Consider the following 108,619-nt stretch of genomic DNA (forward strand, 5'->3'; position numbering starts at 1 on the left):
GGTGACCGCCCCCGACCTGCAGGAGAACCGGTCCCTCGCCGATGCGCCGTCCCTGCCGCGCGATCCGGCCGACCTCGCCGCCTTCCGGCGCGGGACCGACGCCTGGATCGCCGACCGCTTCCCGCCCCGCGCGCTGCTGATCGGGGGCCTGAACCGGCTGCGGATGCTGGCGGGGATCAGCGGGTCGCGCCGCGTCCTCGTCGGTCGCGACGGCTGGCTGTTCTACGACGACGGCTCGCACCTCGGCGCGGCGCGCGGCGATCCCGCCCCGACCGACCCGGTGCTGACCGCCTGGCTCGACGGGCTCGCGGGCCGCACCGAGGCGCTCGCGGCGCAGGGCCGCGCCTACGTCGTCATCACCCCGCCCGTGAAGGAATCCGTCTATCCCGACCTCGCGCCGGGCTGGATGCGGCTGGACCCCAACCGCCCCGCCGTGACCCTCTCGCGCCTCGCCGAGGCCTCGGGCGCGGGCCGCGTGATCTATCCCTACGACGACATGGCGCGACAGGCGTCCTGGGGGCTTCTCGTCTTCAGCCCGCACGACACCCACTGGACGGGTTTGGGCGCCTGGTACGGATATGCGGCCCTCATGCGCGACCTGCACGCCCGGGGCCTGACCGACGGGCCGCGGCCGTTGGAGGCCTTCACCGAGGTTCGGCGCGGGGCGGAGAACAAGCCCCGCAACCTGGCCCTGATGCTGGGCGTGGCGAGCTTCGTCGACGTGGAATATCCCGAACTGGCCGACCCCGACGCCGAAGCGCGGATCAAGGTCACCTACCTGACCGACCGCCACGACTGGACGGCCCCGCGGGTGATCGACACGGGCGAGATCGGCAAGCCCACGCTGCTCCTGCTGATGGATTCCTACTCGAACGCCTTCATCCCGTTCCTCTACACCCACTTCAACCGCATCGTCCTGGCGCACAACCAGGACGGATACTGGCGCGAGGACCTGGTCGCCCGCTTCCAGCCGGACATCGTGGCGACCGAGGTGCTGGAGAGCGGCCTGCCGGGGATCATGGGCGGCTCGCCGGCGCCCTCGCCCGAGGCCGCCGCGCGCATTCGCCGGGTCGTGTTCGAGCGCGATCGCTACGCCGTGAAGGCCGGGCCGCCCCGTCGGCCGGGGCCGCCCCGCCGGCGCGAGGGCGGCGACGGCGACGACCGCATCGACGGCGACGACGGGCCCGACATGATCCACGCCCGAGCGGGCGACGACATCGTGCGCGGGCTGGGCGGCCCCGACATCCTGCGCGGCGGGCGCGGGAACGACGTGGTCGACGGCGGCGACGGCGACGACTGGGTCTCTGGCGGCCGCGGCGACGACACGGTCAGCGGCGGTCCGGGCCGCGACGTGTTCAACAGCTTCGAGGGCGCCGGCCTGGACCTGATCACCGACTATTCCGCCGCCGAGGGCGATCGTGTCGAGCTCGATCCCGGCACGGCCTATGAAGTGCGCCAGGAAGGTCCCGACACCGTCGTGGTCATGCGCGGCGCGCGCCTGGTGCTGAAGAACGTCAAGGCGGCCGACCTGCCGCGCGGCTGGATCCGAAACTGGTGACCTTTGCTGGCGCCCGGCCGCGCGACCCCCTATGTCGGTCGCGAGCCAGAGCCGGGGAAGCCGCATGTCACTGAAGGTCGCCGTCCAGATGGACCCCATCGAGGGGATCAACATCGAGGCCGACACCACCTTCCTGATGATGGAGCAGGCCCAGGCCCGCGGGCACACCCTGTTCGTCTATCTGACCGAATCCCTGGCCATGGAGGACGGCCGCGTCTTCGCCCGCGGCTGCGACGTGACGGTCCAGCGGGTGGCGGGCGACCACGCCAGCCTGGGGCCGATGCGGCAGGTGGACCTGTCGGAGTTCGACGTCGTCCTGATGCGCCAGGATCCGCCGTTCGACATGCGCTACATCGACGCCACCTTCTTCCTGGAGGCGATCCATCCGAAGACCCTGGTGGTGAACAATCCCGCCGAGGTTCGCAACGCCCCCGAAAAGCTGTTCGTCACCAAGTTCCCGCACCTCCAGCCGCCCACCCTGATCACCTGGGAGAAGGCGGCCATCCAGGACTTCCGCGCCCGGCACGGCGACATCGTGCTGAAGCCGCTGAACGGCAAGGGCGGATCGGGCGTCACCCGGCATCTGGCCGACGACCCCAACCTCGACACCCTCCTTGAGCTGCACGGCCAGATCGCCGACGAGCCGGTGATCGTGCAGAAGTTCCTGCCGTCGGTGACCAAGGGCGACAAGCGCATCCTGCTGGTGGACGGCCAACCCGTGGGCGCGATCAACCGCGTGCCCCGGAAGGGCCAGATCCGCTCCAACATGGCCGTCGGCGGCCAGGCCGAGCCCGTCGAGCTGTCGGCGCGCGACCGGGAGATCTGCGACGCCATCGGGCCCGAGCTGTCGCGTCGCGGCCTGCTGTTCGTGGGCATCGACGTGATCGGCGACTATCTCACCGAGATCAACGTGACCTCGCCCACCGGCGCCGTGGCCCTGAAGCGCTTCAGCGGGATCGACGCCGCCGAGGTGATGTGGGAGCGAATTGAAGTTCTACGGCGGCAGGCTTAGGTTGTGTCGGAAGAGACGTCTGGAAGTCACGGTATCGTCTCAGTTTCTCCGAAAGTTCATTATTTGTTCTTGATCTGAACACGCGCTTGTGTTCGGTTGTGGATAACTTTGACCGAACCACAAGGGGTTGAGGCTATGGCGGCGCGGGTTGTCACCCTGGCCTTCAGCGGCGTGGAGGCCGTACGCGTCGACGTCCAGGTCCAGTTCACCCAGGGAACCTTCGCCTTCATCCTCGTGGGCCTGGGCGACAAGGCCGTGGCCGAGAGCCGCGAGCGGGTGATGGCGGCCTTCACCGGCCTGGGCCTGGCGCTGCCCGGCCGCCGCATCGTGGCCAATCTCGCCCCCGCCGACCTGCCGAAGATGGGCAGCCACTACGACCTGCCGATCGCGCTGGCGGTGATGGCGGCCATGGGCGTGATCCCGCCCGACGCGCTGGAGGGCTGGGCGGCGGTCGGCGAACTGGCCCTGGACGGCCGCATCACCCCGGTGGCCGGGGCCCTGCCGGCCGCGGTGGCGGCCGGCGCCATGGGGCTGGGCCTGATCTGCCCCGAGGCCTGCGGGCCGGAAGCCGCCTGGGCGGGCGAGACCCAGGTGCTGGCCGCGCCCTCGCTGATCGCCCTGGTCAACCATTTCCGCGGAACCCAGATGCTGTCGCCGCCCAGGCCCGGGCCGATGCTGGACGGCGAGCGGGTCCCCGACCTGCGCGACGTGAAGGGCCAGGAAAACGCCAAGCGCGCGCTGGAGATCGCCGCGGCCGGCGGCCACAACCTGGCCTTCATCGGCCCGCCGGGCTCGGGCAAGTCGATGATGGCCCAGCGCCTGCCCGGCCTGCTGCCGCCGCTGACGCCCGAGGAACTGCTCGAGACCTCGATGGTCCATTCCATCGCCGGGCTGATCGCCAGGGGCCGGCTCACCCGCGCCCGGCCGTTCCGCAGCCCTCACCATTCGGCCAGCATGGCGGCGCTGACGGGCGGCGGGCTGAAGGCCAAGCCGGGCGAGGTCAGCCTGGCGCACAACGGCGTGCTGTTCCTCGACGAACTGCCGGAGTTCAGCGGCCAGGCCCTGGATTCGCTGCGCCAGCCGCTGGAGACGGGCGAGGTGGTGGTGGCGCGCGCCAACGCCCATGTCCGCTATCCCGCGCGGTTCCAGCTGGTGGCGGCCATGAACCCATGCCGGTGCGGCCACGGCGGTCCCGGCCGGGGCGCCTGCGGACGCGCGCCACGCTGCCAGACCGACTACCAGGGCCGCATCTCGGGGCCGCTGATGGACCGCATCGACCTGACGGTGGAAGTCCCGCCGGTGACGGCGGCCGACCTCGCCCTGCCGCCGCCGGCCGAGGGGACCGCCGAGGCGGCGGCCCGTGTCGCCGGGGCCCGCGCGGTCCAGGCCGAGCGCGCCGCGGAAGGCGGCCCCGGCGCGGCGCCGCTGAACGCCCAGGCCGAGGGCGACTGGCTGGAGACCATCTGCGCCCTGGACGAACCCGCCCGCGCCTTGCTGAGCCGCGCGGCGGAGGCCGGCGGCCTGTCGGCCCGCGGCTGGGCCCGCACGCTGCGGCTGGCGCGCACCATCGCCGATCTGGAGGGGGCGGACGCCGTGCGCCGCATCCACGTGGCCGAGGCGCTGGTCTACCGGCGCATCGCGCCGAACGCCGCATTGGGCTCGTCATCCGTCTCCGCGTAGCGCGGCGCGGTCCAGGCGCCGTAGCTAATCGTGAACAGGATCAGGTAGCTCCAGACGATGCCGGCGGTCAGATAGGCCCATCCGCTGACCCTGGGGTCGACCGCGTGGGCGACATGGGTGACGACGCAAAGCAGCTGAAAGCCGGCCACGGGCAGCGGCCAGAAGCGGCGCGTGCGCAGCGCGATCCACATGTAGAGGGCCAGCAGGGCGCTATCGAGCGCTAGGATGGCCCACTGGGTTTCCTGACTGCGCGACCGGAACACGACGAGCGTGAGCGCCCAGTTGGCCAGCAGACCGGCCGCGGCGAGGCGCTCTTCGTCGCGACCGCGCCAAACCGCGAGGCCGCAGGCCACCATCAGCGCTGTAGGCCAGACCCAGACAGGAAGTTGATACGCAGACACGATTGCGGCCCCCGGAGGCTCCGAGGGCCGCAATTTGGCAGAGGGTTCGCCGTGTTGGAACCTCTAGGAGGCGACGCGGAAGCGACGGCCGCTCATGCGCACGCGATCGACCTCCACGGCGGTGGGCGGCGGCTTTTCGCCCGAGTCGCCATCCATGCGCACCGCCCCCAGTCCGATCTGGCCCTGGACGACGCTGAGTTCCTTGTGGGTCTCGACGATGGCGCGGCGGGCTTCGGCGAGCGCCATGATCGCCTCGCTGGCGCGCTCCATGGCGTCCTGGCCGATCAGCGCCGAGGCGCCGGCCTGTCGGCGCAGCGAGGGCATGGCGCCCGTGAGAAGAGCGGTCTTGGAGATGGCCGCGTCGATCGCGGCTTCGGCTTCGAAGAGGGCTCCGGCGACCTGTTCGGCCGCCATGCGGCGTTCTTTGAGCATAGGGGGTCTCCATGCGCGCCGCGTGTCGCAGCGCGCCCAAGGTTTGGCATGACAGGGTTGCTTGGCCGTTCAGGCCTTTAGTAAATCCGCCGCCAGATCGCCGAGAGCGTGGAGGCCCGCCAGCATGCCCCCGAAAGCGAGGGCCGTGAGGATGGCGATGGCCACGATCGCGCCGAGTCGGGCGGGGGCGCTCAACTCATTTCGGCGCGTCCTGGATCGATCTCGCCCTTGAAGTTCTCGTCGAGGAGAACCCACGTCAGGCAGAGGATCTCGCGCAAGACCATCTCGCTCGGCTTGAACGGCGCCAGTTTCCGGGTGGCCGAAACCAGGTGCCGCGCCATGTCCGCCTGAGCTGGCGTGGCCGCCAGATCGACGAGCTGCCGCTCGAGCTGCGTCCAGGAGAAGCTGGGGATCAACTCCTCCCGACGCGGGGGCGCCGGCCAGCGAGCTTCGAATTCGTCGATTTCCCGACGCAGGCGCAATGCCCGGCCGATCATCGCTCTGTTCTCGAAATTCGGTTCCTGGCCCATCGGACGCTCCCTCGATTGCGAGAGCATCGAGCCCCAGTCCGGGGGGGTTGTCTGTCCTGATCGCATCCTGTCCTGACGCGGTCAGGACAGCCGGCCGATCGACCTGGCGCAGGAGCCGCGCCGCCTGGAAGCGATCGTCCACGCCCAGCTTGCGGCGCGCCCGATCGCAATAGGTGTCCACGGACGTCTTCGACATCCCCAGTTCGCGCGCAATCTGCTTGGAGCTGAGGTGCTGATCGACGAGGCGCAGGCAATCCCGTTCGCGCTGGGTCAATAGCTCGACGGCGTTCATCCAGGCCCTCAAAGCGGCGCAACTATCCAACCCTGGCAGTAAACGCCGCGTTTGGCGCGGCGTCTACTTTGGCGCGCGCTTTTCGGCTCCTCGCGTTGTTTTGTAGCGGGGCGCGGGCGCGCTTGACCGACCGTTAAGCCGTTCGGCCTAAGCCTTGCGCGCCATGCGGAGACCGTCACGACCTCTTTCAGAGCGCCGCCCGTCGCGCGCCCAGATCAGCGCCGAGCAGCTGGCGTCGCTCAGCCATGAATTCCGCACGCCCCTGAACGGCGTGCTGGGCATGGCCCGCCTGCTGGAGGGCACGCGGCTCACCGCCGAGCAGAAGGCCTACGTCGCCGCCCTGCGCGACAGCGGCCAGCACCTGCTCACCCTGGTCAACGACGTCCTCGACTTCGCGAAGCTGGGCGCGGGCCGCGTCGAGCTGCACCCGGCCCCCATGAACGTGGAGGACCTGCTGCGCGGCGTCGCCGAGCTGCTGTCGCCCAGGGCTCGGGAAAAGGGGCTGGAGATCGCCTGGGCCGCGCCGGCCGCGCCGGCGGCCATCCACGCCGACGAGGGGCGCCTGCGCCAGATCCTGCTCAATTTCGCCGGCAACGCCGTGAAGTTCACCAAGGCGGGCGGCGTCCTGATCACCGCCGACACGCCCGAGCCGGGCCGCCTGCGGTTCAGCGTGGTCGACAGCGGCCCGGGCGTCTCGTCCAGCGACCGGGACCGCATCTTCGAGGCCTTCGCCCAGGCCGACCAGACCCACGCCGATCTCGGCGGCTCGGGCCTGGGGCTCGCTATCGCCCGGCGGCTCGCCCGCGCCATGGGCGGCGACGTCGGCGTCGACGCGCCGGAAGGCGGCGGCGCCTGCTTCTGGTTCGAGGCGTCGTTCACGACCCTGCCCGTCGTCGTCGAGCGCGCGCTGGCCGGCCGATCGATCGGCGTGGCCTCGCCCAACCCGATGGTGCGCGAGGCCGCCCGGCGGCAGATCGAGGCCTGCGGCGGGGTGGCCAAGCTGGCCGAAACCCTGCCGGACGCGATCGCCCGCACGCGTCCCGGCGAGGTGATCCTGGTCGACGCCAGCCTCGCGGAGACGGCGGGGCGGCTGCGCCCGCCGCTGCAGCGCCCGGCGATCATCCTCCTGGCCCCCGACGAGCGCGGCCGCATCGCCGGCTACCGGCGCGCCGGCTTCTCGGGCTATCTGATCAAGCCGCTGCGCCGCGCGTCGCTGGCCGAGCGGGCGCTGATCGCCCTGGGCGCCGCGGGGCCCGCCGCGCCCGCGCCGGGCGAGGACGAACGCATCGCCACGGCCGCCGCGCCGGGCGCCCACATCCTGCTGGTCGAGGACAACCCGATCAACGCGCTGCTGGCCCGCGCGCTGCTGAGCCGCGAGGGCTGCGAGGTCGAGCACGCCACCGGCGGCGAGGAGGCGCTGGCGGCCGTCAAGGTGGGCAGCTTCGACCTGATCCTGATGGACATGCGGATGCCCGGGCTCTCCGGCGAGGAGACCGCGCGCCAGATGCGGGCCGCCGGGATCAAGACCCCGATCGTGGCCCTGACCGCCAACGCCTTCGAGGACGACCGGCACGCCTGCCTGGCCGCGGGCATGGACGACTTCCTGGTCAAGCCGCTGTCGCCCGACGCCCTGCGCGGGGCCCTGACGCGGTGGATCCGCACCGGCTGGACGAAGAAGGCGGCGCGCGCCAAGGTCGGCTGATCCTCGCCGGCAAGGCCTCCGAATGACCGACCAGACCGCGGCGGCCAAGCCCCGCAAACGCTCCGCCATGGACGTGGTGCGCGCGCTGCGCCAGCCCAAGGTGGCGGTCATGCTGGCGCTCGGCTTCGCCTCGGGCCTGCCGTTCCTGCTCACCCAGAACACCTTCGGCTACTGGCTGCGCGACGAGGGCACGAGCCTCAAGGTCATCGGCTTCATCTCCTGGGTGGGGCTGGCCTATGTGCTGAAGCCGTTCTGGTCGCCGGTGGTGGACCGGGTCGACGTGCCGCTGCTGGGCCGCCTGGGCCGGCGCCGCGGCTGGATGGTGCTGTCGCAGATCGCCGTGGCCGCGGGTCTCCTGGGCATGGTGGCCGCCGGCCCCGGCGCCGGCCTCACGGCGATGGGCGCCTTCGCCCTGGTGGTGGCCTTCGCCTCGGCCACCCAGGACATCGTCATCGACGCCTGGCGCATCGAGGCGGCGGCGACCTCCGAGGAGATCGGCCTGCTCTCGTCGGCCGCCCAGCTCGGCTATCGGGTCGCCCTGCTGGTGGCCGACGCAGCCATCATCGCCGCCGCCCAGCACTACGGCTGGCCGCTCTCCTACATCGCCATGGCCGCCCTGATGGGCCTGGGCGTGATCGCCAGCCTGTTCGCCTTCGAGCCGGCGCGGGCCGACGAGGTGATGCACGACCAGGCGCCGCTGTGGACCCCGCGCGGCTTCTTCGACGCCATCGTCGGGCCGTTCATCGACTTCTTCGGCAAGCACAAGGCGCTGGGGCTGCTGATGCTGGCCGCCATCGCCGCCTATCGCCTGCCCGACTTCCTGATGGGGCCGATGTACAACCCCTACTACCACGACCTGGGGATCTCGAAGGACGAGGTGGCCCTGGTCCGGGCGGCGACCGGCCTGCCCGGCGCCTTCATCGGGATCGGGGTCTCGGGCCTGTTCGCGGTGCGGTTCGGCCTGTTCCGCACGCTGATCACCGGGTCGGTCCTGCAGGGCCTGGGCACCGCCGCCTTCGCGATCCTGCCCGCGCACCACGACATCCCGACCTTCACCGCGGTCATGGCGCTCGACAACTTCGCCCAGGCCTTCGCCGGCGTCGCGTTGGTGGCCTACATGTCGAGCCTGACGGGCCTGGGCTACACCGCCACCCAGTACGCCCTGCTGTCGTCGACCTACGCCTTCCTGGGCAAGTTCCTGAAGGGCTTCTCGGGCGCGGTGGTGGACGGCCTGACCGCCGCTCACGGACTCCTGGGCGCCTATGCGATCGCCTTCATCGGCACGGGCCTCACCGCCGTGCCGCCCATCCTGCTCTTCATGCTGCTGGCGCGGCTCAGCCGCCCCAGGCCCGACGCCCCCAGCTAGCCTTCCAGGCAGATCACCTGGGCCACCTGCAGTTCGCGGCGCAGGTCGTCGGCGACGTAGAAGTAGTTCTGCGGCGTGATCGGTTCGCCCGCGGTGCTGGTTTCGTTGCGCCGGCCGTTGGCCTGCAGCGTCTTCGACACGATCTCGGGCGCGGTGGTGTAGATGCGGCCGCGGCGCGGGCTCTCGGCGATGGTCACGCCCAGCACCCGGCCCTGGGAGTCCAGCGCCGGGGCGCCGGACAGCCCGCCGAGCGTGCCCTGGAGCCCCTCGGTGCGGCCGGTCTCGGCCCAGACCAGCACCGGCTCGGTGCGCGCGCCGTGCCCGCGCACGACGAGGTTCTCGCGCCCCAGCAGCCGCGAACTGGCCTCGCCCGGCTCGCCCTGCGGGAAGCCCGGGTGGAACGCCCGCTGGCCGCGGCGCAGCGGCTCGGCGAGGGCCAGCGGCAGGGGCTGGGCCCCGCCTTCGGTGTAGAGCAGCGCCGCCTCGCCGCGCGGATCGATCCGCACGTTGACGGCCACGCCGGTGCCCGGGCCCACGACGATCGCGGCCTTGCGGCAGCCGTCGACCACGTGGCGCGCGGTCAGCCAGACGCCGGTCCGCGCGATGGAGAACGCCGTGCCGGCGGCCGGACCCGCCTTGGCCGGAACGTCGACCACGATGGAGGGATCGAACGGCGAAGCCGGGCCCAGCGCCTCGCCGAGGGGCTCGGCCCCCTTCGGCGGCGGGGGCGGCGCGTCCACATGCTCGTCGCGGCCGAGGGCGACGAACAGCAGCGCCACCACGATGGCGGCGTAGACGGCCCAGTCCGGGAGCCGGGGGAAACGCATCTCAGCGTTCCATCACCTCAGCTGCGAGCCGCGGCGATGATCAGCGCGGTGGCGATCTTGGCGCCGACCAGCAGCGCGGCCGCCGAAATCTCGCCCTCGACGATCCGCTTGGGCAGGCCCCGCAGCAGCATGTCGACGATGCGGAAGACCAGGAGCTGGACCACCACGGTCACCGCGCCCCACAGTCCGATCTCCACCAGGTTGGTCGAAGCCCTGAGCGACGCCGCCAGCGGGATCGCCAGCCCGATCAGCACGCCCGCCAGCGAGATCGCCGCCGCCGAATTGCCCTCGCGGATCAGGGCGATCTCCTTGTGCGGCGTGAGCAGCACATAGATCGCCGAGCCGGCGAGCAGGATGGCGAACGTCGCCACCGAATGGGCCAGGAAGACCGGAAAGCCCGCGGCGAAGGCCTGGACCTCAGGCGACGGCGTCGGCATGCGCACTCCCTCGAAGAGACGGCTGCACCGTTAGCATGGACAGGGCGGCGAGATCAGGCCTCGGCGGCCTTTCGCCGCGCGCTGGCCCGGAGCTTCTCGCTCTCGCTCTTGAGCTGACCGCAGGCGGCCAGGATGTCGCGGCCGCGCGGCGTGCGGATCGGCGAGGCGTAGCCCGCCCGGTTCAGGATCGCCGCGAACGCCTCGATGGTCGACCACGACGAGCACTCGTACTGACTGCCCGGCCAGGGATTGAACGGGATCAGGTTGATCTTGGCGGGGATGCCCGCCAGCAGCTTCACCAGGGCCCGGGCGTCGGCCGGACTGTCGTTGACGCCCTTCAGCATCACGTCCTCGAAGGTCACCCGCTTGGCGTTGGACAGGCCGGGGTAGGCGCGGATCGCGCCCATCAGCTCGGCGATCGGGTACTTGCGGTTCAGCGGGACCAGCTTCTCGCGCAGCTCGTCGTTGGTGGCGTGCAGCGAGATGGCCAGCATGGCCTGGGTCTTTTCGCCCAGCTCGGCAAGCTGGGGGACCACGCCCGAGGTCGAGACGGTGATGCGCCGCCGCGAAATGGCGATGCCCTCGTTGTCGGCGATGACGTCGATGGCGGCGGCCACGTTGTCGAGATTGTAGAGCGGCTCGCCCATGCCCATGAACACGATGTTCGAGAGCCGGCGGTCCTCCTTGGGGCTGGGCCATTCGCCCAGGTCGTCGCGGGCCACCTGCACCTGGGCCACGATCTCGGCCGCCGTCAGGTTGCGCACCAGCGGCTGGGTGCCGGTGTGGCAGAACGTGCAGTTCAGCGTGCAGCCCACCTGGGACGAGACGCACAGCGCCCCGGCGCGGCCGACGTCGGGGATGTAGACCGTTTCCACCTCGACGCCCGGCGCCATGCGGATCAGCCACTTGCGGGTGCCGTCCTTGGAGACCTGGCGCTCCACCACCTCGGGGCGGGCGAGGCTGAAGGCCCCGGCGAGCGCGGCGCGCGTCTCCTTGGCGACGTCGGTCATGGCGGCGAAGTCGGTGACGCCGTAGTGGTGGATCCAGCGCCAGAGCTGGCTGGCCCGCATCCGCGCCTTTTCCTTCGGCACGGCGCCCGCCTCGACCAGCGCGGCCGCCAGCTCTCCGCGGGAGAGCCCGGTGAGGTTGGTCGGCGCGGACGCCCCGGTATCGCGCGAAGGCGCGGGCGCGCGGCTGAGATCGAGGGTCACGCCCAAGCGGGAACATCCTTCTGGAGAGCGGCGAATATAGGTGACACCGAACCGGTCACCAAATCCCTGCTTTCAAACGCCCGTTCGGCCGGGGTAGGGTCCGCGCCCGACGCAAAAGACCAATGGGAGAAGGCGAACCATGAAGGCGCTGTTGAGCAAGGCCGTGGGCGGCCCCGACACCCTGGTGCTGGAGGACGTGCCCTCCCCCGTCGCCAAGCCGGGCTTCGCCGTGGTCGAGGTCAAGGCGGTGGGCGTCAACTTCCCCGACACCCTGATCATCGAGGACAAGTACCAGTTCAAGCCCGAGCGGCCGTTCGCCCCGGGCGGCGAGATCTCCGGCATCGTGAAATCGGTGGGCGAGGGCGTCACCAACGTGAAGCCGGGCGACCGGGTGCTGGGCAACACCGGCTGGGGCGGCATGGCCGAGGAGCTGGCGCTGGAAGCGGCGCGGCTGGTGAAGATCCCCGACGAGATGCCCTTCGACGACGCGGCCGCCTTCATCATGACCTACGGCACCAGCTGGCACGCCCTGAAGGACCGCGCCGATCTCCAGCCGGGCCAGTCTCTGCTGGTCCTGGGCGCCGCCGGCGGCGTGGGCCTTGCCGCGGTCGAACTGGGCAAGGCGATGGGCGCCAAGGTGATCGCCGCCGCCTCCAGCCAGGAGAAGGTCGATCTCTGCATCAGCCGCGGCGCCGCCTCGGGCGTGGTCTATCCGAAGGGCCCCTTCGACCGCGACGGCCAGAAGGCCCTGGCCGCGCTCTTCAAGGACGCCTGCGGGCCCAACGGCGCCGACGTGATCTACGACGCCATCGGCGACGCCTACGCCGAGCCGGCCCTGCGTTCGATCGCCTGGGAGGGCAAGTACCTCGTGGTGGGCTTCGCCGCCGGCGAGATCCCGAAGATTCCGCTGAACCTCGCCCTGCTGAAGGGCTGCGAGATCGTGGGCGTGTTCTGGGGCTCCTGGGTGGCCCGCAATCCCAAGAAGCACCAGGCCAGCGTGGCCGAGCTGATGCAGATGTACGTCGAGGGCAAGATCAAGCCGCACGTGTCCGAGCGTTTCCCGCTCTCCCGCGCGGCCGAGGCGATCAAGCACCTCGCCAGCCGCAAGGCCATGGGCAAGGTGGTCGTGACCGTCGACTGATCGCAGCTCTAGACGGCGAGGCGCAGCGTCGGCTCGCGCTTCGCCGGGGGCTCGGCTGCGATCTCCTCCTCGAGGCCCAGGAAGAAGTAGCCGACGTCGACGTCGAGCGCGCGCGCCAGCTTCCAGAGCACCGGCGCCGAAACCCGGCACGTGGCCGTCTCGTACTTCTGGACCTGCTGGAAGGTGACGCCGCACGCCTGGCCCAGGCCCTGCTGGGTCAGGCCCAGGAGCCGGCGGCGGCGGCGTATCCGCCGGCCGACCGTGGCCGCGATCAAGTCGTCCATGCCCAACACCCCCAACGCGAACGCCGAATATCGCGCTCTTTGAACCGGGTTATGCCGAAGAATAATTGTAGGAATGCGACATCGGCCGCTTTGACGTCGCGCAATCAGGCGTCCGGTCCCGTCGGCGGCTGAAGAACCTGCACCGGCGCGCCCAGCAGGGCTTTCCGTCGCTTCCACGCCTCGCCCATGAAGGGCTGCTCGCGCGCCAGATAGGCCCGCGGCGACTCGCCCATGTAGTAGCGGAACTCCCGGATGAAATGGGCCTGGTCGGCGAACTGGTCGTCGATCGATTTCGACCAGCCTCCGTCCGGAGACTCGCGCATCGTCGCGAGCGTCCGCAGCACTCTCTGCCGGCGCAGCAGGCGCTTGGGCGTGAGCCCGAAGTAGCGCCGGCAGAACCGTTCGAGCTGGCGGGGCGAGAGGCCCACGCGATCGGCCCAGCCGGCCACCGTCTGCACGGCCCCATCCTGAAGCGCGGCGTGGGCGGCGGCGACCGCGTCCGCGTCCGACCCGTCGCGCAGCAACGGCGGGAGCGCCCGGTCGAGCGCCGCCAGCATGGCCGGAACGTCGGGCGCGTGGCGAAGGTCGGCGCCGATGGCGTCGGCGGCCGGCCCCAGCACGTCGGCGAGCGGCCGCATCTGGTCGGCGAACCGGTGGGCCGGCGCGCGGGTGAACATCGGCCAGCCCTGCGGCATCAGCCCTACGCCCACCAGCAGGCCCTCCGAGCCCGTGACCCAGACCGCGCGCTCCAGCGCGCCGGTCACGCCGACCGCCGGAACCGGCGCCCAGTCCGCGCCGGGGAACCTGGCGGTCCACCCGCCCGAGAGCACGAAGCGGAAATTGGCCCATTCGGGAAAGATCTGGTCGGTGACGACCCCGGGTCCGGTGACCCGGACGAGATAATAGGTGGTGATCGCCTTGCGGAGCGGCGGCGCCGGCAGGTGGTAGGTCACGGAAGCCAGGGCCTGCTCGGCGGCGACGTCGGCCGGGATTCGAATATCGGTCACGGCGAGCTAAACGGCCACGGCCGCGCTGGGTTCATTCGGGAGATGACAGGCGCCCGGCCCCAGCCTAGTGATCGCCGATAACCAAGGAGAAGGCGCATGGGCGGACGTCTGGAAGGCAAGGTCGCGGTCATCACCGGCGGCGTGTCGGGGATCGGGCTGGGAACGGTCGAGCTGTTCGTCGCCGAAGGCGCCAGGGTCGTGGCCGCCGACATCCAGGACGAGAAGGGCGCCATGCTGGAGGCGCGCTTCCCGGACCAGGTTCGCTACGCCCATTGCGACGTCACCGTCGAGGCCGAGGTCGCCGCAGCGGTGAAGCAGGCGGCCGACGCGTTCGGCGGGCTCGACATCCTCTTCAACAACGCCGGCATCTCCGACGGCATGCGGGCGATCGCCGAGATCGACGCCGACACCTGGACCTGGATCTACAATGTGCTCGTGCGGGGCCCCGCGCTGGGCATGAAGCACGCCGTGCCGCTGATGGCGGCGCGCGGCGGCGGCGCGATCGTCAACACCGCCTCGATCGCGGGCCTGCAGGCCGGCTGGGGCCCCATCGCCTATTCCTCGGCCAAGGCCGCCGTGATCCACATGACCCGCGTGGCCGCCGCCCAGCTCGCGGAACAGCAGATTCGCGTCAACGCCATCTGCCCCGGCCTGATCGCCACCTCGATCTTCGGAGCCTCGCTGGGCCTGCCGCGCGCGGTGGCCGACCAGATGGCCGCCCAGGTCGCCGCCCACGCCGCCAAGGTGCAGCCGGTGCGCAAGGCGGGCGCGCCCGACGACATCGCCCAGGCCGCGCTCTACCTCGCCTCCGACGCTTCCGCCTTCGTCACCGGAACCCACCTTGTCGTGGACGGCGGAATCACGGTCGGCCCGCGGCATTCGTGGGACCAGAGCGGCCCCTCCCCCTTCGCCGAGATGTTCGGCGACGCCTTCGCCCCGCCCCAGCCGGCGCAATCGTGACGAGGGCGGCATGACCGCCGGCTCCGCCGCGACGGGGGGCATGTCGCCCAACCTGCGCGGCGCGCTCTGGATGCTGGCGTCGTCCATCACCTTCACGATGATGATGACGCTCATCAAGTTCCTGGGCGACGACTACCCGGCGACGCTGCAGACCTTCTACCGCCAGGCCGCGGGGCTGGTGGTCCTGGCGCCCGTCATCATCCGCCACCGCGGCGCGGCCTTCGCGACCACCCGGCCCGGCATCCTGATCTTCCGCGCCACCGCCGGGACGCTGGGGATGATCCTGTCGTTCTACGCCTTCCAGAAGATGCCCCTGGCCGACGCCAACGCGCTGTCGTTCACCCGCACCCTGTGGCTCGTGCCGCTGGCCGCCTTCATCGTGAAGGAGAAGGTGGGCGCCTGGCGGGCCGGCGCCGCCGTCGTGGGCTTCCTGGGCGTGCTGCTGATGATCCGGCCGGGCGCGGGCGGACACTTCGCCGTTGGCCTGCCGGCGCTGGCCATGCTGGCCTCGGCCTTCCTCTTCGCCTTCACGGTCACGGGCATGAAGGTGCTGACCCGCGACCACGCGCCCATGGTGATCCTGGTGTGGTCGGCGGTGCTGGGGCTGATCCTGTCGATCCCCGGGGCGCTCTTCACCTGGCGCGTGCCGACCCCGCGCGACTTCCTGCTGCTGTGCCTGATGGGCGCGATCGCGACCGCCAACCAGGCCTGCTACATCAAGGGCATGCAGTGGGGCGACGCCGCCGCCATGGCGCCGATCGACTACACCCGGCTGATCTTCACCGCCGCCGCCGGCTTCCTCCTGTTCCACGAGGTCCCGGGCGCCTGGACGCTCGCCGGCGCCGGGATCGTGGTGGCGGCCACGCTCTTCATCACGCTGCGCGAACAGGCGCTGGCGCGCTCGCAGAAGTTATCTACGACCCACGGGTAGCATAGCTATTGGATAGCTCTGGGTGAGACGTGCCTGGGGATGTACTGGGGATAACCCAGCAACTCGCGCTTGACTCCACCCCCTGACCATCCCACGGTGCCTCGCGCTTGACAGCGAGACCAAATCAGGATCGCGCCTTGAGGGCGCGATTCGCAGCACTATATGTTGGTCGCGGACCCTCTCGACCTCAAGATGTTGAGCGCCTTGGCCGTTAAGGTGCAACAAAGTATTGTGCAATACGTTGTCTGATTGTATATGCGCGCCCCTCGACCATAGGCGCCACACGCTGGGGTTGTGTGGACAAACTGTTGAAGACTGCACACCGGAACTAGGAGGAGGCATGAAGCTACAAGACCTTACCCGCTTCCTCTTTGGCCGCGAGTATTTTTCGTGGGCGAAGTATGAGATGGAGGTCGAGCAGCTGGCTCGTGATGCCGGCAGCCGCCCATGTCGCGGGAATACCTCCGCTCAAGACAAGCGGTTCGTAATGGCCGAACAGATCGAAAAAGAAGCTAGACTTCCGATTTGATGATCGCCACAAACGAGTGCTAGAAGCGAATGCAACGAGAGGCCTGCTGATGCAGGCCTCTTTTGTGTTAGGGGCTAGCTGCGTGTTTGACGAAGAATCTAAACAAATTCTCGCAAACTCCGTCGCCTTCTGGAACGGAACCGAGAAAGTCCTCAAGGAAGCCGAACAACTCCGCGGCGAGTTGGTCGTCCCCGCGGTTTCCGAACTAAGGTATGCGGGGCGCAAATTAGTCGATTTTACGCAATCTCGACTCGCCAACGAAGATATGGCCGAGTCGAAAAAGCATATTTACGACTACGAACAGTGCTGCATCCGCGCTCGACACGATGCCGTCGATTCGGCCGTCATGTACATGAAAATATACTATGTTCACATGGTGAAGACATTCGGCATTGATGCGATTGCAAGTTGCTATCGACATCACGCAGAACTTCGTAAAGCGATTTCTATTGTCGAAGAGCGCGTTCTTTTGTCTCGAGAAGACAGACAAAAGAGAGTCGACCTATATAGCGAAATAAATGACGGCACTCTTTCCGATTTGATAGGAAAATTTCAGGAACTCGTCGACTCAGAAGATGTGGTGGCCGGAATTCGACAAGCTAGAGATAGAGAGCACAAAATAGCTATTGCTGGGGTTGCCATTGGAATTGTCGGCGTCTTGGTCGCCATTGCTTTCGGCGTCGTCACTCTATTTTGATCTGGCTCGAAACTTTGTTGCGTCTCTTGACGGCTAGTCGGACCGCAACCGCTCCAGCGCCCGTTTCGCCGCCTCGCGATGGCGGGGCTTCAGGTTCTTGCCGAGGATGGCCAGCAGGGCGGTGAACACCGCCGCGTCGTCGGTGAAGCCCAGGCCGGCGATGAAGTCGGGGATCGCGTCGACCGGCATCACGAAATAGGCCAGCGCCGCCAGCATCATGCCCTTGGCGGCCAGCGGGGTCTCTTCGTCCTTGGCGCAGAACCAGACCGCCAGCGCCTCGCCCGCGAAGGGGACGCGCGCCGCCGTCTTGCGGATCTTGGGCCAGAAGCCGCGCTCCACGCGCTCCTCGTTGACGCGCATCACCGAGGGGACCAGCGCCTTTTCGGGCGCGATGGCCTCGCTGGGATCGAAGCTGACGTCGGGTGACGCTTTTTTGCCGGCGCTCATCGGTCTAAGGCTTCGCCGATTTTCTCACACCCCATCATATGGGAGCGAAACCTCCATGGAACTGAATTCAAACGTCGCGGCGGTCGTCACGGGCGGCGCCTCCGGTCTCGGCGAGGCGACGGTGCGCGCCCTGGCGGCCCAGGGCGTCAAGGTCGCCATCTTCGACATGAACGAACAGAAGGGCGAAGCGGTCGCCAAGGAAGTGGGCGGCGTCTTCTGCAAGTGCAACGTCACCTCCGAGGAGGACGTCGACGCGGCCTTCGCCAAGGCCCGCGCGGCCAACGGCCAGGAGCGCATCCTGGTGAACTGCGCCGGCACCGGCAACGCCATCAAGACCGCCAGCCGCGACAAGCAGACGGGCGAGACCCGCCACTTCCCGCTGGATGCGTTCAACTGGATCATCCAGATCAACCTGGTCGGCACCTTCCGCTGCATCGCCAAGTCGGCGAAGGGCATGCTGGACCTGGAGCCGATCGACGGCGAGCGCGGGACCATCGTCAACACCGCCAGCGTGGCGGCCGAGGACGGCCAGATGGGCCAGGCGGCCTATTCGGCCTCGAAGGGCGGCGTGGTCGGCATGACCCTGCCCATCGCCCGCGACCTGGCCGGCGACGGCATCCGGGTGAACACCATCCTGCCCGGCATCTTCAACACGCCGCTGATGAACGCCGCCCCGCCGCAGGTGAAGGAGGCGCTGGCCGCCTCGGTGCCGTTCCCGAAGCGCCTCGGCAACGCCGAGGACTACGCCTCGCTGGCCCTGCAGATGATCACCAACCCCTACTTCAACGGCGAGGACGTCCGCCTCGACGGCGCGATCCGGATGGCGCCGCGCTGATCATCTCAGCGTCCGCTGGAGGAAGGCGACCACCTCGGCGTTGAACCGCGCGTGGAAGCCGGCCCGGTCGAAGATCCCGTCCCCGCAGATCTGCGGGGCGGCCTGGGCCAGGGCCGGCGAGCACGGCGGCAGGAAGTCGAAGTGGTCGGCGCCTTCGACCACGCGGTAATCCGGCGGGGTCGGCAGCAGGCCGCGCACCGCCTCGGCGTAGAGGGGGTGGGGCAGGATGCGGTCGGCGCCGGCCCGCCAGAGCTGAACCGGGACCTTCACCTCGTCGAGGCCGTGCGGCGCGAAGGTGAAGCCCAGGGCGGGCGCCGCGATCACGGCGGCGCGAATGCGCGGATCGTAGCCGCCGGCGCTCATCGCGGTTGAAGGTTCGCCGCCCTTCAGCTGGCAATCGAAATAGGTGGGATGCTCGGCGCAGTGCGGGCCGATGAGGCCCAGGTCCGGCCGCCCGCCGATGGCCACCAGCGCCGTGAACCCCCCCGACGAGAAACCGAACATGCCGATCCGCCCCGCATCGATCCGGGCGTGATCGGGCCATTCGGCGGTCATGTAGTCGATCACCCTCACGATGGCCGGCGCACGTTCGCCGATGCGGAGCGCGCGGCTGTGGTCGTCGTAGGTGTCGCCCGTGTGCGAGGGAGCCGCGACCACGAAGCCGGCTTCGGCCAGGGCGTGGGCCGTGTCGTAGTGGTCGGCGAACGAGCCGCCCGTGCCGTGCGACATCACCACCAGCGGAAGCCCTTCGCCCCGGACCGGCGCGCCCGCCGCCACCGACTGGCGCGAGAGCAGCAGGGGCTGGACCGTCTCGGGCGCATCGGTGGGATACCAGACCCCCAGCGTCAGCGGCCGGTCGCCGGCCACAGGGACCGACAGCGTCGCGAACCCGACCGAGGCCGCTTGTGCGCCCCCGCAAACCGCCCACGCCGCCGCCATTGCCGCCACCAGCCGCATCGCCGCCCCACAAATGTAAGCGATACTAACATTGCGGCCGCATGTTAGCTGTGTCAACATCCGAATCATGGCGCGAAAGGGCTATCACCACGGCGACCTGCGGGCGGCGCTGATCCAGGCCGCCGCCGAGGCCGTGGAGCAGGGCGGGCCGGACGCGGTGTCGCTCCGCGACCTGGCCAAGACGCTGGGGGTCTCGACGGCGGCGCCCTACCGGCACTTCGCGGACCGGCGCGCGCTGCTGGCCGAGGTCGCCGCCCAGGGTTTCGAGCAGCTCGCCGAGGACTACGGCCGCGCCGCAGCCCGCAACCCCGATCCGAAGGTCGCGCTACGCGACACGGCGCGGGCCTACCTGGGGCTGGCGTTCCGGCGGCCCGGCCTGTTCCGGCTGATGTTCGACAGCGACCTCATGGGCCCCGACGCCCCGGCGAGCCTGACCGGCCCAGCCGCCCGGTCGTGGGAGGCGCTCCATGCCGCCGTGGCCGCCATAGACCCGCAGGCCGACGACGCCACCATCAAGCGGCGGACGATCACCGGCTGGTCCACCCTGCACGGCTTCATCGCCCTGGTCAGCGGCGGCCGCCTGAAGGGCTTCATGACCGAGCCGCTCACCGAGGCCGAGCTTGTCGAGGCGATCCTCGACAAGACCCTGATCGCGGACTGAGGGGGCGGTCAGCGCCGGCGGCGGCTGGTCCCGGTCAGGCCGCCCATCAGGCCGCGCATCAGCTCGCGGCCCACCTGGCTGGCCACGGTCCGCACCAGGGTCGAGGCGAAGGCCTCGGTCATGGTCTGGCGGCTGGAGGCGCGGGCCCGCGGAGCGGCGGCGCGCGGCGCGGGCCGGGGCGCCGGGGCCGGCGCGGGAGCCGGGGCAGGCTCGGCCTGGGCGGCCTTCTTCTGCAGCACCTCGAACGCGGATTCGCGGTCCAGCGCCTGGTCGTAGAGTCCGCGGACCGGGCTGGCCGCCATCACCTGGGCGCGCTCGGCGGGCAGCAGCGGCCCCATCCGCGAGGCCGGCGGACGCACCTTGGTCCTCTGGACCACCGTGGGCGCACCCTTCTCGTCCAGCACCGAGACCAGCGCCTCGCCCACGCCCAGCGCCTGGATCGTCTCGGCGGTGTCGAAGTCGGGGTTGGGCCGGAAGCTGTCGGCAGCGGCGCGCAGGCCGCGCTGCTCCACCGGCGTGTAGGCGCGCAGCGCGTGCTGGATGCGGTTGCCGAGCTGGCCCAGCACCGTGTCGGGGATGTCGGCGGGGTTCTGGGTGACGAAATAGACCCCGACGCCCTTGGAGCGGATCAGGCGCACCACCTGCTCCACCTTCTCCAGGAGCGCCTTGGGCGCGTCGCGGAACAAGAGGTGCGCCTCGTCGAAGAAGAAGGCCAGGCGCGGCTTGTCGGGATCACCCACCTCGGGCAGCTCCTCGAACAGCTCGCTCATCAGCCACAGCAGGAAGGTGGCGTAGAGGCGCGGGCTCGCGATCAGCTTGTCGGCCGCCAGGATGTTGACGTAGCCGCGCCCGGAGGGGTCGGTGCGCATGAGGTCCGACAGGGCCAGCGCCGGTTCGCCGAACAGGTTGGTCCCGCCCTGCGTCTCCAGCACCAGGAGCTTGCGCTGGATGGTGGCGATCGTCGCCGTCGAGATGTTGCCATAACGGGCGGAGAGCGCCTTGGCGTTGTCGGCCGCGTAGCTCAGCGCCGCCTGCAGGTCCTTCATGTCGAGCAGGAGCAGGCCTTCCTCGTCGGCGGCGCGGAAGACCACCGTCAGCACGCCCTCCTGCACGTCGTTCAGTTCGAGCATGCGCGCGAGCAGGAGCGGCCCCATCTCGGAGACCGTGGCCCGGATCGGATGGCCTTCCTGGCCGAACAGGTCCCAGAACACCACCGGCGCCGCGTCGGGGCGGAGCGTCAGGCCCATCGACGCCGCCCGCGCCGTCAGCTTCTCGTTCGGCGAGCCCGGCGCGGCGAGCCCCGAGAGGTCGCCCTTCACGTCGGCGGCGAAAACGGGGACGCCGGCGTCCGACAACCCCTGGGCCAGGATCTGCAAGGTGATGGTCTTGCCGGTGCCCGTCGCGCCCGCGACCAGCCCGTGCCGGTTGGCGCGGTTCAGCAGCAGCTCCTCGATCCGGCCGGAATAGCCGATCAGCACGCCCTCATCGCTCATGTCGCCAACCCCCTACGAACCACGAATCACACGAAAAGCACGAAAGCGGCCGCAAGCGAACGCCCTCCGCGCGCAAGGCGGTCTCCTTCCGTGTTTCCCACGCGCGATCAAGTCTGCGCGATAACCTGGGCCGCACCCGCCAGTTCATGCCGGGAAAACGCCGGGAAGCCGGCAAATCCGCTCCCAAATCGGCGCGAAGAGAGGTAGAGCACGCCCGATTTGACGGCGCGGCCCCGGAAGGAGCACGGTCGCCGCCGGGATTCTCGAAAGCCCGTATGCCCGCCACGCCCGCCGATCCGGTCTTGCGCAACGCCCTGGTGATCCTGGCGACCATCGCGGCCGGGGTCGTGCTCTACCTGCTGGCCGACATCCTCACGCCCCTGGCCCTGGCCATGTTCCTGGCGCTGATGATCGACGGCTTCGCCCGGGTGCTGCGGCTGCGCCTGCGCGCGCCGAAACGGGCCGCCATGCCGCTCGCCGTCGTGCTTTCGGTGGTGATCTTCGTCCTTGCGGCGGTCTTCGTCGCGGACAACGCCTCGACCTTCGCCGGCCAGCTGGTGGACTACGGCCCGCGGCTGAACGGCCTGATCGCCCGGTTGGCTTCGCTGGCCGGGCTGCAGGCCCCGCCGTCGGTGACCGACCTGATGCGACAGCTCAATCCGGCCAGCTACCTGGGCCAGGTCGCCCAGGGCCTGCAGACCTTCGTCTCCACCGCCGCCTTCGTGCTGGTCTATCTGGGTTTCATCCTGGCCTCGCGCCGCGGCTGGGAGCGCAAGGCCGTCGCCCTCTTCCCGCGGGGCGAGCGGCGGCAGGAGGCGACGGACGCCTTCCTGCGCATCCGCAACGGGGTCGAGCAGTACCTCTGGGTGCAGACGGTCACCGGCCTGATGATCGCCGCGGCCTCATGGGTCGCCATGGTCGCCGTGGGCCTCGACAACGCCCTCTTCTGGGCGATCCTGATCTTCATCGCCTCGTACATCCCGGTCGTCGGCGGCATCGTCGGCGTGGCCGCCCCGCCGGTCTTCGCCCTCGTCCAGTTCGAGACCCTCTGGCAGGCGATCGTCCTGACGATCGTCCTCCAGGCCGTGGGCATGTTCGTGGGCAACGTGGTCCAGCCGCGCATGCAGGGCCGCAGCCTCAATATGGACCCCATCGCGCTGCTGCTGGCGCTGGCGTTCTGGAGCGTGCTCTGGGGCCTGCCGGGCGCCTTCCTGTCCACGCCCCTGACGACCGTGATGATGGTCGTCCTGGCCCAGTTCGAAGGAACGCGCTGGGTCGCCGTGCTGCTTTCGGCCGACGGCGACCCCGGCCCCATGAAACCTCGCGCGCCCGAGGCTCCGGCCGCGTCCGATCCCCCCAAGCAACCGGCGCCGAAACGCCGCTCGAAATCTTGAGACCCGGGACTTACACTGTGACCTTCCCCTTCCTATCTACTGTTGGCTGGACGACGGATACGTCCGGCAGGTGCGCCCGTCCCCCAACCCCGCGGGCGCAGCGAGCACCCTGCGTTTCGCCGCTCCCCCACGGCGGAACCAAACGCCGCCGGACACTCTCCTCCGGCGGCGTCCTCGCGTCCGGCGCAGACCTCCCCCTGGAAACACCGGACGCGAGCCCGTGCTCGCGCCGGGGAGACGCATGCCGATGAGCCGCTCCCCCCGCCCCGCGTCGGGCCTGCTCAAGGCCCTGAAGGCTGAGCTCGCCGACGACGCCGCGCCCGAGGCCGTGAAGGCGTTCGCCGCCCAGGCCGCCGCCGACGCCCAGCCCGACGAGCTGCCGGAACTCTCCGCCGCCGACCTCGCGTACAACCTCGCCGACCTCTGGCGCTTCGCCCAGCGCCGCCGCGGGCGCGCGCCGCAGATGCGCATCGCCCCCGCCGTCGGGGCCGAGCTGGACCTGCTGGAGATCGTGCAGGACGACGCCCCGTTCCTCGTCGACAGCATCATGGGCGAGATCGCCGACCAGGGCCTGTCGGTGCGCGCGATGTTCCACCCGATCGTGCCGGTGCGGCGCGACCGCTCCGGCGTGCGCGGCGCCGCGGGGACCCCGCGGCGCGAGTCGATGATCGAGGTGCTGCTGGAGCCGATCGGGCCCGACCGCGAGCACGCCCTGATCGACGGGCTGAAGGCGACGCTCACCGACGTCCGCGCCGCGGTCGAGGATTTCCCCGAGATGCTGGCGCTGATGAGCCGCACGGTCGAGGAACTGGCCGCCTCGGGCAGGGCGCGGCAGGACGAGGTGGATTTCCTCAAGTGGCTGCGCGCCGAGCACTTCGTGTTCCTGGGCGCGCGCGTCTACGAATACCCCAAGCTTCCCAGCGGCGAGTACGCGCCCGAGGAGCCGCTCTACCAGGCCAAGGACGGCCTGGGCGTGCTGCGCGATCCGGCGCGCACCGTGCTGCGCCGCGTCAACGAGCCCGCCGTGCTGATGCGCCAGGTGAAGGACCGCATCATCCGCGATCCGGCGGTCACCATCGCCAAGTCGAACGTGAAGAGCCGCGTCCACCGCCGCGGCTACATGGATTACGTCGGCATCAAGCGCTACGCCGAGGACGGCCGGCCGAGCGGCGAGGTCCGCTTCGTGGGCCTGTTCACCGCCGAGGCCTACGACCAGCCGGCGGGCGTCGTGCCGCTGGTGCGCGAGAAGGTGGCGCGCGTGCTGGCCCGCGCCGGAGCCGCGCCCGGCAGCTACAGCGAGAAGCGCCTCAAGAACATCGTCGAGAACTATCCGCGCGACGAGCTCTTCCAGGCCGGCGAGGACGTCCTGCTCGAGCAGGCGCTGGGCATCCTGCACCTGTCGGACCGGCCGCGGCTCAAGCTGTTCGCCCGCGTCGACCCCTTCGACCGGTTCGCCTCGGTGATGCTGTTCGTGCCGCGCGAGCGCTACGATTCCGACCTGCGCCGGCGCGCTGGCGAAATGCTGGTGGCGGCCTACGGCGGCCGGCTCTCGGCCTACTACCCCAGCTTCAACGACACGCCGCTGGCGCGCGTCCACTACATCATCGGCTTCACGCCGGGCCATCACCTCACGCCCGACCTGCGCAAGGTCGAGGCCGAGATCGCCGAGGCCGCGCGCACCTGGGAAGATCGCTTCGAGACGGCCGTGCGGGCCAGCGGCGGCGATCCCGAGGAGGTGCCCGCCACCCTGGCGCGCTACCGCGACGCCTTCCCGGCCGGCTACCGCGACCGCTTCGATGCCGCCGAAGCGCTCGCCGACGTGGCCGAGCTCGAGGCCTATGACGAGAACCAGGCGATCCGCGTGCGCGCCTACCGCACCGCCGCCGACGGCCCGCTGCACTTCCGCTTCAAGCTCTACCGCCGCGACGACCCCGCGCCGCTGGCCGACGTGCTGCCCATCCTGGAGAGCATGGGCCTGAAGGCCATGGCCGAGGCCGGCTTCGAGATCAGGCCGGCGGGCGGCGCATCGGTCTGGGTGCACGACTTCGAGATCGAGGACCCGCGCGGCGCCAACCTGGTGTTCGACGAGTTGCGCGACGTCTTCGAGGACGCCGTGGTCGCGGTCTGGACGAGCGCCACAGAGAACGACGGCTTCAACCGCCTGGTCATGGAGCTCGCCATCCCCTGGCGCGACGCGGCCCTCGTGCGGGCGCTCGCACGCTACCGCCAGCAGTCGGGCCTCGACCCGTCGCAGCGGGTGCAGGAAGAGGCGCTGACCAACCATCCCGGCGTCGCGCGCCTGATCCTCGACCTGTTCCGCATCAAGTTCGACCCGGCGATCCGCGCCGACCTCGACGCCCGGCGCGAACAGGCCAAGGCGGTGCTGGCCGAGATCGTCGAGGCGCTGCAGCTCGTGGAGAGCCTGGACGACGACCGGGTGCTGCGCCGCCTGGCGCTGCTGGTCGGCGCGATCCAGCGGACCAACTTCTACCAGCGCGCCGCCGACGGGGCGGTGAAGCCCTACATCTCGTTCAAGGTGGCGAGCGACGAACTGGCCGACCTGCCGGCGCCCAGGCCCTACCGCGAGATCTTCGTCTCCTCGGTCCAGGTGGAGGGCGTCCACCTCCGCTTCGGGCCCGTCGCCCGCGGCGGCCTGCGCTGGAGCGACCGCCGCGACGACTTCCGCACCGAGGTGCTGGGGCTGGTGAAGGCCCAGCAGGTGAAGAACGCGGTGATCGTGCCCGTGGGCTCCAAGGGCGGCTTCTTCCCCAAGCAGCTGCCGCGCGGCGGGGCGCCCGACGCGGTCCGCGCCGAGGCGATCAGCGCCTACAAGACCTTCCTGTTCGGCCTGCTCGACCTCACCGACAACCTCGACGCCCAGGGCCATGTGGTCCCGCCGCGCGACGTGGTCGTCCACGACGGCGACGACCCCTATCTGGTCGTGGCGGCCGACAAGGGCACCGCCACCTTCTCCGACATCGCCAACGGCGTGGCCGAGTCGTACGGCTTCTGGCTGGGCGACGCCTTCGCCTCGGGCGGCTCGGCCGGCTACGACCACAAGGTCATGGGCATCACCGCGCGCGGCGCGTGGGAGGCGGTCAAGCGCCACTTCCGCGAGCTGGGCAAGGACATCCAGTCCGAGCCCTTCACCGTGGTGGGCTGCGGCGACATGTCGGGCGACGTGTTCGGCAACGGCATGCTGCTGTCGCGCCACATCCGCCTGCAGGCGGCCTTCGACCACCGTCACATCTTCCTGGATCCCGACCCCGATCCGGCGACCAGCTACGCCGAGCGCGAGCGGATGTTCGCCCTGCCCCGCTCGTCGTGGGACGACTACGACCGCAAGGCCATATCGAAGGGCGGCGGCGTGTTCCCGCGCAGCCAGAAGTCGATCCCGCTGACCGACCAGGTCCGCGCGTTCCTCGGGACGAGCGCCGAGGCGCTGTCGCCGCCCGAACTGATCAACCTGATCCTCAAGGCGCCGGCCGAACTGCTCTACCTCGGCGGCATCGGCACCTATGTGAAGGCCAGGTCCGAGAGCCACCTGGACGTGGGCGACAAGGCCAACGACGCCGTCCGCGTCAACGGGGCGGACCTCAGGGTCAAGGTGGTGGGCGAAGGCGCCAACCTGGGTCTGACCCAGGCGGGCCGCATCGAGTTCGCCGAGAAGGGCGGTCGGGCCGACACCGACGCCATCGACAATTCCGCGGGCGTCGACAGCTCCGACCACGAGGTCAACATCAAGATCGCGGCCGGTGCGCTGGAGCGGCAGGGCCAGCTCACCCGCAAGCGGCGCGACACCATCCTGCGCTCGATGACCGACGACGTGGCCGCCCACGTGCTGGCGCACAACTACGACCAGACCCTGGCGCTCTCGCTGCTGGAGATGGATTCGCCCGGCGAGATGGATCCGCACGCCCGCTTCATGGCCGAGCTGGAGCAGGCCGGCCGCCTGGACCGCGCCGTCGAAGGGCTGCCCGACGCCCTGGCGGTGTCGGAGCGCATCGCCGCCGGGCGGGGCCTCTGCCGGCCCGAGCTCGCCGTCTTGCTGGCCTACGGCAAGCTGGAGCTCAAGCGCGAGATCGTCGCGGCGCGCGCCTATGAGGATCCGTTCTTCGAGCAGCGCCTGGAGGCCTATTTCCCCAAGCCGATCCGCAAGTGGCAGGAGCCGATCCGCCGGCACCGGCTGCGGCCCGAGATCATCGCAACGGTCGTCGCCAACGATATCGTCAACCGCTGCGGCCCGAGTTTCCCCTCGCGGATCATGGCGGCGGCGGGCTGCGACGTGACGGCCCTGATCGCCGGGTACGAGGCCGCCAAGCAGGCGCTCGACTTCGAGAAGCTCTGGGAGGACGTCGAGGCGCTCGACCTGAAGATCCCGGCCGGCGCCCAGCTGGCGCTGTTCCGCCGCCTCGTGGCCGGCCTGCGCGGGGCGACGTTCTGGCTGGCCCGGCGCGCCGGCCGCGAGGGCCTCGACGTGGCGGCGCTGACCGCGCGCTATGGCCCCGGCTTCAAGAGCCTGCACCGCCTGATGCCCGACATCCTCTCGCCCGTGGAACGGATGGGCGTGGATCAGCGGATCCATCAGCTCGTCGAGGCCGGCGCCCCGGCCAAGGCCGCCGCCGCCGCCGCCGTCCTGGGGCCGCTGACCAACGTAGGCGACCTGGTGGACCTCGCCGAGGCCTCCAGCTGGCCGCTGCCGAACGTGGCGCGACTCTACTACGCCACCGGGGCGGCCTTCGCCTTCGACCGCCTGCGCGCGGCCGCGGGCGAGTTCCGGGCCGGCGACATCTTCGAGCGGACGGCCCTGCGCCGCCTGATCGAGGACCTGCTGGCCGAGCAGGCGGGCCTGACGCGCGCGATCATGGCCTTCGCCGGCAACGCCCAGGCCGGCGAGGACGACGACCACGCCGGCAGCGCGGTCAGCGCGTGGTCACAGCTGCGGCCCGAGCAGGCCCGCGCGGCGGTTCGGACCATCGAGGAGATCGAGACCGGCGGCGGCGCCTGGACCTTCGCCAAGCTGACCATCGCCAACGCCGCCCTGCGCGAGCTGGCGGCGGAGGCCGCCGCGACGGCGAAGCGCAAGCGCTGAAACGCTATTTCAAGGCCCGCTGGATGGCGTTCAGGTCGAGCTGAGCCACCGCGTCGCGGGCGATGGGCGTCAGGATCTTGTGTTCGTCCCGATGCGGCGCGCCGACGCCGATCGTGACGAGCTGGATCGCCGTCCTGGGCGCCTTGGGGTCGAAATAGCCGGGGTCGATGGTCACCATGTAGCGCGCCCCGCGATCGTCGCAGGGGGAGGACGCGCCCCGTCGGCGCTCGCCGCCGACGCAGGCCGGGGCGGCGCGCTCGCCAGGCGGGAGGGCGGCGAGTTCGGCCTGTTGGTCGGCCTGCGCCTTCCGCAGCACCGGCGCGGCGTTGGCGGCCAGCTGGGCCAGCGCCTCGGCCCGGTCGGCGATCTCGCGTTCCAGCAGCTCGGCTTTTGTAACGTACCGGTACGGCAGCTTGCCCGGCTTGGCGACCACGATGAGCTGGGTGACGCCCAGCCGCAGGACGGTGAAGCCGCCGCGCGGCGGCGCGCTGAGGTCCAGTTCCATGAAGGCTGGCCGCGTCTCGTCGCTGTCCATGTTGGCGAACAGCGCCGTCGGGTCGTTGAGGGTGAACTGGATCGCCGGCCCCTCGCCCACGCCGTTGTAGGCGCCGGCCGCGTCGGGCTTCGATCCGCCGGCCGGGTTGACCCCGAGCAGCACGATGTTGCCCCGCGCCGAGCTGGGGCCGCCCTGCAGGACCCCGCGCGCCGGGGGCTTGATGGAGAGGCTCCGGTTGATGCTGAAGCCGCGCGGCGCGGCGAGCGCGGGCGTGCGCAGCAACGGCGCGAACAGGATGCGGTCGGCCTCGGCCGCGAGGGCCGCCGTCTCGGCGCGCGTAAGACGGCCGTCGAACGCCAGGACCTTGGTCGGCGCGATCCGTCCCGGCAGGGCGGGCAGGGACGGGGCCTGGGCGTGCAGGGGCGCGGCGAGGGCGAGCAGGGCCCCGGCGAGGGCGAACGCGAGACGTTTCATGGCGTGCGGATATCTCCGCCGCGGCCGCATCGGCAAGGGTGTCGGCAAGGGCGCCGGCCGCGCGGCGGCCTAGTTTCCGAGCCGGAACGGAACCGTCCGCCGCTCATGCTGCGGCACGCTCAGGCGGCGGTCCACGGGCGGGAAGGCGCGCTGGGCGCAGTCGTCGCGCTCGCAGATGCGGCAGGAGACGCCGATCGGCGCGGCGGGGCCCTTGAGGTCGAGGCCCTCCGAATAGACCAGCTCGTGGGCATGCGCGATCTCGCAGCCGAAGCCGAGCACATAACGCCGGTCGGGGGCGAGGTACGATTCCGACCGCTTCACCACCGCCCGGGCCACGCAAAGGTAGCGCGCGCCGTCCGGCATGGCGGCCACCTGCACCAGGAAGCGGTCGGGCGAGGCCACCGCGTCGTGGACGTTCCAGAGCGGGCAGGCCCCGCCGAAGCGGGCGAAGCGGAAGCGCGTGGCGCTGTGGCGCTTGGTGATGTTGCCGGCGTAGTCGAGGCGCACGAAGTAGATCGGCACGCCGCGGTTGCCCGGCCGCTGCAACGTGGAAAGCCGGTGGCACACCTGTTCGAGGCTGGCGCCGAACTGCGCCGCCAGCTGCTCCACGTCGTGGCGCACCTCACGCGCGGCGTCGGCGAACAGGCGGTAGGGGGTGAGCAGGGCGCCGGCGGCGTAGTTGCCCAGGCCCACGCGGCAGACGTCCACCGCCTCGGCGCTCCGGAAGCGCGCCTCCTCCAGCTCGGTCTCGATCAGGTCGGAGAGGTTCGCCACGGCCACGTGGTAGGCCATCTGGAACGCCCGCGACGCCGCCGGCTGGCTGGCGTTGACCCAGAGTTCGTGGGTGGCCGGATCGTAGCGGCGCATCACGTCGCCCAGCGGCGCGTGGCGCACCGTCACGCCCAGGCGTTCGCGCAGGTACATCTCCAGCAGGGTTTCGGCCGCGGGCGAGGCCTCCAGGCCGATCTCCCGGGCCAGGTCCTCGGCCGCCCGGTCCAGGGCGTCGATGTAGTTGTCCTTGAAGTGGAAGAAGTCGCGGACCTCCTCGTAGGGCAGCAGCGAGCTGGCCGCCCCGGCCTCGTCGAGGGCGACCGCCTCCTCCGTCAGCTTCAGCCGCTCGGCGAGCTGGTGGTTCGCGCGGTGCAGGTCGAGGAAGCGGCGGGCCAAGGTCGGGGCCTGCAGCGCGACCTGGCGCAGTTCGCTCAAGGGGATCGGAGCCTCCAGCCCGCCGCTCTCCGCCGCCGCCTCGCGCAGGTCGGCGATCAGGCGCTGGTCGTCGTCGGCCTCGAACAGCTCGGCGGGCGCCTGGAAGGTCTCCATCAGCCCCGCGAGGACACGGTCGGTGACCGGCCGCTGGTTGGCCTCGATCTGCGAAAGATAGCTCACCGAGATGCCCAGCTTCCCGGCGCAGGTCTCCAGCCGCCAGCCCCGGCGGGCTCGCAGCGCCCGCACCTTCGGACCGACGAAAAGCTTGTAGCGCATTTCGCAATTTCACAAATCTGTGGAGCTCGGAAGCCAATTCTTCGCACGATGTCATTTGAGATGCGACGGAAAACGGGGCTTTCTCGCCGCCGCGCCTCACCGTGCGTGACCCTCCGGGATCGCAGCTCAACTTCGCTGTAGGTCCCGAGGCGGGCAGGGTTGGGGGCGTGCGAACTCGGCCCAACGGATCAGGATCATGACCGTCGAGAACATCCATCATCTGCCGCGGCTCGGCATGTCGGGCGCCATGCGCCTGTTCGGCCTGACCGCCCGTGCGCTCCGCTTCTACGAGGAAAAGGGGCTCATCGAAGCTCGCCGCGACCGGCTCAACGCCCGCTACTACGACGTCGCCGCCCGACGCCGGCTGGAGTGGATCGCCCGCCTGCGCAAGGCCGGCGTCTCGCTGCCCGACATCGAGGACGTGCTGGAAGCCGAGGACGACGGCGGCCGTGGCCGCGAATGCGCGGCGGCCAAGCTGGAACGCCGGCGCGAGGCGCTGAAGGCGGAGCTCGCCCAGCTCGAGGCGGCCATGGGCGAGGTGGCCGCGGCCCCCGCGCCTTCGGCGCCCCGCCGCCTGGGCGTCGGCGCCCAGGGCTGATCCCCGGGCGCCTACGCCGCGTCAGTGGCGGAAGACGCGGACGCCGGTGAACACCATCGCCACGCCCCGCTCGTCGGCGGCGGCGATCACCTCCTCGTCGCGGATCGAGCCGCCCGGCTGGATCACCGCCGTGCAGCCGGCGTCGGCGGCCTGGATCAGGCCGTCGGCGAACGGGAAGAACGCTTCCGAGGCGCAGGCCGAACCCTTCAGGTCCAGGCCGAAGTCGGCGGCGCGCAGGGCGGCGATGCGGGCGGAGTCCTTGCGGTTCATCTGGCCGGCCCCGACGCCCAGCGTCTGGCCCTCGCGGGCGTAGACGATGGCGTTCGACTTCACGTGCTTGGCCACGGTGAAGGCGAACAGCATGTCGCGGATCTCCGCGGCGGTGGGCGCGCGCTTGGTCACCACCTTCAGGTCGGCCGGCGTGAGCCGGGCGGTGTCGCGGCCCTGCAGCAGGAACCCGCCCGAGACCGAGCGGAAGGTCTCGCCCGCCGCCAGCGGGTCGGGCAGGCCGCCCGTGGTGAGCAGGCGGATGTTCTTCTTCTTGCGGAACAGGGCGACGGCGTCCTCGTCGGCTTCGGGGGCGATCACCACCTCGGTGAGGATCTCCAGCACCTTGGCCGCGGTCGCCGCGTCGAGCCGGCCGTTCAGGGCGACGATGCCGCCGAACGCGCTGGTCGGGTCGCAGGCCAGGGCCCGCTCGTAGGCCTCCAGCAGGCTCGCGCCGGTAGCCACGCCGCACGGGTTGGCGTGCTTGATGATGGCGCAGGCCGGGCCGTCGGCCGGGTCGAACTCGGCCACCAGCTCGAAGGCCGCGTCGGTGTCGTTGATGTTGTTGTAGCTGAGCTCCTTACCCTGGAGCTGGGTCGCGGTGGCCACCCCGATGCGCGGGTTGGCGAACCGGTAGAAGGCGGCGGCCTGGTGGGGATTCTCGCCGTAGCGCATGGTCTGCACCAGCTCGCCCGCGATGGCCTTGCGCTTGGGCGCGGCCTCGCCCAGGGCGCCCGCGAACCAGGTGGAGATCGCCGCGTCGTAGGCCGCCGTCCGGCCGTAGGCCCGCGCCGCCAGCCGCTTGCGCAGCGAAAGCGAGGTCGCGCCGCCATCGGCCAGTTCGGCCAGCACCTCCTCCATGTCGGCCGCCTCGGTGCAGACCGCCACATAGCCGTGGTTCTTCGCCGCCGAGCGGATCATCGCCGGGCCGCCGATGTCGATGTTCTCGACGCAGGTCTCGTAGTCGCCGCCCGCCGCCACCGTGGCCTCGAACGGATAGAGGTTCACATAGACCAGATCGATCGCGCCGATCCCGTGGGCGTCCATCGCCGCCTTGTGCTCGGGCGCGTCGCGCACGCCCAGCAGGCCGCCGTGGACGATGGGGTGAAGCGTCTTGACCCGGCCATCCATCATCTCAGGGAAGCCGGTGAGGTCGGATATGTCCTTCACGGGCAGGCCCGCGTCGGCGATGGCCTTGCGGGTGCCGCCGGTGGAGACCAGCTCGACGCCCAGGTCGGCCAGCTTGCGGGCGGCCTCGATCAGGCCGGTCTTGTCCGAAACCGAGATCAGCGCGCGGCGGACCACGACCTTGTCGGGGGCGGGGGGGAAATCGGGAGCGGCGGGCACGGCATTCTCCTCTGAAGGTTCGAGAGAAATGCCCAGGCGAGCGGCGGATATGGTCTCCGCGCTCCCCGGTGGTCGCCCACCTCAAATCGCCAGTCACGCGGGATGGCGCGGACTTAGGCCCCTACGCGGCCGGCGTCAACGCGGGCGGCCGCGTGCGACAGCTTCCAGCGCACGCGCGCGCCAGAGTCGGCGCGCCGCTGCCCGTGCAGCACGAGCTGGAGCCCCGGCCGGCCCGGACGCGCGGCGCCTTCCACCTCGATGTCGAGGCTGTCGTTGCGCAGCACCCAGCCGCCCGGATCGCCCTCGGGCCGCAGCAGCACGCTGCGGCGGTCCTGCGAGACCAGCGCCTGGACGCCGGGATGCAGCTGGAAGCGCAGCGCGTAGGGCACGAAATGCCGCCCGTCCGGTCCCTGAACGCGCGCTGTCGGCGTCAGGCGGTCCTCGCCGCGCAGCTCGTTCTCGTGGATGTCCACATAGAGGCGGCGCTGGTGGAGCAGGCCGTAGCGGGCGAGCCAGCCGCGATGGGCCAGGTCGAGCCACATGGCGCCCGGCGCCTCGTGCCGCAGCGCCTCCACCACCGGCCGGCCGTCGACGAGCCGCGGGCCCAGGGCGCGGCCGGCGAAGCCGTCCAGCACCCGGCCGAACGGCCGCTCGCCCACCTGGATCGTCGAGCCGCCGGCGATGGACCGGCCCCAGCCGGCGTCGATCAGCCGCCGTCCGCCGGCTATTACCGCGATCGTCAGCGGCTGGGCGCAGGCCGCGGTCGACCACGGACCCGGCGCCGGCGTTCCGGCGTCGGCTACGAGCTGCAGGTCGCGTGCGTCGAGCCGGTGATAGCCGCCGAGCTCCAGCGGCGCGGGGCGGTCGCCCGCCTCGTCCTGGGCCCGGGCGGCGGCCACCGTCACCGCATCCCCTGGCTCCCCGCCCTGGAAGGCGGCGAGCGCGCCGTCGGCCTGGGTGAAGAAGCGCACCGCCCCGGCCAGCCGGTCGATCGCCCGATGCACGGCGTCGGGGGCGGCCAGCCCGCGCTGGATCATCGCCTCGTCCAGCGTCTGCAGGTCGAACAGCAGCGAGAGCGCCAGGTCCGGCCGGCGCGTCGCGTGCCCGCCGTCGGCCAGCACCGTGACCGGCAGCGCCCGCGAGAGCGCCGCCAGCGCCTTGTCCAGCAGCTTGCGCCCCGGCGGCCCCCGCAGCGCCGCGCCAGCCACCGCCGCGCAGGCGGCCCGCTCGGCCGCCGTCTCGATTCCCCCGGCGCCCAGCAGGTCGCGCGCCTGGCGGGCGAGGAGGGCGGCGATCCCCGCGGTCTCGGCCTCGGACGCGCGCGCCGCCAGGGTTGCTCCGGCGCAGGCCAGGTTGAACACCCGGCGCGCCATCACCTCCGGCGCCCAGGAGAACGCGTTCCAGCGCCCGAACACGCGCCGCCAGTCCAGCGTCAGGCGCAGCGCCTCGGACGCGCCCTCGGGCCCCTCGGCGATCAGGTCGGGCAGCCAGTCGAAACGGTGCAGCGCCACGGCGAAGGGGCGGCTGGGGCTGGCCCGGTCCCAGGGGTCGCCGCGCAGGCCCACCGCCAGGGTCTGCCCGGCGAGGACGAAGGCGCCGTTCAGGATGCGGCGGCCGATCTCGGGGTCGCTCGGCCGGAAATCCCGCGGCTGCACGCCGAAGCCGTCGGGGCGCGGCCGGCCCGCCGCCCAGCGATGCGGTTCGGACGCCCTCCACTCTTCCGACAGCGCGCGCCCGGCCGCCGCGACCAGGGCCGGCGCGAGCCGGGCTCCGGGAAGGCTGAAGTCGGGGCCGGCCATCCCGGACCCTTCAGCCGCGCAAGGCGGCGATGTTGGCGGCGTAACGCTCCGCCCCGCCGCGGAAGACGGCGGTTCCGGCCACCAGGGCCGTAGCCCCGGCGGCGACACAAAGCCTGGCGGTCTCGGGCGTGACCCCGCCGTCCACCTCCAGCGGAATGTCGCGGCCCGTCTCGTCGATCATCGCCCGCAGGCGCTCGATCTTCTTCAGCTGCGAATGCATGAACGTCTGGCCGCCGAAGCCCGGATTGATCGACATGACCAGGATCAGGTCGACCTCGTCCATCATCCACTGGATCACCGAGGGATCGGTGGAGGGGTTGAAGACCACCCCGGCCTTGGCCCCCAGCTCGCGGATGCGCTTGAGCGTCCGGTTCAGGTGCGGCCCGGCCTCGGGGTGGACGCTGATATAGTCGGCCCCGGCGGCGCGGAACGCCTCCAGGTAGGGATCGACCGGCGCGATCATCAGGTGCACGTCGAAGGGGATCTTCACCAGCGGCCGCAGCGCCTTGGCCACGTCGGGCCCGATGGTGATGTTGGGCACGAAATGGCCGTCCATCACGTCGATGTGCAGCCAGTCGGCGCCGGCCGCCTCGACCGCGCGCGCCTCCTCGCCGAGACGCGCGAAGTCCGCCGCCAGGATCGAGGGCGCGATGATGGGCGCAGGCGTTGCCATGACCTCCGCTTAGCGTGATGCGGGCGGCTCGGCCAGCGGTGGTCTAGAGCCTCGCCCGATCAGATCGAAGCGATCTGATCGGGACGACGAGGCTCGCCCCTTTTGCCTGGAGCGCAATCTTCTCGCCGAACCGGTTTCCACTTCGGCGGATTGCGCTCTAGGCGTGACGGCGAAGACGGGCCACGTAGAAGCCGTCGGTCCCGCCGGGCATGTGGTGCGGCAGGATCCGCAGGGTTCCGTCGGGCCGCAGGCTGGCCTCCGGCGCGCCGCCCTCGCCGGGGCCGATCGGGTCGAGCGCGAAGCCCGGCCGGCGCTGGAGGAAGGCGGCGACCTGGCCCTCCCCCTCCTCGGGCTCCAGCGAGCAGACGCAGTAGACCATCCGCCCGCCCGGCTTCACCCGGCCGGCGGCGCTGTCGAGCAGCCGGGCCTGCACGGCGGCCAGCTTGGGGATGTCGGCGGGCGAGGCGGCCCAGAGCACGTCGGGGTGGCGGCGGAAGGTGCCGGTGGCCGAGCAGGGCGCGTCCAGCAGCACGGCGTCGAACGTCCGCCTGTCGCCCCAGGCCGCCGCGTCGGCCGCCACGGTCTCGGCCGAGAGCCCGGTGCGGGCAAGGTTCTCGCGCACCCGCTTGAGGCGGGCCTCCGAGCGGTCGACCGCCGTCACCGAGGCGCCGGCCGCGGCGAGCTGCAGGGTCTTGCCCCCGGGGGCCGCGCAGAGATCCAGCGCGGTATGGCCGGGTCCGACCGCCAGCAGCCGGGCCGGAACGGCGGCCGAGGCGTCCTGCACCCACCAGCGCCCCTCCGCGAAGCCCGGCCAGCCCGTCACCTCGCCCTTCAGGCCCACGCGCAGCGTCCCGCCCGGCAATATTTCGGCCTCCAGCGCGGCGGCGAGGTCGCCGGCTTCGCCCTTCGGCGTCACGTCGGTGGCCGGCTCGGCGGCGATCAGGCCCGCGATGGCCTGGGCCTCGGCCTCGCCGTAGGCGGCCCGCCAGCGGGCGAACAGCCAGACGGGCGCCATGGACACGGGGTCGTCGAGGTCCGGCGGCTCGCGCGACAGGCCGCGCAGGACCGCGTTGACCAGCCCCTTGAACGCGCCGCCCCCCTTCTGCGCCGCGGCGAGGTCCACCGTCGCGCCGACCGCCGCGTGCGGCGCCACCTTCAGCACCAGCAACTGCGCCGCGCCCAGGCGCAGCACGTTGACGATCCGCTCGGGCGGCGGCTTCTTCAGCCGCGCCTGCAAGGCCGCGTCGATCGGGCCCAGCCGGCGCAGGGTGGCCATGGCCAGCGCCCGGGCGAAGGCGCGGTCGCGCGGTTCCAGCCGGGCCATCGACGGATGCGACAGCCCCTCGTCGAGGCCGCCCCGGCGCGCGAGGGCGGCGGTCAGGACCTCGAGGGCGGCGGCGCGCGCGGGCAGGCCGCGGATGTCGTTCGGTTCGGCGTGGGTCACGGCGGGTGGGCCTGCCCGCTTGGAGGCGCGGGCGCAAGGGCTTAGATCATGGTCATGGACGAGACACCGCCCAACGCCGCGCCCGGAAAGGCGCTGAGCCCCGCCGCCCGCCGGGCGCTGGAGGAGGCCGAGGCGCGCCGCCGCGAGGCCGAGGCGATGCCCCCCGAGGACGGCGGGCCAAAGGGGCCCGAGCCCACCCGCTTCGGCGACTGGGAGCGGAAGGGCCTGGCGGTCGACTTCTAGGGCGCGTTACGCGATCTCGGCGGCGATTCGCCGCGCGGCTTCGGCCGGATCGTTGGCCGCGGTGATCGGCCGGCCGACGACGATGTGGCTGGCGCCCGAGGTCAGGGCGTCGCGCGGCGTGGCGGCGCGGGCCTGATCGTTCTTGGCCGACCAGTCGGGGCGCACGCCCGGCGTCACCACCAGGAAGCCCGGCCCGCCCAGACGGCGCGCCAGCTCGGCCTCGTGCGGGCTGGCCACCACCCCGTCGCAGCCGGCGGCGATCGCCTGGTGGATGCGGCGCTCGACCAGGGCGCGGGCGGTCTCGTGGTAGCCCACCTCGACGAGGTCGTCGTCCGACAGGCTGGTCAGCACCGTCACCGCCAGGATCTTCAGGCTGGACGCGCCGCGCCCGCGCACCGCCGAAGCCATCACCTGCGGCTCGCCATGGACCGTGAGGAAGTCGCCGCCCGACTGGGCCAGCACGGCGGCGGCGCGCTGCACCGTGGTGCCGATGTCGTGCAGCTTCCAGTCGAGGAACACCTGCTTGCCGGCCGCCTTCAGCTCGCGCGCCAGGATCATGCCCTCGCCGCCCGCGAACAGCTCCAGGCCCACCTTGTAGAAGCTCACCGTCTCGCCCAGGGCCTCGACCATCGCCCGGGCCTCGCCGGCCGACGGCAGGTCGAGCGCCACGATCAGGCGCGGATCGGCCTTCACGGCCTGGCTTTGCGGAGGTTGCGCGAGCGTCGCGGCGGCCATGGCTTGGCTCCGGAAAATTCAGGCGGGTGTGGTCCGCCGTCATCGATTTGGGCTAAGCACCCTGCATGAGCCAGGCCGAGTTCGCGGTCAACTTCTTCGTCGCCCTGTTCGCCCTGATCGACCCGATCGGGAACGTCCCGCTGTTCGCGGCGGCGACCGCCGGCGCGAAATCGCGCGATCGCGCCTTGATCGCGCTCTACATCTCGCTGTTCGTCTTCGGCTTCCTGACCCTGTTCTACTTCTCCGGCCTCTCGCTGCTGGAGTTCTTCGGCATCTCGCTGGCGGCGTTCCGCATCGCCGGCGGGGTGATCCTGTTCCTGCTGGGGCTGGAGATGGCCCGCGACGACTTTACGGCCACCTTCACCGAGGCGGCCGACGCGCCGGTGGGCGACGGGCGCAACTTCGCCCGGCGCCGGTTCGAGCGGATGATCGTGCCCTTCGCCATGCCGCTGCTGATCGGCCCCGGCGCGATCTCCACCGTGGTGATCTACGCCAGCCAGGCGCGGACCTTCGGCCTGCAGGGCGCGGCCATCGGCGTCGCCGCGATCGGGGCCGTCGCCCTGGCCACCCTGCTCTCGTTCCTCGCCACCCCGGCGCTGACCAAGATCCTGGGCCGCATCGGCCTGACCATCGTGGTGCGGGTGCTGGGCCTGATCCTCTGCGCGCTCGCGGTCCAGTTCATCCTGGCGGGCCTGGCCGAGAGCACCCAGGGCTTCATCCAGCCCGAGGTGGCCAACCCGTGCCGCTCAGCCCGGTCCCTTGCCCCTCGCGGGCCGGGGCCTAGTCTTCCCACGCATGATCGGAGAGGTGGCCGATGGACGGGTCCTGCCATTGCGGCGCGGTGCGCTGGCGCTTCGAGGGCGCCCCGGAGTCGGCGACGTCCTGCAACTGCAGCATCTGCCGGCGGCATGGGACGCTGTGGGCCTACGGCTTCGAGGGCGAGGCCTTCGCCGTCGAGGGCGACACGGCGGCCTACGCCTGGGGCCGCAAGCAGCTGGCGTTTCACTTCTGCGCCCGGTGCGCGTGCGTGGTCGCCTGGCTCGCCACGAGCCGCGGCCAGGACGGGCGCCTCTACGGTGCGGTGAACCTGCGCCTCGCCGAGGCGCCGGAGGCGGTCGCCGCCGTTCCCGTCGTCCGCCACGACACCGTCACCATGAGCGACCTGCCGCGCGACGGGCGATGCGTCGCCGACGTCTGGGCCTGAGCCGCGAGCGGGCGGGCCGCGGCTAGAGCTTCCGGAAGCGCCCGCCCTGCGAGGCGGCCAGCGCCAGGGCCCAGTCGTCGGGGATCGCCTTGGCCAGGGCGGCGATGGCCTTGTTGGGCGCGCCGGGCACGCAGACCGCGCGGTTGGCCTCCACCGCCCGGTATCCGGCCTCGGCCACCGCTTCGGCCCCCTGCCACAGCCACGAGGGCGTCGCCGCGCGCACGAGGTCGCGGGTGCCGTTGACGTCGTGGAACTCGGAATAGGTGAAACCGGGGCACAGCGCGGTGACGTGAACGCCCGCCCCCGCCGCCTCCAGGTGCAGGCTCTGGGAGAACTTCACCAGGAACGCCTTCGACGCGGCATATAGCGTGTGGCCCGCCGCCGGCGGCGCGAGCCCCGCCAGCGAAGCCACGTTGACGATGCGCCCGAACCGCCGCTCGGTCATGCCGCCCAGCACCCGGTGCGCCAGCTCGCTGGGCGCGGTCACCATCACCTGGATGAAGGCCGCGTGCTCGGCCCACGGCGTCGCGCCATAGGTTCCCGCGAGGCCGTAGCCGGCGTTGTTGACCAGGGCGTCGACGTGGCGGCCCTGGGCGGCGATGTGGTCAGCGATGCGGCCGGGCGCCTTGGGGTCGGCCAGGTCGGCGGCGAGGGTCAGCGCCTCCACCCCGTGGGCCGCGCGGATTTCCTCGGCCAGCGCCTCCAGGCGGTCGGCCCGCCGCGCCGTCAGCGCCAGGTCGTAGCCGTGGCGCGCGAAGGTCCGGGCGAAGGCCGCGCCGATCCCCGCCGACGCGCCGGTCACCAGCGCCAGCCTGCGCTCCATCGTCGCTCCCCCTCACGAGACCGCCCGTAGCGTACGGCGTGGCCGGGGCCATTCAAGGCCTGGCGCGGAGCCCCGGCAGGCGTGTGGAACTCGCCTGCGGCGGGCGGCGCGATTGAACAGCGTCCAGATTGGGTGTATTCGCGCCCGCCGCGACGGCATGAACCGCCAGGATGCGCCAAGCGAAGGCGGCCGCCCGAGTCGCGGCTTGACGCATCCCGATAATTTGTTGAGCGCTACCCTTCCGCGTCGGGGCCGGAAGCGGGCAGACGATGGGGCCCCTGGGGGTCTCTGGAGACTTTGAATGGCTGATACGGCCGTCGACGCCAACAAGGCGTCGGAAGACGCATCCCATTCCGGCCACAAGGAAGGATTCTGGGCGCTCGCGCTCGGGTCCGTCGGCGTGGTCTTCGGCGATATTGGGACCAGCCCGCTCTACGCCATGCGCGAAGCGCTGGGCCACAGCCGGGGCGGCGGTGGCGGCGAGATGGCCGTGCTCGGCATCGTCTCGCTCATCACCTGGGCGCTCATCCTCATCGTGACGGTCAAATACGTCGTGTTCCTGATGAGGGCCGACAACAAGGGCGAGGGCGGCACCCTGGCGCTGATGGCGCTGGCCCAGCGGGTCAGCCCTGGCGGCCGCTCGGGCGCGATCTTCCTCCTGGGCGTCATCGGCGCGGCGCTGTTCTACGGCGACGGCATCATCACCCCGGCGGTGTCGGTGCTGGGCTCCATGGAGGGCATGAAGGAGATCCCGCACGTAGGGCCGCAGCTCGCGCCCTTCGTGCTGCCCGCCGCGGCGGCGATCCTGGTGGCGCTCTTCCTGGTGCAGTCGCGGGGAACGGCCAGCGTCGCCAAGCTGTTCGGCCCGATCACGGCGCTCTGGTTCCTGACGCTCGCGGGCCTGGGCCTCTATCACATCGCCGACGACCTCTCGATCTTCCGGGCGCTCTCGCCGCACTACGGCGTCGTCTTCCTCATCAAGAACGGCTTCCTGGGCTTCATCATCCTGGGCAGCGTGTTCCTGGCCGTCACCGGGGCCGAGGCGCTCTACGCCGACATGGGCCACTTCGGGAAGAAGCCGATCCGGGCCGCCTGGGTCGGGCTGATCCTGCCGTCGCTGCTGCTGAACTACCTGGGCCAGGGCGCCCTGGTGCTGTCGCACCCCGGCGCGCGCGACAACCCGTTCTTCCAGATGATCCCGGAGATCGCCTACTGGCCGGTGTGGCTGCTCTCGATCGCCGCCACCATCATCGCCAGCCAGGCGGTTATCACCGGCGCCTTCTCCATGACCCAGCAGGCCGTGCTGCTGGGCCTGTTCCCGCGGATCGACATCCGCCGGACGTCCGAGACCCAGGCCGGCCAGATCTTCGTGCCCTCGATCAACACCATGCTGATGGTGGGCGTGCTGCTGCTGCTCTTCACCTTCCAGACGTCGTCGAACCTGGCCTCGGCCTACGGCATCGCCGTCACCGGCTCGATGTTCGTCGACACCCTGCTGTTCTTCGTGATCATCCGCTACATGTGGAAGCGGCCGCTGTGGCAGGCCATCGGGGCGTGCGCCTTCTTCGGCGCCATTGACCTGGTGTTCATCACCTCGAACCTCTTGAAGTTCTTCCACGGCGCCTGGCTGCCGCTGGCGCTGGGCGCGGGCCTGATCACCGTCATGCTCACCTGGACGCGCGGCGCCCAGATCCTGTCGGACAAGACCCGGCGCGATTCCGTGCCCCTGACCGAGCTGGCCGACATCCTGAAGGCCCGCGGGCCGCACCGCGCGCCCGGCACCGCGATCTTCCTGACGTCCGACCCAGACACCGCCCCCGTCGCCCTGATGCACAACCTCAAGCACAACAAGGTGCTGCACGAGAAGAACATCATCCTGACGGTGCTGACGGCCGAGACGCCCCGTGTCCGCGACGACGACCGGATCAAGATCGAGCCCGTCAACGACGACTTCAAGAAGGTCATCATCAGCTACGGCTTCATGGAGACGCCCAACGTGCCCAAGGCGCTGGGGCTCTGCCGCAAGCAGGGGCTGAAGTTCGACATCATGGCCACCAGCTTCTTCCTGGGCAGGCGCTCGGTGGTGCCCTCGGCCCAGTCGGGCATGCCCCTGTGGCAGGACAAGATCTTCATCTTCCTGATGAAGAACGCCGCCAACCCCACCGACTTCTACAAGATCCCGCCGGGCCGCGTGGTCGAGATGGGCGCCCAGGTCACGGTGTAGGGGCAGGCTCCTGCGCCCCGCTCCGGAGACTAGGCTTGATACGCGGGGCCTTTGGTCCTTAAAGGCGCGCGACCTCCGCATTCTCTCTCCGAAAGCGCACGCCCGTCATGGCCGACACGCCCGTCAAGAAAGTCGTCCTCGCCTATTCCGGCGGGCTCGACAGCTCCACCATCGTCAAGTGGCTCCAGACCGAGCTGGGCGCCGAGGTGGCGACCTTCACGGCCGACCTGGGCCAGGGCGAGGAGATCGCCCCGGCGCGCGAGAAGGCGATCATGCTGGGCGTGAAACCCGAGTACGCCTTCGTCGAAGACGTGCGCGAGGAGTTCGTCCGCGACTACGTCTTCCCGATGTTCCGGGCCAACACGGTCTACGAGGGCCAGTACCTGCTGGGCACCTCGATCGCGCGGCCGCTGATCGCCAAGAAGCAGATCGAGATCGCCCGGAAGATCGGCGCCGACGCGGTGGCCCATGGGGCCACCGGCAAGGGCAACGACCAGGTGCGCTTCGAGATCGCCTACTATGCGCTCGAGCCCGACATCCGCGTTGTCGCGCCCTGGCGCGAGTGGGACTTCAAGAGCCGCGAAGCCCTGCTCGACTTCGCCGAGAAGCACCAGATCCCGATCACCAAGGACAAGCGCAACGAGGCGCCCTTCAGCGTCGACGCGAACCTCTTGCACTCCTCGTCCGAGGGGAAGGTGCTCGAGGATCCGGGCGTCGAGGCCCCCGAGTACGTGCACATGCGCACGATCAGCCCCGAGGCCGCGCCCGACAAGCCCACCGTCATCACCATCGACTTCGAGAAGGGCGACCCGGTCGCCATCGACGGCCAGAAGCTGTCGCCGGCCGCCCTGCTGACCAAGCTGAACCAGCTGGGCCACGACAACGGGATCGGCCGCCTCGACCTGGTGGAGAACCGCTACGTCGGCATGAAGTCGCGCGGCGTCTACGAGACACCCGGCGGCACGATCCTGCTGCACGCCCACCGGGGCATGGAATCCATCACCCTCGACCGCGGGGCCATGCACCTGAAGGACGAGCTGATGCCGAAGTACGCCTCGCTCATCTACAACGGCTTCTGGTTCGCCCCCGAGCGCGAGATGCTGCAGGCGGCCATCGACCTCAGCCAGCAGAAGGTTTCGGGCCAGGTCCGCGTGAAGCTCTACAAGGGCAACGTCACCGTCATCGGCCGCACCAGCCCCTATTCGCTCTACGACCAGGAGCTGGTCACCTTCGAAGAGGGCAAGGTCGCCTACGACCACCGCGACGCGGCGGGCTTCATCAAGCTCAACGCCCTGCGCCTGCGGGTGGCGGCCAAGCGCGACAAGCTGGGCTAACCGGGCGGTTCCCCGACGCGGCGGCCCGTGCCAAGGTCGCCGCAACGGCGACGCCTGTTCGCCGACAATCCGGGGAGCCCCATGCAGACCCACGCCCTTGTCGCGATCGTCACCCTGCTCGCGCTGCTGACCTATTTCTGGATGGGCCTGCAGGTCGCCCGCGCCCGCTCGAAATGCGGGATCCAGGCGCCTGCCATGACCGGCGACCCGGTGCTCGAGCGCACCATCCGCGCCCACTACAACACCCTGGAATGGCTGCCGCTCTTCCTGGTCCCGCTGTGGCTGTTCGCCATCTACTGGAACGACATGGTCGCCGCGGCCGTTGGCGTCGTGTGGATCATCGGCCGCATCGTCTACCAGCGCGGCTACGTGGCCGAGCCCGGCAAGCGCGAACTGGGATTCATGATCCAGTCGCTCGCGGTCGCCGTCCTGCTGTTCGGGGCGCTGGGCCGGCTGATCTACGTAGCGGTCGTCGCCGGCCCGTGACTTGATGCAGCGCAATCACAATTGCGGCGTAGTGTCGTGTACTGTGCTTCGCGAGGGGCGCATGAGTTCGAGGACTGACGATGTCCAAGCATAGGTTAGGCGTTGTGGCCGCCCTGGTCCTTGCGGCCGGGCTTTCCGCTTGCGCCACCCCTACTCCCTATCAGCCCAACGTCCACGGCGGGATGAGTTCCGGCGGGTTCTCCGAGGTGCGGCTGGAACCGAACCGGTTCCGCGTCACCTTCACGGGCAACAGCCTGACGTCGCGCGAGACGGTCGAGGGCTATCTGCTCTACCGGGCCGCCGAGTTGACCGTGCAGAACGGCTATGACTGGTTCACGGTGGTCGAGCGCGACACCGACAAGAAGAGCCGGACCTACGTCGAGCAGGATCCCTTCTACCGTCCCTGGTACGGCGGCTACGGCTTCTGGCGGCCCTACTGGCGCTACTACGGCCCCAGCTACGGCTGGCGCAGCTGGGATCCCTTCTGGGGCGACCCCTTCTGGGCCGACCGGGTGGACGTGCGCACCGTCGACCGCTTCGAGGCGACCGCCGAGATCCTGATGTCGCACGGCGCCAAGCCGCAGGACGACCCCAAGGCGTTCGACGCCCGCGCGGTGATGGACAACTTGCGCCCGCGGATCCGCTATCCCGAGCCTAAGAACTAGGGTCCGGCCTCGATCAACGGCTTGAAGGCGTTTCAGGGCGTCGTGGCCCGGCTTGTCCGGGCCACCCGTGAAGACGGATATCGGCGCGTCGAGACGCCGATCTAGGCCGCGGCCGAGGCGCCCGGCGGCTCCGCGGCGGCGGCGATCGCCTCGTAGAGCCGCTGGGCCTCGATCGGCTTGGCGACGTGGCCGTCGAATCCGGCGGCGAGATATTCGGCGACCTGGTGCTGCATGGCGTTGGCGGTGAGCGCCAGGATCGGCGTGCGCGGCCGGCCCGACGCGGCCTCGGCGGCGCGGATGGCCTGGGTGGCCGCCACGCCGTCCAGCACCGGCATCTGCACGTCCATCAGCACCAGGTCGTAGGCGCCCTCGCGCCAGGCCTCCAGCGCCGCGGCGCCGTCGCCGACCACGTCGGGGGCGACCCCGATCTGCTCCAGCAGGGCGCGCAGCACCAGCTGGTTCACGGCGTTGTCCTCGGCGGCCAGGACGCGCAGCGCGGAGCCGTCCCATTCCGACGGGACGGCCTCGGCCGCCGCCGGGTCGGCCGACGCCCCGAGCCGGGGCAGCGGCAGGCAGACCACGAAGCGGCTCCCCGCCCCCAGTTCGCTTTCGGCGGCGACCGAACCGCCCATCAGCTCGGCCAGCTCGCGGCAGATGGAGAGGCCGAGGCCCGAACCGCCGTAGCGGCGGGTGGTGGAGGTGTCGGCCTGCTGGAAGGCGTTGAACAGCCGGTCGAGGTCGGCCGGCGCGATGCCCGGTCCGGTGTCGGCGACCACGAACTCCAGCGCCTCGTCGCGGCGCGAGACGAGGAGCGAGACGGTTCCGGCCTCGGTGAACTTCACGGCGTTGGAGAGCAGGTTGAACAGGATCTGGCGCACCCGGGTCGGATCGCCCAGGTAGTCGCCGGCCGCGGCCGCGTTCATCTCCAGCCGGAAGGCCAGGCCCTTGGCGGCGGCCTGCGGACCGAAGGTCTCCTGGGCGCCGCGCACCGCGGCTTCGAGATCGAAGGCGATGGTCTCCAGTTCCAGCCGGCCGGCCTCGACCTTCGACAGGTCGAGCACGTCGTTCAGGATCGTCAGCAGGCTCTGGCCCGACTGGCGGATCACCTCCAGGCTGCGGCGGTGGTCGGGGCGCATGCCGGCGTCGGCCGCCAGGGCCTGGGCCATGCCCAGCACCCCGTTCAGCGGCGTGCGGATCTCGTGGCTCATCCGCGCCAGGAACTCGCTCTTGGCGCGGCTGGCCGCCTCGCGGGCCGCCTCGGCCTCCAGAAGCTCCAGCGACTTGCCCAGGCTGACCCACATGCACAGCAGGCTGTGCAGCACCACGGCGGCCATCGCCAGGCACACGATGGCCTGCTCGGCCCCGTGGAAGTGCGGCGCCGCCACCGGCACGATCGCCGGCAGGATCACCGACGGCAGCGTCGGCAGCGCCGCGCCCGGCGAGTGGGCGTGGTGGGCCTGGATGTAGAGCAGGTGGCCGGCGAAGAAGGCCGCCGCGGCCAGGCTGCAGGCCGGCGTCGCCCCGCTCCAGAGGATCACGCCCGCCAGGCTCCAGGTGGGCACCGCCAGGGCGTAGGCCGTCACGCAGGCCCAGGTCGCCGCCTCCGAACCGTTGCGCGCCACCGCGCGCGTGGTCAGCAGCATGGCCGTCTCGGCCACCAGGGCGGCCGCGGCCCACAGCATCGCGGGAAGCCATCCGACGCCCAGTCCGACGAAGGAGGCGACGAAGGCGCACAGCACCAGCCGGACCGGCGCGTAGGCGTAGACGCCTGCGGCGACGTTGCGGAATCGCTCGTCGAAAAGTCGTCCGAACACTGACGGCCCCCCTAGCGCGTCAACTCCCTAGCTTCGCAAGGCATGCCGAACAGCGGGTTAACGGCCGTTACGGGCGCCGACACCTCCGATTGGGGGGTGCGCCGGGCCGCGATGCGTCCAGGCTTGCCTGCGTCGCGAATAAACATCGCGGGCGTCCGGCCGCGTCGCGCTTTAGAGTGGCCGGCGTTCGATCGCCGCGATGCGGCGATGATCGGGTTTTTGGGGTAACGTGTTCGCGTGATGGTGAGGACAGGCGGCATGAGCGGGTCGTCGCGGCGTCTGAGGGGCCGCTGGGGCGCAGTGGTCGTGGCGGTGGTGATCAACGCCGCGGCGGTTCCGTCGGCGTGGGCCGCCGGCCGCGTTGCCCTGATCGTGGGCGTCTCGAACTACGAGAAGGTCCCCAAGCTCGCCAACCCGGCCAAGGACGCCAAGCTGGTGCAGCAGACGCTGCAGAAGCTGGGCTTCAAGGTGACCATGCTGGCCGATCCCGACCGGCTGCAGCTTCTGGAGACTATCGGCAACTTCGAGGCCGAGGCGCAGGACGCCGACGCCGCCGTCGTCTACTACGCCGGCCACGGGGCGATGATCGACGGGGTCAACTACCTCCTGCCGAAGGACGCGCTGGCCTCCAACAAGACCGCCCTGCTCGGCACCGCCATCGAGGCGTCCAAGCTGGGGGAATCCCTGACCGGCGCCCACAAGGTGCGACTGGTGATCCTCGACGCCTGCCGCAACAACCCCGTCGCCTCGCGCAGCCTGGGCGGCAACACCCGCGGCCTCGTGCGCGAGACCGGCCCGGCCAGCACCCAGGTCGTCACCCTGATGGCCGCCGGCCCGGGGGAGGTCGCCCAGGACGGGACCAGCGGCAACAGCCCGTTCGCGACGGCCCTGACCGAGGGCATGACCCGGCCGGGCATGACCGTCGGCGAGCTGCCGTCCTTCGTCCAGGCCGAGGCGGCCCGGATCACCGAGAACGAGCAGACGCCCGACCTGCAGGGCATCTGGCCCGACGTCCATTGGACCTTCGATCCCAACGGCCCGCCCAAGACCCAGGTCGCCGGCGCGGATTCCGCCGCGACGGTCGCCAAGATCAAGTGGGAGAAGGACCAGGCCTTCTGGCAGACGATCAAGGACTCCGACGATCCGGCCGACTTCCAGGCCTACATCGACGCCCAGGACAAGGGCGAGATCACAGGCTCGTTCCGCAAGCTGGCCCAGAACCGCATCCGCGCGATCGGGAAGCTGCCCCCCGGGTCGTTCCAGGTGGCGACGCGCTCGGCCGCCCCGGAGCAGGAGCTGGTGATCGCCGCGCGGGAGGCCTTCGTCGGCGGCGACTACCGCGCCGCCCTCGGCGACTGGACCACCGCCGCCAACGCCGGCAACGGCGCGGCCATGTACAACCTCGGCGTCATGTCGCTCACCGGCAAGGGCGCGGCGAAGGACGTCGGCGCCGCCGCGCGATGGTTCAAGGCCTCGGCCGAGGCGGGCCACTCGGGCGGCATGGTCAACTGGGCGCTCTGCGAGCTGAACGGCTTCGGCGTGGCCAAGAACGAGCGCGAAGGGTTCGGCTGGCTGCAGAAGGCCGCCGACCAGGGCTCGCCGACCGCCATGGGCATGCTGGCCGAGGCCTACCTGCGCGGCCGCGGCGTCCCCGTCGACCCGCGCCAGGGCGCGGCGTGGCTGCAGAAGGCGGTGGACGCCGGCGACGGCCCGTCGATCGCCCAGCTCGGCGATCTCTACGACCGCGGCGAGGGCGTGGCGCGCAATCCGAACCGGGCGTTCGACCTCTACGAGCGGGCCGCCATCTCCGGCGACACCGACGCGATGGTGCGCCTGGGCTACGCCTATGAGGACGGCGAGGTCGTGCGCAAGGACGACGTCCAGGCCGCCACCTGGTACCAGCGCGCCGCCGAGGCCGGGAACAGCGAGGGCATGTCCAGCCTGGCCGTCATGCTGGAGAACGGCGCCGGCATTCAGCGGGACTACGCCCGCGCGGCCGACTACTACCGCCTCGCCGCCAACGCCGGCGACGCCCGCGGCTATCTGGGCCTCGGCAGCCTGACGGCCCGCGGGGCCGGAGTGCGGGCCAATCCGGCCGAGGCCGTGCGGCTCTTCCAGGCCGCCGCCGACCGGGGCAGCGCCCTGGCCATGCGGAACCTGGCGATCATGTACGAAACCGGACAGGGCGTGCGCGCCGACCGCAAGAAGGCGGTAGACTGGTATCGCAAGGCGGCCGAGGCCGGCGATGAAGGCGCGCGCGACGAACTTCAGCGGCTGGGGGCGCGCTAACAGCGACTAAGGGGGTTCAGATGCAACTATTCGCCGCCAGGAGGCTGCGCGCCACGGTCAGCGCTGTGGCGCTGCTCGGCTTTGCGCTCCAGCCGGTGATCGCCGAGAGCAAGAGCCGCAAGGACGAGGTGCTCGACGCCTGCTCTGCGCAGCGCGCGCCGCTCGTGAAGCTCGACGACGAATACAGCGAACTCAAGCGCTCCAAGATGAGCGCCGCGATCGGCGAGGGGCTGAAGACCGGCGCCACCGTGATCGCCATGGGGGTGATGAAGGGCGGGTTCGGCCGCGGCGGCGGCCTGGGCGGCTTCGGCGGCGGGGGCGGCGGTTTCGGCGGCGGCCTTGGCGGCGTCCTGGGCGCCGTCGGCGGGCTGGCGGCCCAGAGCGCGGTCCAGCAGTCGGCCGGCGGCGGCGCGGCGCCCAGCCCGGCCGGCGCGTTCTTCGGCCCGGACATGCTCTCCGGCGCCCTCGGCCTGAACGTGCCGGGGATCAGCGGGGTGAGCGGCGGCGACAACATGAAGGCCTACGCCGCCCTGGCGGTGCTGGTGGCCATCGTCGCCACCGCCGACGCCTACGCCAAGCTCAAGGCCCAGGAGGCCGACGGCGACCTGCGCAAGGCCTCCTACAACATCGACCAGGACGCGGCCCGCCAGCTCTCGGTGGCGGAGGAGATCTCCAGCAGCGGCAGCGCCCTGGTGGATTGCCGCTCGCAGCAGCTCAACGACATCAACACCCGCCTCGCCAGCGCCAGCAACGACAAGGACCGCAAGGCGATCAAGCGCGAACGGACCGAGTTCGTGGGCGCCCTGAAGAAGGACATCGACCTCTCCGGCGAGGTGGTCGACCAGCACGCCACCATGGCCAAGACCTTCACCCAGGGCCGCGCCATGACCGACGGCTCGTCCGAGGCTGCGGTGCTGGGCGGCCAGACGCCCGCCTACGCCGACGCCGCCGACACCACCAAGCTCGCCATGCCGGCCGCCGAGAGCCAGGGCCAGGTGCAGCAGGCGTCCTACGCGCCGCCGTCGCCGCCGCCCGATCTGGTGACCAAGCGCTCGGCCGCCGTCCGCGCCGCCCCGGTGGCCTCGGCGGCCGCCATGATGACCCTGCCGGCGGGCCGCCAGGTGACGCCCAAGTCCGACAAGGCCGTGGGCGGCTGGTGGGAAGTGGATATCGACGGCAAGACCGGCTACGTCCGCGCCGCCGACCTGAACCCGGGCAAGGGCGCGGCCGCCGGGGGCGCCAAGGCCACGCCGGCCGTCGCGGGCCCCTCCAACATCCGCGCCTACAACAAGACGGTCATCGCCGCGCGGTCGAACGGCAAGGACCGGCTGTCGAGCCTGATGACCGACATCCAGACCAGCCTGCGCAAGGAAAGCGTCTTCTACGCGCTGCTCGAGCGCGTCGGCCTGGCCTAGGGCGCGGCCTGCCGGGCCTGGATCAGGCCCGGCGGGGCGTCCTGGCGTCCCGTCGTCGGTTGGAATGTCTGGAAATTGGAGCGGGCGATGAGATTCGAACTCACGACCCCAACCTTGGCAAGGTTGTGCTCTACCCCTGAGCTACGCCCGCGCTCCGTAGGGGGATTTGCGGCCCCCAAATGCGAGAGGCGGCCTTATGGCAGACGGCCTTTAGCATTGCAAGCGGTCGGATGACGCGGGCGGCTATCTGAATTTCGGGGCCTTCAGACGGCGCTTGTTGACGTGGCCCTGGGGGTTGGGCGTGGCCGCCTCTTCCGGGAATTCGCCCTTGAAATAATAGCGCTGCCAGGCCTCCTTGGTGGCCTCGGGATCGCCGCGGAAGATCCTCTGGTTGAACTCGCTGCGGTGCTTCTCCCAGACGTCGTACTGGTGGCGCAGCTCGGGGTCGGAATCCATCCGGCGGATCACCGGCTGGATCTCGTGAAGCGTCTTGTCCTGCAGCAGGGTGACGAAGCAGAAGGGCTCGCCCTTCTCGAAGCGCACCTTGCCCGGCCGCGTGAACAGCCAGTTCATCGTGAAGGGGAAGGGCAGCCAGTCGGTCTCGACCACGCCCGCCAGCGGCTGGATGCCGTCCTTCACATGGTTGGGCGGCCCCATGACCCACATCGACCAGCCCGGCGGCGTGCGGAAGAGATAGCCCGAGTGGAAGGTCAGCACCCCGTGGCTGAAGTGGCTGGTCGCCAGCTTGTGGAAGTCGGGGTTCGGGGTGTCCGCGCGCAGGGTGATGTCCTGCTGGTGCGTGCCGCCGTTCCACTCGGCGGTGAAGGCCATGGGGCACAGCAGCTCCCAGCCGGAGGAGTTGGCCATGGAGAGCGGCAGGCAGCGATAGGGATGGCGCGCGGCGAAACGGTCCATCCAGGCGCGCTGCGGCCGGCCGGGCACGATCTCGGGCGGGCGCTCGGTGGTGGGAAAGCACTCCAGTTCCATGGATCTCGCTCGCTGAGGGCCGACGTCAGACCCTTAAGCCGCGGTCCGCGTTCTCGTCCAGACATGGAAAAGCCCCGGCCCGCCGGAGCGGACCGGGGCGATCCTCATCGCTACAGGGGTTGCAGCCGATACGGTCAGACGAGCAGGCGCCGGCGCGAGCGGAGCATGGCCCCCGCACCGCCGAAGCCCATGATCATCAGCGCCCAGGTGCCCGGTTCGGGAACCACGCCGGCCAGGCCGTCGAACTCGAACGCGTTCTGGCTGGACTCGAAGGTGATCGACGAGACCTGCGCGCCGCCGAAATCGTAGTACACGCGATAGCCGACCGAGCGGTCGCCGTTGCCGGCGGGCGTGCCGCCCCAGATGTCGGCGCCTTGGAACACCTCGGAGCCGCCGCCCACGAGATTGAAGGTCACTTTGTTGTAGCTGTCGGGCGAGCCCATGTAGAAGCTGAAGGCCCTCAGGGAGTTGCCGCCCAGGATCGTGTAGGTGGCGCTCGTGTTGCCCTGCACCGAAGCATAGTTGGTGGGGTCGACGTCGATGCCGCCCTGCTGGACGCCGCTGCCCGGATAGGGCGGCGAGGCCGTCGTCGTCGCGTTCGGAAGCTCGAACTCCGACGGATATTCGATGATGTTGCCGACGTAGCTCGTCCAGGCGTTGTCGATGCCGTCGAAGTCGTCCAGCATGACCATGCCGTGAGCGCCGAGCGTCGTGCCGTAGAGGTCGTTCGCGACCGTGTCGGACACGGTGATGACCGCATTCGCCGACGAAGCGAAGCCGGTCAGCGCCAAGGCGGTCGCTCCGGCCAACAGAATTTTCCGCATCTCAAATTCCCGTTTCGTCCCGCGCCCCGCGGGCATCTGCAATTTTTACAATACGTTAAAAAACATCGTCATGGGACTCGACTCTCCCTGCGGGGGTAACTGGCGAGTTTCATGCAATATTTCAACGCGTTGACTTTCGGCGAGACTCCTTGTTGCGCTCGCCGGCCGCGTCCCTCATGAGGGGGTGATGCACACCCGCGAAGACCTTCTCGCCTTCCTGGCCGCCCAGGGCGTCGAGGCGACCACCTACGACCACCCCGCCGTGTTCACGGTGGGCGAAAGCGGCGCGATCAAGCAGGACATACCCGGCGCCCACACCAAGAACCTGTTCCTGAAGGACGCCAAGGGCCAGCTCTGGCTGGTGTCGGCCGAGGGCCACGCGGCCATCGACCTGAAGCGCCTGCATCATGTGATCGGCTCGGCGCGCCTGTCGTTCGGCAGCCCCGAACTGATGGTCGAGACCCTGGGCGTGACGCCGGGCTCGGTGACCGCCTTCGGCCTGATCAACGACACCGCCCACCGCGTCCGCTTCGTGCTGGACCGCACCCTGGCCGAGGCCGAGCGGGTCAATTTCCACCCCCTGACCAACACCGCGACCACCACCGTCACCCGCGCGGGCTTCCGGCGCTTTCTCGACGCCGTCGGCGTGACGCCGATCGTGGTGGATTTCGTCGCGATGACAGTGCTGGAGTAAGCCGCGCGTTGAAGCTGGCCACAGTTGCGACCATCTTTGGCGCGAGACGTTGACCCACACCGAAGCGAGGACTTTTCGGGCATGACCCTGATCGGCGAAACCCAAGGCGCGACGCCGCCGGCCGATGTCGTCAAGGACGGCTCCGACGCCAGTTTCGCCGCCGACGTCATCGAGGCGTCCCACACGACGCCGGTGATCGTGGACTTCTGGGCCACCTGGTGCGGCCCGTGCCGCCAGCTGGGCCCGGCGCTGGAAAAGGCCGTGGCCGCCGCCAAGGGCGCCGTGAAGCTGGTGAAGATCGATATCGACAAGAACCCGGCCTATGCGGGCCAGCTGCGGGTCCAGTCGATCCCGGCCGTCTTCGCCTTCGTAGGCGGGCAGCCGGTGGACGGCTTCATGGGCGCCCTGCCCGAGAGCCAGGTGAAAGCGTTCGTCGACCGGCTGGCCAAGGAGGGCGGCGCCTCGCCCATCGACCAGCTGCTGGAGATGGCCAAGGACTCGGTCGAACTGGGCGACATGGGCGGCGCGGCCCAGGCCTACGCCCAGGTGCTGCAGATGGAGCCGGGCAACGCCAAGGCGATCGGCGGGCTGGCGCGGCTCTACCAGCAGGCCGGCGACTTGGAGCGCGCGGCCGAGGTGCTCGACATGGCGCCGCCCGACGCCAAGGACCCGGCCATCGACGGCGTGCGCGCCGCGCTCGCCCTGGCCGCCGAGGCGCCGTCCGAGACCGCCGCCTTCGAGCAGCGCCTCGCCGCCGATCCCGCCGACCACGAGGCGCGGCTGGAACTGGCCAAGGCCCTCGCGGGTTCCGGCCGGATGATGGAAGCCGTCGACCAGCTCATCGAAAGCATCCGCCTCGACCGGTCCTGGAACGACGAGGCGGCGCGCAAACAACTCCTGACCATTTTCGAGGCCGCGGGCCCGATGTCGGATGTGGCCAAGCAGGGCCGCCGCAAGCTGTCGTCGATCCTTTTCAGCTGAGGGCCGCCATGGGGCCGTACCGCCAGCTCACCGACCTGCCGCAGCTCATTCCGGTCTTCCCGCTGGATGGGGCCCTGCTGCTGCCCGGCGGCGAGCTGCCGCTGCAGATCTTCGAGCCGCGCTATCTCAACATGGTCGACGACGCCATGGCCGGCGACCGCGTGATCGGCATGGTCCAGACCCGGGGCGGCGAACCGGCGCGGCCCAACCTGTCGCCCGTGGGCTGCCTCGGCCGGATCACCAGCTACGCCGAGACCTCGGACGGCCGCTACCTGATCACGCTCACGGGCCTGTGCCGCTTCGAGACCGGCGAGGAGCTCGACCTGCGGATGCCCTACCGCCAGGTGCGGGCCAGCTACGGCCGCTTCGCCGACGACCTGGCGCGCGACGAACTGGCCGAGGTCAGCGAGGCGGCGCGGTCGCGCTTCGCGAACGCCCTGAAGCGCTACCTCAACCGCCGCGAACTGGACATCGACTGGGACACGGCGAAGGCCGCCCCGCTGGAGGCGCTGGTCAACAGCCTCTGCATGGGCCTGCCGTTCGATCCCTCCGAGAAGCAGGCCTTCATCGAGGCGCCCGACCTCGTGGGCCGCTTCGAGATCCTGACCACCCTGCTCGAGATCGACGCGACCGATCCGGATGACGAGCGGCCCCACCTGCAGTAGACCGGCCCCATGAGCGAGCCCACGCTGTCCGTCGACGTCGATCCGCGCCTGCTGGAGATCCTGGTGTGCCCCGTCACGCGCGGCCCGCTGGAATACGACCGCGCCAAGGGCGAGCTGGTGAGCCGCGGCGCGCGGCTGGCCTATCCGATCCGCGACGGCGTGCCGATCATGCTGCCGGAAGAGGCCCGCGAACTGGGCGAAGGCGAGTAGGCGCTAGGGTCTGTATTCTATGCCGCTCGTCCCGGCGAAGGCCGGGACCCAGATGGCAGGCTTCCTGGATGGGTTCTGGCGGCTTTGAGGTCGTCCAGGCCGCCTCAGCGTTTCGAGATCTGGATCCCGGCCTTCGCCGGGATGAGCGGACGACACTGAGTTGGCTGGTCGCAGCCTGAATCCGGCCCCTACAGCGCCTCGCCGCGCAGCAGCCGCGGCAGGTCGCCCACCGCGCCGCCGGCCTCGTGCATGAAGAAGCGCCGCGCCGGACCGATCCGGTTGACCGCGGCCATGCCGGCGCCGCGGGCCAGCCGCAGCAGCGGGTTGTCGTTGGAGAACAGGCGGACGAAGGCGTCCATGCCGGCCGAGAGCGTGACGGTGTCGAACCGCCGCCACGCCGCATAGCGCTCCAGCACCGCCTCCGAGCCGGGGTCCTCGCCCAGCCGGACGGCCTCGACCAGCACCTCGGCCAGGGCCGCGGCGCCCTTCAGGCCCAGGTTCAGCCCCTGCCCCGCGATCGGGTGGACGCCGTGGGCGGCGTCGCCCAGCAGGGCCGCCCGCGGGGCGCAGAACCGCTCGGCGAGCTGCAGGCTGAGCGGATAGGCGAACACCGGGCCTTCCACCGAGATGGCGCCCAGGAACTCGCCGAAGCGCCGCTCCAGGTGCGCCTGGAACACCTCGGGCCGCGCGGCCTTCAGCGCCGCGCCGCGCGCGTCGCTCTCGGTCCAGACCAGGCTGGCGCGGTTGTCGGTCAGCGGCAGGATGGCGAACGGCCCCGACGGCAGGAAATATTCGTGGGCCACGCCCTCGTGCGGCCGCTCCAGGCGCACGGTGGCCACCACGCCGGTCTGGCGGTAGCCCCAGCCGACCGTCCCGATGCCGGCCGCCTCGCGGATCACCGAGCCGCGGCCCTCGGCGCCCACCGCCACCGGCGCCTCCAGCACCCGGCCGTCGGCCAGGGTCACCCGCGCCGCGCGGGCGTCGAAGGCGGCCGAGGCCACGCGCGCCGGGGCCAGCACCTCGATCCCGGCCTCGGCGACGGCGGCGGCCAGGGCGGCGCGGACGTGGCGGTTCTCCAGCAGGTAGCCCAGCGGCTCGCCCTCGGAGCGGTCGGCGATCTCGGCCGACTCGAAACGCAGGAAGAACGGCAGGGTCGATCCGGCCGCCGCGCCCGGCGTGGTGGCGTCGGTCACCAGGATCTGCTCGATCCGCTGGGCGTGCGGCTCCAGCGCTTCGGCGAGGCCCAGGGCCCGCCACTGGCGGAAGGCGGCGTAGGCGATGGCCCAGGCGCGGCCGTCGAAGGTCGGCGCCAGCTGGGCGTCGAACGCCACGGGGTCGATCAGCACCGGCTCCAGGCCCGCCCGCTTCAGGGAAAGGGCCAGGGTCGCGCCCGCCACGCCGGCGCCGGCGATGATCACGTCGTAGGCAGTTCCCATGGCCGCGATAGGCCACGAAGCCGCCGCCGCGTCCAGCGCCGGAAAGTAACGCTGTCTCCTAACAGGGTCTTAAAGCCGCCGGCTCAGGGCCTTGGGCCATGCGCCGGCGCACCCGATCGACGAAACGGCTCCTGGTTGCGGCCGGCCTCTCCGGCGCCCTGATGGCGGCGGCGGTGCTGGTGGGCGTCGACGCGCTCGACACGGGGCAGGCCGCCGCGCCGCTGGGCTGGATCGCCGCCGCCGACGCGCCGGGCGCCTACTGGGCCTATCTGGGCGCGCTCGCCCTGGCGGGCCTCGCCGCCACGGCGGTCTTCGCCGCCGCCGTCTGGATGCTGGTCTTCGAACTGACGCTGGATCGCGGCGCCGACGCCCATCTGCCGTCGCGGCTGCGGGCCCGGCCGCGGGGCCCGGTCAGGCCTCGCCGGCCTCGTCCTCCGAGAAGCCCATGATGTGGAAGCCGGCGTCGATGTGGACCACCTCGCCGGTGGTCGAACGGCCGAGGTCCGACAGCAGCCACAGCGCCGCCCCCGCGACGCCCTCCATCGAGGTGTCCTCCTTCATCGCCGAGAACGAGCGGCCCTTGCCCAGCAGGGCGCGGCCCCCGGAGATGCCGGCCAGCGACAGGGTCTTCATGGCGCCCGGCGACAGCGCGTTGACGCGAACGCCCTGCGGGCCCAGGTCGCGCGCCGCGTAGCGCACCGACGCCTCCAGCGCCGCCTTGGCCACGCCCATGGTGTTGTAGTTCGGGATCGCCCGCTCCGAGCCCATGTAGGTGAGCGTCAGGATCGAGCCGCCGGCCTCGGGCATCATCGCCGCGGCGCGCCGCGCGCAGTCGACGAAGCTGAACGCCGAGATGTTCATCGCCCGCAGGAAGCCCTCGCGGGTGGTGTTCTCCACGAAGCTGCCCTTCAGCTCGTCCTTGTTGGCGAAGGCGATGGCGTGGACGAAGAAGTCGATGGTCCCGAAGGCGTCCTTCACCGTCGCGAAGGCGGCGTCCATCGCCGCGTCGTCGGTCACGTCCACGGGCGCGAGGGTCTTCACCCCGATGCTCTCGGCCAACGGCTGCACGCGACGCTCCATGCCCGGCAGGTGCAGGAAGGCCATCTCCGCCCCCTGGGCGGCCAGCTGGCTGGCGATGCCCCAGGCGATGGACTGGTGGTTGGCGACCCCGGTGACGACGCCCTTCTTGCCCTTCATCAGGCTTCCGGTCGGCATCTGATACTCGTCGGCCACGTGGCGGTTCTCCCTCGTTTGCCCGCGTTGTGGACGGCGGCGGGCCGAAGGGCAAGCTATCGCCTTCGGCTTCAAATCGCCCTTCTCGGCCGCTATCGCTGCGTCGGCGCGCCGGATCGGCGGCGTCCAGGCGCCATGTCGGAGCCCATGATCGATCTGCCTCCTCTTCCGCGGCCGCAGCCGGTTCGCCTGCTGGCGGCGCTCCGTCGCCGGCTGCGGTCGAGTGAGCTATGGCTGGTGGCGCTGGCCGTGGCGGTGGGCGCGGCGGCGGGGCTGCTTGCCGAGTTCCAGGCGGGCCTCGCTCACGGGATGCAGCGATTTCTCTACGGCCTGAGCGCGGACGCCCGCCTGAGCGCTCAGGCGCGGATCGCGCCGGCCGCGCTGCTCTGGCTGCCGGTCGGGGGCCTGCTGCTGGGCGCTGTCAGCTGGCTCGCGGCCCGTCGGCGTCGCGCGGCCCTGGTCGACGTCGTCGAGGCCAACGCCCTGCACGGCGGCGTGCTCGGGGTCGTCGACAGCCTCATCGTGTGCGGCCAGACCCTGATCTCGAACGGCTTCGGCGCGTCGGTCGGCCTCGAAGCGGCCTACGCCCAGGCCGGCGGCGCGACGGCTTCGGTCGTGGGGCAGCGCCTGCGGCTGCGGCGGCACGACCTGCGGATCATGCTGGGCGCCGGGGCGGGCGCCGCGATCGCCGCGGCCTTCGGCGCGCCGCTGACCGGCGCCTTCTACGCGTTCGAGATCGTGATCGGCTCCTACACGCCCTCGGCCATCGCGCCCGTCGCCGCCGCCTGCCTGGCCGCCGTGCTCACGGCCAAGGCGGTCGGCGGCGCATCCTACAGGATCGACATCCACCCGACCCACGCGCCGGACCTCACCGGCTATCTGCTGTTCGCCGGCCTGGGCCTCGTCTGCGCCCTGGTCGGCATCGCCATCGTCCTGCTCGTCGGCCGCATGGAGCGCGCCGTGCGCGCCTCGCCCATTCCACCCACCCTGCGACCGGCCGTCGGCGGCGCTCTTCTGGCCGGCGTCGCCCTGCTGTCGCCGCAGGCCCTCTCCGCGGGGCACGGCGCCCTGCACGTCGATCTCCTGATCGGCCTGCCCTTGGCGCTCCTCGCCCTGATCTTCGCCCTGAAGACGGCCGGGTCGGTGATCTCCCTGGGCTTCGGGTTCCGGGGCGGCCTCTTCTTCGCCTCGCTGTTCCTGGGCTCCCTGGTCGGCCAGATCTACGCCGGCGCGGTGGACCTCGCCTTCGCGGGCGTGAAGCTCTCCCCCGAGAACGCGGCCCTGGTGGGCATGGGCGCCCTGGGCGTCGCCGTCGTGGGCGGGCCGCTGACGATGTCGTTCCTCGTCCTGGAATCGACGCGGGACTTCGGCGTCGCCGCGGCGACCCTGGCGGCGGCGCTGATCGCCAGCACCGTCGTGCGCGAGCGGTTCGGCTACTCGTTCTCCACGTGGCGGCTCCATCTGCGGGGCGAGACCATCCGCAGCGCGCGCGACGTCGGCTGGATGCGCACCCTGACGGCCGAGCGGATGATGCGGCGCGACGTGCAGCGGCTCCCGGACGACGCCACGGTCGCCGATTTCCGCCGCCGCATCCCGCTGGGGTCGACGTCGCGGGTCATCCTCGAGGACGCCGCGGGTCGCTACGCCGGTCTCGTGATCACCGCCCAGGCCTACGCCGAAGGCCTCGACCCCGAGGCGCCCGTCGCGTCGGTGGCGATCAGTCAGGACCTCGCCCTTTCGCCGGACATGGACGTCGCGGCCGTGATGCGCACGTTCGAGGCCACCGAAACCGAGGAACTGCCGGTCATCGACGCCGACCGGCGCGTGCTCGGCCTCCTGGCCGAGGCGTACGCGACGCGGCGCTATGCCCACGAACTCGAGCGCCGCCACCTGGAGCTTTTCGGCGAAGCGCGATCTTAAGGACCCTGGCGGCCGGCCTACCCGGCGCGGCGCGCCAGCACCTCGGCGGGATCGCCGCCCAGGGCCCGGACGCGCGCCTCCCACCGCTCCAGGGCGTCTTCATAGTAGTCGAAGATGCACGGGCAGCAGCCGCGGCCGCAGCACTCCCACGCCTCGGGCTTGTCGGGCGGGCGCGGGTAGTCCGCGGTCACACCCGCGCCATCACCAGGCAACCGTTGGTCCCGCCGAAGCCAAACGAATTGCTCATCACCGTCTCGATCGGCTTGTCGATGCGCTCGCGCACGATCGGCAGGTCGGCGAAGGCCGGGTCGAGGTTCTCGATGTGGGCGCTCTCGGCGACGAAGCCGTTGTTCAGCATCAGGAGCGAGTAGATCGCCTCCTGCGCCCCCGCCGCGCCCAGGCTGTGGCCAGTCAGCGACTTGGTGGACGAGATCAGCGGGGCCTTGGCGCCGAACACCTCGCGCACGGCCTCCATCTCCTTCACGTCGCCCACGGGCGTGCCGGTGCCGTGCGGATTGAGGTAGTCGATGGTGCGGCCGTCGGCGTTGGCCAGCCGCATGCAGCGCGCCGCGCCCTCGCCCGAGGGGGCCACCATGTCGAAGCCGTCGGAGTTGGCCGCATAGCCTACGATCTCGCCATAGATCTTGGCGCCGCGCGCCTTGGCCCGCTCGTAGTCCTCCAGCACCACGATCCCGGCGCCGCCGGCGATCACGAAGCCGTCACGGTCGGCGTCGTAGGCGCGGCTGGCCGTCTCGGGCCGGTCGTTGAACTTGCTGCTCATGGCGCCCATGGCGTCGAACAGCACCGACAGCGTCCAGTCCAGCTCCTCGGTCCCGCCGGCGAACACCACGTCCTGCTTGCCCATCAGGATCTGTTCGTAGGCCACGCCGATGCAGTGGGTGGAGGTGGCGCAGGCCGAACTGATCGAGAAGTTCAGCCCGCGGATCTTGAACCAGGTCGACAGCGTGGCCGACGGCCCCGAGCTCATCGCCTTGGGCACCGCGAAGGGGCCGACGCGCTTGGGGCCGCGCTCCTTGGCCGTGTGGGCCGCCTCGACGATGGCCCGTGTCGACGGGCCGCCCGCGCCCACGATCAGACCGGTGCGCTCGTGGCTGACCTCGTCCTCGCCAAGGCCGGAGTCGGCGATCGCCTGCTCCATGGCGATGTGGGAGAAGCCCGTGCCCTGGGCCAGGAACCGCGCGGCGCGGCGGTCCACCATCGCCTCCCAGTCGATGCGCGGCGGCGCATGCACCTGGCAGCGGAAGCCCAGCTCGGCGTACTCGGGCGCCGCCGTGACGCCGGACTTCGCTTCACGCAGCGAGGCCAGCACTTCGTTGGTGTTGTTGCCGATGGATGAGACGATCCCCATCCCGGTGACGACGACGCGGCGCATGATTCCTTCCCGAACGCGCGGCGCTTACGGCCGCTGGTATAGACCGACGCGAAGGTCGGTCGCCGTATAGATGGGCTTTCCGTCCGCTTCCAGAACCCCGTCGCCGATGCCCATGACCAGGCGACGGTTGATCACCCGCTTCATCTGAACCTTGTAGGTGACCAGCTTTACGTCAGGTGTCACTTCGCCGGCGAACTTCACTTCACCGCACCCGAGGGCCCGGCCGCGGCCCTTGCCGCCGATCCAGCCCAGGTAGAAGCCGACGAGCTGCCACAGGGCGTCCAGGCCCAGGCTGCCCGGCATCACGGGGTCGCCGATGAAGTGGCAATCGAAGAACCAGAGGCCCGGATGAATGTCGAACTCGGCCTCGATATAGCCCTTGCCGTGCTCGCCGCCCTCGTCGGTGATCTTGGTCATGCGGTCGAACAGCAGCATGGGCGGCGCGGGAAGCTGGGCGTTGCCCGGCCCGAACATCTCGCCCCGCGCGCAGGACATCAGCTCCTCGAAGTCGTAGTGATCCTTGGCCTTTACGGCGGTCATGAGCATTTCCGATCCAGTGCGGCGGACGGCCTACCACAGCCCGTCATGACGCCTCAACGGCATTGCGGCGCCTCGGCGGTGCCCCAGAGCGCGCCTTCGCGCACCCATCCGGCGACGCCGTCGGCCTTCACCTTGCACCATCCCTTCTCGCAGCGCACCAGCGAGGCCATGGCGCGAGCGCCCAGGAAGGCGGCCGGTTCCGACCCCGCCTTGGGCCGATGCGAGAGGGCCTGGGGCCGGGCGCCCATGTTGATCACGTTGCGCCGTCCGTCGGTCGTCCGCTTGTGCACCCAGGCGATGCGGCCCTCCGGATCGCAGATCCGCCGCCACTCGCTGGTCTCGGCCACCACCTGCAGCGGCAGGCCCCGCACCTTGTAGACGTAGAGCAGGCGATGGTCGTTGCCCGGCCCGGCGCGGGCGTTCACCGTGCCGAACTTCAGGGTGACGTAGCGCGGCACGGGATAGCCCGAGGGCGTCGTCCGGTCGGCCGCAAAGGCGCCCGCGCCCGCCGCCAGGACGACGGCCGCGCCGCCCGCCGCCGCCAACTGCCGAAAATCCAACTTCACGCCTCGCCCTGATCCTCGCCTTGGCCGTACGAGGGGCCTTTGCTAAGGGTTCCGCAATTCAACGCGCGCCCGAGGCGGCGCAGGAAACATCCCTTTCTCCCGTAGGCGCATGCCCACTCGCAAGCCGAAAGTCATCGTGACGCGCAAGCTGCCGGATCCGGTCGAGACCCGGATGCGCGAGCTGTTCGACACCGAACTCAACGTCGCCGACGAGCCGTTCACCCGAAAGGGGCTGATCGAGGCGGTCGGGCGCTGCGACGTGCTGGCCTCCACGATCACCGACAAGATCGACGCCAGCCTGATCGAGAAGGCGGGGGACCAGCTCAAGCTGATCGCCAACTTTGGCGCCGGCGTCGATCACATCGACGTGGCCGCCGCCAACGCCAAGGGCGTCATCGTCACCAACACGCCGGGCGTGCTCACCGACGACACCGCCGACCTGACCATGACGCTGATGATGGCCACGCTGCGGCGGGTGATCGAGGGCGCCAACGCGGTCCAGGCCGGCCAGTTCACCGGCTGGGCGCCCACCTGGATGCTGGGCCGGCGCATCACCGGCAAGCGGCTGGGGATCATCGGCATGGGCCGCATCGGCTCGGCGGTCGCCCGCCGCGCCCGGGCCTTCGGCCTGCAGATCCACTACCACAACCGCAAGCCCGTCAGCCCGCGCGTGTCCGACGAGCTGGAGGCCACCTACTGGGACAGCCTCGACCAGATGCTGGCCCGCATGGACATCATCTCGGTGCACTCGCCGCACACCCCGGCCACCTACCACCTGCTTTCGGCGCGCCGGCTCAAGCTGCTGCAGCCGCACGCGGTGGTGATCAACACCGCCCGCGGCGAGATCATCGACGAGCAGGCCCTGGCCGAGCTCCTGGAAGGCGGCGCCATCGCCGGCGCGGGCCTCGACGTGTTCGAGCACGAGCCCCGGATCAATCCCAAGCTGCTCAAGCTGCCCAACGCCGTCCTGCTGCCGCACATGGCCTCGGCCACGGTCGAGGGCCGGGTCGAGATGGGCGAGAAGGTGATCATCAACATCAAGACCTGGATGGACGGCCACCGCCCGCCCGACCGCGTCCTGCCGCAGATGCTCTGAGGGCCTTCCCGGATCAGGTGGGATCACCTGATCCGGACGAGAAGGCTCGATCTTCAAGATTGTAGAGCCCGTCCGGGCGGGTGAACCGGTATCCACTTCACCCTGACGGGCTCTGAGCGCTTCAGGCCGCCGCTTCCGCCCCTGACTCGGGCCCGCCGCGGCGGTCGGCCAGCCGCAGCAGCAGCGGATTGAGCGCGATCGAGAGGATCGCGGCGGCCACCACCAGGCTCTGGGTGGCGTGGCTCATGGCCTTCAGCGAGACGCCCAGCCCCGCCAGCACGAACGAGAATTCGCCGATCTGCGGCAGGCTGGCGGCCAGCAGGCTGGCGTTGGGCCGGTCCACCCGCGCGATGCGCGCGACGATCAGGGCGGCCAGGGCGCCCGAGGCCAGCACGATCGCCACCACGCCGGCCAGGGCCAGGGGCTGGCGCAGCAGGATGCGCGGGTCGAACAGCATCCCCACCGACACGAAGAACAGCACGGCGAAGGCGTCGCGCAGCGGCAGCGAGCGCTCGGCCGCCGCATGCCCAAGGGACGAGCCGTTCAGCACCAGCCCCGCCACGAAGGCGCCGAGCGCGAACGAGGCCCCGAACAGCGCGTAGGCGATCCAGGCGATGCCCAGCGCGATCGCCAGGACGCCCAGGGTGAACAGCTCGCGCGAGCGGGTGTGGGCGATGCGCACCAGCAGCCACGGCAGGGCGCGGCCGCCCACCACCAGCATCAGCCCCACGAAGCCCGCCACCTTCAGCAACTGCCAGCCGACATCGCGGGCCAGCGCGGCGGGCTCGGTCTGGCCGGTCAGGAACAGCGGCAGCAGGACCAGCGCAACCACCACGATCAGGTCCTGGACCACCAGCCAGCCGATCGCGATGCGGCCGGCCTCGCTCTTCATCGCCTTGCGCTCCTCCAGGGTGCGCAGCACCACGACCGTCGAGGCCACCGAAAGGCACAGGCCCAGCAGCAGGCCCTCGACGCCCGGCAGGCCCAGGGCCACGGCCAGGCCCCATCCCAGCGCCGTCGCCAGGCCCATCTGGATGAGCGCCCCCGGCGCGGCCACCTTGCGCACGCTGAGCAGGTCCTGCGGCGAGAAATGCAGGCCGACCCCGAACATCAGCAGGATCACGCCCACCTCGGCGAGCTGGGCCGCGATCCCGCCGTCGGCCACCCAGCCCGGCGTGAACGGGCCGACCACCACGCCCGCCATCAGGTACCCCACCAGGGGCGACAGCCGCAGCCGCCGCGCGGCCATGCCGAAGGCGAACGCCAGCACGAAGCCGGCCACGAGCGTGAGAATCAGCGAGTCGCCGTGCGGCATCGAAACTCCGGAGGTGCGAGGGAAGACGGTGGTGCGGCCTTCGCCGCCGAAGCGCAACCCCCGCCCCGCCGCAACGCCAGCCTAGGCGACGACGCGCGCCAGGCAGAAGCCGTCCCAGCCCTTCGATCCCACCGTCTGCACGGCGCAGGCCTCGACGCGCGGCTCGGCGGCGATCGCTTCGAACATCCGCCGCGTCCCCTGGATCGCCGCATCGGCGCTGTCGCCCGACGCGATCCCGCCGTTCCGGACCACATTGTCGATCACGATGACGCCGCCCGGCCGGGTCAGCTTCAGCGCCCAGTCGAAATAGCCCGGGTTCGACGGCTTGTCGGCGTCGATGAAGACGAAGTCGAACGGCCCCTCGACATCCGGCAGCAGGTCCAGCGCGCGGCCCACCCGCACCTCGCACAGGCCGCCGACGCCGGCCCGGTCCAGGTTCTTCCGCGCCACCTCGGCGTGGCCCGGATCGTACTCCAGGCTGAGCAGCCGCCCGTCGGCCGGCAGGGCGCGGGCGAGCCAGATGGTCGAATAGCCGCCCAGCGTGCCGATCTCGAGGATCCGCCGCGCCCCGGCCATCTGCGCCAGCAGCATCAGCAGCTTGCCCTGGTTGGGCGCCACATTGATCGCCGGCAGGCCCGCCGCCTCGCTGGCCGCCAGCGCCGCCTCCAGCACGGGATCGGGCGGCTGCAGGGCCGCCACCAGATAGTCGTCGACCTGCGACCAGGCCTGGGCGTTCGTCATTCGGAGCCTCCGCACACCGGGCATTCGGGATCGCCCGCCACCCGCACCGTCCGCGTCTCGCCGGCCAGGGCGTCGTAGATCAGCAGCCGGCCCGCCAGGGCCTCGCCCGCGCCGGTCAGCAGCTTGATCGCCTCCAGCGCCATCATCGAGCCGATCACCCCGGCCAGCGCTCCGATCACGCCGACGGCCGTGCAGGTCTCGGCCTCGGGCGGGATCTCCGGCACCAGGCAGCGGTAGCAGGGCTTGCGGCCGAACACGCCCACCTGGCCGGTCCACCGCCCGATCGCGCCCGAGACCAGCGGCTTACCGTGGGCCACGCAGGCGGCGTTGACGCAGAAGCGCACGCCGAAGTCGTCGGTGCCGTCCAGCACCAGGTCGACGCCCTCCACCAGCGCGCCGGCCGTGGAGTCGTCGAAGGCGCCGTTGAAGGCCGTCACCGCCACATTGGGATTGAGCGCCGTCAGGCGCGCCGCGGCGGCCTCGGCCTTGGGCCGCCCCACATCGTCCTCGGTGTAGATCACCTGGCGCTGCAGGTTGGAGCGGTCGACCACATCCGGATCGGCCAGGATCAGCGACCCCACGCCCGCCGCGGCGAGGTAGAGCGAAACCGGCGCGCCCAGGCCGCCCGCGCCCACCACCAGGACCCGCGCGGCCTTCAGCTTCTGCTGGCCCGGTCCGCCCACTTCCCGCAGCACCAGATGGCGGGCGTAGCGTTCGATCTCTTCGTCGGTGAAGGACATTCGTTCGCCTCAGGCGCTTGACCGCCGCGGCCCGGCTGCTCACATCGCGCCGATGTCGAATACCTCAGCGTTTCCCGATTGGCACGGGACCACGATCCTCGCCGTGCGCAAGGCCGGCAAGACCGTGGTGGCCGGCGATGGTCAGGTGTCCATGGGCCAGACGGTCGTCAAGGGCACGGCGAAGAAGGTGCGCACCCTCGCGGGCGGCCGGGTGATCGCGGGCTTCGCCGGCTCGACCGCCGACGCCTTCACCCTCATCGAGCGGCTGGAAGCCAAGCTGGAGCAGTACCCCGAGCAGCTGGCCCGCGCCTGTGTCGACCTCGCCAAGGACTGGCGCACCGACCGCTACCTGCGCCGGCTGGAGGCCATGCTGATCGTGGCCGACAGGACCAGCATCTTCACGGTCACCGGCGTCGGCGACGTGCTGGAGCCCGAGCACGGGGTGGCCGCCATCGGCTCGGGCGGCAACTACGCCCTGGCCGCGGCCCGCGCCCTGATCGACACCGATCTCGACGCCGAGGCCGTGGCCCGCAAGGCCATGGCGATCGCCGCCGACATCTGCGTCTACACGAACGGCGAGCTGACGGTGGAGATGCTCTGAGCGCCGGCCCTCCCTTCGGCCCTACCTTCGGCCGTCATCCCGGCCGGAGCGCGCAGAGCCGCGGGCCAGCCGCTCAGACTGCGAAGCCGCATTCCCGAAACGTCGAGGGCGCGGCGGCTGGGTCCCGGATCTTCGGGCGGCGCGCGCCCTGCGTCCGGGATGACGGAGGGGGTCGACCGTCAGCAGCGCCATATTGACCGCCTACAGGAATGATCGCGATTTGCGGTACGCTTGGCCGCAATTGCGCGACCAATGTTAGATCGCGCCATCGCCCTCCCAACGCCGCCACGCCACACATGACTCCGTCCCGCATCCTCGCCGCCGCCGCGCTGCTGGCGGCCTCCCCCGCCCTCGGCGCCCCGGTCGATCCCGCGCCTGTCGTCGCCGCCGAGCGCGCCTTCGCCGCCGACGGGCTGGAACTGGGGATCCAGGCCAGCTTCCTGAAGCACTCGGCCGACGAGGCCATCGTGCTGGCGCCCGAGCCGGTGCTGGCCCACGCCGTCTATGGAAAGCCCCGGCCCAAGGGCAAGCCGCTGGTCTGGTGGCCGCTGTGGGCCGGCGTCGCGAAATCGGGCGACCTGGGCTTCACCACCGGCCCCTACACCTACGACGGCAAGGCGGGCGGCTATTACTTCACCATCTGGGCCCGCCAGCCTGACGGCGCGTGGAAGTGGCTGTTCGACGGCGGCCCGCCCAGCGACACGACCGGCGCCGCGCCACAGGGGTCTGACGTCGCCTACGCCCGCCCCGCGGCCAGGGCGGCCGGCTCGGCGGCCAAGGCCATGACCGAGGTCACAGCCGCCGAGACCGCGCTGCGCGACGCCGCCGCCCAGGACCTGAAGGCGGCCTATCTCGCCGTGGTGGCCGACGACGGCCGCATCGTCGGCTCCGAAGCGGCGCCGCCCACCAGCCGCGCGGACATCGAGGCCGAACTCGCCCGCCGTCCGGCCAAGGCGTCGTTCTCGCCCCTGGGCGGGCGGGCGTCCAAGGCCGGCGACTTCGTCTGGACCTACGGCCTGGTCCAGTGGACCGGCGCGGACGGGGCCGATCAGCGGGCCCACTACGTGCGGGTCTGGCGCGACGACAAGCCGGGCTGGCGGCTGCTGTTCGACGAGATCCTGCCCGCTCCGCCGCTGAAAACCCCGCCCGTGAAGCCGGAGACGTCGTCAGGCGGCGGCTGACCGATTATCTAGCGCGGTATGACCGAGTTTTCCCCCCGCGAGATCGTCTCCGAACTGGACCGCTACATCGTCGGCCACGCCGAGGCCAAACGCGCCGTGGCCGTGGCGCTTCGCAACCGCTGGCGCCGCCGCCGCGTGCCGGAAGAGCTGCGCGACGAGGTGACGCCCAAGAACATCCTGATGATCGGCCCCACCGGGGTCGGCAAGACCGAGATTTCCCGCCGTCTGGCCAGGCTGGCCCAGGCGCCGTTCCTGAAGGTGGAGGCCACCAAGTTCACCGAGGTGGGCTACGTCGGCCGCGACGTCGACCAGATCGTCCGCGACCTCGTGGAGAGCGCCATCGCCATGGTGCGGGAAAAGCGCCGCGCCGGCGTGCGCGCCCGCGCCGAGGCCGCCGCCGAGGAACGCATCCTGGACGCCCTCACCGGCCCCGGCTCCACCGCCGCCCGCGAGAGCTTCCGCAAGAAGCTGCGGGCCGGCGAGCTGGACGACAAGGAGGTGGAGCTGCAACTGGCCGAGACCGCCTCGCCGTTTCCGATGATGGACCTGCCCGGCCAGCCCGGCGCCTCCATGGGCGTGCTGAACCTGGGCGACATGTTCGGCAAGGCCTTCGGCGGCCGCACCAAGACCCACAAGACCACCGTCCGCGGCGCCTGGGCCCCGCTGATCGCCGAGGAGAGCGACAAGCTGGTCGACCAGGACGCCCTGACCCAGGAGGCCCTGGAGCTGGCCGAGAACCAGGGCATCGTCTTCCTCGACGAGATCGACAAGGTCGCCAGCCGCTCCGAGCGCGCAGGCGCCGACGTCAGCCGCGAGGGGGTGCAGCGCGACCTGCTGCCCCTGATCGAGGGCACGACCGTGTCGACGAAGTACGGCCCGGTGAAGACCGACCACATCCTGTTCATCGCCTCGGGCGCCTTCCACGTGGCCAAGCCGTCCGACCTGCTCCCCGAGCTCCAGGGCCGCCTGCCGATCCGCGTGGAACTGAAGCCGCTGTCCCGCGAGGACATGCGCCGCATCCTCACCGAGCCTGAGGCCAACCTGATCCGCCAGCACCAGGCGCTGATGGAGACCGAGGGCGTGACGCTCGACTTCACCGAGGACGCCATCGACGCCCTGGCCGACGCTGCCGTGGCCGTGAACGGCGCGGTGGAGAACATCGGCGCGCGCCGGCTGCAGACCGTTCTGGAGAAGGTGATGGAGGAGATCAGCTTCACCGCCGCCGACCGCACCGGCGAGACCGTGAAGATCGACGCGGCCTATGTGAACGACCGCATCGGCGAACTGGCCCGCAACGCCGACCTCAGCAAGTTCATCCTGTGATGCGCCGGGCGATCCTTCCAGCCGTGCTGGCCGCGCTCTGCGCCGCGCCGGCCATGGCCGGCGACGACATCCGCTTCACCGCGGCCCCGGGTGATCCGGCCGCGGCTTCGGTCGAGGCGATGGTCCCCGCCGCCAAGGCGCGGATCGAGGGCTTTTTCGGCCAGCCGTTCGGCGAGCCGCTGCACGTGACCCTGGCTTCGGACCGGGCCGCCTTCAACGCCGCCTTTCCCGCCGCCTGGGGCATGAGCCAGACCGAATGCTGGATGGTGGGCGTCGGCGTGGCCGACTTCCTCGTGCTGCTGTCGCCCGCCGACTGGGCGAAGGAGGCCTGCGAGCACGACGCCGCCGACCCGGTCGAGGCCCGCGAGATCCTGACCCACGAGCTGGTCCACATGTACCACGGCCAGCACAACCCCACGCGCGACTTCACCGGCGCGGACGACATCGGCTGGTTCGTCGAGGGCCTGGCCGTGCTGGCGTCGGGCCAGCTCGATGCGAAGCGGCAGGCCGAGGCCGCCCAGGCGATCCGCGACGGCGCGGCGCCGAAGTCGCTGGCGACGGCCTGGTCGGGGCCGCACCGCTACGCCGTGGCCGGCTCGCTCGTTCAGTACGTGGACGAGACCTACGGCCGGGCGACCGTCGTGGCGCTGCTGCCGGCCGTGACCCAGGCCGATGTCCTCGGTAAGCTGGGCGTGACCGAGCCCGAACTGCTGGACCGCTGGAAGGCCTGGGCCCTGAAACGCGCGGGCTAGCGCGCGGCCTGAGGCCCCCTACCCGCCCCGCTTCGCCCGCCAGAGGGCGTCCTCCAGGGCGCGGGCGAACTCGCCGCGTTCGCGCGGGCTGAGGGCGGCGGCCACGAAGGTGCGGCGGCCCGAGAGCGACAGCACCAGCCCGGTCACCCGGTCGTCCTCGTCGCGTTCGGTGGCCACCCGGGTGAAGGCCGTCGGGCTTTCCCAGACCAAGCGCACGCGGCCCCGCGCCTCGTGGGTGACGCGCACCTCGTAGGCGCTGACCTGCACCCGCTCCACCGCCCGCGCGGCGCGGAAGCTGGCCAGGAAGGCGAAGGTGACCGCCAGCACGGCGGCGGCCAGGAACACCGGGACCAGGGTCGCCCCCTGGCTCACGAAGATCAGCGCGCTGGCCAGGTTGATCACCGTGATCACCGAGATCAGCACCACGAACCCGCGGTCCGACAGCGAGCGGTTCTGCTTGATCTCGGCGTCCATGAACAGCGGCTCGCTCATGGGGGGCGACGATAGGCCCGCCGCATGGCGCCGGGAAGGCCGCGCGAAGGCCACAGCGGTGAAACTGGCTCTCCAGCCGGCGGGCCGCCGCCCTCACATGCGCCTTGCCTGAAAGCTAGCCGGAGATGCGGACATGAAGATCGCCTTCGTCGCCTTCGAGGGGTTCACCGACGTGGACCTCTTCATGCCCTGGGACCTGTTCTTCCGGGTCAAGGAGCCGACCTACGCCGCCTATCAGGGCGAGTGGGACGTGCGCATCTGCGCCGACACCGCCTCGATCGGCTCGTACTCCGGCGTCCGCATCGACCGCCACGCGCCCCTGGAGTGGGCGAACGAGGCCGACGCGGTGTTCATCGTCAGCGGCCCCGGCTGCCGGTCCAAGATCAAGGACCCGGCGTTCCTCTCGGCGCTCAGGCTCGACCCGGCGCGGCAGCGGATCGCGGCCATCGATTCCGGCGTGTTGATCCTGGCCGCCCTCGGCCTGCTGGACGGGCTCTCCGCAACCACCTATCCCAGCGTTTTCGGCGAGCTGGAAGCGATGGGCGTGGCCACCGAGCGCAAGCCGATGGTGGTCCACGGCAATCTCGCCACCGGCGGCGGCTGCCTGGCCACCCAGGATCTGGCCGCCTGGATCGTCGAGGGCCTGATCGGCGCCGAGGTGGCGCGGTCGATCGTGGATTCGGTGGCGAAAGTGGAGTGACGAGACGATGAGCGAGACCTGGGCCGCGGGCCGCATCGCGCTGGTGACCGGCGCCACCTCGGGCTTCGGCGAGGCCTTCGCCCGGCGGGTTCTGGCCGGCGGCGGCCGGGTGATCGCCACCGGCCGCCGGGCCGAGCGGCTCGACGCCCTGGCGGCCGAGCTTTCGACCGATCGGCTGCTGACCCGCGTGCTCGACGTCCGCGACCAGGCCTCGATCGACGCCCTGCTCTCGGGCCTGCCGGCGGCCTTCGCCGACATCGACGTGCTCTACAACAACGCCGGCCTCGCCCTGGGCCTGGCCAAGGCGCACCAGACCGACCTGGCCGACTGGGAGACCATGATCGAGACCAACGTCATGGGCCTGGCCCGCGTCACCCGCGCCGTCCTGCCCGGCATGGTCGCGCGCGACCGCGGCGACGTGATGAACATCTCCTCGGTGGCCGCCACCTACCCCTATCCGGGCGGCAATGTGTACGGCGCCACCAAGGCCTTCGTGCGCCAGTTCTCGCTGAACCTGCGCGCCGACCTGATCGGGTCCAAGGTGCGGGTCACCTCCATCGAGCCCGGCATGGCCGAGACCGAGTTCTCGGTGGTCCGCTTCGGCGGCGACGCGGCGGCGGCCTCCAACGTCTACAAGGGCGTCCACGCCATGAGCGCCGACGACGTGGCCCTGGTCTGCGAGAGCGTCCTGAAGCTGCCGGCCCACATCAACGTCAACACCCTGGAGATCATGCCGGTGCAGCAGGCCTTCGGCCCGTTCGCCGTCGATCGGGGCGCTTAGAGGAAGTGCGTCATCCCAGGCCTTGTGCCTGGGATCCCTCTGACAGCTCCCTTTGCGATGACCGTTCCGCGCCGACCGTGCGGCCGATGGAGGGATCCTCGCCACAAGGGCGAGGATGACGGCTCAGGGGTCGGAATTCCAGGATGACACCGAGGGTCGAACCGCGAGAACGTCCGCGCCATGGCCAAGCCCGCGAAGTCCAAGCCGAAGACGCGCCTCTCGCCCGCGGAGAAGGCGCGGATCGCCGAGCTGTTCGACCGCTTCGAGGCCCATGAGTCCGACCCGCGGACCGAGCTTTCGTACGACAGCCCCTACACCCTGGTGGTCGCCGTGGCGCTCTCGGCCCAGGCCACCGACGTCTCTGTCAACAAGGCCACCGACAGGCTCTTCAAGGTCGCCGACACGCCGCAGGCGATGCTGGCGCTGGGCGAGGAGGGCCTGAAGCCCTTCATCTCCTCGATCGGCCTCTACAACTCCAAGGCCAAGAACGTGATCGCCCTGTCGCGCATCCTGATCGAGCAGTACGGCGGCGAGGTGCCGCTGGAGCGCGCGAAGCTCCAGGCCCTGCCCGGCGTCGGCCGCAAGACCGCCTCGGTGGTGCTCAACGAGCTGCGCGTCGAGCCCGCCATCGCCGTCGACACCCACGTCTTCCGCGTCTCCCACCGCCTGGGCCTGTCGAAGGGCAAGACCCCCGACCAGGTCGAGGCCGACCTGATGGCCATCGTGCCCGCGCCCTACCAGACCCGCGCCCACCACTGGCTGATCCTGCACGGCCGCTACGTCTGCGTGGCGCGGCGGCCCAAATGCGCGGACTGCGAGGTCGCCGACCTCTGCCCGTCGCGCCATCTGTTCGTGCCCTAATCCAGGATCGCGTGCGGCACGAAGCGGGAGAGGTTCCGGGTGACCCGGCTCCGGTCCTCCCGGATGCCGATTCCCGCGGGCTCGTCGCCCACGATCCAGGCCCCGATCACCGGGTAGTTCCCGTCCAGCCGCGGCAGGGTGTGGAGCGCCTGGCGCACATGGCCGCCCTCGCCATAGCCCTGGTCCAGCACCTTCGCCCGGCGCCCGCGCGCCACCAGCTCGATGTTCGCGCCCTCGCGGCTGAACAGCGGTTTCCGCACATACGAATTGCCCAGCTCCGCAGAGCGCGGATCGTCCTCGAAGAAGGCCGGCAGCAGGTTGGGGTGGCCCGCGTGGCGGTCCCACAGCAGCGGCAGCATCCCCTTGTTGGACAGCGCCGCCTTCCACGCCGGCTCCAGGAACCGGGTCTTCGAGCCCTTCACCGCGGCGGCGTAGTCCTCGCGGAACATCTCCTCCCACGGATACAGCTTGAACAGCGCGTGGATCAGGTAGTTGTCCTGGTCGACGAAGCGGCCGTCGGCGTCGAGGCCGATGTCGCCCACCGGCACGAACTTCGGCTCGATCCCGGCCTGGCCGGCGATATCCTCCAGGTAGCGGACGGTCTGGCGATCCTCCACCGACTCCGCGTCGCTGGTGAAGTGCACGAACCCGCCCGCCGGGAAGATCGCCCGGAACCGCGCCTCCAGCTTCTCGTGCAGGCTGTTGAACTGGTCGGCGTCGGCCGGCAGCGCGCCGGCGGCGATCATGTCCTCCAGCCAGACCCACTGGAACGCGCCCGACTCGTAGATGCTGGTCGGCGTGTCGGCGTTGTACTCGAACAGCTTGGCCGGCCCCTCGCCGTCGTAGGCGAAGTCGAAGCGGCCGTAGAGGCTCGGGTCGCGCCGCGCCCAGCTTTCGGCCACGTCGTCGCGCGAGCCCTCGGGGATCGCGAGGCGCGCCATCAGGGCCTCGCTCTTCACCACCTCGTCCACGAGGTCGAGGCACATGGCGTGCAGCTCGCGCGCCGGCTCCTCGAGGTCGTCCTCGATCTCCTTCAGGGTGAAGGCGTAGTAGGCCCGCTCGTCCCAGTAGCGCTCGCCGTCGAGATGTCGCCAGGTGAAGCCCAGCGCCTCGGCCTTCTCGTCCCAACCGGGCCGCTCGGCCGTCTTGATGCGTTTCATCCTACCTCCCCCTTCGCGAAGCGATGGCGGGAGGGGGACCGCCCGCCGAGGCCGGCGCATGCCGGCTGGAGAGCGGGGGGTGGAGGGGGCAGGCCGCTCCAGCTGAATGTTGTCTCTTCATGTCCGTACGCCGTGCGTGGGGCTTTCCCCCTCCACCGCCGGCTCTTCGGCCGGCGGTCCCCCTCCCGCCGCGTTCCGCGGGGGAGGTAGGTCGGCTCTTCAGCCCTTCTTCTCGACCGGCTGGTGCTCCAGCTTGAGGTCGGGGGCCGCCAGCTTCATCGGCTCGCCCTCCGGCGCCCTCAGGCGCGCCAGGACGTCGTCGGCCGACTCGACGCCGGGCAGGATGCCGGCGGCCTGCAGCTTGGCGTCGAGGTCGGCGCCCGTGCGGCGGTCCTCCAGCTCCTGGGCGGCCTTGTAGCGCTCCTCCTGGACCGCCTGGCGCTCCTTGATGCGCTTGAGGCTGTCGGCGGCCGAGCCGAGGGCCGCCTGGGCCCCCGCGCCGCGCGAGGCGACGGCGGCCTGCGCCCGCTGGACGCTGTCGTTGACCTTCACCATGTCGATCTCGCGCCGCAGGTTCTCGATCTTCTGCTGCGTGGCGGCGATGGTCTGGTGCAGCTTCTCCTCGGCGACCTTCATCTCGCCCAGCTGCGGGGTCTTCTGGCCGACGTCGCGTTCCAGCTCGGCGATCCGCTGGGCGACCTCGCGCGCCAGCGCCTCGTCGCCCTTGCCCAGCGCCGCGCGCGCCGAGCCCTCGTAGCGGCGGGACTGGTCGCTGAGGCCCTGGATCTCCTTCTCCAGCATGCGCCGGCGCGCCACCAGGGCGGCCAGGTCGTCGCGGGCCTTGTTGAGGGCGTTGTCGGCGTCGCGGATTTCCTGGTCGAGGATGCGCAGCGCGTTGGCGTCCACCACCGCCGCGCCGGCGTCGTGCGCGCCGCCGCGCAGGAGGGTGATCAGCTTTCCGAAGATCGACATGTGAGGATCCTTGTTGGGCGTCAGGCGGCCGAGGCGAAGTCGTCGCGCAGGTCGGAGGCCGCGCGGATGGCGTTCTCGGCCAGCATCCGCAGTTCGATGATCACGGTCTGCAGCGTGGTCTTGCACGACAGTTCGCCGAACAGCTCGTAGTAGTCGCGGCCGGCCACGGTGGTGATGCCGAAGTTCGACAGCGGCACCAGCTTCTGCGCCTTCAGCAGGAAGACGTTGAAGCCGGCCTGGTCCTTCTGTTCGTCGACCGGCCACAGGAGCGCGGACACGACGATTTGTTCGGCCCCGGCCGAAAGGAACACCGGCAGGTCGCCGAATTCATGCATGGTGATCTGCAGGACGGGGTCGGCGCCCTCGACGACCCGCGCCGTCAGTTCGCCCTCGCGCAAGAGCTTCGTTTCGCTCAGCGCGTCCGCCAAACTCTTCACCGACCAATCGGTGTCGATGACATGGTCCATCTGCAACGATCCTCGCGGAGGGTCAGGATTTCTCGACAGCGCCGGTCCGCGGCTCGACGCCGTGATGATCGCACGCGCGGCGGCCTGGATATCGGCCTTGGCCGCAGGGGGGACCCAGAGTTCCAGCTTCACGAGTCCCAGCCGTTGGCGCTCCTCGCGCCATAGCCGGGTCCGCTCCGCGGGGCTCAGGCCCGCCACCTTGTCCTTTGGCCGCCTCATGCGTTCATGGTATGAATACGCGTATATTTGACATCGATCAAGAACCGATTATGCTCCCCGATCGAAAAGGGCTGATGACGTGATCTTCCGGGGACTGTTCGGCGGACGACGCGACGCGGCGGATGAGCAGATCATTCCCGTGGTGCGCAACGTCACCATCGGGCGCACCGTGCGTCTCGACCCGCTGGCGTGGCGCCGGCTGGGGGAGGGCGCGCTGTTCCGGCTCGACACCGATGTCCTGGAGATCGTGGCCCAGGGCCGCATCAACCTGGGCGCCGACGGCTTCGTCCACCGCTTCTACACTGACGACGACCTGATGCTGCAGATGGTCAGCCCCGACGCGATGGGGCAGGGGGCCAACGACTTCACCCTCTTCGGCCCCTGGTCGTCCGCCTATCCGCCCGACGCGGCGGCGAAGCGGCGCTGGAGCGATCGCCTGCGGGCGCGCACCTTCGAGGACGAGGGCCTGCCGGCCTACCGCCGTTTCTGGTTCGGCGACGCCGACGAGCGGCAGGACCCGGTCAGCTTCTGGGAGACGGTCTGGGACGACCGCTCGGGTCTGGCCTTCCGCAAAATCTACCAGACCTGCATGCTCTTCGCCCGCGACCTGCCGGGCGAGGGACGCGAACTGCTGCTCGCGCTCGAGATGGAGCCCGAGAACGGCGACCTCACCCACGAGGTCATGGTCGGTATTCCGCTGAACGTGGGGGAGTTCGAGGCCTGAGGACCCGAACCTCGGGCGCCCGGCCCCTTTGAAGGAAGGACAAGGATGATCTTCGACCCGTACGCCTTCGCCGCCGGCGCGATCAACTTCGGCTTCGCGTTCCTGGCCGCGGGCGGCTTCACCCTGCTCTTCAAGGCGGTCTACCAGGCCATCACCCCGCACAACGAGGGCGCCCTGATCCGCGCCGGCAACACGGCCGCGGCCGTGGCGCTCGGCGGGGCGCTCATCGGCTATGTGATCCCCCTGGCCTCGGCGCTGGCCCAGACCCATTCGCTGCCGGAATTCGTCGCCTGGGCCGCCCTGGCCGGGGTGATCCAGATCGCCGCCTTCTGGGGCGTACGCCGCATCGTGCTGCCCGACGTCTCGGCCCGGATCGAGAAGGGCGAGATGTCGGCGGCGCTCTATCTCCTGTCCATATCCCTGGCGGTGGGCATACTGAACGCCGCCTGCATGACGGCCTAAGACCGATGAAACGCACCAAGAAGCTCGCGCTCGGGACCGCCATGGCGGCGGGCGGCCTGTCGCTCGTGGCCTGCGGCGACAGCGGCTACGACAACGTCCGCATCGAACATCCCGGAAAGTCGGTCGACGCCTACGCCTACCAGTCGCTGCAGGAATGCCTCGACCGCAACGAGGTGCCGGACGAGGCGTGCAGGAAGGCCGAGACCGAGGCGCAGGCCGACGAGGACAAGGCGCCCAAGTACGACCAGCAGGCCTCCTGCGAGGACGTCTACGGCCCCGGCCAGTGCGTGCCGCGGCAGTACGCCAATGGCCACGGCTCGTTCTGGGGCCCGCTGATCACCGGCTTCGTGGTCGGGCGCATGTTCGACGGCGGCTGGGGCGGACGCGGCCTCTACCGCGACTGGCGCGACGGCGGCTACTACACCAGCTCCGGCGGCCGGGTCTGGACCGACTACTCCTCGGGCCGCACCCGGGTGACCCAGCGCGGCTTCGAGCCGCCGGTGGCCGGCGCGCCGCCCAAGCAGATGAGCCGCGCCTCGGTCATCTCCCGCGGGGGCTTCGGCGGCCGGATGAGCAGCCGCAGCTACGGCGGGAGCCACTGGGGCGGGTAGGTTGTTGAGGCATCGAGCTCACATGGCCTTTGCTGGCGCCCGATCACATCTGGCGGCGCCGTGACCTGGCTCGCCTTCGCCGCATTCAGTGCGTTCGCGATCTGCTGCGTTGCTCAGTTTTGGCTCGTTGAGCGCGTGGCCTCGATGCTGAAGGCGCGCCATCCGGCGATCCATCGCCGAGTCTACGGCTGGCGCATGGGTCAGCGCCTGTACTGGTTTGCGCTTTTCCGTCGTGACCGCAGCCTTGGGGACCCTGAACTCTCGTGCCGAACAAAGGACCTTCAGCGCTTGGCTCTCCTCGCGCTCGGCGCGTTGGCCGCCTTTGTCGTGTTTGCGAGCCGTGCCGGCCTTTGAGAGAGCACCCCTACGGTCGCATCAGTTCCTGCGACCACATCCCGAAAGCTGGTGCTCCAGCAGGCTAGATGGGGTGGCCGTTGGCGGTTTCCTTCGGCAAAACGGGGTGACAATTGAGGCCCTTTCCCTGTAATCCCCGCGCCCTACGCTCGAGCGCGATCCGCAAAAGTGGAGGCCGGTTTTGCGATCAGATCGCGCTCAAACTTTAAGAATGGGGCCTTATTGTTCCGCGCAGATGGCGACATCTGAGCAAGCAAGGCTCTAGGGGACAAAGCCCAACAATGCCCGAACTCTACGACGTCGCCGCGATCGGCAACGCCATCGTCGACGTGATCGCGCCCTGCAGCGACGCCTTTCTCGCCGAGAACGGCCTGACCAAGGGCGCCATGATGCTGGTCGACCCGCAGGCCAGCGCCACCCTCTATTCCCGCATGGCCCAGGCGGTGGAGGCCTCGGGCGGCTCGGCGGCCAACACCATCGCGGGCCTGGCCAGCTTCGGCGGCAAGGGCGCCTTCATGGGCAAGGTGGCCGACGACCAGCTGGGCAAGGTGTTCGCCCACGACATGCGCGCCATCGGCGCCCGCTTCGAGAACCAGCCCCTGGTGGGCGGGCCGGCCACGGCCGTGTCGATGATCAACGTCACCCCCGACGCCCAGCGCACCATGTGCACCTTCCTGGGCGCCTCGGTGGAGTTCACCGACGCCGACGTCGACGCCGCCACGGTGGAGGCGGCCAAGATCGTCTACCTCGAGGGCTATCTGTTCGACGCCGAGGCGGCCAGGCGGGCCTTCGCCAAGGCCGCGGCCCTGGCCCACGGCGCCGGGCGGATGATCGCGCTGACGCTGTCCGACAGCTTCGTCGTGGAACGCCACCGCGCGGCGCTCAAGGGCTTCATCGAAGGCCAGGTCGACCTCCTGTTCGCCAACGAGGCCGAGCTGACCTCGCTGTTCGAGACCGACGACTTCGACGCCGCGCTCGAGGCGCTGCGCCCGCACGTTAAGATCGCCGCGGTGACCCGCAGCGAGAAGGGCTCGGTGATCCTCGACCACGGCGAGCGGCTGACCGTCGCCGCCGAAGGGGTGGAGAAAGTCGTGGACACGACCGGCGCGGGCGACCAATACGCGGCCGGATTCATGTTCGGCCTGTCCCGGGGGCGTCCGCTGCAGGTCTGTGGCAAGCTCGCCTCGCTGGCGGCGGCCGAGGTGATCTCGCACTACGGCCCGCGTCCGCAGGTGAGCCTGAAGGCGCTGGCCGAGTCCAAGGGGTACTGACCGATGAGCCGCAAGGCCGAAGTCGTCCGCAACACCAAGGAGACCCAGATCCGCGTGGCCGTGGACCTGGACGGGACCGGCGTGTCCAAGGTCTCCACCGGGATCGGCTTCTTCGACCACATGCTCGACAGCTTCGCCCGCCACGGCGGCATCGACCTGGAGGTCGAGACCAAGGGCGACCTGCACATCGACATGCACCACACCGTCGAGGACACCGGCATCGTGCTGGGCCAGGCGGTCAAGGAGGCGCTGGACGGCTTCAAGGGCGTCCGCCGCTTCGGCCACGCCTACATCCCGATGGACGAGACGCTCAGCCGCTGCGCCATCGACCTGTCGAACCGGCCCTACCTGATCTGGCGGGTCGAGTTCCGCACGCCGAAGGTGGGCGACATGGACACCGAGCTGTTCAAGGAGTTCCACCACGCGTTCGCCATGAACGCGGGCGCCTGCGTGCACCTGGAATGCCTGTACGGCGCCAACTCCCACCACATCGCCGAGAGCGGGTTCAAGGCCCTGGCCCGGGCCCTGCGAACGGCCGTGGAGCTCGATCCAAAGACCCACGGACACGCCCCCTCCACCAAGGGCGTGCTGTAGGGAGCGCCAGCCAGGAAAAGTGGAAACCGGTTTTCCATCCGGCTGCGCGACAAGAAAGGAATCCGGATCCCCATGCAGCGTGTCGCCCTGATCGACTATGGGTCGGGCAACCTGCGCTCGGCCGAGAAAGCCCTGATCCGCGCCGCGGACGGCCGCGCGGAGATCGTCGTGACCCACGACCCCGCCGTCGTGGCCGCCGCCGACCGGGTGGTGCTGCCGGGCGTCGGCGCCTTCGCCGCCTGCATGTCGGCCCTGGCCGCGCGCGACGGCGTGATCGAGGCCATGACCGAGGCCGCCCAGGGCCGCGGCGTTCCGTTCCTCGGCATCTGCGTGGGCATGCAGCTCCTGGCTAGCCGCGGCCTGGAATTCGGCGCCACGGAGGGCCTGGGCTGGATCCCCGGCGACGTGAAGATCATCCACCCCCGCGGCGGCCCGCACCTGAAGGTGCCGCACATGGGCTGGAACACGCTGGAGGCGGTGTCCGACCTGCCGATGCTGGCCGGGCCCAAGGCCGGGGCGCCGGTCTATTTCACACATTCTTTCGCCATGTATCCGCAAGACACCGCCCACGTGGCGGCCTATGTGGACCACGGCGGGCGCTTCCCCGCCGCCGTCGCGCGCGGCAATCTGGCCGGGGTGCAGTTCCACCCCGAAAAATCGCAAGCCGTGGGGCTGAAGCTCCTGGCGGACTTCCTGGAGTGGCGTCCTTGATCCTCTACCCCGCCATCGACCTGAAAGACGGCCAGTGCGTGCGCGTGCTTCACGGCGACCTGTCGACCGCCACGGTCTTCAACAACGACCCCGGCGCCCAGGCGCGCGCCTTCGTCGAGGCCGGCTTCCACTGGATCCACGTGGTCGACCTGAACGGCGCCGTCTCGGGCAAGGCCGTCAACGCCGGCGCCGTCGAGGCGATCCTGGCCGCGGTCTCCGCCCCGGTGCAGCTCGGCGGCGGCATCCGCACGCTGAAGGACGTGGAGCGCTGGATCGAGGCGGGCGTCAGCCGGGTGATCCTCGGCACGGTGGCGGTGAAGCAGCCCGACATCGTGCTGAAAGCCGCCCAGCTCTATCCCGAGCAGATCGCCGTCAGCGTCGACGTCCGCGCCGGCAAGGTGGCCGTCGACGGCTGGACCGCCGACACCGATCTCGACGCCGTGACGGTGGCGCGGCGCTTCGAGGACGCCGGCGTCGCCGCCCTGATCGTCACCGACATCGACCGCGACGGCACCGTGATGGGCTTCAACGTCGAGGTGTTCGGCGCCATGGCCGACGCCGTGAAGATCCCGGTCATCGCCGCCGGCGGCCTGGCTTCGGTGGCCGACATCGAGCGCCTGAAGAAGCGCAAGGGCGCGCCGATCGCCGGCGCCGTCCTGGGCCGCGCCCTCTACAACGGCGCCATCGACCCGGCCGAGGCCCTGGGCGTGGCCGCGTGATCCGCCGATGCTGAAGACCCGCGTCATCCCCTGCCTGGACGTCAAGGACGGCCGGGTGGTGAAGGGCGTGCAGTTCGTCGCCCTGCGCGACGCCGGCGATCCCGTCGAGCAGGCCCGCGCCTACGACGCCGCCGGCGCCGACGAGCTGATGTTCCTCGACATCACCGCCAGCCACGAGAACCGCGGCATCATCTTCGACGTGGTGGCCCGCACGGCCGACGTCTGCTTCATGCCGCTCAGCGTCGGCGGCGGCATCCGCAACGTCGAGACCGGCCGCAAGTTGCTGCTGGCCGGCGCCGACAAGATCAGCCTCAACACCGCCGTGGTCGAGAACCGCGACCTCGTCAGCGCCTGCGCCGACGCCTTCGGCAGCCAGGCGGTCGTCGTGGCCATCGACGCCAAGAAGACCGGCGACCGCTGGCACGTCTTCACCTACGGCGGGCGCAACGACACCGGCCTCGACGCCGTCGACTACGCCCGCGAGGTGGTCGCGAAGGGGGCCGGCGAGATCCTGCTCACCTCCATGGACCGCGACGGCGCCAAGATCGGCTACGACCTGGAGCTTACCCGCGCCGTCAGCACCGCCGTCGGCGTGCCCGTGATCGCCTCGGGCGGCGCCGGGACCGTCCAGCACCTGATCGATGCGGTGAACGCCGGCGCCGACGCCGTGCTGGCCGCCTCGATCTTCCACTTCGGCGAGATCGGCATCGGCGAGGCCAAGGCCGCCATGGCCGCCGCCGGCGTCCCCGTGCGCCTGACCGAGGAGGTCCCCGCATGAACAGCCGCTTCGCCGAGGTCGTCGAACGCCTGGCCGCCACCATCGAGGCCCGCCGCGACGGCGATACGTCCACCTCCTACACCGCCCAGCTGCTGAGCGACCTGGAGCGGGCCTCGAAGAAGTTCGGGGAAGAGGCCGTCGAGGCCGTCATCGCCGCCGCCCGCGGCGACCGCGAGGGCCTGATCGCCGAGAGCGCCGACCTCGTCTACCACTGGCTGGTGGTGCTGGCCGCCAGCGGCGTCTCGCTCGACGAGGTGGCCGAGCGCCTGGCGGCCCGCGAGGGGACCAGCGGCCTGGCCGAGAAGGCCGCCCGGAAGAAGAGCTAGTCCCGCGGCTTGCGCTTCAACGCCACATAGAGCGCCCCTTCGCCGCCGTGGCGGCGGTGGGCCTCGGAAATCCCGGCGACGATGTGGGCCAGGTGCGGCGCGGCCAGCCACTCCGGCGTGTGCCGCCGCAGCACCCCGTCGCCCTGCACGCCCTTGCCGGTGATGACCAGCACCGCCCGCCAGCCCTCGTCGAACGCCCGCTTGAGGAAGGCTTCCAGCACGGCGCGGGCGCGATCCTGGGTCAGGCCGTGCAGGTCGAGCCGGGCGCCGATCTCCTCCCGCTCCTTGACGATCCGGTGGCGACGGTTGGGCTCGATGCGGTCCTTTCCCTCCCCCTTGTGGGGAGGGTGGGCGGGGCGCAGCCCCGCTCGGGTGGGGGGCGGCGCGGGCGGCTTCCCCACCCCGCTCGCTTCGCGAGTCGGCCCTCCCCATGAAGGGGAGGGAACATCGGAGCTTGGCGCCTTGCGGCCGGGCAGGGGGTGCACCGTGCCGGTGACCAGCGACCAGAGCCGCGCCTCCTCGGGCTTCAGCGGCCGCTTCATCGCGGGACCAGCCGCCAGAGCCGCAGCGTATGGCGCACGCGGCCGGCCTCCGCGCCCGCCGCCGGGCCCTCGCCCATGTAGAGGTCGGCCCGCACCGCGCCCTTGATCGCCCCGCCCACGTCGAGCGCGGTCACCAGGCGCTGGTAGGTGGGGAAGGCGCCCGCCAGGATCGGGGCCTCGCCGTCGATCCACAACAGCTCGCCGAAGGGATGGAACGCCGGGTCGACCGCCGCCGCCCGTCCGCCGGGCAGGGGGACGTTGGCGGCGCCCACCGGCGGGCGGCCGTCGTCGGGGGCCAGCCGGAAGAAGGCGAAGCGCGGGTTCAGCCGCATGATCGCGTCGGCCTCGGGCCCGCGATGCGCCGCCAGCCAGGCCCGGATCGAGTCCGCCGAGATGTTGTCGGCCGCCAGCAGCCCCTTGTCGCGCATGGGATTGGCGATCCCGGCGAAGGGCCGGCCGTTGTTGGCGGCGTAGAGCGCCTTCATCCGGCTCCCGTCGGCGAACACCAGCACGCCCGAGCCCTGCACCTGCAGGAAGAACAGGTCCTCGGGCCGCATCCAGGCCAGCGGCGCCGTCGCCGGCCGCGCCTCGATCTCCGCCCGGTCGGGGTAGGGCCGGGTCGCACCGTCCGGGCCGGTCTGGATCACCGTCCCGTCGGGCTGGACCGCGAGGTCGGCCGGCTTGGCCCGCACCGGGGCGCTGAACTCGGCGTCGGGCTTGCGCCGCGCGGGATAGATCGGGGCGAAATAGGCGGTCAGCACGCCTTCGCCGGCGAAGCGCTCGGCCTGGAAGAAGCGCTCGAAGAACGCCCGCCCGTCGCCCGGGGCCACGTCCTCCGGCAGGCGCGCCCGGAAGCAGAGCGAGGCCAGCATCGGCTCCCTGGCGATCCCGCAGGTGGCGCGATAGGCGGCGAAGGCCGCGTCATGGTCCTCGGCCGCCCAGCCGGGCAGGTCGGAGAGCTCGACGCGCGGAGGCGGCTCGGGCGGGGGTTGCGGGGCTGGCGACGGAGCCGGCGCGGGCCCGGGAAGCGGCGGCAGGCCGGGCGGAACCGGGCCGTGTTCGTAGGGGGTCGTGCAGGCCGCCAAGCTCAAGGCCGCAAGGCTCAAGGCCGCAGGGACGAGGCCGGCCCTCGCCGCGAAGGCGCCCCCCTGTCGCACGGTCGTGTCAGGCCTCGGCGGCGTCCACGTGGACGAGCGTCCAGTTGGGATCGCGGCTCTTCAGCCGGCGCTCGAAGGTCCACAGCTCGGCGGTGCGCCGGTCGTCGACGCCCTCGCCCTCGGGGCCCTTGGTGCGGCTGCGGAATTCGGCCAGGAAGCGCACGGTCACGCGGGCCAGGTCGCCCGAGACCACGTCGGCCTTCTCCAGGTCGGCCCGCGGCGCGTGGAAGAACTCGACGGTTTCGGTCCGGCCCTCGGCCTGGCGCTGGTCGATCACCCCCTCGAAGCTCTCCATCACCGACGGCGCGAGCAGGTTGCGGAGCGTCTCCTTGTCGCCGTCGGCGAAGGCCTTGACGATCATCTCGTAGGCGCCCTTCGCCCCGGCGAGGAACCGGTTCATGTCGAAGTTCGGGTCCTTGGCCTTCACCGCGGCCAGGCCGGTGAGCTGCACGCCGTCCTCGGCCGTGTCGACCACGCGATCGGGCGCGCGCACCCGGGCCGGCGCCGCTTCGGCGGCGGGCCTCTGCTCTTCCGGCTGGCGGCCGACCCTGCGGCCCAGCACCGAATAGAGCTGGTACAGGACGATGGCGGCGAGACCGGCGAGGATGATCAGTTCGAGGGTTTGCAACGAAGGTCTTTCGGACACGGACGGCGCGGACCCAGGGCCCACGATCTTACATATATAGCCCCTTGCGAGGCCCGCGTCAGGGGCGGCGTTGCATCGCAGGGGGCCGCATGATAGCCGCTCGCCCCGAAAGGCGCGATCCTCGCGGCCCATTTTAGAGAACATCCGTCACGCCATGACCGACACAGACGCCGGCGCAGCCGCGCCGGAAGGGCAGGGCGCCGAGCCCGGCATCCGCATCCTGGCCCAGTTCATCCGCGACCTGTCGTTCGAGAATCCGCGCGCGCCCGACGCCCTGCGCCCCGGCCAGGACCAGCCCCAGATCGACCTCAACGTCGAGATGAACGCCCGCGGCCGCGAGGACGGCCTGTTCGAGGTGGACCTGAAGCTCTCGGCCCGCGCCGCGCGCACCGACGGCCCGCTGTTCATGGTCGAGCTGCTGTACGGCGGCGTGTTCCAGATCACCGGCGTGCCGGCCGAGGAGATGGAGCCGGTGCTGCTGATCGAGTGCCCGCGCTTCCTGTTCCCGTTCGCGCGGCGGATCATCGCCGAGGTCAGCTCGGAAGGCGGCTTCCCGCCCTTCCTGATCGATCCGATCGATTTCGGCGGCGTCTACGCCGCCCGCAAGGCCCAGGGCGAACCCCAGATCGGCCACGCGTAGAGCGTTTCCCTCCCCTTCATGGGGAGGGACAGACCGCGAAGCGGTCAGGGTGGGGAAAGTAAGGGGCAGGGGCGCGGACGTGGACGCCTGGCCCACGGATCCCCACCCGGCCGTCGCTTCGCTCCGGCCACCCTCCCCATGAAGGGGAGGGGAAGACTACAGCCCGAACCGGCTCCAGAGGTCTTCGCTCTTCACCGTTTCGCGGATGAAGGCGGCGTGGACCTCGCGCTCGGCCTCGGTCGAGCGCGGAGCCAGGGGCCGGGACCTGGCGCCATAGGCCGCCCGTGCGGTGATCGCCGCGGCCTCGCCCAGCGCGCCGCCGCCCAGCGCCAGGCTGCGCTCGCGGCCGCCCTTCAGCTCCAGATAGACCGCCGCCAGCAGCTTGGCGTCGATCAGGGCCCCGTGCTTCTCGCGTTCGCTCAGCGAGATCTTGAAGCGCTTGCAGAGCGCATCCAGCGAGTTGTGCATCCCCGGGAAGCGCTGCTTGGCCAGCGCCAGGGTGTCGATCCAGCGATGTTCGGGGATCTCGACCCGGTTGCAGTTGGCGAGCTCCCAGTTGAGGAAGCCCCGGTCGAAGCCGGCGTTGTGGGCGATCAGCCGCGCCTCGCCGACGAACTCGAGGAAGGCGTCGGCCACCTCGGGCTCCTCGAACTTCGGCTTGCCCCGCAGGAAGGCGCTCGACAGCCCGTGGACCTTCTCCGCCTCGGCCGGCATGTCGCGGCAGGGGTCGATATAGACGTGGAAGCTGCGCCCGGTGGGCACGAAGTCCTCGATCTCCAGGCAGGCCAGCTCCACCAGCCGGTCGCCGGTCCTGGGATCGAAGCCGGTGGTCTCGGTGTCGAGGACGATCTCGCGGGCCATGCCCTTGTCATGCCGTGGTGCGCGCATCTTGTGAACCCGGCGCGTCACGGATGTCGGGGTGGAGGGGCGGAAGCGCCATGATCTCGGAGTAGAGATCGGCCCAGTAGGGGTTCTCCGCTTCGATCAGGCGCATCTTCCAAGTGCGGCGCCAGCGTTTGAGCCGCTTCTCGAACCGGATCGCTTCATGCACGTCGCTGAAGTCGCGAAAATAGACCAGGCGATCGAGGCCATAGGTCTTTGTGAAACCTGCGATTTCGCCCGCCCTGTGCTCGGCGATCCGACGCTCCAGCGAGTTCGTGACGCCGACGTAGAGGGTCCCGTACCGGCCGTTGGTCAGGATGTAGACCCAGTAGAACCGATTCAACTCCTCCCCCTCGGCTGTCATCATCCCCAACGCCTGTCATCCCGGTTTTGGCGAAGCCAAAGACCGGGACCCCACGGCGCGAATGTTGCCAATATGTTCACTTCGGGGCCGCACTGCAAACCCATCGAAGCCAGCGCTACGGGGTCCCGGTCTTCGCCTGCGGCGAAACCGGGATGACACCGGGGGAGCTAGCGCTTCCGCAGGGCGGCGATGATCGCGGTCACCTGGTCGCGGGCGGGTTCCAGGCCGCGGCCGGTGTCGACCACATAGTGGGCGCGGACGCGCTTTTCGGCGTCGGCCATCTGCTGGGCGAGGATGGCGTCCAGCCGCTCGGGCGTCATGCCGGGCCGCGCCAGCACCCGCTCGCGCTGCATCTCGGCCGGGGCCGAGACCACCACCACCGCGTCGACGTTGGCGTCGCCGCCGGTTTCGAACAGCAGCGGGATGTCCAGCACCACCATGTCGGCGCCGGCCTCCTCGGCGGCCTTGAAGAAACCCACCCGGTCGCGGCCCACCAGCGGGTGGACGATGGCGTTGAGGCGCTTCAGCTCCTCGGGCTGGCCCAGCACCGCCTGGCGCAGGGCTTCGCGGTCGACCTTGCCGTCCTTCACCACCCCGGGGAACGCCTCGCCGACCGGGCCCACCGCCGCGCCGCCGGTGTCGTAGAGGTCATGGACGGCGGCGTCGGCGTCATAGACCGGCACGCCCGCGTCGCGGAACATCGCCGCCGTCGTCGACTTGCCCATGCCGATCGAGCCGGTGAGACCGATCACCTTCATGCCGTCTTTTCCCCCAGGGCCTTGAGCGCCAGTCCGCGCACATCCACGCCGGCCGGCGGCGAGACGCCGAAGAAGGCCTCGAACGACGGAACGGCCTGGCCGATCAGCATCTCCAGCCCATCGACGGTCGGGCGGCCCAGGGCCCGCGCGGCCTTGAGCAACCCCGTCGCCAGCGGCTTGTAGACCATGTCCATCACCACACAGGCCTCCGGCGTCGCCGCCAGCGGGATGTCGAAGCCGTCCGCCCCGTCGAGGCCGCCCGAGGTGGCGTTGATGACGGCCGTCGCCTCGCCGAAGGCGTCCGCGGCCCGCGACCAAGGCAGGGCGCGCGCCTTCGGCCCCAGCATTCCGACCAGGGTCTCGGCCTTCGCCAGGGTCCGGTTCACAACCCGCACTTCCGGCGCGCCCGCCGCGATGAGCGCCGCCACCGCGCCGCGCGCCGCGCCGCCGGCGCCCAGCACCGCCACGGGCCCGGCCGCCACGTCCCATTGCGGCGCCTGGGCCCGGAACGCCCGCAGCAGGCCCACGCCGTCGGTGTTGTCGGCGACGATCCGGCCGTCGGGCTCGAACACCAGGACGTTGGCCGCGCCCGCCGCCTGCGCCGCCTCGCTGGGCTGGCTGGAGATCGCCAGGGCGGCTTCCTTGAAGGGCAGGGTGACGTTCAGGCCGCGGATCGCCCCGCCCCGGAAGCCTTCCACCAGGCGCTCGAACCCCCGGTCGTCGGGCGCGAAGGGCACATAGACCCCGTCGACCCCGGCGGCCTCCAGCCAGGCGTTGTGGATCTGCGGCGACAGCGAATGGGCGATGGGCCGGCCCACGACGCCGGCGACGATGGCGCAGCCACTGATCATGCCGCCAGCTCCCCATGCCGCCGCAGCAGGTCCAGCAGCCCCAGCAGCGGCAGGCCCAGGATCGCGAAATAGTCGCCCTCGATCTTCGAGAACAGCTGCGCGCCCGGCCCCTCCAGGCGGTAGCAGCCTACCGAGCCCAGCGCCGCCTCGTCCTCGGTCTTCAGATAGTCCTCGAGGAAGGCGTCGGAGAAGTCGCGCATGGTCAGCGTCGCGGTCACGACCTCGCGCCAGATCGGCGCGCCATCCTTCGCCACCACGACCGCCGAGTGCAGCTTGTGGGTCTTGCCGCGCAGCAGCTTGAGCCGCGCCCAGGCGGTATAGAGGTCGGGCGCCTTGTCGTAGAGCTTGCCGTCCAGGTCCAGCGTCTGGTCGGCGCCGATCACCAAGCCCTCGCGCTTGCGCGACACCCGGATCGCCTTCAGCTCGGCCAGGGCGTCGGCGATGTCGCGCGGCCCCGCGCCCTCCGCCAGCAGGCCGGTCTTCACCGCCTCCTCGTCGACGCCGGCGACCACGGCCTCGTGGTCCACGCCCGCGCCGGTCAGCACCGCGCGCCGGGCCGCGCTTCTCGAAGCCAGGATCACGCTCACCCCAGGACCTCGACCTGGCCGTGGCCCTTGTGCAGCAGGTTCAGCACCGCCGCGGCGGTTTCCTCCACCGAGCGGCGGGTCACGTCGATGGTGGCCCAGCCGTGGCGCTCGTAGAGCCGCCGCGCCGCGATGATCTCGTCGCGCACCGCTTCCTGGTCGGTGTAGCTGGTGTCGCGGGTCTCCTTCAGGCTGAGCAGGCGGTTGCGGCGGATCTGGATCAGCCGGTCGGGCGAGATCAGCAGGCCCACGATCAGGGCGTTCTGAAGCTGGAACAGCTTGTCGGGCAGGGGCCGGCCCGGCACCAGCGGCACGTTGGCCGCGCGCACGCCCCGGTGGGCGAGGTAGATGCAGGTGGGGGTCTTCGACGTCCGCGACACGCCCAGCAGCACCACGTCGGCCTGGTCGAGGTCCTGGCCGCCCTGGCCGTCGTCGTGGCCGATGGCGTAGTTCAGGGCGTCCATGCGGTTGAAGTAGTCGTTGTCCAGGCGCAGGTGCGCGCCGACCCGCGAGGTGGTGGCCGCGCCAAGGTAGCGCTGCATGGCGCTCACCAGCGGGTCCAGCGCCGGCAGGCACGGCATCTCCATCCGCCGGCAGCCTTCCTCCAGCGCCGTGCGCAGGGTCTCGTCCACGATGGTGTGCAGGACGATGCCCGGCGACTCCTCGATGTCGGCCAGGGCGCGGTCGAGCTGCCGCTGCGAGCGGACGAGGGCGTAGATGTGTTCGATGGGCAGGACGTTCTCGAACCGCGCGCACACCGCCCGCGCCATGGCGTTCAGGGTCTCGCCGGTGGAGTCCGACACCAGGTGGACGTGGAAGTAGGTGGCGAGCCTGGGCGTCGGGGAGTTGGGCAAGGGCGTACCGCGAAAAAGATCTGGGGATGGATCCTGTGACTCTTCTCTTAGCGAAGCTGAACGCCGTTGGGGATAGAGCGTGTCGCTCCGGCCTCGCGGGCGGGCTCCGGTGGAACGGGGGGACGGATCGCCACGTTAAGGCTTGGTTAACCCCCAGGTCGCGGCCTGCGGGACAAATGGATGGCGCGGGCTCGACAGGATGTCGATGACCTGGACGGCGCCCGCCTTGGCGCCCCAGGTTCTTAACGATTCCTTAATGGCCAAAGGGCGCTTGGCCGGCGCTCCCCGCATTCCACAGGGCTGTGCGTCGATCTCGGGCGGCTGGGCGCCGGCTGGGGACGGCGCGGGGATTGTCAAAGGATCGTCAAGATTTCCCCACTGCCGACAGGCCCTGATCCTTCTTCTCCAACCCATTTTCAAAATATCTAGGAAGGAAGAAGGGCAGGCGGTCGGGACACGCCCTTGAGCCGTGCGTTCCGGCGGGCTTTAAGTCGGGGTCATGAGCTCGACCGAGACCACTCCCAAGCTGCTCCGCGCCCTGGCCGGCGAGACGTTCGAGCGTCCGCCCGTGTGGTTCATGCGCCAGGCCGGCCGCTGGCTGCCCGAGTACCACGAACTGCGCGCGCGGGCCGGCGACTTCGTCAGCCTGGCGATGAACCCGGAGATGGCCGCCGAGGTCACCCTGCAGCCCATGCGGCGCTGTCCGTTCGACGCGGCCATCGTGTTCGCCGACATCCTCCTGATCCCCATGGCGCTGGGCCAGGACCTGTGGTTCGAGGCCGGGGAAGGGCCGCGCTTGGGTCCGTTGCCGTCGATCGAGGCCCTTCGCGACGCCGTGGAAGGCTCCACCGCCAAGCTGGCCAACATCGGCGAGACGCTCTCGCGGGTCCGCGCCGAGCTCGAGCCCGAACGCGCCCTGATCGGGTTCGCCGGCGCGCCCTGGACAGTGGCCACCTACATGCTGGAGGGCCGCGGCTCCCAGCGCGAGGCCGCCCGCACCTACGCCTACCAGCACCCGGAGGCGCTGGACGCCCTGCTCGGCGTGCTGGTCGATGCGACGGCGCGCTATCTGGTCATGCAGGCCAGGGCCGGCGCCCAGGCGCTGAAGCTGTTCGAGAGCTGGGCGGAGAACCTCGCCGAGGACGTGTTCGAACGCATCGTGGTCGGCCCGCACACGCGGATCGTCGAGCAGGTCCGCGCCGCCGGCGTCGATGCGCCCTTTATCGGTTTCCCGCGCGGCGCCGGGGCGCTGGTGGAAAACTACGCCGCCGAGGTTCCGGTCCAGGCCGTGGCCCTCGACACCCAGGCCAGCGCGGCGATGGGCCGGCGCATCCAGGCGGGCGGCAAGACCATCCAGGGTGCGCTCGACAACCTGCTGCTGCGGGCCGGCGGCCCGGCCCTGGACGCCCGCGTCGACGCCCTCCTCGCCCAGTGGGCCGACGGGCCCTACATCTTCAACCTCGGCCACGGGGTGATGCCCGACACGCCCATCGAGCACATCGTCCGGGTGGTGGAGCGGGTGACCGGCAAGCCGGCCAAGGCGATGGCCGCCGCGTGAAACGCGCCGTCGTCCTCTTCAACCTGGGCGGGCCCGACAGCCTGGCGGCCGTGCGGCCGTTCCTGTTCAACCTGTTCCGCGACCCGGCGATCATCGGCGCGCCGGCCTTCGTGCGCTATCCGCTGGCCGCCTTCATCTCGCGCACCCGCGAGAAGCTGGCCCAGGAGAACTACGCCCTGATGGGCGGCCGCTCGCCGCTCCTGGAGGAGACCGAGGCCCAGCGCGCCGCCCTCGAAGCCGAACTGCGCCGCCGCGATCCGGCCGCGGAGACCCGCGTCTTCATCTCGATGCGCTACTGGAAGCCCTTCGCCGACACCACGGCGCGCGAGGTGGCCGACTTCGCGCCCGACGAGGTGGTGCTGCTGCCGCTCTACCCGCAGTTCTCCACCACCACGACGGCCTCGTCGCTGAAGGACTGGCGGCGCGCCTACAAGGGGCCGGGCGCGACCCGGGCGGTGGGCTGCTATCCCACGGCCGACGGCCTGGCCGATGCCGTGGCCAGCGAGATCCGCAAGGTCTGGGACGCCGCGAGCCGGCCGCAGAACGTCCGCGTGCTGTTCTCGGCCCACGGCCTGCCGCAGAAGGTGGTGGACGAGGGCGATCCCTACCACGCCCAGGTCGAGGCCACGGCCGCGGCGGTGGCGGCGCGCCTGCCCGAGCTTTCCGACTGGCGGGTCTGTTTCCAGAGCCGGGTCGGCCCGCTGAAGTGGCTGGAGCCCTCCACCGACACCGAGATCCGCCGCGCCGCCCACGACGGCAAGGGCGTGCTGGTCTCGCCGATAGCCTTCGTCTCCGAGCATGTGGAGACCCTGGTCGAGCTCGACCACGAATACGCCAAGCTGGCCGGCGAGCTGGGCGTGGCGCCCTACCTGCGCGCCCGCACCCCCGGCGTCGCGCCGGCGTTCATCGCGGCCCTGGCCGACGCCGTCGAGAGCGCCGAAGCGGGCGTCGCGCCGTTCGGGCCTTGGCTGTGCCCCGCGGCGCATGGCAAGTGCGCGTGTCGGGAGGCCGCATAAGAATGACCTGGCCCAATTTCCTCAGCTACGACCTGCTGCGCGGGCTGCACATCATCGCGGTGATCGCCTGGATGAGCGGGATGATGTACCTGCCCCGGCTCTTCGCCTACCACACCGAGACCGCCCCGCCCGGCAGCGAGTTCGACGCCCACTTCAAGGTGTGGGAGATGAAGCTGCTGCGCATCATCATCAACCCGGCGATGGGCCTGACCTGGCTCCTCGGGATCACCCTGATCCTCTGGCACGTCTATGCGGCGAAGGAGGGCTGGGCGTTCCTGGCCCAGCCGTGGATGGCCACCAAGCTGGCGGCGGTGATCTTCCTCTCGGGCTGGCACGGGTTCCTCTCGGCGTCGCGCCGCCGCCTCGCCGCCGGCGAACGGCCGCGCTCGGCGAAGTTCTGGCGCGCCACCAACGAGATCCCCTTCCTGGTCGCCATCGTCGCGGTCCTGGCCGTCACCCTTCAATTCGGCGCGCGCTGACCTATCTGAGGGACGAGGCGGCGCCCTTGACCGGGCGCGGCGGATGTGGTTCCGCTGGCCCTACGCGTCGGACTCCGGCGCGCCCCGCCTCTTTTCCGGCGACGCGCGGTCTCACCGCCGGCCGGCTCCCAGACGAAGTTCAAATCCGGCGCCCGAAGGCGCCCTCAGAGTAACCCCCGCACCCGGACTCCGTCCGGGGACGCGCGAATTCCAAAGTGGAATCAATGCAAGACGACCAAACCGAGATCGAAGCGCCCGAGACCGAGACGCTCGAATCCACCGAATCCCAGGCCGCCGTCGAAGAGCAGGCCGAGTCCGACGAGCCCTCCGAGGCCGCCAAGGCGATCGCCGCCATGGGGCTCACCCGCATGAGCCTGCAGGAGCTGAAGGACAAGTCGCCGGCCGACCTGCTGGCCTTCGCCGAACAGCTCGAGGTCGAATCCGCGAACTCCATGCGCAAGCAGGACATGATGTTCGCGATCCTCAAGACGCTGGCCGAGGAAGGCGTCGAGATCGAGGGTTCGGGCACCCTGGAAGTGGTGCAGGACGGCTTCGGCTTCCTGCGCAGCCCCGAGGCCAACTACCTGCCCGGCCCCGACGACATCTACGTCAGCCCCTCGCAGATCCGGAAATTCGGCCTGCGCACCGGCGACACGGTGGTGGGCGCCGTCCGGGCCCCGCGCGAGGGCGAGCGCTACTTCGCCCTGGTGAAGGTCGACCAGATCAATTTCGAGCCGCCGGAGAACGTCCGGCACAAGGTGTTGTTCGACAACCTGACCCCGCTCTATCCCGACCAGCGCCTGCGCATGGAGATCGACGATCCCACGCTGAAGGACCGCTCGGGCCGGGTCATCGACATCGTCGCCCCGCTGGGCAAGGGCCAGCGCTGCCTGATCACCGCCCCGCCGCGGGTCGGCAAGACGGTGATGCTGCAGAACATCGCCAAGTCGATCGAGAACAACCACCCCGAGTGCTACCTGATCGTGCTGCTGATCGACGAGCGGCCCGAGGAAGTCACCGACATGCAGCGCACGGTGAAGGGCGAGGTGATCTCCTCCACCTTCGACGAGCCGGCGACGCGGCACGTCCAGGTCGCCGAGATGGTGATCGAGAAGGCCAAGCGCCTGGTCGAGCACAAGCGCGACGTGGTGATCCTGCTCGACTCGGTCACCCGCCTCGGCCGCGCCTACAACACCGTGGTTCCGTCCTCGGGCAAGGTGCTGACCGGCGGCGTCGACGCCAACGCGCTCCAACGGCCCAAGCGCTTCTTCGGCGCCGCGCGGAACATCGAGGAGGGCGGCTCGCTCACCATCATCGCCACCGCCCTGATCGATACCGGCAGCCGGATGGACGAAGTCATCTTCGAAGAGTTCAAGGGCACGGGTAACTCGGAAATCGTCCTCGACCGCAAGGTCGCCGACAAGCGCATCTATCCGGCGATCGACGTGCTGAAGTCCGGCACCCGCAAGGACGAGCTCATCACGCCCAAGGACGATTTGCAGAAGACCTACATCCTGCGGCGCATCCTCTCGCCCATGGGCGCGCAGGACGCGATCGAGTTCCTGCTCGACAAGCTGCGGCAGTCGAAGAACAACGCCGACTTCTTCCAGTCGATGAACACCTAGGGCAGACGCACTCCCGTCATGTCATCCCGGTTTCGGCCATGGGCCGAAGACCGGGACCCCTCGGCGTCGGCGACGGACATTTTCCTCGGAGGCCGATGACGACGGTCGGACGCGCGGGAAGCCCTGCGTCGCGTTCCGCCAAGCCGGGATGACATCCCTAATCGGTCCAAAAAACCTCAATAAAAACAACGGCCATTTGTTAAAATTGCCGCTGTCGCGAAATGGCGACGGTTGCTCGGGCACGGATACCGCTCCGTGCGCGCCAGAGCGCCTTGGCGGGTTCCCCTTTTCGGACCGTGCCGGCTTCTAAGGCTCGATGCGGCCGGCCGCCTGGTCGTGGCCGTTCTGGTGCAGGGTCACCGACGTCGCACGCCCGTCGGCGCCGCGCGCGAAGCTGAGCTGGGCGTCCACCACCTTGTAGAAGAACTCGTCGCGGCTCTCCGGGTAGATCTCGTAGGCGGCCTGTCCGGACAGCTCGGCGAACAGGCGGCCGTCCCGAAGCGTGACAGTCAGCACCGCCGCGCCCGTCGCGAACCGGTAGCGGCCCGCCAGCCCGGCCAGCTGATCGGCCGGAAGGGTGATGGCCCGGCGCGCCGGCCCGGGCGGCTTCAGCACGGCGAGCGGCCGGCCGGTCAGCAGGTGGAAGCCGATGTCGTCGGCGCCGATCAGGTTGCTCAGGTTCGCCAGCACGACCACGCCGACCTTCGCCTTCGGGTCGAAACCGAAGAACGTCCGGAACCCGCCGGTCCCGCCGTTGTGCCACACGATCTCGCCCGCGGGGGTCTTCAGGATGTGCCAGGCCAGGGCGACGTCCATCATGGGGCTGGCGCTCCGGCGGACGGCCAGCTGGGCGTCCATGGCCGGCTTCAGGGGCGACGGGGCGAAGCCGAGTTCGGCGGCGAGGAAGACGAGCAGGTCGTCCGCCGTGGACCGCAGCGCGCCCGCGCCGGCGAGGGTGGGCAGGTCCCAGGCGGGCGTCGGTTGGTGATCCTCGGTATGGCCGGTGGCCATACGGGCTTTCTGGTCGGGGGTCAGGGTGATGGCCGTGTCGGTCATGCCGAGCGGCCCGGTGATGCGGCGCCGCACGAGCGTCTCGTAGTCGGTCCCGGCGCGGCGGGCGAGCACGTGGCCCAGCAGGCCCATGCCGACGTTGGAGTACTCGTACTTGGAACCGATGTCGCGGGTCAGGACATAGCCGCCGAGGAAGGGATAGAGCTGGTCGACGGTGTAGTCCGCGAACGGGTTCAGGGGGTCCTTCGGGGCGAAATTGGTCGGCATCCGCGGCAGGCCCGAGGTCTGGGTCGCCAGGTCGACCAGGGTGATCTGCCGGCCGTCCCGCTCGGGTACGTGGACGCCATCGGGCAGGTACTTGGCCGCCGGATCGTCCAGCTTCACCTCGCCCCGGCGCGCCATGTCGGCGAGCAGAAGGCCGGTGAAGACCTTGGTCATCGAGCCGATTTCGAACAGGGTGTCGCCGCCCAGCGGCCGTGGATCGTCCTTGGCGAGGGCGCCGTGGGTGATGATCCGCCGCCCGGCGGCGTCGATCACCCCCACCACGAGGCCGACGCCCTGCTTCTGGACGTCGATCCGGTCGGCCAGGATCTTGGCGATGGCTGCGTCGTCGGGAACGCGCCACGCGGGCGTGTCGGCGCGCGACGGGCTGGCCGCACCCGCGAGTATGGCGAGCAGGCCCGGCGTCACGGCTCGGCGGGTGATGTCCATGGCGCGTCTCCTCCAGCCGGGAAGATAGTCGCACGGCGGCCGGCCGTCTTACGCCGTGTGACGGCGTTTCACGTGAAACGCCAACCCCGCCCGTCCGGCGCTGCGCGCCGTCCACCCTCCCCACGAGGGGGAGGGCGACTCGCCAAAGGCGAGCGGGGTGGGGGCGCTACGGGATCAGCAGGCTCGCGCCCACCGTGGCCCGGCTCTCCAACGCTTCGTGGGCCTTGCGCGCCTCGGCCAGCCGGAAGGTCTGGCCGATCTCGATCTTCACCTTCCCCGACGCGATCATCTCGAACAGCGCCGCGGCCGAGGCGTCCAGTTCCTCGGTCGTGGAAGCGTAGTCGAACAGCGTCGGGCGGGTGAACACCAGCGAGCCGCCGCGCATCAGGCGCAGGGGGTCGACCGGCGGGACCGGGCCGGAGGCGTTGCCGAAGCTCACGAACCAGCCACGGCGGGCGAGGCTGCCCAGGGTGCCCTCGAAGGTGTCCTTGCCCACGGAGTCGTAGGCGACCGGCACGCCCTTGCCGCCGGTGATCCGCTTCACCTCGGCGGCCACGTCCTGGTCGCGGTAGAGGATCACGTGGTCGGCGCCCAGCCCGCGCACGAGCTCGGCCTTCTCCTCGGAGCCGACCGTGGCGATGACCTCGGCGCCGATGGCCTTGAGCCACTGCACCATGATCTGGCCGACACCGCCCGCGGCGGCGTGGACCAGCACCGTCTCGCCCGCCTTCACGGGATAGAGCCGGCGGATGAAGGCCTCGACCGTCAGCCCCTTCAGCAGGGCCGCGGCCGCCACGCGGGCGTCGATGCCGGGCGGCGGCTTCACGACCCGGTCGGCGGCCACCACCACATATTCGGCGTACGAACCCATGACCCCGCCGGCGTAGGCGCCGAGATCGCCGACCTTGAAGCGGGTCACGCCATCGCCGACCGCCTCGACCACGCCCGCGCCTTCGCCCCCCAGGCCGGAGGGCAGTTTCACGGGATAGAGGCCGCCGCGCTGGTAGGTCTCGATGAAGTTGACGCCGATCGCCTGGTTGCGGATCAGCACCTGGCCGGGGCCGGGCTTGGGGGTCTCGACCTCGACGAGCTGGAGAACCTCGGGCCCGCCGGTCTGTTCGAACTGGATCGCGCGCATCAGCCGATGGTCCGCTTGAAGAAGGCCAGGGAGCGCTCGCCGGCCAGTCTCGCATCGGCCGCGTCATAGTGCTCGCCGCCGTGGCGGGCGAAGGCGTGGTCGCGGCCGGGATAGGTGTGGAGCTCCACCTGGGTGTGGTGCTGCAGGGCCTGGCGGATCATCGCCTGGGCCTCCTTGGGCACGAACTGGTCCTCCTCGGCCACGTGGATGAGGAGCGGGTGCGAGAGCTTCTCGGCCTCGCCGAGCCGGTTCTCGATGCCCACGCCATAGTAGGCCACGGCCGCGTCCGCATCGGTGCGGGTGGCGGTCAGGTAGGCGAGCAGCCCGCCGAGGCAGAAGCCGACGGCGCCGACCTTGCCGTCGCACTGGGCGTCGGCGCGGGCGGCCTTGATGGTGGCCTGGATGTCCTTGACGCCCTGGTCCACGTCGAAGGCGTTGAACAGCTCGAAGGCCTTCTTCCATTCGGCTTCCGACTGGTCGGTGATGTCGATGTCGGGCTCGATCCGCCAGAAGAGGTCGGGACAGATGGCGAGATAGCCCTGGCCCGCCAGGCCGTCGGTGATGTCGCGCATCACCTTGTTCACGCCGAAGATCTCCTGGATCACCACCACGGCGGGCGCCTTGGCCGCCGCCGGCCGCGCCACGTAGGCGGAGAAGGCCCCCTCGGGGGTGGAGATACTGATACGCTCGCCCATGTCGCGTCCTCGCCTGCTGCCTTGTGCGCCGTCCGAGGCTACTAGCGCGCAATGCGCCGGAGGGGGACTCGGTTCGGCCATCGAATTGCGGGTGGTCCTAAGGGTCTAGCGCAAACCCCCGGCTCACGGCCATATGGTGGGCGAGATTGGAAGAGGCCAGACGTCATGAAGATGACCATCGAGGTGGATTGCAGCCCGGAAGAAGCTCGGCGGTTCCTCGGTCTGCCGGATGTCAGCGCGCTGAACGATCATCTCGTCGCCGAGATGAGCAAACGGATCGACGCCAACATTTCGATGCTGAATCCCGAGGAGTTCATGAAGAACTGGATGACCCTGGGCGCGGGCGCCCAGGAGCAGTTCCGCAGGTTCATGGAAGCCGCCACCACCCGCAAATGAGCGACACCATCTATGCGCCCGCCACGGCTGCGGGCCGGGCGGCGGTCGCGGTGGTGCGGATCTCGGGCCCGCGGACGCGCGAGGCCCTCGACCTTCTGGCCGGCGGCGTGCCGCCAGCCCGGCGCGCGACGCTGCGGGCGCTGACCGATGCGATGGGCGAGCCCATCGACGAGGCGCTGATCCTCTTCTTCCAGGGACCGGCCAGCTACACCGGCGAGGACATGGCCGAGCTGCAGGTCCACGGCGGGACGGCGGTGATGGCGGCGATGATCGAGGCCCTGGGCGAAATGGGTCTGCGGCTGGCCGAACCGGGGGAGTTCACCCGCCGTGCGTTCGAGCGCGGCAAGCTCGACCTCGCCCAGGCCGAGGCCGTGGCCGACCTCGTGGACGCCGAGACCGAGGCGCAGCGGCGCCAGGCCATCGAACAGCTCGGCGGCCGCCTGTCCGACGCCCAGGCCCGCTGGGGCGAGGCGCTCACCGAGGCCTTGGCCATGCTGGAGGCGGCGGTCGACTTTCCCGACGAGGAGGTGCCCCACGACGTGGCGGCGCGGGCGCGGCCGGTGCTGGAGGCGCTGGTGGCCGAGCTGGAGACGGCGGCGGCCGACGCTGAGCGGGGCGAGCGCATCCGCGAGGGCTATCGGATCGCCCTGATCGGCGCGCCCAATGCCGGCAAGAGCACCTTGCTGAACGCCCTGGCGCGGCGCGAGGCGGCGATCGTGACCGCCACGCCCGGCACCACGCGGGACATCATCGAGGTCCCCATGGTCCTGGCCGGCTACAAGGCGGTGGTGGCCGACACGGCGGGGCTGCGGGAGACGGGCGACGAGATCGAAGCGGAGGGCGTGCGCCGCGCGCGGGCCTGGGCGGCTGGGGCCGACCTGCGCCTGTGGCTGGTGGACGGCTCCAGCGGCGAAATCCCCACCCTGCCCATGGAGCTGAGGCCGGACGACCTGTGCCTGATCACCAAGCGCGACCTGCCGGGCGGCGGCGCCGGCGGCTGGGCGGCGGGGCAGGCGAGGCGGCTCGGGTTGGGGAGCGCGGAGATCACCGCCAAGGGGCCGGGCGACCTCGACTGGCTGCAATCCACCCTGGAGGAGCGGGTTATCGACGCCCTGGCGGGGGCGGAGCCGCCCGCGGCGACACGGATCCGGCATCAGGAGCTGCTGACCGAGGCGGCCGACCGGCTGCGCCACGCGCTCTTGCAGGACGAGCACCTCGAGCTGGCCGCGGAGGACGTGCGGCTGGCGGCCCGGGCGCTTCACCGGATCACCGGGCGGATCGACCCGGAGCAGGTTCTGGGCCGGATCTTCTCCACCTTCTGCATCGGCAAGTGAGGCCGATGTTTCACGTGAAACACTGAGCGGGGCCCGGCCGCGCCCGGGCTGCATCGCCGCAGCGGCCTTGTTTCACGTGAAACATCGGCCGCCTTGGACTATATGGGCGGCTCCATGGCCCGGCCCGAAAACACCAGCCCGCAAGGCGATTGGGATGTGATCGTCATCGGCGGCGGACACGCCGGCTGCGAGGCCGCCGCCGCCGCCGCGCGTTTCGGCGCGCGCACCCTGCTGCTGACGCACAAGGTCGAGACCATCGGCGAGATGAGCTGCAACCCGGCCATCGGCGGGCTCGGCAAGGGCCACCTCGTCCGCGAGATCGATGCGCTCGACGGGGTGATGGGCCGGCTGGCCGATGTCGCCGGCATCCAGTTCCGCATGCTCAACCGTTCGCGGGGCGCCGCCGTCCGCGGTCCGCGAACCCAGATCGACCGGAAACGCTACCGCGAGGCCATGCAGGCCGAGCTGGCGGCGACGCCCGGCCTGGAGATCCGGGCCGAGGCGGTCGAGGACCTGATCGTCGAGGGCGGCCGCGTCGCCGGCGTCGTGGGCGCGACCGGCGAGGCCTATCGCGCCGGGCGCGTGGTGCTCACCACGGGCACCTTCCTGAAGGGCGTGATCCACCAGGGCGAGCTGCGCATCCCGGCGGGCAGGGTGGGCGACGCCCCGGCGATCGGGCTTTCCGACCGGCTCTATGCGCTGGGCCTGGCCATGGGGCGGCTCAAGACCGGCACGCCGGCCCGGCTCGACGGGCGCACCATCGCCTGGGACCGCCTGGAGATGCAGGCGGCCGACGACGAGCCGATCCCGTTCTCGTTCCTCACCGAGGCGATCGTAACGCCGCAGATCCAGTGCGGGATCACCTACACCACCGAGGAGACCCATCGGATCATCGCCGAGCGACTGGGCGAGAGCGCCGTCTATGGCGGCCGGGTCTCCGGGCGGGGCCCGCGCTACTGCCCCTCCATCGAGGACAAGGTGGTGCGGTTCCGCGACAAGACCAGCCACCAGATCTTCCTCGAGCCCGAGGGCCTCGACGACGACACGGTCTATCCGAACGGGATCTCGACCTCGGTCTCGGCCGAGACCCAGGACCTGTTCCTGCGGACCATCCCGGGCCTGGAGCAGGTGGTCGTGAAGCGCCACGGCTATGCGATCGAATACGACTATGTCGATCCGCGCGAGCTGTTCCCGACCCTGGAGGCCAAGCGCCTGCCGGGCCTTTACCTCGCCGGCCAGATCAACGGCACCACGGGCTACGAGGAGGCGGGGGCCCAGGGCCTCGTCGCCGGCCTCAACGCCGCGCGGGCGGCCTCGGGCGCCGCCCCGGCCCAGTTCGCCCGCGACGAGGGCTACATCGGCGTGCTGATCGACGACCTCGTGACCCGGGGCGTCACCGAGCCCTATCGGATGTTCACCAGCAGGGCCGAGTTCCGCCTGACGCTGCGGGCCGACAACGCCGACCAGCGGCTGACCGGCCGGGGGATCGAGCTCGGCGTCGTGGGCTCGGATCGCGCGCGGGCGTTTCACGTGAAACAGGCCGCCCTGGCCGACGCCCGGGCCCAGGCCCGCGCGCTCACCCTCACGCCCGCCGAGGCCGCCCGGGCCGGCCTGCCGGTCAAGGCCGACGGCCAGCGCCGCGACCTCGTCCAGCTGCTGGCCTATCCCACCATCGGCTTCGACGACCTGGCCCGGGTCTGGCCCCACATCCAGGAATGGCCGGGCGCCGTGCGCGAGCAGATCGAGATCGACGCGGCCTATCACGGCTACCTCGACCGCCAGGCGGCCGACGCCGAGGCCTTCCGCCGCGACGAGGACCTGCGCCTGTCGCCCGACCTTGACTACTCCGCCATCGGCGGCCTCTCGAACGAGGTGCGCGAAAAGCTCTCCGCCGTGCGCCCGCTGACCCTGGGCCAGGCGGCCCGCATCGAAGGCGTCACCCCCGGCGCGCTCACGGCCCTGCTCGCCCATGTCCGTCGCCGCGCAGCCTGAGGCCCCGGTGTCCGACGCCGCGTCGTTCGCGGCCGTCAGCGGGGCCACGCCGGCGCAGGTCGCCGACCTCGACCGGTTCCGCGTCATGCTGGCCGACTGGAATGAGCGAATGAACCTCGTGGGCCCGGCCACGCTGCCCGACTTCTGGAACCGCCACGCCTGGGACTCGGCTCAGCTCCTGAAGCTCGCGCCCGACGCTCTCACCTGGGCCGACCTCGGCGCCGGCGCGGGCCTTCCCGGCCTGGTGTTGGCGATCCTGGGCAAGGGCCGGCCTGGCTTTCACGTCCACCTCGTCGAGAGCATGGCCAAGCGCTGCCGGTTCCTGTCGGAAGCGGTCGCGGCCCTCGACTTGCCGGCCACGGTCCACAACGCGCGTGCGGAAAACCTCGCTCTGTCTGTGGACATCGTCACCGCGCGGGCTTGCGCGCCGCTGGCTCGCCTGCTGGGGTATGCCCGGCCCTACCTCAAGGCGGGGGCGACGGGCTTGTTCCTCAAGGGGCAAGATGTAGGGGCTGAGCTTCAGGACGCGTCAAAATCCTGGGATTTTGAAGCCGATACTGTACCCTCGGCGAGTGACGAAAGGGGCCGGATCGTGCGCGTGAGGAAGCTTCGTCGTGCCCGGTAGGACTGATCCGGGCCTACGCATCCTGGTGGTGGCGAACCAGAAGGGCGGGGTGGGCAAGACCACCACCGCGATCAATCTGGGCACGGCCCTGGCCGCGGTAGGCGAAAACGTCCTGTTGATCGACTCCGACCCGCAGGGCAACGCCTCCACCGGCCTGGGGATCGGCCGGGCGCAGCGTAAGACCACCCTCTACGATGTGCTGATGGGCGAGCGGGAGGTCCTGGACGCGGTGGTGAAGACCTCCGTGCCCGGCCTCGAAGTGGTGCCGTCGGATCCCGACCTCTCGGGCGTGGAGCTGGAGCTGGGGCAGGAGGCGCGCCGTTCGTTCCGTCTGCGCGACGCGCTCGCGCCGCTGAAGGCCGGCCGGGGCTACACCTATGTGCTGATCGACTGCCCGCCGTCGCTGAACCTGCTGACGGTCAACGCCATGGCGGCCGCCGACGCCGTGCTGGTGCCGTTGCAGTGCGAGTTCTTCGCACTCGAAGGCCTGTCACAGCTCATGCGCACCATCGATCTCGTGCGGGCCAGCCTGAACCCGGGCCTGGAGCTGCAGGGCGTGGTGCTGACCATGTACGACCGGCGCAATTCGCTGTCGTCGCAGGTGGCGCACGACGTGCGCAGCCACTTCGGTGAAACGGTCTACCAGACGGTGATCCCACGGAACGTTCGGGTGTCGGAGGCGCCGTCGTTCGGCAAACCGGCGCTGGTCTATGATCTGCGCTGCGCCGGCAGCCAGGCCTATTTGAAGCTGGCGCGCGAAGTGGTGCTGCGTGAGCGCAAGCGCCGCGCCGAGCGCCTGGAGTTGAGCTGATGGCGGAGAACAGGACCCGCGGGCTGGGCCGCGGACTTTCGGCCCTGCTGGGCGAGGTCGAGGACATCGCTCACGCCGTGCCGCCCGACGAGGGCGTGCGCGATATCCCGATCGAGCTGGTCCACGGCAACCCCGGACAGCCGCGCCGCATCTTCGGCGAGGCCGAGCTGGCCGAGCTGGAGGCTTCGATCCGGGAGTCGGGTGTTCTGCAGCCGATCCTGGTCCGGCCGTCGGCGCGGTCCGAAGGCGAGTTCGAGATCGTCGCGGGCGAGCGGCGCTGGCGCGCGGCCCAAAGGGCGGGCCTGGCCTCGGTGCCGGCCCTGGTGCGGCCGCTCAGCGACCTCGAGGCGTTCAAGATCGCAATCGTCGAGAACGTCCAGCGCGCCGACCTGAATCCCATCGAAGAGGCGCGCGCCTATGTGACGCTGATGGGGCAGGCCGAACAGACCCAGGAAGAGGTGGCCGCCCTCGTCGGCAAGTCGCGCAGCCACGTGGCCAACACCATGCGCCTGGCGCAGCTGCCCGAGGACGTGCAGGAGCATCTGCTGGCCGGCCGACTGACCGCCGGACACGGCCGCGCGCTGCTTTCCGCCGAAAACCCTCGTCAGCTTGCCGAACTTGCCGTCACAAAGCAGCTGTCGGTCCGCGAAGTGGAGGGGCTCGCGCGTCAGAACGTTACCGCGCCGAAAAAGGCCTCCGGCCCGCGCAAGGCGAAGGACGCGGACACCGCCGCCTTGGAAGCCGACCTCGAGGAAGCGCTGGGCATGGGCGTCGACATCGCCGACCGTGGCGGCGCGGGCGAGATCAAGATCAGGTACGCCAGCCTCGAACAGCTCGACGAGATCTGCCGCCGCCTGACGCGCCGCTAGCGACCCTTCCTGGCCCGCGCGGCCGCCACGACCTCGTTGACGGCGTCGATGACCGCCTGGGGCTTCTCGGCCCAGATGTAGTGACCGGCGTCCACGTGGCGGTTCTCGCCGCGCGTCGAGAGCGCGGCGGCCTCGTCGTGCATGGCGCTCCAGACCTTGGCCGCCGCTTCGCGCTCCTCCGGCGAGCTGCCGAGCGCCCGGGCCGTGCCGTCGGCCGTGAGCACGATCAGCGGCAGGTCGCCCAGCGGGCGGGCCGCCGTATCGATCTGATCGGAGTCGGCGCCGGGCATGGACTCCACCTCCGACATCAGGTTGGCGAGGCGCGCGGGATCGGTCCGCCACGCCGCCAGGGTCGCGCGCCACGGCTCGGGCAGGTTGGACGGCGGCGCGGGGAAGCAGGCCGCGTACGCCGCGCCGTCCTCGGGTTTCAGCTCGCCCGCCACCAGCTGGTCCACGCACTTGCGCCGGCCGGCCATGCGCGCCGCGTCCCGGGCGGTGGAGGCGGGCGCGACGGCGGCGAACCGGTCCTGCTGGTGCGGATTGGAGGGATCGACCATGACGACGCCGGCCACCTCCTTGCGATGGCGCGAGGCGTAGAGGCGCACGTCCAGGCCCGCCATGGAGTGGCCGACCAGCACGAACGGACCCTTCAATCCAGCCGCCTTCAGCATGGCGCGCTCGTCGGCGACGATCGCGGCGGTGGTGCGGGGCAGGGGCCCGGGATCGCTCCATTCGTTGCCGGGCCGGTCGAAGGCGCAGACCTTGGTGGTCTCGGCCAGGGTGGGATGGATCTGGGCCCAGACGCTGGCGCCCGAGCCGTAGCCGGCGTCCAGCACCACCACGGGCGAGCCCTCGCCGAGGCAAAGCAGGTTCATCTTCCGCCCGTCGGGCAGAGTGACCAGCTTCGCTGGCTGGCGGTAGGTCTCCGGCGGCAAGGGCGGCGCGGCCAGCGCGGACGAGGCGGCCAGCACGGCCGCGATGAAGACTTTCGGGATCATGGCGTCCCTCCCCGAAGGGAGCCTAGAGCCTTCCCGGATCAGGTGGAATCACCTGATCCGGACGAGAAGGCTCCATATTCAGGAGTTCAGAGCCCGTCCGGGCGGGTGAACCGGCATCCACTTCACCCTGACCGGCTCTGGCGCTCTGGCCGGTCAGAGTCCCAGGCGCCGCGCGCGGCTGGCGACGGTCAGCGCCAGCCGTTCGGCGATGAGGCGGTCGGGCGACCCGGCCGTCTTGCAGGCGCGGTCGGCCGCCAGCACCTCGGGCTGGATGCGGTCGAGTTCGTCGAGGTTCCAGGCCCGCGCCTGGCGCAGGAACTCGCGTTCCTGCTTCCAGAACACGCCGGAGGCTTTGGCCGCCTCCTGCAGGCCCGCGCCGTTGGCGGCCAAGGTCAGGGCCTTGCGCAGGCGCCCAAGATGGACGCCCACGGCGCGAACCGCCGCGGGGCCGCTCTCGCCCTCCTGGGCCGCGCGGCGCAGGCCGGCCTGCGCCTCGGCGATCCGCCCGCCGAAGGCGTCGGCCGCCGCGTCGAGCAGCGAGGCCTCGGGCTCCACGCCCAGGAACGGCTCCAGATCCGCGGGCGTTGCCGTCATGCTGCTGCCCGGGCCGAGATAGAGCGCCAGCCGCTCGATCTCCTGGCGCGCGACGCCGCGTTCCCTGGGCAGCCGGGCCACGAACATGGCCAGGGCCTCGGCGTTCAGCGCCACCTGGTCCTGGGCCAGGGTCTCGCGCACCAGCCGGGCCACGTCTCCGGGCTCGTCCTCGTAGCAGGGGATGGCCGCCGCCCCGGCCGCCTTCTCGGCCGCCTTCCTCAGCGCCGAGTCCCGGCCGAGGTTGCCGGCTTCGATCACGCACGCGGCGTCCGGATTGAGCTCGCCGGCGGCGTGGCGGGTCAGGGCTTCCGCCACCGCCTTGTCCACAGCCGCCTTGCCGTCGGCAAGCCGCACGCGCACCAGGCGCCGGCCGCCCATCAGCGACTGGGCGGCGAGTTCGGCCTCGAGGCGGGCGCCGTCGTCGGCGAGGTCGGCCTCGCTGATCAGCGCCACGTCGAAGGGATCGTCGGGATCGCGAACCAGCTTCGCGGCCAGCTGCCGGGCGCGGTCTCGCACCACGCCCAGGTCGCGGCCATAGATCAGGACGGCGCGGATGGCCGGATCGGGCTTCGCGAGGAAACGCTCGATGTCGGGCCGCCGGCTGAGGATCATCCTCGCGCCCCTCCTGGGGCTACTTCTGCGCCTTGGCCGTGTGGCCGCCGTTGGCGAGCCAGACGGCGAGCTCCAGCTCGATGCGCCGGGCGGCCTCCTCGGCGGCGCGGTCCTGCGCGTCCTGCTGGGCCGAGATCGAGGCGTAGGGCTGGTCGGCGGAGTCGTAGGTGAGTTCGACGCGCACCTGGCCGGACTTGGCGACGGCGCCCGAGGGCAGGGCCTTCAGCGTGTAGCCGGTGGTCAGCACGTATTCGTAGCGGGTGGCCACGTTGTCGACCCGCACGCCGCGCGGATAGCGGGCCTCGGCGATGGTCAGGGCCATCTCGTAGGCGGGCGCAGCGCCGTGATCCTTCACGAAGGCGTCGTCGAGGTGCTGGCGCAGCAGGTAGCCGGTGCGGCCCGCCGGGGCGTCGACCTGGATCGCCGCGAGGTTCTTCACCACCGCGTCCTGGGCGTACAGAGGCTGGAAGCCCGCGCAGCCGGACAGCGCCATGGCGGCGACCGCGGCCAGCGGGGCGAGGGCGAGAACGCGCATCGGCCTCATGCCGCCACGATGTTGACGATGCGATCCTTCACCACGATCACCTTGCGGATTGTCAGGCCCTCAAGGCGCCGTGCGATCTCGGGATCGTCAAGCACGATCTTCTCCACATCGGCCGGTTCGGCCCCGGCCGGCGCGGTGATCTCGCCGCGCCGCTTGCCGTTGACCTGCACGGGCAGCACCTTGACGGCGTCTTCGGTCAGGGCCGGGTCGAAGCCGGGCCATTCGGCCTCGACGACCATACCCCTCCCGCCGATGCGGGCCCAGCACTCCTCGGCCAGATGCGGCGTGAACGGCGCGATCAGGCGGGCGAAGGCCAGCAGGGCCTCCTGGCGGGCCGCCAGCAGTGCGGGCGATGCGCCCTTGGCGGGATTGGCCTTCAGCAGGTTCAGGAACTCGTAGAGGCGCGCGATGCCGGAATTGAACCGGAAGGTGTCGATCGCCTCGGTCACCTGCTTCACCAGCTTGTGCGTCGCCCGGCGCAGCTCGGGCTCGGGCTCTGCCGCCCCGACCTCCGCCGGCTGGCTGTCGAACTCGTCCCAGACGCGGTTGACGAAGCGCCAGGCGCCCTGGACCCCGCCGCTCGTCCACTGGACGTCGCGCTCGGGCGGGCTGTCGGACATCACGAACAGGCGGGCGGCGTCCACGCCATAGACGTCGAAGATCTCCTCGGGCGCCACGGTGTTGCGCTTGGACTTCGACATCTTCTCGGAATCGCCGATCGTCACCGGCTCGCCGTTCGCGCCCAGGGTCGCGCGGCGGGTATTGCCCACCACCTCGATCTCGACTTCCTTCGGCTCGACCCACTCGCCGTTCTGCCGCCGGTAGGTCTCATGGGTGACCATGCCCTGGGTGAACAAGCCGGCGAAGGGCTCGCGCACCGACAGCTGGCCGTCGTCGGCCAGGGCCTTGGTGACGAAACGGGCGTAGAGCAGGTGCAGCACCGCATGCTCGATGCCGCCGATGTACTGGTCGACGGGCAGCCAGTAGTCGGCCGCCGCCTTGTCGATGGGCTCCTCGGCGTGCGGATTGGCGAAGCGCGCGAAGTACCAGGAGCTGTCGACGAAGGTGTCCAGCGTGTCGGTCTCGCGCGTGGCGGGCCCGCCGCAGGTGGGGCAGGTCGTGTGCTTCCAGGTCGGGTGCCGATCCAGAGCATTGCCGGCCTTGGAGAACTCGATGTCATCCGGGTGGGCGACCGGCAGGGCCGACTTGGGCAACGGAACCACGCCGCACTTTTCGCAATGCACGACGGGGATCGGGCAGCCCCACGCGCGCTGGCGCGAAACGCCCCAGTCGCGCAGGCGGAACACCGTCGCGCCGTCGCCATCGCCCTGGGCCTCGATCCGCGCGATGGCGGCGGCCTTTGCGGCCTCGACGTCCATGCCGTCCAGGAAGTCCGAGTTGAAGATCGCGCCCGGACCCACGTAGGCCTCGTCGCCCACCTCGAAGCTCGCCGCGTCCTCGCCGGCCGGCAGGACGACGGGCTTCACGGGCAGGCCGTACTTGCGGGCGAAGTCCAGGTCGCGCTGGTCGTGCGCCGGGCAGGCGAAGATCGCGCCCGTGCCGTAGTCCATCAGGATGAAGTTGGCGATCCAGACCGGCAGCTCCCAGTTCGGATCGAACGGGTGCTTCACCTTCAGGCCGGTGTCGTAGCCGATCTTCTCGGCGGTCTCGATCTCGGCCTCGGTCGCCGCGCCCTTGCGGCATTCGGCGATGAAGGCCGCGGCCTTGGGGTCCTTCGCCGCGACGGCTTCGGCCAGCGGGTGGTCGGCGGCCACGCCCACGAAGCTGGCGCCGAACAGGGTGTCGGGGCGGGTGGTGTAGACCTCCAGGCCCTCGGCCGGGCCCTCGCCGGCGAAATGGAACCGGAACTTCAGGCCCTTGGAGCGCCCGATCCAGTTCTCCTGCATGACCCGCACCTTCTCGGGCCAGCGGTCCAGGGTCGCCAGGTCGTCGGTCAGCTGGTCGGCGTAGTCGGTGATGCGCATCGCCCACTGGTTCAGCTTGCGCTTCTCGACCACCGCGCCCGAACGCCAGCCGCGGCCGTCGACCACCTGCTCGTTGGCCAGCACGGTCTGGTCGACCGGGTCCCAGTTGACGACGCTTTCCTTGCGGTAGACCAGGCCGCGTTCGTACAGGTCCAGGAACCAGGCCTGCTGCTTGCCGTAGTATTCGACGTCGCAGGTGGCGAACTCGCGCGACCAGTCGATGCTGAGGCCCAGTTCCTTCAGCTCGGCCCGCATCCGGGCGATGTTCTCGTAGGTCCAGGCCTTGGGATCGACGCCGCGTTCCATGGCGGCGTTCTCGGCCGGCAGGCCGAAGGCGTCCCAGCCCATGGGGTGCAGCACCGAGAAGCCGCGGGCGCGCTTGAAGCGCGCGATGACATCGCCCAGCGAATAGTTGCGCACATGGCCCATGTGCAGGCGTCCCGACGGGTACGGGAACATCTCCAGCACGTAGTACTTGGGCCTGGCGGGATCGGCGACCGCGCGGAAGGAGTCGGCGTCGGCCCAGGCCTGACGCCACTTCGGCTCGGTTTCCTTCGGATTGTAACGTGCCATGACGGCGGCCTTTGACGGGGGTTGGACTTCCGGTCAACGGCCTTTCATGCCGGGCGCGTCGACAGTCGAACGGGTCGCGGGGCTCAGCCCCGGATGTTCGAAAGTCGAAGCTGGCGGGCGCGCGTCAGGATCGAATTCTCGATGTCGGTCTCGGTCTGCGAGGCCGTCGGCGCATCCACCCAATTGCCGGAGGCGTCGCGGTTCTGCTTGAAGACGGCCACGTTCAGGCCGTCCGCGCGCAGCCGCGCATCCAGGATGTAGACGGTGCACTTGAAGCGCTCGTCGGGCTTTTCGGGGTTGGCGTACCAGTCGGTGACGATCACGCCGCCGTAGGGGTCCGCCGACTGCAGCGGCATGAAGGCCAGGGTGTCGAGGGCCGCGCGCCACAGATAGCCGTTGACGCCGATCGCCGCGGCGTTGTCGCCCGGGGCGCGCACCTTGTTCTTGCCGGTGAAGGGCAGGCTGCCGCAGGCGCCGACCGAGATCAGGCTGACCGCCGCCGTCGCCATCAGCAGGCCACGCATCCGATTACCGCGCACAAACGGCATATGCATCCGTCTCCAATGAATTCCGCAGCGTCGAGCGCCACGGCGCCGCCCCGCGCCGGCGCCCTCTATAACAATGCGATGATTGGCGCCAAACAGGAATCGCGTGGCAGCGCCGCCACAGGCGCCTGCCATCTTGCTG

Annotated in this window: 111 protein-coding genes, 1 tRNA gene, 2 pseudogenes and 1 riboswitch (1 of these 115 only partly in view); of the genes and pseudogenes, 60 read left to right on the forward strand and 54 right to left on the reverse strand. The window is 70.8% G+C overall.

From position 1 onward, the window contains the following. The 3 genes from GC203_RS05305 to GC203_RS05315 form a co-directional block, all read left to right on the forward strand. Window positions 1–1,558 carry the 3' portion of a hypothetical protein gene (locus GC203_RS05305; RefSeq protein WP_293452064.1) on the forward strand. Its footprint begins 86 nt before the window's first position, so only the last 1,558 of its 1,644 coding nucleotides appear in the window; its start codon lies off the left edge, out of view; its stop codon occupies window positions 1,556–1,558. A 64-nt stretch (window positions 1,559–1,622) separates the two neighbouring features. Further along, window positions 1,623–2,570: a glutathione synthase gene (gene gshB, locus GC203_RS05310; RefSeq protein ID WP_293452066.1), complete on the forward strand. Its 948-nt coding sequence runs from the start codon at window positions 1,623–1,625 to the stop codon at window positions 2,568–2,570. A 135-nt stretch (window positions 2,571–2,705) separates the two neighbouring features. After that, window positions 2,706–4,250, forward strand: a complete 1,545-nt coding sequence (locus GC203_RS05315) for a YifB family Mg chelatase-like AAA ATPase (protein ID WP_293452068.1) — start codon at window positions 2,706–2,708, stop codon at window positions 4,248–4,250. On the opposite strand, the gene GC203_RS05320 is transcribed toward GC203_RS05315, so the two are convergent. From GC203_RS05320 to GC203_RS23915, 4 genes and pseudogenes are all read right to left on the reverse strand, one after another. Beyond that, window positions 4,196–4,651 (reverse strand): hypothetical protein, encoded by a 456-nt coding sequence (locus tag GC203_RS05320; protein WP_293452070.1) that lies wholly within the window; start codon window positions 4,649–4,651, stop codon window positions 4,196–4,198. The genes GC203_RS05315 and GC203_RS05320 overlap by 55 nt on opposite strands. A gap of 63 nt (window positions 4,652–4,714) precedes the next feature. After that, window positions 4,715–5,083 carry a hypothetical protein gene (locus GC203_RS05325; protein WP_293452072.1) on the reverse strand — a complete coding sequence of 123 codons (369 nt, stop codon included), beginning with the start codon at window positions 5,081–5,083 and terminating at the stop codon, window positions 4,715–4,717. Window positions 5,084–5,274: 191 nt separating this feature from the next. Next, a complete protein-coding gene (locus tag GC203_RS05330; RefSeq protein ID WP_293452074.1) occupies window positions 5,275–5,613 on the reverse strand; it encodes a hypothetical protein in 339 nt (112 codons plus the stop codon). Window positions 5,614–5,737: 124 nt separating this feature from the next. Beyond that, a pseudogene (locus tag GC203_RS23915) lies at window positions 5,738–5,905 on the reverse strand (helix-turn-helix transcriptional regulator); the annotation flags it as partial. A 163-nt stretch (window positions 5,906–6,068) separates the two neighbouring features. Between GC203_RS23915 and GC203_RS05335 the strand changes: the two are divergent. After that, entirely contained in the window at window positions 6,069–7,607 is a 1,539-nt protein-coding gene (locus GC203_RS05335; RefSeq protein ID WP_293452076.1) for a response regulator, read from the forward strand. A gap of 22 nt (window positions 7,608–7,629) precedes the next feature. Then, window positions 7,630–8,973, forward strand: a complete 1,344-nt coding sequence (locus GC203_RS05340; RefSeq protein WP_293452078.1) for an MFS transporter — start codon at window positions 7,630–7,632, stop codon at window positions 8,971–8,973. On the opposite strand, the gene GC203_RS05345 is transcribed toward GC203_RS05340, so the two are convergent. Genes GC203_RS05345 through rlmN form a run of 3 tightly spaced genes read right to left on the reverse strand, consistent with a single transcriptional unit; the run spans window position 8,970 to window position 11,454 of the window. Beyond that, the gene (locus tag GC203_RS05345; RefSeq protein WP_293452080.1) at window positions 8,970–9,800 is read right to left on the reverse strand and encodes a serine protease; all 831 of its coding nucleotides are present in this window, start codon (window positions 9,798–9,800) and stop codon (window positions 8,970–8,972) included. The two genes, GC203_RS05340 and GC203_RS05345, sit on opposite strands and share 4 nt — an antisense overlap. Before the next feature lie 17 nt (window positions 9,801–9,817). Next, on the reverse strand, window positions 9,818–10,237 hold the full coding sequence (locus GC203_RS05350) for a DUF350 domain-containing protein (protein ID WP_293452082.1): 420 nt from the start codon (window positions 10,235–10,237) through the stop codon (window positions 9,818–9,820). 53 nt (window positions 10,238–10,290) lie between these two features. Continuing rightward, window positions 10,291–11,454, reverse strand: coding sequence for a 23S rRNA (adenine(2503)-C(2))-methyltransferase RlmN (gene rlmN / locus GC203_RS05355; RefSeq protein WP_293452084.1), 1,164 nt, complete (start codon window positions 11,452–11,454; stop codon window positions 10,291–10,293). Between the two features lie 133 nt (window positions 11,455–11,587). Here rlmN and GC203_RS05360 point away from each other — a divergent pair, with 133 nt between their 5' ends. Further along, window positions 11,588–12,589, forward strand: a complete 1,002-nt coding sequence (locus tag GC203_RS05360; protein ID WP_293452086.1) for an NADPH:quinone oxidoreductase family protein — start codon at window positions 11,588–11,590, stop codon at window positions 12,587–12,589. An 8-nt stretch (window positions 12,590–12,597) separates the two neighbouring features. Here the strand turns inward: GC203_RS05360 and GC203_RS05365 are convergent, their stop codons facing one another. Further along, a complete protein-coding gene (locus GC203_RS05365) occupies window positions 12,598–12,873 on the reverse strand; it encodes a helix-turn-helix transcriptional regulator (RefSeq protein ID WP_293452088.1) in 276 nt (91 codons plus the stop codon). Between the two features lie 104 nt (window positions 12,874–12,977). After that, on the reverse strand, window positions 12,978–13,880 hold the full coding sequence (locus GC203_RS05370) for a helix-turn-helix domain-containing protein (protein WP_293452090.1): 903 nt from the start codon (window positions 13,878–13,880) through the stop codon (window positions 12,978–12,980). 96 nt (window positions 13,881–13,976) lie between these two features. Between GC203_RS05370 and GC203_RS05375 the strand changes: the two genes are divergently transcribed. The 4 genes from GC203_RS05375 to GC203_RS05390 all read left to right on the forward strand — a co-directional run bounded on the left by GC203_RS05375 (window position 13,977) and on the right by GC203_RS05390 (window position 16,997). Next, on the forward strand, window positions 13,977–14,840 hold the full coding sequence (locus GC203_RS05375) for a glucose 1-dehydrogenase (RefSeq protein WP_293452092.1): 864 nt from the start codon (window positions 13,977–13,979) through the stop codon (window positions 14,838–14,840). Between the two features lie 10 nt (window positions 14,841–14,850). Continuing rightward, window positions 14,851–15,771: a DMT family transporter gene (locus tag GC203_RS05380; RefSeq protein ID WP_293452094.1), complete on the forward strand. Its 921-nt coding sequence runs from the start codon at window positions 14,851–14,853 to the stop codon at window positions 15,769–15,771. Window positions 15,772–16,111: 340 nt separating this feature from the next. After that, window positions 16,112–16,300, forward strand: a complete 189-nt coding sequence (locus tag GC203_RS05385; RefSeq protein WP_293452096.1) for a hypothetical protein — start codon at window positions 16,112–16,114, stop codon at window positions 16,298–16,300. An 82-nt stretch (window positions 16,301–16,382) separates the two neighbouring features. After that, on the forward strand, window positions 16,383–16,997 hold the full coding sequence (locus GC203_RS05390) for a hypothetical protein (RefSeq protein WP_293452098.1): 615 nt from the start codon (window positions 16,383–16,385) through the stop codon (window positions 16,995–16,997). A gap of 33 nt (window positions 16,998–17,030) precedes the next feature. On the opposite strand, the gene GC203_RS05395 is transcribed toward GC203_RS05390, so the two are convergent. Beyond that, the gene (locus tag GC203_RS05395; RefSeq protein WP_293452100.1) at window positions 17,031–17,444 is read right to left on the reverse strand and encodes a YkvA family protein; all 414 of its coding nucleotides are present in this window, start codon (window positions 17,442–17,444) and stop codon (window positions 17,031–17,033) included. Window positions 17,445–17,499: 55 nt separating this feature from the next. Between GC203_RS05395 and GC203_RS05400 the strand changes: the two genes are divergently transcribed. Next, window positions 17,500–18,279, forward strand: coding sequence for an SDR family NAD(P)-dependent oxidoreductase (locus tag GC203_RS05400; RefSeq protein ID WP_293452102.1), 780 nt, complete (start codon window positions 17,500–17,502; stop codon window positions 18,277–18,279). On the opposite strand, the gene GC203_RS05405 is transcribed toward GC203_RS05400, so the two are convergent. Further along, window positions 18,280–19,236 (reverse strand): dienelactone hydrolase, encoded by a 957-nt coding sequence (locus tag GC203_RS05405; protein WP_293452104.1) that lies wholly within the window; start codon window positions 19,234–19,236, stop codon window positions 18,280–18,282. A 67-nt stretch (window positions 19,237–19,303) separates the two neighbouring features. Between GC203_RS05405 and GC203_RS05410 the strand changes: the two genes are divergently transcribed. Then, complete coding sequence (locus GC203_RS05410; protein WP_293452106.1) at window positions 19,304–19,897, forward strand: TetR/AcrR family transcriptional regulator; 594 nt, start codon at window positions 19,304–19,306, stop codon at window positions 19,895–19,897. A gap of 8 nt (window positions 19,898–19,905) precedes the next feature. Here GC203_RS05410 and GC203_RS05415 read toward each other — a convergent pair whose 3' ends face one another. Continuing rightward, window positions 19,906–21,390, reverse strand: a complete 1,485-nt coding sequence (locus GC203_RS05415) for a helicase HerA-like domain-containing protein (protein WP_293452108.1) — start codon at window positions 21,388–21,390, stop codon at window positions 19,906–19,908. 275 nt (window positions 21,391–21,665) lie between these two features. Between GC203_RS05415 and GC203_RS05420 the strand changes: the two genes are divergently transcribed. Both GC203_RS05420 and GC203_RS05425 read left to right on the forward strand, forming a co-directional pair. Beyond that, the gene (locus GC203_RS05420; RefSeq protein ID WP_293452110.1) at window positions 21,666–22,784 is read left to right on the forward strand and encodes an AI-2E family transporter; all 1,119 of its coding nucleotides are present in this window, start codon (window positions 21,666–21,668) and stop codon (window positions 22,782–22,784) included. 247 nt (window positions 22,785–23,031) lie between these two features. After that, window positions 23,032–27,876 carry an NAD-glutamate dehydrogenase gene (locus GC203_RS05425; protein WP_293452112.1) on the forward strand — a complete coding sequence of 1,615 codons (4,845 nt, stop codon included), beginning with the start codon at window positions 23,032–23,034 and terminating at the stop codon, window positions 27,874–27,876. 4 nt (window positions 27,877–27,880) lie between these two features. Here the strand turns inward: GC203_RS05425 and GC203_RS05430 are convergent, their stop codons facing one another. Next, window positions 27,881–28,846 (reverse strand): hypothetical protein, encoded by a 966-nt coding sequence (locus GC203_RS05430; RefSeq protein WP_293452114.1) that lies wholly within the window; start codon window positions 28,844–28,846, stop codon window positions 27,881–27,883. A 69-nt stretch (window positions 28,847–28,915) separates the two neighbouring features. Then, a complete protein-coding gene (locus GC203_RS05435) occupies window positions 28,916–30,328 on the reverse strand; it encodes a short-chain fatty acyl-CoA regulator family protein (RefSeq protein WP_293452116.1) in 1,413 nt (470 codons plus the stop codon). 196 nt (window positions 30,329–30,524) lie between these two features. Here GC203_RS05435 and GC203_RS05440 point away from each other — a divergent pair, with 196 nt between their 5' ends. Continuing rightward, window positions 30,525–30,926: a MerR family transcriptional regulator gene (locus GC203_RS05440; protein WP_293452118.1), complete on the forward strand. Its 402-nt coding sequence runs from the start codon at window positions 30,525–30,527 to the stop codon at window positions 30,924–30,926. Between the two features lie 21 nt (window positions 30,927–30,947). On the opposite strand, the gene purH is transcribed toward GC203_RS05440, so the two are convergent. From purH to GC203_RS05460, 4 genes are all read right to left on the reverse strand, one after another. Next, a complete protein-coding gene (gene purH, locus GC203_RS05445; protein ID WP_293452120.1) occupies window positions 30,948–32,540 on the reverse strand; it encodes a bifunctional phosphoribosylaminoimidazolecarboxamide formyltransferase/IMP cyclohydrolase in 1,593 nt (530 codons plus the stop codon). Window positions 32,541–32,563: 23 nt separating this feature from the next. Next, a riboswitch (ZMP/ZTP riboswitch) is annotated at window positions 32,564–32,647 on the reverse strand. Between the two features lie 6 nt (window positions 32,648–32,653). Next, complete coding sequence (locus tag GC203_RS05450; RefSeq protein ID WP_293452122.1) at window positions 32,654–34,339, reverse strand: heparinase II/III family protein; 1,686 nt, start codon at window positions 34,337–34,339, stop codon at window positions 32,654–32,656. Window positions 34,340–34,349: 10 nt separating this feature from the next. After that, window positions 34,350–35,012 carry a ribulose-phosphate 3-epimerase gene (gene rpe / locus GC203_RS05455; RefSeq protein ID WP_293452124.1) on the reverse strand — a complete coding sequence of 221 codons (663 nt, stop codon included), beginning with the start codon at window positions 35,010–35,012 and terminating at the stop codon, window positions 34,350–34,352. 157 nt (window positions 35,013–35,169) lie between these two features. Beyond that, window positions 35,170–36,456 (reverse strand): RsmB/NOP family class I SAM-dependent RNA methyltransferase, encoded by a 1,287-nt coding sequence (locus GC203_RS05460; RefSeq protein WP_293452126.1) that lies wholly within the window; start codon window positions 36,454–36,456, stop codon window positions 35,170–35,172. Between the two features lie 48 nt (window positions 36,457–36,504). On the opposite strand from GC203_RS05460, the gene GC203_RS05465 reads away from it, so the two are divergent. Then, the gene (locus GC203_RS05465; RefSeq protein WP_293452128.1) at window positions 36,505–36,699 is read left to right on the forward strand and encodes a DUF1674 domain-containing protein; all 195 of its coding nucleotides are present in this window, start codon (window positions 36,505–36,507) and stop codon (window positions 36,697–36,699) included. Between the two features lie 6 nt (window positions 36,700–36,705). Here the strand turns inward: GC203_RS05465 and pyrF are convergent, their stop codons facing one another. Further along, the gene (gene pyrF / locus GC203_RS05470) at window positions 36,706–37,392 is read right to left on the reverse strand and encodes an orotidine-5'-phosphate decarboxylase (protein ID WP_293452412.1); all 687 of its coding nucleotides are present in this window, start codon (window positions 37,390–37,392) and stop codon (window positions 36,706–36,708) included. A gap of 107 nt (window positions 37,393–37,499) precedes the next feature. Here pyrF and GC203_RS05475 point away from each other — a divergent pair. After that, window positions 37,500–38,162: pseudogene (locus GC203_RS05475) on the forward strand (MarC family protein); the annotation flags it as partial. 353 nt (window positions 38,163–38,515) lie between these two features. Beyond that, the gene (locus tag GC203_RS05480; RefSeq protein WP_293452130.1) at window positions 38,516–38,638 is read left to right on the forward strand and encodes a hypothetical protein; all 123 of its coding nucleotides are present in this window, start codon (window positions 38,516–38,518) and stop codon (window positions 38,636–38,638) included. Window positions 38,639–38,660: 22 nt separating this feature from the next. Here the strand turns inward: GC203_RS05480 and GC203_RS05485 are convergent, their stop codons facing one another. Further along, on the reverse strand, window positions 38,661–39,461 hold the full coding sequence (locus GC203_RS05485) for an SDR family oxidoreductase (RefSeq protein ID WP_293452132.1): 801 nt from the start codon (window positions 39,459–39,461) through the stop codon (window positions 38,661–38,663). A gap of 301 nt (window positions 39,462–39,762) precedes the next feature. Between GC203_RS05485 and GC203_RS05490 the strand changes: the two genes are divergently transcribed. The 4 genes from GC203_RS05490 to GC203_RS05505 all read left to right on the forward strand — a co-directional run bounded on the left by GC203_RS05490 (window position 39,763) and on the right by GC203_RS05505 (window position 44,170). Continuing rightward, window positions 39,763–41,685, forward strand: a complete 1,923-nt coding sequence (locus tag GC203_RS05490; RefSeq protein ID WP_293452134.1) for a potassium transporter Kup — start codon at window positions 39,763–39,765, stop codon at window positions 41,683–41,685. A 107-nt stretch (window positions 41,686–41,792) separates the two neighbouring features. Beyond that, the gene (locus GC203_RS05495; RefSeq protein ID WP_293452136.1) at window positions 41,793–43,019 is read left to right on the forward strand and encodes an argininosuccinate synthase; all 1,227 of its coding nucleotides are present in this window, start codon (window positions 41,793–41,795) and stop codon (window positions 43,017–43,019) included. Between the two features lie 81 nt (window positions 43,020–43,100). After that, a complete protein-coding gene (locus tag GC203_RS05500) occupies window positions 43,101–43,505 on the forward strand; it encodes an MAPEG family protein (protein WP_293452138.1) in 405 nt (134 codons plus the stop codon). Window positions 43,506–43,585: 80 nt separating this feature from the next. Next, on the forward strand, window positions 43,586–44,170 hold the full coding sequence (locus GC203_RS05505) for a hypothetical protein (RefSeq protein ID WP_293452140.1): 585 nt from the start codon (window positions 43,586–43,588) through the stop codon (window positions 44,168–44,170). Between the two features lie 101 nt (window positions 44,171–44,271). Here GC203_RS05505 and GC203_RS05510 read toward each other — a convergent pair whose 3' ends face one another. Further along, entirely contained in the window at window positions 44,272–45,984 is a 1,713-nt protein-coding gene (locus tag GC203_RS05510) for an ATP-binding protein (RefSeq protein ID WP_293452142.1), read from the reverse strand. A gap of 258 nt (window positions 45,985–46,242) precedes the next feature. On the opposite strand from GC203_RS05510, the gene GC203_RS05515 reads away from it, so the two are divergent. Beyond that, the gene (locus GC203_RS05515; RefSeq protein WP_293452144.1) at window positions 46,243–48,273 is read left to right on the forward strand and encodes a caspase family protein; all 2,031 of its coding nucleotides are present in this window, start codon (window positions 46,243–46,245) and stop codon (window positions 48,271–48,273) included. Between the two features lie 20 nt (window positions 48,274–48,293). After that, complete coding sequence (locus tag GC203_RS05520; protein ID WP_293452146.1) at window positions 48,294–49,688, forward strand: SH3 domain-containing protein; 1,395 nt, start codon at window positions 48,294–48,296, stop codon at window positions 49,686–49,688. 76 nt (window positions 49,689–49,764) lie between these two features. Here GC203_RS05520 and GC203_RS05525 read toward each other — a convergent pair. From GC203_RS05525 to GC203_RS05535, 3 genes are all read right to left on the reverse strand, one after another. Next, window positions 49,765–49,839, reverse strand: a tRNA-Gly gene (locus GC203_RS05525). A gap of 92 nt (window positions 49,840–49,931) precedes the next feature. Next, window positions 49,932–50,675, reverse strand: a complete 744-nt coding sequence (locus tag GC203_RS05530; protein WP_293452148.1) for a DUF6065 family protein — start codon at window positions 50,673–50,675, stop codon at window positions 49,932–49,934. 134 nt (window positions 50,676–50,809) lie between these two features. Beyond that, window positions 50,810–51,421, reverse strand: coding sequence for a PEPxxWA-CTERM sorting domain-containing protein (locus GC203_RS05535; protein WP_293452150.1), 612 nt, complete (start codon window positions 51,419–51,421; stop codon window positions 50,810–50,812). 4 nt (window positions 51,422–51,425) lie between these two features. On the opposite strand from GC203_RS05535, the gene GC203_RS05540 reads away from it, so the two are divergent. The 5 genes from GC203_RS05540 to GC203_RS05560 all read left to right on the forward strand — a co-directional run bounded on the left by GC203_RS05540 (window position 51,426) and on the right by GC203_RS05560 (window position 54,049). Then, complete coding sequence (locus GC203_RS05540) at window positions 51,426–51,632, forward strand: hypothetical protein (RefSeq protein WP_293452152.1); 207 nt, start codon at window positions 51,426–51,428, stop codon at window positions 51,630–51,632. A gap of 54 nt (window positions 51,633–51,686) precedes the next feature. Next, window positions 51,687–52,193, forward strand: a complete 507-nt coding sequence (locus GC203_RS05545; protein WP_293452154.1) for a YbaK/EbsC family protein — start codon at window positions 51,687–51,689, stop codon at window positions 52,191–52,193. A gap of 81 nt (window positions 52,194–52,274) precedes the next feature. Then, a complete protein-coding gene (locus tag GC203_RS05550; RefSeq protein WP_293452156.1) occupies window positions 52,275–53,174 on the forward strand; it encodes a co-chaperone YbbN in 900 nt (299 codons plus the stop codon). An 8-nt stretch (window positions 53,175–53,182) separates the two neighbouring features. After that, entirely contained in the window at window positions 53,183–53,839 is a 657-nt protein-coding gene (locus tag GC203_RS05555; protein ID WP_293452159.1) for an LON peptidase substrate-binding domain-containing protein, read from the forward strand. A gap of 9 nt (window positions 53,840–53,848) precedes the next feature. After that, on the forward strand, window positions 53,849–54,049 hold the full coding sequence (locus tag GC203_RS05560; protein WP_293452162.1) for a Trm112 family protein: 201 nt from the start codon (window positions 53,849–53,851) through the stop codon (window positions 54,047–54,049). Window positions 54,050–54,237: 188 nt separating this feature from the next. Here GC203_RS05560 and GC203_RS05565 read toward each other — a convergent pair whose 3' ends face one another. Beyond that, window positions 54,238–55,485 carry a UbiH/UbiF/VisC/COQ6 family ubiquinone biosynthesis hydroxylase gene (locus GC203_RS05565; protein WP_293452165.1) on the reverse strand — a complete coding sequence of 416 codons (1,248 nt, stop codon included), beginning with the start codon at window positions 55,483–55,485 and terminating at the stop codon, window positions 54,238–54,240. Window positions 55,486–55,583: 98 nt separating this feature from the next. Between GC203_RS05565 and GC203_RS05570 the strand changes: the two genes are divergently transcribed. Further along, window positions 55,584–55,934, forward strand: a complete 351-nt coding sequence (locus tag GC203_RS05570) for a hypothetical protein (RefSeq protein ID WP_293452168.1) — start codon at window positions 55,584–55,586, stop codon at window positions 55,932–55,934. On the opposite strand, the gene GC203_RS05575 is transcribed toward GC203_RS05570, so the two are convergent. Continuing rightward, the gene (locus GC203_RS05575; protein ID WP_293452171.1) at window positions 55,897–56,718 is read right to left on the reverse strand and encodes an enoyl-ACP reductase; all 822 of its coding nucleotides are present in this window, start codon (window positions 56,716–56,718) and stop codon (window positions 55,897–55,899) included. The genes GC203_RS05570 and GC203_RS05575 overlap by 38 nt on opposite strands. 147 nt (window positions 56,719–56,865) lie before the next feature. Here GC203_RS05575 and GC203_RS05580 point away from each other — a divergent pair, with 147 nt between their 5' ends. Next, on the forward strand, window positions 56,866–58,638 hold the full coding sequence (locus GC203_RS05580; protein WP_293452174.1) for a chloride channel protein: 1,773 nt from the start codon (window positions 56,866–56,868) through the stop codon (window positions 58,636–58,638). A gap of 17 nt (window positions 58,639–58,655) precedes the next feature. Here GC203_RS05580 and GC203_RS05585 read toward each other — a convergent pair whose 3' ends face one another. The 4 genes from GC203_RS05585 to GC203_RS05600 are packed head-to-tail and all read right to left on the reverse strand — an operon-like array spanning window position 58,656 to window position 61,137. Beyond that, window positions 58,656–58,829: an oxidoreductase-like domain-containing protein gene (locus GC203_RS05585; protein ID WP_293452177.1), complete on the reverse strand. Its 174-nt coding sequence runs from the start codon at window positions 58,827–58,829 to the stop codon at window positions 58,656–58,658. Further along, window positions 58,826–60,031: a beta-ketoacyl-ACP synthase I gene (gene fabB, locus GC203_RS05590; protein ID WP_293452180.1), complete on the reverse strand. Its 1,206-nt coding sequence runs from the start codon at window positions 60,029–60,031 to the stop codon at window positions 58,826–58,828. The genes GC203_RS05585 and fabB overlap by 4 nt, the downstream gene beginning before the upstream one ends. A gap of 24 nt (window positions 60,032–60,055) precedes the next feature. Continuing rightward, on the reverse strand, window positions 60,056–60,571 hold the full coding sequence (fabA, locus tag GC203_RS05595) for a 3-hydroxyacyl-[acyl-carrier-protein] dehydratase FabA (RefSeq protein ID WP_293452183.1): 516 nt from the start codon (window positions 60,569–60,571) through the stop codon (window positions 60,056–60,058). 53 nt (window positions 60,572–60,624) lie between these two features. Next, entirely contained in the window at window positions 60,625–61,137 is a 513-nt protein-coding gene (locus GC203_RS05600) for an SH3 domain-containing protein (RefSeq protein WP_293452186.1), read from the reverse strand. Between the two features lie 109 nt (window positions 61,138–61,246). Here GC203_RS05600 and GC203_RS05605 point away from each other — a divergent pair, with 109 nt between their 5' ends. Continuing rightward, window positions 61,247–62,233: a D-glycerate dehydrogenase gene (locus GC203_RS05605; RefSeq protein WP_293452189.1), complete on the forward strand. Its 987-nt coding sequence runs from the start codon at window positions 61,247–61,249 to the stop codon at window positions 62,231–62,233. Window positions 62,234–62,354: 121 nt separating this feature from the next. On the opposite strand, the gene GC203_RS05610 is transcribed toward GC203_RS05605, so the two are convergent. From GC203_RS05610 to moeB, 3 genes are all read right to left on the reverse strand, one after another. Continuing rightward, the gene (locus tag GC203_RS05610; protein WP_293452192.1) at window positions 62,355–63,548 is read right to left on the reverse strand and encodes a cation:proton antiporter; all 1,194 of its coding nucleotides are present in this window, start codon (window positions 63,546–63,548) and stop codon (window positions 62,355–62,357) included. Between the two features lie 81 nt (window positions 63,549–63,629). Then, window positions 63,630–64,289: an O-methyltransferase gene (locus GC203_RS05615; RefSeq protein ID WP_293452194.1), complete on the reverse strand. Its 660-nt coding sequence runs from the start codon at window positions 64,287–64,289 to the stop codon at window positions 63,630–63,632. Next, the gene (gene moeB / locus GC203_RS05620) at window positions 64,286–65,029 is read right to left on the reverse strand and encodes a molybdopterin-synthase adenylyltransferase MoeB (RefSeq protein ID WP_293452196.1); all 744 of its coding nucleotides are present in this window, start codon (window positions 65,027–65,029) and stop codon (window positions 64,286–64,288) included. The genes GC203_RS05615 and moeB overlap by 4 nt, the downstream gene beginning before the upstream one ends. Before the next feature lie 52 nt (window positions 65,030–65,081). On the opposite strand from moeB, the gene hslV reads away from it, so the two are divergent. The 4 genes from hslV (at window position 65,082) to GC203_RS05640 (ending at window position 68,886) form a co-directional block, all read left to right on the forward strand. Further along, window positions 65,082–65,630, forward strand: a complete 549-nt coding sequence (gene hslV, locus GC203_RS05625; protein WP_293452198.1) for an ATP-dependent protease subunit HslV — start codon at window positions 65,082–65,084, stop codon at window positions 65,628–65,630. A 296-nt stretch (window positions 65,631–65,926) separates the two neighbouring features. Next, window positions 65,927–66,811: a DUF4440 domain-containing protein gene (locus tag GC203_RS05630; protein ID WP_293452200.1), complete on the forward strand. Its 885-nt coding sequence runs from the start codon at window positions 65,927–65,929 to the stop codon at window positions 66,809–66,811. An 18-nt stretch (window positions 66,812–66,829) separates the two neighbouring features. After that, window positions 66,830–68,134 (forward strand): ATP-dependent protease ATPase subunit HslU, encoded by a 1,305-nt coding sequence (gene hslU, locus GC203_RS05635; RefSeq protein ID WP_293452203.1) that lies wholly within the window; start codon window positions 66,830–66,832, stop codon window positions 68,132–68,134. Continuing rightward, on the forward strand, window positions 68,134–68,886 hold the full coding sequence (locus tag GC203_RS05640) for a hypothetical protein (protein WP_293452206.1): 753 nt from the start codon (window positions 68,134–68,136) through the stop codon (window positions 68,884–68,886). Before hslU ends, GC203_RS05640 begins: the two co-directional genes overlap by 1 nt. An 18-nt stretch (window positions 68,887–68,904) precedes the next feature. Here the strand turns inward: GC203_RS05640 and GC203_RS05645 are convergent, their stop codons facing one another. Beyond that, entirely contained in the window at window positions 68,905–69,378 is a 474-nt protein-coding gene (locus GC203_RS05645; protein WP_293452209.1) for a DUF2244 domain-containing protein, read from the reverse strand. A gap of 133 nt (window positions 69,379–69,511) precedes the next feature. Between GC203_RS05645 and GC203_RS05650 the strand changes: the two genes are divergently transcribed. From GC203_RS05650 to nth, 3 genes are all read left to right on the forward strand, one after another. After that, window positions 69,512–70,078, forward strand: a complete 567-nt coding sequence (locus GC203_RS05650) for a DJ-1/PfpI family protein (protein ID WP_293452212.1) — start codon at window positions 69,512–69,514, stop codon at window positions 70,076–70,078. 7 nt (window positions 70,079–70,085) lie between these two features. Continuing rightward, window positions 70,086–70,859 (forward strand): SDR family NAD(P)-dependent oxidoreductase, encoded by a 774-nt coding sequence (locus tag GC203_RS05655; RefSeq protein WP_293452215.1) that lies wholly within the window; start codon window positions 70,086–70,088, stop codon window positions 70,857–70,859. A gap of 180 nt (window positions 70,860–71,039) precedes the next feature. Continuing rightward, complete coding sequence (gene nth / locus GC203_RS05660; protein WP_293452218.1) at window positions 71,040–71,720, forward strand: endonuclease III; 681 nt, start codon at window positions 71,040–71,042, stop codon at window positions 71,718–71,720. On the opposite strand, the gene GC203_RS05665 is transcribed toward nth, so the two are convergent. From GC203_RS05665 to GC203_RS05675, 3 genes are all read right to left on the reverse strand, one after another. Beyond that, window positions 71,717–72,880, reverse strand: a complete 1,164-nt coding sequence (locus GC203_RS05665) for a glutathionylspermidine synthase family protein (protein ID WP_293452220.1) — start codon at window positions 72,878–72,880, stop codon at window positions 71,717–71,719. The genes nth and GC203_RS05665 overlap by 4 nt on opposite strands. Before the next feature lie 219 nt (window positions 72,881–73,099). After that, window positions 73,100–73,852, reverse strand: a complete 753-nt coding sequence (locus tag GC203_RS05670) for a PspA/IM30 family protein (RefSeq protein WP_293452222.1) — start codon at window positions 73,850–73,852, stop codon at window positions 73,100–73,102. 20 nt (window positions 73,853–73,872) lie between these two features. Beyond that, window positions 73,873–74,538 (reverse strand): DUF2170 family protein, encoded by a 666-nt coding sequence (locus tag GC203_RS05675; RefSeq protein WP_293452224.1) that lies wholly within the window; start codon window positions 74,536–74,538, stop codon window positions 73,873–73,875. Between the two features lie 82 nt (window positions 74,539–74,620). Between GC203_RS05675 and GC203_RS05680 the strand changes: the two genes are divergently transcribed. The 10 genes from GC203_RS05680 (at window position 74,621) to GC203_RS05725 (ending at window position 81,088) form a co-directional block, all read left to right on the forward strand. Beyond that, window positions 74,621–75,262 carry a DUF2491 family protein gene (locus GC203_RS05680; RefSeq protein WP_293452415.1) on the forward strand — a complete coding sequence of 214 codons (642 nt, stop codon included), beginning with the start codon at window positions 74,621–74,623 and terminating at the stop codon, window positions 75,260–75,262. Window positions 75,263–75,307: 45 nt separating this feature from the next. Next, complete coding sequence (locus GC203_RS05685; protein WP_293452227.1) at window positions 75,308–75,724, forward strand: DUF350 domain-containing protein; 417 nt, start codon at window positions 75,308–75,310, stop codon at window positions 75,722–75,724. Window positions 75,725–75,729: 5 nt separating this feature from the next. Then, window positions 75,730–76,335, forward strand: a complete 606-nt coding sequence (locus GC203_RS05690) for a DUF1190 domain-containing protein (protein WP_293452230.1) — start codon at window positions 75,730–75,732, stop codon at window positions 76,333–76,335. A 60-nt stretch (window positions 76,336–76,395) separates the two neighbouring features. Next, complete coding sequence (locus GC203_RS05695) at window positions 76,396–76,689, forward strand: hypothetical protein (RefSeq protein WP_293452233.1); 294 nt, start codon at window positions 76,396–76,398, stop codon at window positions 76,687–76,689. Window positions 76,690–76,970: 281 nt separating this feature from the next. Continuing rightward, a complete protein-coding gene (locus GC203_RS05700; RefSeq protein ID WP_293452236.1) occupies window positions 76,971–77,960 on the forward strand; it encodes an adenosine kinase in 990 nt (329 codons plus the stop codon). A gap of 3 nt (window positions 77,961–77,963) precedes the next feature. Then, window positions 77,964–78,554 (forward strand): imidazoleglycerol-phosphate dehydratase HisB, encoded by a 591-nt coding sequence (hisB, locus tag GC203_RS05705; RefSeq protein WP_293452239.1) that lies wholly within the window; start codon window positions 77,964–77,966, stop codon window positions 78,552–78,554. Between the two features lie 72 nt (window positions 78,555–78,626). Beyond that, window positions 78,627–79,265 (forward strand): imidazole glycerol phosphate synthase subunit HisH, encoded by a 639-nt coding sequence (hisH, locus tag GC203_RS05710; protein ID WP_293452242.1) that lies wholly within the window; start codon window positions 78,627–78,629, stop codon window positions 79,263–79,265. Next, window positions 79,262–79,984 carry a 1-(5-phosphoribosyl)-5-[(5-phosphoribosylamino)methylideneamino]imidazole-4-carboxamide isomerase gene (hisA, locus tag GC203_RS05715; RefSeq protein ID WP_293452245.1) on the forward strand — a complete coding sequence of 241 codons (723 nt, stop codon included), beginning with the start codon at window positions 79,262–79,264 and terminating at the stop codon, window positions 79,982–79,984. The genes hisH and hisA overlap by 4 nt, the downstream gene beginning before the upstream one ends. A 7-nt stretch (window positions 79,985–79,991) precedes the next feature. Next, window positions 79,992–80,762, forward strand: a complete 771-nt coding sequence (gene hisF, locus GC203_RS05720; RefSeq protein ID WP_293452248.1) for an imidazole glycerol phosphate synthase subunit HisF — start codon at window positions 79,992–79,994, stop codon at window positions 80,760–80,762. Continuing rightward, entirely contained in the window at window positions 80,759–81,088 is a 330-nt protein-coding gene (locus tag GC203_RS05725; protein WP_293452251.1) for a phosphoribosyl-ATP diphosphatase, read from the forward strand. Before hisF ends, GC203_RS05725 begins: the two co-directional genes overlap by 4 nt. Here the strand turns inward: GC203_RS05725 and GC203_RS05730 are convergent. The 3 genes from GC203_RS05730 to timA all read right to left on the reverse strand — a co-directional run bounded on the left by GC203_RS05730 (window position 81,085) and on the right by timA (window position 83,415). Further along, window positions 81,085–81,630 (reverse strand): Smr/MutS family protein, encoded by a 546-nt coding sequence (locus tag GC203_RS05730; RefSeq protein WP_293452254.1) that lies wholly within the window; start codon window positions 81,628–81,630, stop codon window positions 81,085–81,087. The genes GC203_RS05725 and GC203_RS05730 overlap by 4 nt on opposite strands. Next, window positions 81,627–82,721: an MltA domain-containing protein gene (locus GC203_RS05735; protein WP_293452256.1), complete on the reverse strand. Its 1,095-nt coding sequence runs from the start codon at window positions 82,719–82,721 to the stop codon at window positions 81,627–81,629. Before GC203_RS05735 ends, GC203_RS05730 begins: the two co-directional genes overlap by 4 nt. A 73-nt stretch (window positions 82,722–82,794) precedes the next feature. Continuing rightward, window positions 82,795–83,415 (reverse strand): TIM44-related membrane protein TimA, encoded by a 621-nt coding sequence (gene timA / locus GC203_RS05740; protein ID WP_293452259.1) that lies wholly within the window; start codon window positions 83,413–83,415, stop codon window positions 82,795–82,797. Window positions 83,416–83,587: 172 nt separating this feature from the next. Between timA and secB the strand changes: the two genes are divergently transcribed. After that, window positions 83,588–84,073: a protein-export chaperone SecB gene (gene secB / locus GC203_RS05745; protein WP_293452262.1), complete on the forward strand. Its 486-nt coding sequence runs from the start codon at window positions 83,588–83,590 to the stop codon at window positions 84,071–84,073. Between the two features lie 156 nt (window positions 84,074–84,229). On the opposite strand, the gene dnaQ is transcribed toward secB, so the two are convergent. The 6 genes from dnaQ to GC203_RS05775 all read right to left on the reverse strand — a co-directional run bounded on the left by dnaQ (window position 84,230) and on the right by GC203_RS05775 (window position 88,366). Beyond that, window positions 84,230–84,934, reverse strand: coding sequence for a DNA polymerase III subunit epsilon (dnaQ, locus tag GC203_RS05750; protein ID WP_293452265.1), 705 nt, complete (start codon window positions 84,932–84,934; stop codon window positions 84,230–84,232). Between the two features lie 7 nt (window positions 84,935–84,941). Then, window positions 84,942–85,298 carry a GIY-YIG nuclease family protein gene (locus GC203_RS05755; protein WP_293452267.1) on the reverse strand — a complete coding sequence of 119 codons (357 nt, stop codon included), beginning with the start codon at window positions 85,296–85,298 and terminating at the stop codon, window positions 84,942–84,944. A 188-nt stretch (window positions 85,299–85,486) separates the two neighbouring features. Further along, window positions 85,487–86,077, reverse strand: a complete 591-nt coding sequence (coaE, locus tag GC203_RS05760; protein WP_293452270.1) for a dephospho-CoA kinase — start codon at window positions 86,075–86,077, stop codon at window positions 85,487–85,489. Next, window positions 86,074–86,928, reverse strand: a complete 855-nt coding sequence (gene aroE, locus GC203_RS05765; protein ID WP_293452273.1) for a shikimate dehydrogenase — start codon at window positions 86,926–86,928, stop codon at window positions 86,074–86,076. The genes coaE and aroE overlap by 4 nt, the downstream gene beginning before the upstream one ends. Next, a complete protein-coding gene (locus GC203_RS05770; protein ID WP_293452276.1) occupies window positions 86,925–87,515 on the reverse strand; it encodes a Maf family protein in 591 nt (196 codons plus the stop codon). The genes aroE and GC203_RS05770 overlap by 4 nt, the downstream gene beginning before the upstream one ends. Then, complete coding sequence (locus GC203_RS05775; protein WP_293452279.1) at window positions 87,512–88,366, reverse strand: pyruvate, water dikinase regulatory protein; 855 nt, start codon at window positions 88,364–88,366, stop codon at window positions 87,512–87,514. Before GC203_RS05775 ends, GC203_RS05770 begins: the two co-directional genes overlap by 4 nt. Before the next feature lie 499 nt (window positions 88,367–88,865). On the opposite strand from GC203_RS05775, the gene hemE reads away from it, so the two are divergent. The 4 genes from hemE to rho all read left to right on the forward strand — a co-directional run bounded on the left by hemE (window position 88,866) and on the right by rho (window position 93,044). Beyond that, window positions 88,866–89,924, forward strand: a complete 1,059-nt coding sequence (gene hemE / locus GC203_RS05780; protein WP_293452282.1) for a uroporphyrinogen decarboxylase — start codon at window positions 88,866–88,868, stop codon at window positions 89,922–89,924. Continuing rightward, window positions 89,921–90,940, forward strand: coding sequence for a ferrochelatase (hemH, locus tag GC203_RS05785; protein ID WP_293452285.1), 1,020 nt, complete (start codon window positions 89,921–89,923; stop codon window positions 90,938–90,940). Before hemE ends, hemH begins: the two co-directional genes overlap by 4 nt. A 2-nt stretch (window positions 90,941–90,942) precedes the next feature. Beyond that, a complete protein-coding gene (locus GC203_RS05790) occupies window positions 90,943–91,419 on the forward strand; it encodes a CopD family protein (RefSeq protein WP_293452287.1) in 477 nt (158 codons plus the stop codon). Between the two features lie 224 nt (window positions 91,420–91,643). Next, on the forward strand, window positions 91,644–93,044 hold the full coding sequence (rho, locus tag GC203_RS05795; RefSeq protein WP_293452290.1) for a transcription termination factor Rho: 1,401 nt from the start codon (window positions 91,644–91,646) through the stop codon (window positions 93,042–93,044). Window positions 93,045–93,350: 306 nt separating this feature from the next. Here rho and GC203_RS05800 read toward each other — a convergent pair whose 3' ends face one another. The 3 genes from GC203_RS05800 to GC203_RS05810 all read right to left on the reverse strand — a co-directional run bounded on the left by GC203_RS05800 (window position 93,351) and on the right by GC203_RS05810 (window position 96,599). Continuing rightward, entirely contained in the window at window positions 93,351–94,766 is a 1,416-nt protein-coding gene (locus tag GC203_RS05800) for a serine hydrolase (protein WP_293452293.1), read from the reverse strand. Window positions 94,767–94,932: 166 nt separating this feature from the next. After that, the gene (locus GC203_RS05805; RefSeq protein ID WP_293452296.1) at window positions 94,933–95,904 is read right to left on the reverse strand and encodes a quinone oxidoreductase; all 972 of its coding nucleotides are present in this window, start codon (window positions 95,902–95,904) and stop codon (window positions 94,933–94,935) included. Further along, complete coding sequence (locus GC203_RS05810) at window positions 95,904–96,599, reverse strand: dienelactone hydrolase family protein (RefSeq protein ID WP_293452298.1); 696 nt, start codon at window positions 96,597–96,599, stop codon at window positions 95,904–95,906. Before GC203_RS05810 ends, GC203_RS05805 begins: the two co-directional genes overlap by 1 nt. Before the next feature lie 165 nt (window positions 96,600–96,764). Between GC203_RS05810 and GC203_RS05815 the strand changes: the two genes are divergently transcribed. The 6 genes from GC203_RS05815 to GC203_RS05840 all read left to right on the forward strand — a co-directional run bounded on the left by GC203_RS05815 (window position 96,765) and on the right by GC203_RS05840 (window position 102,626). Further along, window positions 96,765–96,995 carry a DUF6489 family protein gene (locus GC203_RS05815; RefSeq protein ID WP_293452300.1) on the forward strand — a complete coding sequence of 77 codons (231 nt, stop codon included), beginning with the start codon at window positions 96,765–96,767 and terminating at the stop codon, window positions 96,993–96,995. Continuing rightward, window positions 96,992–98,329, forward strand: coding sequence for a tRNA uridine-5-carboxymethylaminomethyl(34) synthesis GTPase MnmE (gene mnmE / locus GC203_RS05820; protein ID WP_293452302.1), 1,338 nt, complete (start codon window positions 96,992–96,994; stop codon window positions 98,327–98,329). The genes GC203_RS05815 and mnmE overlap by 4 nt, the downstream gene beginning before the upstream one ends. Window positions 98,330–98,443: 114 nt before the next feature. Then, the gene (gene mnmG / locus GC203_RS05825) at window positions 98,444–100,321 is read left to right on the forward strand and encodes a tRNA uridine-5-carboxymethylaminomethyl(34) synthesis enzyme MnmG (protein WP_293452305.1); all 1,878 of its coding nucleotides are present in this window, start codon (window positions 98,444–98,446) and stop codon (window positions 100,319–100,321) included. After that, a complete protein-coding gene (gene rsmG, locus GC203_RS05830; RefSeq protein ID WP_293452309.1) occupies window positions 100,299–100,946 on the forward strand; it encodes a 16S rRNA (guanine(527)-N(7))-methyltransferase RsmG in 648 nt (215 codons plus the stop codon). The genes mnmG and rsmG overlap by 23 nt, the downstream gene beginning before the upstream one ends. Beyond that, the gene (locus GC203_RS05835; protein WP_293452311.1) at window positions 100,936–101,757 is read left to right on the forward strand and encodes a ParA family protein; all 822 of its coding nucleotides are present in this window, start codon (window positions 100,936–100,938) and stop codon (window positions 101,755–101,757) included. The genes rsmG and GC203_RS05835 overlap by 11 nt, the downstream gene beginning before the upstream one ends. Continuing rightward, on the forward strand, window positions 101,757–102,626 hold the full coding sequence (locus tag GC203_RS05840) for a ParB/RepB/Spo0J family partition protein (RefSeq protein WP_293452313.1): 870 nt from the start codon (window positions 101,757–101,759) through the stop codon (window positions 102,624–102,626). Before GC203_RS05835 ends, GC203_RS05840 begins: the two co-directional genes overlap by 1 nt. On the opposite strand, the gene GC203_RS05845 is transcribed toward GC203_RS05840, so the two are convergent. The 5 genes from GC203_RS05845 to GC203_RS05865 form a co-directional block, all read right to left on the reverse strand. Next, complete coding sequence (locus tag GC203_RS05845) at window positions 102,623–103,624, reverse strand: alpha/beta hydrolase (protein ID WP_293452315.1); 1,002 nt, start codon at window positions 103,622–103,624, stop codon at window positions 102,623–102,625. The two genes, GC203_RS05840 and GC203_RS05845, sit on opposite strands and share 4 nt — an antisense overlap. Before the next feature lie 153 nt (window positions 103,625–103,777). Continuing rightward, window positions 103,778–104,830, reverse strand: a complete 1,053-nt coding sequence (holA, locus tag GC203_RS05850) for a DNA polymerase III subunit delta (RefSeq protein ID WP_293452318.1) — start codon at window positions 104,828–104,830, stop codon at window positions 103,778–103,780. Window positions 104,831–104,849: 19 nt separating this feature from the next. After that, window positions 104,850–105,365, reverse strand: coding sequence for an LPS assembly lipoprotein LptE (gene lptE / locus GC203_RS05855; protein WP_293452321.1), 516 nt, complete (start codon window positions 105,363–105,365; stop codon window positions 104,850–104,852). A gap of 5 nt (window positions 105,366–105,370) precedes the next feature. Further along, window positions 105,371–107,932 (reverse strand): leucine--tRNA ligase, encoded by a 2,562-nt coding sequence (gene leuS, locus GC203_RS05860; RefSeq protein ID WP_293452324.1) that lies wholly within the window; start codon window positions 107,930–107,932, stop codon window positions 105,371–105,373. An 83-nt stretch (window positions 107,933–108,015) separates the two neighbouring features. After that, on the reverse strand, window positions 108,016–108,456 hold the full coding sequence (locus tag GC203_RS05865; protein ID WP_293452327.1) for a DUF3576 domain-containing protein: 441 nt from the start codon (window positions 108,454–108,456) through the stop codon (window positions 108,016–108,018). Window positions 108,457–108,619 lie beyond the last annotated feature (163 nt).

Source organism: Phenylobacterium sp., from assembly GCF_016124325.1.
GTDB lineage: Bacteria > Pseudomonadota > Alphaproteobacteria > Caulobacterales > Caulobacteraceae > Phenylobacterium.

What these genes read in the sequence shown, in the direction of transcription:
- GC203_RS05700 (WP_293452236.1), top strand. Translation starts at nt 76,971, where the DNA reads ATGCCCGAACTCTACGACGTCGCCGCGATCGGCAACGCCATCGTCGAC.
- lptE (WP_293452321.1), bottom strand. Translation starts at nt 105,365, where the DNA reads ATGCGCGTTCTCGCCCTCGCCCCGCTGGCCGCGGTCGCCGCCATGGCG.
- GC203_RS05690 (WP_293452230.1), top strand. Translation starts at nt 75,730, where the DNA reads ATGAAACGCACCAAGAAGCTCGCGCTCGGGACCGCCATGGCGGCGGGC.
- GC203_RS05415 (WP_293452108.1), bottom strand. Translation starts at nt 21,390, where the DNA reads ATGAGCGATGAGGGCGTGCTGATCGGCTATTCCGGCCGGATCGAGGAG.
- fabA (WP_293452183.1), bottom strand. Translation starts at nt 60,571, where the DNA reads ATGACCGCCGTAAAGGCCAAGGATCACTACGACTTCGAGGAGCTGATG.
- holA (WP_293452318.1), bottom strand. Translation starts at nt 104,830, where the DNA reads ATGATCCTCAGCCGGCGGCCCGACATCGAGCGTTTCCTCGCGAAGCCC.
- rsmG (WP_293452309.1), top strand. Translation starts at nt 100,299, where the DNA reads ATGTCCGTCGCCGCGCAGCCTGAGGCCCCGGTGTCCGACGCCGCGTCG.
- secB (WP_293452262.1), top strand. Translation starts at nt 83,588, where the DNA reads ATGACCGACACAGACGCCGGCGCAGCCGCGCCGGAAGGGCAGGGCGCC.
- GC203_RS05670 (WP_293452222.1), bottom strand. Translation starts at nt 73,852, where the DNA reads ATGTCGATCTTCGGAAAGCTGATCACCCTCCTGCGCGGCGGCGCGCAC.
- GC203_RS05450 (WP_293452122.1), bottom strand. Translation starts at nt 34,339, where the DNA reads ATGGCCGGCCCCGACTTCAGCCTTCCCGGAGCCCGGCTCGCGCCGGCC.
- GC203_RS05425 (WP_293452112.1), top strand. Translation starts at nt 23,032, where the DNA reads ATGAGCCGCTCCCCCCGCCCCGCGTCGGGCCTGCTCAAGGCCCTGAAG.
- GC203_RS05685 (WP_293452227.1), top strand. Translation starts at nt 75,308, where the DNA reads ATGATCTTCGACCCGTACGCCTTCGCCGCCGGCGCGATCAACTTCGGC.
- GC203_RS05385 (WP_293452096.1), top strand. Translation starts at nt 16,112, where the DNA reads ATGAAGCTACAAGACCTTACCCGCTTCCTCTTTGGCCGCGAGTATTTT.
- GC203_RS05645 (WP_293452209.1), bottom strand. Translation starts at nt 69,378, where the DNA reads ATGAGCGAGCCGCTGTTCATGGACGCCGAGATCAAGCAGAACCGCTCG.
- GC203_RS05505 (WP_293452140.1), top strand. Translation starts at nt 43,586, where the DNA reads ATGTCCAAGCATAGGTTAGGCGTTGTGGCCGCCCTGGTCCTTGCGGCC.
- fabB (WP_293452180.1), bottom strand. Translation starts at nt 60,031, where the DNA reads ATGCGCCGCGTCGTCGTCACCGGGATGGGGATCGTCTCATCCATCGGC.
- GC203_RS05315 (WP_293452068.1), top strand. Translation starts at nt 2,706, where the DNA reads ATGGCGGCGCGGGTTGTCACCCTGGCCTTCAGCGGCGTGGAGGCCGTA.
- GC203_RS05560 (WP_293452162.1), top strand. Translation starts at nt 53,849, where the DNA reads ATGAGCGAGCCCACGCTGTCCGTCGACGTCGATCCGCGCCTGCTGGAG.
- hisH (WP_293452242.1), top strand. Translation starts at nt 78,627, where the DNA reads ATGCAGCGTGTCGCCCTGATCGACTATGGGTCGGGCAACCTGCGCTCG.
- GC203_RS05420 (WP_293452110.1), top strand. Translation starts at nt 21,666, where the DNA reads ATGCCCGCCACGCCCGCCGATCCGGTCTTGCGCAACGCCCTGGTGATC.
- GC203_RS05605 (WP_293452189.1), top strand. Translation starts at nt 61,247, where the DNA reads ATGCCCACTCGCAAGCCGAAAGTCATCGTGACGCGCAAGCTGCCGGAT.
- GC203_RS05520 (WP_293452146.1), top strand. Translation starts at nt 48,294, where the DNA reads ATGCAACTATTCGCCGCCAGGAGGCTGCGCGCCACGGTCAGCGCTGTG.
- GC203_RS05845 (WP_293452315.1), bottom strand. Translation starts at nt 103,624, where the DNA reads ATGATCCCGAAAGTCTTCATCGCGGCCGTGCTGGCCGCCTCGTCCGCG.
- GC203_RS05630 (WP_293452200.1), top strand. Translation starts at nt 65,927, where the DNA reads ATGACTCCGTCCCGCATCCTCGCCGCCGCCGCGCTGCTGGCGGCCTCC.
- GC203_RS05360 (WP_293452086.1), top strand. Translation starts at nt 11,588, where the DNA reads ATGAAGGCGCTGTTGAGCAAGGCCGTGGGCGGCCCCGACACCCTGGTG.
- hemE (WP_293452282.1), top strand. Translation starts at nt 88,866, where the DNA reads ATGAGCTCGACCGAGACCACTCCCAAGCTGCTCCGCGCCCTGGCCGGC.
- GC203_RS05330 (WP_293452074.1), bottom strand. Translation starts at nt 5,613, where the DNA reads ATGGGCCAGGAACCGAATTTCGAGAACAGAGCGATGATCGGCCGGGCA.
- GC203_RS05555 (WP_293452159.1), top strand. Translation starts at nt 53,183, where the DNA reads ATGGGGCCGTACCGCCAGCTCACCGACCTGCCGCAGCTCATTCCGGTC.
- GC203_RS05380 (WP_293452094.1), top strand. Translation starts at nt 14,851, where the DNA reads ATGACCGCCGGCTCCGCCGCGACGGGGGGCATGTCGCCCAACCTGCGC.
- GC203_RS05440 (WP_293452118.1), top strand. Translation starts at nt 30,525, where the DNA reads ATGACCGTCGAGAACATCCATCATCTGCCGCGGCTCGGCATGTCGGGC.
- nth (WP_293452218.1), top strand. Translation starts at nt 71,040, where the DNA reads ATGGCCAAGCCCGCGAAGTCCAAGCCGAAGACGCGCCTCTCGCCCGCG.
- GC203_RS05815 (WP_293452300.1), top strand. Translation starts at nt 96,765, where the DNA reads ATGAAGATGACCATCGAGGTGGATTGCAGCCCGGAAGAAGCTCGGCGG.
- rho (WP_293452290.1), top strand. Translation starts at nt 91,644, where the DNA reads ATGCAAGACGACCAAACCGAGATCGAAGCGCCCGAGACCGAGACGCTC.
- GC203_RS05500 (WP_293452138.1), top strand. Translation starts at nt 43,101, where the DNA reads ATGCAGACCCACGCCCTTGTCGCGATCGTCACCCTGCTCGCGCTGCTG.
- GC203_RS05725 (WP_293452251.1), top strand. Translation starts at nt 80,759, where the DNA reads ATGAACAGCCGCTTCGCCGAGGTCGTCGAACGCCTGGCCGCCACCATC.
- GC203_RS05550 (WP_293452156.1), top strand. Translation starts at nt 52,275, where the DNA reads ATGACCCTGATCGGCGAAACCCAAGGCGCGACGCCGCCGGCCGATGTC.
- dnaQ (WP_293452265.1), bottom strand. Translation starts at nt 84,934, where the DNA reads ATGGCCCGCGAGATCGTCCTCGACACCGAGACCACCGGCTTCGATCCC.
- GC203_RS05615 (WP_293452194.1), bottom strand. Translation starts at nt 64,289, where the DNA reads ATGACGAACGCCCAGGCCTGGTCGCAGGTCGACGACTATCTGGTGGCG.
- GC203_RS05730 (WP_293452254.1), bottom strand. Translation starts at nt 81,630, where the DNA reads ATGAAGCGGCCGCTGAAGCCCGAGGAGGCGCGGCTCTGGTCGCTGGTC.
- GC203_RS05490 (WP_293452134.1), top strand. Translation starts at nt 39,763, where the DNA reads ATGGCTGATACGGCCGTCGACGCCAACAAGGCGTCGGAAGACGCATCC.
- hslU (WP_293452203.1), top strand. Translation starts at nt 66,830, where the DNA reads ATGACCGAGTTTTCCCCCCGCGAGATCGTCTCCGAACTGGACCGCTAC.
- GC203_RS05840 (WP_293452313.1), top strand. Translation starts at nt 101,757, where the DNA reads ATGGCGGAGAACAGGACCCGCGGGCTGGGCCGCGGACTTTCGGCCCTG.
- GC203_RS05335 (WP_293452076.1), top strand. Translation starts at nt 6,069, where the DNA reads ATGCGGAGACCGTCACGACCTCTTTCAGAGCGCCGCCCGTCGCGCGCC.
- GC203_RS05640 (WP_293452206.1), top strand. Translation starts at nt 68,134, where the DNA reads ATGCGCCGGGCGATCCTTCCAGCCGTGCTGGCCGCGCTCTGCGCCGCG.
- leuS (WP_293452324.1), bottom strand. Translation starts at nt 107,932, where the DNA reads ATGGCACGTTACAATCCGAAGGAAACCGAGCCGAAGTGGCGTCAGGCC.
- GC203_RS05395 (WP_293452100.1), bottom strand. Translation starts at nt 17,444, where the DNA reads ATGAGCGCCGGCAAAAAAGCGTCACCCGACGTCAGCTTCGATCCCAGC.
- rpe (WP_293452124.1), bottom strand. Translation starts at nt 35,012, where the DNA reads ATGGCAACGCCTGCGCCCATCATCGCGCCCTCGATCCTGGCGGCGGAC.
- GC203_RS05350 (WP_293452082.1), bottom strand. Translation starts at nt 10,237, where the DNA reads ATGCCGACGCCGTCGCCTGAGGTCCAGGCCTTCGCCGCGGGCTTTCCG.
- GC203_RS05810 (WP_293452298.1), bottom strand. Translation starts at nt 96,599, where the DNA reads ATGGGCGAGCGTATCAGTATCTCCACCCCCGAGGGGGCCTTCTCCGCC.
- GC203_RS05545 (WP_293452154.1), top strand. Translation starts at nt 51,687, where the DNA reads ATGCACACCCGCGAAGACCTTCTCGCCTTCCTGGCCGCCCAGGGCGTC.
- GC203_RS05515 (WP_293452144.1), top strand. Translation starts at nt 46,243, where the DNA reads ATGAGCGGGTCGTCGCGGCGTCTGAGGGGCCGCTGGGGCGCAGTGGTC.
- hisB (WP_293452239.1), top strand. Translation starts at nt 77,964, where the DNA reads ATGAGCCGCAAGGCCGAAGTCGTCCGCAACACCAAGGAGACCCAGATC.
- GC203_RS05805 (WP_293452296.1), bottom strand. Translation starts at nt 95,904, where the DNA reads ATGCGCGCGATCCAGTTCGAACAGACCGGCGGGCCCGAGGTTCTCCAG.
- GC203_RS05565 (WP_293452165.1), bottom strand. Translation starts at nt 55,485, where the DNA reads ATGGGAACTGCCTACGACGTGATCATCGCCGGCGCCGGCGTGGCGGGC.
- mnmG (WP_293452305.1), top strand. Translation starts at nt 98,444, where the DNA reads ATGGCCCGGCCCGAAAACACCAGCCCGCAAGGCGATTGGGATGTGATC.
- GC203_RS05340 (WP_293452078.1), top strand. Translation starts at nt 7,630, where the DNA reads ATGACCGACCAGACCGCGGCGGCCAAGCCCCGCAAACGCTCCGCCATG.
- mnmE (WP_293452302.1), top strand. Translation starts at nt 96,992, where the DNA reads ATGAGCGACACCATCTATGCGCCCGCCACGGCTGCGGGCCGGGCGGCG.
- GC203_RS05375 (WP_293452092.1), top strand. Translation starts at nt 13,977, where the DNA reads ATGGGCGGACGTCTGGAAGGCAAGGTCGCGGTCATCACCGGCGGCGTG.
- GC203_RS05540 (WP_293452152.1), top strand. Translation starts at nt 51,426, where the DNA reads ATGACCGCATTCGCCGACGAAGCGAAGCCGGTCAGCGCCAAGGCGGTC.
- GC203_RS05675 (WP_293452224.1), bottom strand. Translation starts at nt 74,538, where the DNA reads ATGAGGCGGCCAAAGGACAAGGTGGCGGGCCTGAGCCCCGCGGAGCGG.
- GC203_RS05400 (WP_293452102.1), top strand. Translation starts at nt 17,500, where the DNA reads ATGGAACTGAATTCAAACGTCGCGGCGGTCGTCACGGGCGGCGCCTCC.
- GC203_RS05365 (WP_293452088.1), bottom strand. Translation starts at nt 12,873, where the DNA reads ATGGACGACTTGATCGCGGCCACGGTCGGCCGGCGGATACGCCGCCGC.
- GC203_RS05485 (WP_293452132.1), bottom strand. Translation starts at nt 39,461, where the DNA reads ATGGAGCGCAGGCTGGCGCTGGTGACCGGCGCGTCGGCGGGGATCGGC.
- GC203_RS05345 (WP_293452080.1), bottom strand. Translation starts at nt 9,800, where the DNA reads ATGCGTTTCCCCCGGCTCCCGGACTGGGCCGTCTACGCCGCCATCGTG.
- GC203_RS05790 (WP_293452287.1), top strand. Translation starts at nt 90,943, where the DNA reads ATGACCTGGCCCAATTTCCTCAGCTACGACCTGCTGCGCGGGCTGCAC.
- GC203_RS05430 (WP_293452114.1), bottom strand. Translation starts at nt 28,846, where the DNA reads ATGAAACGTCTCGCGTTCGCCCTCGCCGGGGCCCTGCTCGCCCTCGCC.
- GC203_RS05465 (WP_293452128.1), top strand. Translation starts at nt 36,505, where the DNA reads ATGGTCATGGACGAGACACCGCCCAACGCCGCGCCCGGAAAGGCGCTG.
- GC203_RS05610 (WP_293452192.1), bottom strand. Translation starts at nt 63,548, where the DNA reads ATGCCGCACGGCGACTCGCTGATTCTCACGCTCGTGGCCGGCTTCGTG.
- aroE (WP_293452273.1), bottom strand. Translation starts at nt 86,928, where the DNA reads ATGATCAGTGGCTGCGCCATCGTCGCCGGCGTCGTGGGCCGGCCCATC.
- hslV (WP_293452198.1), top strand. Translation starts at nt 65,082, where the DNA reads ATGTCGAATACCTCAGCGTTTCCCGATTGGCACGGGACCACGATCCTC.
- GC203_RS05495 (WP_293452136.1), top strand. Translation starts at nt 41,793, where the DNA reads ATGGCCGACACGCCCGTCAAGAAAGTCGTCCTCGCCTATTCCGGCGGG.
- GC203_RS05580 (WP_293452174.1), top strand. Translation starts at nt 56,866, where the DNA reads ATGATCGATCTGCCTCCTCTTCCGCGGCCGCAGCCGGTTCGCCTGCTG.
- coaE (WP_293452270.1), bottom strand. Translation starts at nt 86,077, where the DNA reads ATGAAGGTGATCGGTCTCACCGGCTCGATCGGCATGGGCAAGTCGACG.
- GC203_RS05325 (WP_293452072.1), bottom strand. Translation starts at nt 5,083, where the DNA reads ATGCTCAAAGAACGCCGCATGGCGGCCGAACAGGTCGCCGGAGCCCTC.
- GC203_RS05650 (WP_293452212.1), top strand. Translation starts at nt 69,512, where the DNA reads ATGAAGATCGCCTTCGTCGCCTTCGAGGGGTTCACCGACGTGGACCTC.
- GC203_RS05405 (WP_293452104.1), bottom strand. Translation starts at nt 19,236, where the DNA reads ATGCGGCTGGTGGCGGCAATGGCGGCGGCGTGGGCGGTTTGCGGGGGC.
- GC203_RS05435 (WP_293452116.1), bottom strand. Translation starts at nt 30,328, where the DNA reads ATGCGCTACAAGCTTTTCGTCGGTCCGAAGGTGCGGGCGCTGCGAGCC.
- GC203_RS05530 (WP_293452148.1), bottom strand. Translation starts at nt 50,675, where the DNA reads ATGGAACTGGAGTGCTTTCCCACCACCGAGCGCCCGCCCGAGATCGTG.
- GC203_RS05410 (WP_293452106.1), top strand. Translation starts at nt 19,304, where the DNA reads ATGGCGCGAAAGGGCTATCACCACGGCGACCTGCGGGCGGCGCTGATC.
- gshB (WP_293452066.1), top strand. Translation starts at nt 1,623, where the DNA reads ATGTCACTGAAGGTCGCCGTCCAGATGGACCCCATCGAGGGGATCAAC.
- GC203_RS05570 (WP_293452168.1), top strand. Translation starts at nt 55,584, where the DNA reads ATGCGCCGGCGCACCCGATCGACGAAACGGCTCCTGGTTGCGGCCGGC.
- GC203_RS05865 (WP_293452327.1), bottom strand. Translation starts at nt 108,456, where the DNA reads ATGCGTGGCCTGCTGATGGCGACGGCGGCGGTCAGCCTGATCTCGGTC.
- GC203_RS05655 (WP_293452215.1), top strand. Translation starts at nt 70,086, where the DNA reads ATGAGCGAGACCTGGGCCGCGGGCCGCATCGCGCTGGTGACCGGCGCC.
- hisF (WP_293452248.1), top strand. Translation starts at nt 79,992, where the DNA reads ATGCTGAAGACCCGCGTCATCCCCTGCCTGGACGTCAAGGACGGCCGG.
- GC203_RS05800 (WP_293452293.1), bottom strand. Translation starts at nt 94,766, where the DNA reads ATGGACATCACCCGCCGAGCCGTGACGCCGGGCCTGCTCGCCATACTC.
- moeB (WP_293452196.1), bottom strand. Translation starts at nt 65,029, where the DNA reads ATGTCCTTCACCGACGAAGAGATCGAACGCTACGCCCGCCATCTGGTG.
- GC203_RS05665 (WP_293452220.1), bottom strand. Translation starts at nt 72,880, where the DNA reads ATGAAACGCATCAAGACGGCCGAGCGGCCCGGTTGGGACGAGAAGGCC.